Annotated in this window: 105 protein-coding genes and 3 tRNA genes (1 of these 108 running past the window's edge); 81 read left to right on the top strand and 27 right to left on the bottom strand. The window is 43.9% G+C overall.

Translation table 11 applies throughout. The features are described 5' to 3' along the window. The 6 genes from OMP94_RS07275 to OMP94_RS07250 all read left to right on the top strand — a co-directional run. On the top strand, positions 1 to 672 hold the 3' portion of the coding sequence (locus OMP94_RS07275) for a SulP family inorganic anion transporter (protein WP_266277619.1). The gene continues 819 nt to the left of window position 1, outside the view; 672 of the gene's 1,491 nt are visible here — the last part of the coding sequence; its start codon lies off the left edge, out of view; its stop codon occupies positions 670 to 672. Positions 673 to 681: 9 nt separating this feature from the next. Next, positions 682 to 1,542, top strand: coding sequence for a universal stress protein (locus tag OMP94_RS07270; protein ID WP_266277618.1), 861 nt, complete (start codon positions 682 to 684; stop codon positions 1,540 to 1,542). A 167-nt stretch (positions 1,543 to 1,709) separates the two neighbouring features. After that, on the top strand, positions 1,710 to 3,755 hold the full coding sequence (locus tag OMP94_RS07265; protein ID WP_266277617.1) for a sensor domain-containing diguanylate cyclase: 2,046 nt from the start codon (positions 1,710 to 1,712) through the stop codon (positions 3,753 to 3,755). A gap of 81 nt (positions 3,756 to 3,836) precedes the next feature. Then, on the top strand, positions 3,837 to 5,417 hold the full coding sequence (locus OMP94_RS07260) for a peptide chain release factor 3 (protein WP_266277616.1): 1,581 nt from the start codon (positions 3,837 to 3,839) through the stop codon (positions 5,415 to 5,417). Between the two features lie 215 nt (positions 5,418 to 5,632). After that, a complete protein-coding gene (locus tag OMP94_RS07255; protein WP_266277615.1) occupies positions 5,633 to 7,933 on the top strand; it encodes an FdhF/YdeP family oxidoreductase in 2,301 nt (766 codons plus the stop codon). Positions 7,934 to 8,040: 107 nt separating this feature from the next. Next, the gene (locus OMP94_RS07250) at positions 8,041 to 8,493 is read left to right on the top strand and encodes a CBS domain-containing protein (protein WP_266277614.1); all 453 of its coding nucleotides are present in this window, start codon (positions 8,041 to 8,043) and stop codon (positions 8,491 to 8,493) included. Between the two features lie 18 nt (positions 8,494 to 8,511). On the opposite strand, the gene OMP94_RS07245 is transcribed toward OMP94_RS07250, so the two are convergent. Further along, positions 8,512 to 8,799 (bottom strand): DUF3579 domain-containing protein, encoded by a 288-nt coding sequence (locus OMP94_RS07245; RefSeq protein ID WP_266277613.1) that lies wholly within the window; start codon positions 8,797 to 8,799, stop codon positions 8,512 to 8,514. A 278-nt stretch (positions 8,800 to 9,077) separates the two neighbouring features. On the opposite strand from OMP94_RS07245, the gene ileS reads away from it, so the two are divergent. The 18 genes from ileS (at position 9,078) to OMP94_RS11305 (ending at position 30,382) form a co-directional block, all read left to right on the top strand. Then, positions 9,078 to 11,861: an isoleucine--tRNA ligase gene (gene ileS, locus OMP94_RS07240; RefSeq protein WP_266277612.1), complete on the top strand. Its 2,784-nt coding sequence runs from the start codon at positions 9,078 to 9,080 to the stop codon at positions 11,859 to 11,861. A gap of 15 nt (positions 11,862 to 11,876) precedes the next feature. Next, a complete protein-coding gene (gene lspA, locus OMP94_RS07235; protein ID WP_266277934.1) occupies positions 11,877 to 12,344 on the top strand; it encodes a signal peptidase II in 468 nt (155 codons plus the stop codon). After that, positions 12,341 to 13,435 carry a histidinol-phosphate transaminase gene (gene hisC / locus OMP94_RS07230; protein WP_266277611.1) on the top strand — a complete coding sequence of 365 codons (1,095 nt, stop codon included), beginning with the start codon at positions 12,341 to 12,343 and terminating at the stop codon, positions 13,433 to 13,435. The genes lspA and hisC overlap by 4 nt, the downstream gene beginning before the upstream one ends. Beyond that, positions 13,428 to 14,315, top strand: a complete 888-nt coding sequence (locus tag OMP94_RS07225) for a prephenate dehydrogenase (protein WP_266277610.1) — start codon at positions 13,428 to 13,430, stop codon at positions 14,313 to 14,315. The genes hisC and OMP94_RS07225 overlap by 8 nt, the downstream gene beginning before the upstream one ends. Before the next feature lie 16 nt (positions 14,316 to 14,331). Continuing rightward, the gene (gene aroA / locus OMP94_RS07220; protein WP_266277609.1) at positions 14,332 to 15,651 is read left to right on the top strand and encodes a 3-phosphoshikimate 1-carboxyvinyltransferase; all 1,320 of its coding nucleotides are present in this window, start codon (positions 14,332 to 14,334) and stop codon (positions 15,649 to 15,651) included. Next, a complete protein-coding gene (gene cmk / locus OMP94_RS07215) occupies positions 15,644 to 16,306 on the top strand; it encodes a (d)CMP kinase (RefSeq protein ID WP_266277608.1) in 663 nt (220 codons plus the stop codon). The genes aroA and cmk overlap by 8 nt, the downstream gene beginning before the upstream one ends. A 109-nt stretch (positions 16,307 to 16,415) precedes the next feature. Then, positions 16,416 to 18,089 (top strand): 30S ribosomal protein S1, encoded by a 1,674-nt coding sequence (rpsA, locus tag OMP94_RS07210; RefSeq protein ID WP_266277607.1) that lies wholly within the window; start codon positions 16,416 to 16,418, stop codon positions 18,087 to 18,089. Positions 18,090 to 18,212: 123 nt separating this feature from the next. Continuing rightward, positions 18,213 to 18,503: an integration host factor subunit beta gene (locus OMP94_RS07205; RefSeq protein WP_266277606.1), complete on the top strand. Its 291-nt coding sequence runs from the start codon at positions 18,213 to 18,215 to the stop codon at positions 18,501 to 18,503. A gap of 6 nt (positions 18,504 to 18,509) precedes the next feature. Beyond that, complete coding sequence (locus OMP94_RS07200) at positions 18,510 to 18,893, top strand: MTH938/NDUFAF3 family protein (RefSeq protein WP_266277605.1); 384 nt, start codon at positions 18,510 to 18,512, stop codon at positions 18,891 to 18,893. Between the two features lie 363 nt (positions 18,894 to 19,256). Then, on the top strand, positions 19,257 to 20,681 hold the full coding sequence (gene ccoN / locus OMP94_RS07195) for a cytochrome-c oxidase, cbb3-type subunit I (RefSeq protein WP_266277604.1): 1,425 nt from the start codon (positions 19,257 to 19,259) through the stop codon (positions 20,679 to 20,681). Between the two features lie 10 nt (positions 20,682 to 20,691). Then, a complete protein-coding gene (gene ccoO / locus OMP94_RS07190) occupies positions 20,692 to 21,369 on the top strand; it encodes a cytochrome-c oxidase, cbb3-type subunit II (protein ID WP_266277603.1) in 678 nt (225 codons plus the stop codon). A gap of 34 nt (positions 21,370 to 21,403) precedes the next feature. Next, positions 21,404 to 21,577 carry a cbb3-type cytochrome c oxidase subunit 3 gene (locus OMP94_RS07185; RefSeq protein WP_266277602.1) on the top strand — a complete coding sequence of 58 codons (174 nt, stop codon included), beginning with the start codon at positions 21,404 to 21,406 and terminating at the stop codon, positions 21,575 to 21,577. Further along, positions 21,570 to 22,496, top strand: coding sequence for a cytochrome-c oxidase, cbb3-type subunit III (gene ccoP, locus OMP94_RS07180; RefSeq protein ID WP_266277601.1), 927 nt, complete (start codon positions 21,570 to 21,572; stop codon positions 22,494 to 22,496). The genes OMP94_RS07185 and ccoP overlap by 8 nt, the downstream gene beginning before the upstream one ends. Positions 22,497 to 22,800: 304 nt before the next feature. Beyond that, entirely contained in the window at positions 22,801 to 24,222 is a 1,422-nt protein-coding gene (gene ccoG / locus OMP94_RS07175) for a cytochrome c oxidase accessory protein CcoG (RefSeq protein WP_266277600.1), read from the top strand. Next, positions 24,222 to 24,725 carry a FixH family protein gene (locus OMP94_RS07170; protein ID WP_266277599.1) on the top strand — a complete coding sequence of 168 codons (504 nt, stop codon included), beginning with the start codon at positions 24,222 to 24,224 and terminating at the stop codon, positions 24,723 to 24,725. The genes ccoG and OMP94_RS07170 overlap by 1 nt, the downstream gene beginning before the upstream one ends. Before the next feature lie 24 nt (positions 24,726 to 24,749). Next, positions 24,750 to 27,203 (top strand): heavy metal translocating P-type ATPase, encoded by a 2,454-nt coding sequence (locus OMP94_RS07165; RefSeq protein ID WP_266277598.1) that lies wholly within the window; start codon positions 24,750 to 24,752, stop codon positions 27,201 to 27,203. 3 nt (positions 27,204 to 27,206) lie between these two features. Beyond that, the gene (gene ccoS / locus OMP94_RS07160; protein WP_266277597.1) at positions 27,207 to 27,416 is read left to right on the top strand and encodes a cbb3-type cytochrome oxidase assembly protein CcoS; all 210 of its coding nucleotides are present in this window, start codon (positions 27,207 to 27,209) and stop codon (positions 27,414 to 27,416) included. A 32-nt stretch (positions 27,417 to 27,448) separates the two neighbouring features. Further along, on the top strand, positions 27,449 to 30,382 hold the full coding sequence (locus OMP94_RS11305) for an EAL domain-containing protein (RefSeq protein ID WP_323135068.1): 2,934 nt from the start codon (positions 27,449 to 27,451) through the stop codon (positions 30,380 to 30,382). On the opposite strand, the gene OMP94_RS07140 is transcribed toward OMP94_RS11305, so the two are convergent. The 3 genes from OMP94_RS07140 to pip are packed head-to-tail and all read right to left on the bottom strand — an operon-like array spanning position 30,355 to position 32,401. Next, entirely contained in the window at positions 30,355 to 30,990 is a 636-nt protein-coding gene (locus tag OMP94_RS07140) for a lytic murein transglycosylase (RefSeq protein ID WP_266277596.1), read from the bottom strand. The two genes, OMP94_RS11305 and OMP94_RS07140, sit on opposite strands and share 28 nt — an antisense overlap. An 8-nt stretch (positions 30,991 to 30,998) precedes the next feature. Further along, positions 30,999 to 31,436 (bottom strand): D-aminoacyl-tRNA deacylase, encoded by a 438-nt coding sequence (gene dtd, locus OMP94_RS07135; RefSeq protein WP_266277595.1) that lies wholly within the window; start codon positions 31,434 to 31,436, stop codon positions 30,999 to 31,001. Beyond that, complete coding sequence (gene pip, locus OMP94_RS07130) at positions 31,433 to 32,401, bottom strand: prolyl aminopeptidase (protein ID WP_266277594.1); 969 nt, start codon at positions 32,399 to 32,401, stop codon at positions 31,433 to 31,435. Before pip ends, dtd begins: the two co-directional genes overlap by 4 nt. A gap of 132 nt (positions 32,402 to 32,533) precedes the next feature. On the opposite strand from pip, the gene sucC reads away from it, so the two are divergent. From sucC to OMP94_RS07110, 4 genes are read left to right on the top strand one after another with little or no spacing between them, the layout of a single operon-like run. Further along, entirely contained in the window at positions 32,534 to 33,706 is a 1,173-nt protein-coding gene (gene sucC / locus OMP94_RS07125) for an ADP-forming succinate--CoA ligase subunit beta (RefSeq protein WP_266277593.1), read from the top strand. Beyond that, positions 33,703 to 34,575 carry a succinate--CoA ligase subunit alpha gene (gene sucD, locus OMP94_RS07120; RefSeq protein WP_266277592.1) on the top strand — a complete coding sequence of 291 codons (873 nt, stop codon included), beginning with the start codon at positions 33,703 to 33,705 and terminating at the stop codon, positions 34,573 to 34,575. Before sucC ends, sucD begins: the two co-directional genes overlap by 4 nt. Continuing rightward, positions 34,575 to 36,221: an NAD+ synthase gene (locus OMP94_RS07115; RefSeq protein WP_266277591.1), complete on the top strand. Its 1,647-nt coding sequence runs from the start codon at positions 34,575 to 34,577 to the stop codon at positions 36,219 to 36,221. The genes sucD and OMP94_RS07115 overlap by 1 nt, the downstream gene beginning before the upstream one ends. Positions 36,222 to 36,230: 9 nt before the next feature. Further along, positions 36,231 to 36,569 (top strand): P-II family nitrogen regulator, encoded by a 339-nt coding sequence (locus OMP94_RS07110; protein ID WP_266277590.1) that lies wholly within the window; start codon positions 36,231 to 36,233, stop codon positions 36,567 to 36,569. A gap of 48 nt (positions 36,570 to 36,617) precedes the next feature. On the opposite strand, the gene OMP94_RS07105 is transcribed toward OMP94_RS07110, so the two are convergent. Then, positions 36,618 to 37,400 (bottom strand): outer membrane protein assembly factor BamD, encoded by a 783-nt coding sequence (locus tag OMP94_RS07105; protein WP_266277589.1) that lies wholly within the window; start codon positions 37,398 to 37,400, stop codon positions 36,618 to 36,620. A 145-nt stretch (positions 37,401 to 37,545) separates the two neighbouring features. On the opposite strand from OMP94_RS07105, the gene OMP94_RS07100 reads away from it, so the two are divergent. After that, positions 37,546 to 38,715 carry a L,D-transpeptidase family protein gene (locus OMP94_RS07100; RefSeq protein WP_266277588.1) on the top strand — a complete coding sequence of 390 codons (1,170 nt, stop codon included), beginning with the start codon at positions 37,546 to 37,548 and terminating at the stop codon, positions 38,713 to 38,715. A 66-nt stretch (positions 38,716 to 38,781) separates the two neighbouring features. Here the strand turns inward: OMP94_RS07100 and OMP94_RS07095 are convergent, their stop codons facing one another. Continuing rightward, the gene (locus OMP94_RS07095; RefSeq protein WP_266277587.1) at positions 38,782 to 39,081 is read right to left on the bottom strand and encodes an Lpp/OprI family alanine-zipper lipoprotein; all 300 of its coding nucleotides are present in this window, start codon (positions 39,079 to 39,081) and stop codon (positions 38,782 to 38,784) included. 229 nt (positions 39,082 to 39,310) lie between these two features. On the opposite strand from OMP94_RS07095, the gene suhB reads away from it, so the two are divergent. The 5 genes from suhB (at position 39,311) to OMP94_RS07070 (ending at position 45,253) form a co-directional block, all read left to right on the top strand. Then, a complete protein-coding gene (gene suhB, locus OMP94_RS07090; protein WP_266277586.1) occupies positions 39,311 to 40,105 on the top strand; it encodes an inositol-1-monophosphatase in 795 nt (264 codons plus the stop codon). Positions 40,106 to 40,174: 69 nt separating this feature from the next. Continuing rightward, complete coding sequence (gene typA / locus OMP94_RS07085; protein WP_266277585.1) at positions 40,175 to 42,007, top strand: translational GTPase TypA; 1,833 nt, start codon at positions 40,175 to 40,177, stop codon at positions 42,005 to 42,007. Positions 42,008 to 42,072: 65 nt separating this feature from the next. Continuing rightward, positions 42,073 to 42,294: a PP0621 family protein gene (locus tag OMP94_RS07080; protein WP_266277584.1), complete on the top strand. Its 222-nt coding sequence runs from the start codon at positions 42,073 to 42,075 to the stop codon at positions 42,292 to 42,294. Further along, entirely contained in the window at positions 42,294 to 43,886 is a 1,593-nt protein-coding gene (locus tag OMP94_RS07075; protein WP_266277583.1) for a sensor histidine kinase, read from the top strand. Before OMP94_RS07080 ends, OMP94_RS07075 begins: the two co-directional genes overlap by 1 nt. After that, on the top strand, positions 43,883 to 45,253 hold the full coding sequence (locus OMP94_RS07070) for a sigma-54-dependent transcriptional regulator (protein WP_266277581.1): 1,371 nt from the start codon (positions 43,883 to 43,885) through the stop codon (positions 45,251 to 45,253). The genes OMP94_RS07075 and OMP94_RS07070 overlap by 4 nt, the downstream gene beginning before the upstream one ends. On the opposite strand, the gene OMP94_RS07065 is transcribed toward OMP94_RS07070, so the two are convergent. Further along, the gene (locus OMP94_RS07065; protein WP_266277580.1) at positions 45,250 to 46,140 is read right to left on the bottom strand and encodes a YgfZ/GcvT domain-containing protein; all 891 of its coding nucleotides are present in this window, start codon (positions 46,138 to 46,140) and stop codon (positions 45,250 to 45,252) included. The two genes, OMP94_RS07070 and OMP94_RS07065, sit on opposite strands and share 4 nt — an antisense overlap. Before the next feature lie 67 nt (positions 46,141 to 46,207). Here OMP94_RS07065 and OMP94_RS07060 point away from each other — a divergent pair, with 67 nt between their 5' ends. Then, the gene (locus tag OMP94_RS07060) at positions 46,208 to 46,615 is read left to right on the top strand and encodes a protein YgfX (RefSeq protein WP_266277579.1); all 408 of its coding nucleotides are present in this window, start codon (positions 46,208 to 46,210) and stop codon (positions 46,613 to 46,615) included. Positions 46,616 to 46,618: 3 nt separating this feature from the next. Here OMP94_RS07060 and nadB read toward each other — a convergent pair whose 3' ends face one another. Beyond that, a complete protein-coding gene (gene nadB, locus OMP94_RS07055) occupies positions 46,619 to 48,214 on the bottom strand; it encodes an L-aspartate oxidase (RefSeq protein WP_266277578.1) in 1,596 nt (531 codons plus the stop codon). A gap of 129 nt (positions 48,215 to 48,343) precedes the next feature. Between nadB and rpoE the strand changes: the two genes are divergently transcribed. From rpoE to OMP94_RS06950, 21 genes are all read left to right on the top strand, one after another. Continuing rightward, the gene (rpoE, locus tag OMP94_RS07050; RefSeq protein WP_266277577.1) at positions 48,344 to 48,919 is read left to right on the top strand and encodes an RNA polymerase sigma factor RpoE; all 576 of its coding nucleotides are present in this window, start codon (positions 48,344 to 48,346) and stop codon (positions 48,917 to 48,919) included. Positions 48,920 to 48,922: 3 nt separating this feature from the next. Next, positions 48,923 to 49,489: a sigma-E factor negative regulatory protein gene (locus OMP94_RS07045; protein ID WP_266277576.1), complete on the top strand. Its 567-nt coding sequence runs from the start codon at positions 48,923 to 48,925 to the stop codon at positions 49,487 to 49,489. Then, on the top strand, positions 49,489 to 50,466 hold the full coding sequence (locus tag OMP94_RS07040) for a MucB/RseB C-terminal domain-containing protein (protein WP_266277575.1): 978 nt from the start codon (positions 49,489 to 49,491) through the stop codon (positions 50,464 to 50,466). Before OMP94_RS07045 ends, OMP94_RS07040 begins: the two co-directional genes overlap by 1 nt. Continuing rightward, positions 50,463 to 50,888, top strand: a complete 426-nt coding sequence (locus tag OMP94_RS07035) for a SoxR reducing system RseC family protein (protein WP_266277574.1) — start codon at positions 50,463 to 50,465, stop codon at positions 50,886 to 50,888. Before OMP94_RS07040 ends, OMP94_RS07035 begins: the two co-directional genes overlap by 4 nt. After that, on the top strand, positions 50,885 to 52,321 hold the full coding sequence (locus OMP94_RS07030) for a DegQ family serine endoprotease (RefSeq protein WP_266277573.1): 1,437 nt from the start codon (positions 50,885 to 50,887) through the stop codon (positions 52,319 to 52,321). The genes OMP94_RS07035 and OMP94_RS07030 overlap by 4 nt, the downstream gene beginning before the upstream one ends. A gap of 113 nt (positions 52,322 to 52,434) precedes the next feature. Further along, positions 52,435 to 53,118 carry a response regulator transcription factor gene (locus OMP94_RS07025; protein ID WP_266277572.1) on the top strand — a complete coding sequence of 228 codons (684 nt, stop codon included), beginning with the start codon at positions 52,435 to 52,437 and terminating at the stop codon, positions 53,116 to 53,118. Continuing rightward, complete coding sequence (locus tag OMP94_RS07020) at positions 53,115 to 54,476, top strand: sensor histidine kinase (RefSeq protein WP_266277571.1); 1,362 nt, start codon at positions 53,115 to 53,117, stop codon at positions 54,474 to 54,476. The genes OMP94_RS07025 and OMP94_RS07020 overlap by 4 nt, the downstream gene beginning before the upstream one ends. Positions 54,477 to 54,570: 94 nt before the next feature. Then, positions 54,571 to 56,520: a TonB-dependent receptor domain-containing protein gene (locus OMP94_RS07015; protein WP_266277570.1), complete on the top strand. Its 1,950-nt coding sequence runs from the start codon at positions 54,571 to 54,573 to the stop codon at positions 56,518 to 56,520. Between the two features lie 221 nt (positions 56,521 to 56,741). Continuing rightward, complete coding sequence (lepA, locus tag OMP94_RS07010) at positions 56,742 to 58,538, top strand: translation elongation factor 4 (RefSeq protein WP_266277569.1); 1,797 nt, start codon at positions 56,742 to 56,744, stop codon at positions 58,536 to 58,538. 17 nt (positions 58,539 to 58,555) lie between these two features. Further along, the gene (gene lepB, locus OMP94_RS07005; RefSeq protein WP_266277568.1) at positions 58,556 to 59,317 is read left to right on the top strand and encodes a signal peptidase I; all 762 of its coding nucleotides are present in this window, start codon (positions 58,556 to 58,558) and stop codon (positions 59,315 to 59,317) included. 10 nt (positions 59,318 to 59,327) lie between these two features. Further along, the gene (locus tag OMP94_RS07000; RefSeq protein WP_266277567.1) at positions 59,328 to 59,720 is read left to right on the top strand and encodes a DUF4845 domain-containing protein; all 393 of its coding nucleotides are present in this window, start codon (positions 59,328 to 59,330) and stop codon (positions 59,718 to 59,720) included. Further along, entirely contained in the window at positions 59,717 to 60,400 is a 684-nt protein-coding gene (rnc, locus tag OMP94_RS06995) for a ribonuclease III (RefSeq protein ID WP_266277566.1), read from the top strand. The genes OMP94_RS07000 and rnc overlap by 4 nt, the downstream gene beginning before the upstream one ends. Beyond that, positions 60,397 to 61,302, top strand: a complete 906-nt coding sequence (gene era, locus OMP94_RS06990) for a GTPase Era (RefSeq protein ID WP_266277564.1) — start codon at positions 60,397 to 60,399, stop codon at positions 61,300 to 61,302. Before rnc ends, era begins: the two co-directional genes overlap by 4 nt. A gap of 8 nt (positions 61,303 to 61,310) precedes the next feature. Continuing rightward, the gene (gene recO, locus OMP94_RS06985) at positions 61,311 to 62,024 is read left to right on the top strand and encodes a DNA repair protein RecO (RefSeq protein ID WP_266277563.1); all 714 of its coding nucleotides are present in this window, start codon (positions 61,311 to 61,313) and stop codon (positions 62,022 to 62,024) included. Positions 62,025 to 62,038: 14 nt separating this feature from the next. Next, entirely contained in the window at positions 62,039 to 62,767 is a 729-nt protein-coding gene (pdxJ, locus tag OMP94_RS06980; RefSeq protein WP_266277562.1) for a pyridoxine 5'-phosphate synthase, read from the top strand. Next, positions 62,767 to 63,147: a holo-ACP synthase gene (gene acpS, locus OMP94_RS06975; RefSeq protein WP_266277561.1), complete on the top strand. Its 381-nt coding sequence runs from the start codon at positions 62,767 to 62,769 to the stop codon at positions 63,145 to 63,147. Before pdxJ ends, acpS begins: the two co-directional genes overlap by 1 nt. A 1-nt stretch (position 63,148) precedes the next feature. Continuing rightward, positions 63,149 to 64,036, top strand: coding sequence for a cysteine synthase CysM (gene cysM / locus OMP94_RS06970; RefSeq protein WP_266277560.1), 888 nt, complete (start codon positions 63,149 to 63,151; stop codon positions 64,034 to 64,036). Continuing rightward, positions 64,036 to 66,096: a hypothetical protein gene (locus tag OMP94_RS06965; protein ID WP_266277559.1), complete on the top strand. Its 2,061-nt coding sequence runs from the start codon at positions 64,036 to 64,038 to the stop codon at positions 66,094 to 66,096. Before cysM ends, OMP94_RS06965 begins: the two co-directional genes overlap by 1 nt. Before the next feature lie 10 nt (positions 66,097 to 66,106). Next, a complete protein-coding gene (locus tag OMP94_RS06960; protein WP_266277558.1) occupies positions 66,107 to 66,703 on the top strand; it encodes a YdbL family protein in 597 nt (198 codons plus the stop codon). 67 nt (positions 66,704 to 66,770) lie between these two features. Further along, entirely contained in the window at positions 66,771 to 68,102 is a 1,332-nt protein-coding gene (gene rlmD / locus OMP94_RS06955; RefSeq protein WP_266277557.1) for a 23S rRNA (uracil(1939)-C(5))-methyltransferase RlmD, read from the top strand. Then, complete coding sequence (locus tag OMP94_RS06950) at positions 68,102 to 69,202, top strand: DNA alkylation repair protein (protein ID WP_266277556.1); 1,101 nt, start codon at positions 68,102 to 68,104, stop codon at positions 69,200 to 69,202. The genes rlmD and OMP94_RS06950 overlap by 1 nt, the downstream gene beginning before the upstream one ends. Positions 69,203 to 69,645: 443 nt before the next feature. On the opposite strand, the gene OMP94_RS06945 is transcribed toward OMP94_RS06950, so the two are convergent. From OMP94_RS06945 to OMP94_RS06925, 5 genes are all read right to left on the bottom strand, one after another. Then, positions 69,646 to 70,167 (bottom strand): GGDEF domain-containing protein, encoded by a 522-nt coding sequence (locus OMP94_RS06945; RefSeq protein WP_266277555.1) that lies wholly within the window; start codon positions 70,165 to 70,167, stop codon positions 69,646 to 69,648. 47 nt (positions 70,168 to 70,214) lie between these two features. Continuing rightward, complete coding sequence (gene galU / locus OMP94_RS06940) at positions 70,215 to 71,066, bottom strand: UTP--glucose-1-phosphate uridylyltransferase GalU (RefSeq protein ID WP_266277554.1); 852 nt, start codon at positions 71,064 to 71,066, stop codon at positions 70,215 to 70,217. Between the two features lie 74 nt (positions 71,067 to 71,140). Next, a complete protein-coding gene (locus OMP94_RS06935) occupies positions 71,141 to 72,880 on the bottom strand; it encodes a sugar phosphorylase (protein WP_266277553.1) in 1,740 nt (579 codons plus the stop codon). Beyond that, complete coding sequence (locus OMP94_RS06930; RefSeq protein ID WP_266277552.1) at positions 72,877 to 74,109, bottom strand: glycosyl transferase; 1,233 nt, start codon at positions 74,107 to 74,109, stop codon at positions 72,877 to 72,879. Before OMP94_RS06930 ends, OMP94_RS06935 begins: the two co-directional genes overlap by 4 nt. After that, on the bottom strand, positions 74,102 to 75,874 hold the full coding sequence (locus OMP94_RS06925) for an HAD-IIB family hydrolase (RefSeq protein WP_266277551.1): 1,773 nt from the start codon (positions 75,872 to 75,874) through the stop codon (positions 74,102 to 74,104). Before OMP94_RS06925 ends, OMP94_RS06930 begins: the two co-directional genes overlap by 8 nt. A gap of 391 nt (positions 75,875 to 76,265) precedes the next feature. Between OMP94_RS06925 and OMP94_RS06920 the strand changes: the two genes are divergently transcribed. Next, complete coding sequence (locus OMP94_RS06920) at positions 76,266 to 76,631, top strand: hypothetical protein (RefSeq protein WP_266277550.1); 366 nt, start codon at positions 76,266 to 76,268, stop codon at positions 76,629 to 76,631. On the opposite strand, the gene OMP94_RS06915 is transcribed toward OMP94_RS06920, so the two are convergent. Continuing rightward, on the bottom strand, positions 76,616 to 76,993 hold the full coding sequence (locus tag OMP94_RS06915; protein WP_266277549.1) for a hypothetical protein: 378 nt from the start codon (positions 76,991 to 76,993) through the stop codon (positions 76,616 to 76,618). The two genes, OMP94_RS06920 and OMP94_RS06915, sit on opposite strands and share 16 nt — an antisense overlap. Before the next feature lie 112 nt (positions 76,994 to 77,105). Between OMP94_RS06915 and OMP94_RS06910 the strand changes: the two genes are divergently transcribed. Further along, entirely contained in the window at positions 77,106 to 78,209 is a 1,104-nt protein-coding gene (locus tag OMP94_RS06910; RefSeq protein ID WP_266277548.1) for a PQQ-binding-like beta-propeller repeat protein, read from the top strand. A 67-nt stretch (positions 78,210 to 78,276) separates the two neighbouring features. Here the strand turns inward: OMP94_RS06910 and ettA are convergent, their stop codons facing one another. Both ettA and OMP94_RS06900 read right to left on the bottom strand, forming a co-directional pair. Beyond that, a complete protein-coding gene (gene ettA, locus OMP94_RS06905) occupies positions 78,277 to 79,935 on the bottom strand; it encodes an energy-dependent translational throttle protein EttA (protein WP_266277546.1) in 1,659 nt (552 codons plus the stop codon). Positions 79,936 to 80,228: 293 nt separating this feature from the next. Beyond that, positions 80,229 to 80,304 (bottom strand) — tRNA-Thr (locus tag OMP94_RS06900). Between the two features lie 182 nt (positions 80,305 to 80,486). On the opposite strand from OMP94_RS06900, the gene OMP94_RS06895 reads away from it, so the two are divergent. After that, positions 80,487 to 81,347: an HDOD domain-containing protein gene (locus tag OMP94_RS06895; RefSeq protein ID WP_266277545.1), complete on the top strand. Its 861-nt coding sequence runs from the start codon at positions 80,487 to 80,489 to the stop codon at positions 81,345 to 81,347. Positions 81,348 to 81,355: 8 nt separating this feature from the next. On the opposite strand, the gene OMP94_RS06890 is transcribed toward OMP94_RS06895, so the two are convergent. Continuing rightward, positions 81,356 to 81,431, bottom strand: a tRNA-His gene (locus OMP94_RS06890). Positions 81,432 to 81,537: 106 nt separating this feature from the next. Then, the gene (rnr, locus tag OMP94_RS06885) at positions 81,538 to 83,706 is read right to left on the bottom strand and encodes a ribonuclease R (RefSeq protein WP_266277544.1); all 2,169 of its coding nucleotides are present in this window, start codon (positions 83,704 to 83,706) and stop codon (positions 81,538 to 81,540) included. A gap of 39 nt (positions 83,707 to 83,745) precedes the next feature. On the opposite strand from rnr, the gene OMP94_RS06880 reads away from it, so the two are divergent. From OMP94_RS06880 to coq7, 4 genes are all read left to right on the top strand, one after another. Next, a tRNA-Leu gene (locus OMP94_RS06880) sits at positions 83,746 to 83,832 on the top strand. Positions 83,833 to 84,039: 207 nt separating this feature from the next. After that, complete coding sequence (locus OMP94_RS06875) at positions 84,040 to 85,002, top strand: chemotaxis protein (RefSeq protein ID WP_266277543.1); 963 nt, start codon at positions 84,040 to 84,042, stop codon at positions 85,000 to 85,002. Between the two features lie 86 nt (positions 85,003 to 85,088). Beyond that, positions 85,089 to 86,132, top strand: a complete 1,044-nt coding sequence (locus OMP94_RS06870) for a GGDEF domain-containing protein (RefSeq protein ID WP_266277542.1) — start codon at positions 85,089 to 85,091, stop codon at positions 86,130 to 86,132. After that, positions 86,129 to 86,776 carry a 2-polyprenyl-3-methyl-6-methoxy-1,4-benzoquinone monooxygenase gene (gene coq7, locus OMP94_RS06865; protein ID WP_416240449.1) on the top strand — a complete coding sequence of 216 codons (648 nt, stop codon included), beginning with the start codon at positions 86,129 to 86,131 and terminating at the stop codon, positions 86,774 to 86,776. The genes OMP94_RS06870 and coq7 overlap by 4 nt, the downstream gene beginning before the upstream one ends. A gap of 3 nt (positions 86,777 to 86,779) precedes the next feature. Here the strand turns inward: coq7 and OMP94_RS06860 are convergent, their stop codons facing one another. Further along, complete coding sequence (locus OMP94_RS06860; protein ID WP_266277540.1) at positions 86,780 to 87,085, bottom strand: PilZ domain-containing protein; 306 nt, start codon at positions 87,083 to 87,085, stop codon at positions 86,780 to 86,782. Positions 87,086 to 87,307: 222 nt separating this feature from the next. On the opposite strand from OMP94_RS06860, the gene OMP94_RS06855 reads away from it, so the two are divergent. The 4 genes from OMP94_RS06855 to OMP94_RS06840 all read left to right on the top strand — a co-directional run bounded on the left by OMP94_RS06855 (position 87,308) and on the right by OMP94_RS06840 (position 90,384). After that, entirely contained in the window at positions 87,308 to 87,715 is a 408-nt protein-coding gene (locus OMP94_RS06855; protein WP_266277539.1) for a hypothetical protein, read from the top strand. Positions 87,716 to 87,813: 98 nt separating this feature from the next. Continuing rightward, positions 87,814 to 89,052: a hypothetical protein gene (locus OMP94_RS06850; protein WP_266277538.1), complete on the top strand. Its 1,239-nt coding sequence runs from the start codon at positions 87,814 to 87,816 to the stop codon at positions 89,050 to 89,052. A gap of 58 nt (positions 89,053 to 89,110) precedes the next feature. Continuing rightward, positions 89,111 to 89,746, top strand: coding sequence for an MBL fold metallo-hydrolase (locus tag OMP94_RS06845; protein ID WP_266277537.1), 636 nt, complete (start codon positions 89,111 to 89,113; stop codon positions 89,744 to 89,746). 5 nt (positions 89,747 to 89,751) lie between these two features. Next, the gene (locus tag OMP94_RS06840; protein WP_266277536.1) at positions 89,752 to 90,384 is read left to right on the top strand and encodes a carbonic anhydrase; all 633 of its coding nucleotides are present in this window, start codon (positions 89,752 to 89,754) and stop codon (positions 90,382 to 90,384) included. Positions 90,385 to 90,428: 44 nt separating this feature from the next. Here OMP94_RS06840 and OMP94_RS06835 read toward each other — a convergent pair whose 3' ends face one another. Continuing rightward, the gene (locus OMP94_RS06835; protein ID WP_266277535.1) at positions 90,429 to 90,998 is read right to left on the bottom strand and encodes an outer membrane protein assembly factor BamE; all 570 of its coding nucleotides are present in this window, start codon (positions 90,996 to 90,998) and stop codon (positions 90,429 to 90,431) included. A gap of 77 nt (positions 90,999 to 91,075) precedes the next feature. On the opposite strand from OMP94_RS06835, the gene fur reads away from it, so the two are divergent. Further along, positions 91,076 to 91,489 carry a ferric iron uptake transcriptional regulator gene (gene fur / locus OMP94_RS06830; protein ID WP_266277534.1) on the top strand — a complete coding sequence of 138 codons (414 nt, stop codon included), beginning with the start codon at positions 91,076 to 91,078 and terminating at the stop codon, positions 91,487 to 91,489. Between the two features lie 10 nt (positions 91,490 to 91,499). Here fur and recN read toward each other — a convergent pair whose 3' ends face one another. Both recN and OMP94_RS06820 read right to left on the bottom strand, forming a co-directional pair. Next, entirely contained in the window at positions 91,500 to 93,173 is a 1,674-nt protein-coding gene (gene recN / locus OMP94_RS06825) for a DNA repair protein RecN (protein ID WP_266277533.1), read from the bottom strand. Then, entirely contained in the window at positions 93,167 to 94,036 is an 870-nt protein-coding gene (locus tag OMP94_RS06820; RefSeq protein WP_266277532.1) for an NAD(+) kinase, read from the bottom strand. The genes recN and OMP94_RS06820 overlap by 7 nt, the downstream gene beginning before the upstream one ends. A gap of 170 nt (positions 94,037 to 94,206) precedes the next feature. Here OMP94_RS06820 and ndk point away from each other — a divergent pair, with 170 nt between their 5' ends. Genes ndk through pgi form a run of 7 tightly spaced genes read left to right on the top strand, consistent with a single transcriptional unit; the run spans position 94,207 to position 101,533 of the window. Next, complete coding sequence (gene ndk, locus OMP94_RS06815) at positions 94,207 to 94,638, top strand: nucleoside-diphosphate kinase (protein WP_266277531.1); 432 nt, start codon at positions 94,207 to 94,209, stop codon at positions 94,636 to 94,638. 17 nt (positions 94,639 to 94,655) lie between these two features. Continuing rightward, positions 94,656 to 95,762 carry a 23S rRNA (adenine(2503)-C(2))-methyltransferase RlmN gene (rlmN, locus tag OMP94_RS06810; protein WP_266277530.1) on the top strand — a complete coding sequence of 369 codons (1,107 nt, stop codon included), beginning with the start codon at positions 94,656 to 94,658 and terminating at the stop codon, positions 95,760 to 95,762. Next, positions 95,759 to 96,514, top strand: coding sequence for a type IV pilus biogenesis/stability protein PilW (gene pilW, locus OMP94_RS06805; RefSeq protein WP_266277529.1), 756 nt, complete (start codon positions 95,759 to 95,761; stop codon positions 96,512 to 96,514). The genes rlmN and pilW overlap by 4 nt, the downstream gene beginning before the upstream one ends. After that, complete coding sequence (locus tag OMP94_RS06800) at positions 96,511 to 97,473, top strand: RodZ domain-containing protein (protein ID WP_266277528.1); 963 nt, start codon at positions 96,511 to 96,513, stop codon at positions 97,471 to 97,473. The genes pilW and OMP94_RS06800 overlap by 4 nt, the downstream gene beginning before the upstream one ends. Positions 97,474 to 97,482: 9 nt before the next feature. Then, positions 97,483 to 98,607, top strand: coding sequence for a flavodoxin-dependent (E)-4-hydroxy-3-methylbut-2-enyl-diphosphate synthase (gene ispG / locus OMP94_RS06795; protein WP_416240455.1), 1,125 nt, complete (start codon positions 97,483 to 97,485; stop codon positions 98,605 to 98,607). Between the two features lie 2 nt (positions 98,608 to 98,609). Further along, on the top strand, positions 98,610 to 99,878 hold the full coding sequence (gene hisS / locus OMP94_RS06790; protein WP_266277526.1) for a histidine--tRNA ligase: 1,269 nt from the start codon (positions 98,610 to 98,612) through the stop codon (positions 99,876 to 99,878). A gap of 17 nt (positions 99,879 to 99,895) precedes the next feature. Then, complete coding sequence (gene pgi, locus OMP94_RS06785) at positions 99,896 to 101,533, top strand: glucose-6-phosphate isomerase (protein ID WP_266277525.1); 1,638 nt, start codon at positions 99,896 to 99,898, stop codon at positions 101,531 to 101,533. A gap of 3 nt (positions 101,534 to 101,536) precedes the next feature. On the opposite strand, the gene ppk2 is transcribed toward pgi, so the two are convergent. After that, positions 101,537 to 102,307, bottom strand: coding sequence for a polyphosphate kinase 2 (gene ppk2, locus OMP94_RS06780; RefSeq protein ID WP_266277524.1), 771 nt, complete (start codon positions 102,305 to 102,307; stop codon positions 101,537 to 101,539). Next, positions 102,307 to 104,484, bottom strand: coding sequence for a 1,4-alpha-glucan branching protein GlgB (gene glgB / locus OMP94_RS06775; protein ID WP_266277523.1), 2,178 nt, complete (start codon positions 104,482 to 104,484; stop codon positions 102,307 to 102,309). The genes ppk2 and glgB overlap by 1 nt, the downstream gene beginning before the upstream one ends. Before the next feature lie 99 nt (positions 104,485 to 104,583). On the opposite strand from glgB, the gene glgC reads away from it, so the two are divergent. Genes glgC through OMP94_RS06755 form a run of 4 tightly spaced genes read left to right on the top strand, consistent with a single transcriptional unit; the run spans position 104,584 to position 109,366 of the window. After that, a complete protein-coding gene (gene glgC / locus OMP94_RS06770) occupies positions 104,584 to 105,852 on the top strand; it encodes a glucose-1-phosphate adenylyltransferase (RefSeq protein WP_266277522.1) in 1,269 nt (422 codons plus the stop codon). A gap of 25 nt (positions 105,853 to 105,877) precedes the next feature. Next, positions 105,878 to 107,524: a glycoside hydrolase family 57 protein gene (locus OMP94_RS06765; RefSeq protein ID WP_266277521.1), complete on the top strand. Its 1,647-nt coding sequence runs from the start codon at positions 105,878 to 105,880 to the stop codon at positions 107,522 to 107,524. Between the two features lie 2 nt (positions 107,525 to 107,526). Beyond that, a complete protein-coding gene (gene malQ, locus OMP94_RS06760; protein WP_266277519.1) occupies positions 107,527 to 108,984 on the top strand; it encodes a 4-alpha-glucanotransferase in 1,458 nt (485 codons plus the stop codon). Further along, positions 108,962 to 109,366 carry a glycine cleavage system protein H gene (locus tag OMP94_RS06755; protein WP_266277518.1) on the top strand — a complete coding sequence of 135 codons (405 nt, stop codon included), beginning with the start codon at positions 108,962 to 108,964 and terminating at the stop codon, positions 109,364 to 109,366. The genes malQ and OMP94_RS06755 overlap by 23 nt, the downstream gene beginning before the upstream one ends. Here the strand turns inward: OMP94_RS06755 and OMP94_RS06750 are convergent. Both OMP94_RS06750 and OMP94_RS06745 read right to left on the bottom strand, forming a co-directional pair. Further along, on the bottom strand, positions 109,351 to 110,466 hold the full coding sequence (locus OMP94_RS06750) for an anhydro-N-acetylmuramic acid kinase (protein ID WP_266277517.1): 1,116 nt from the start codon (positions 110,464 to 110,466) through the stop codon (positions 109,351 to 109,353). The genes OMP94_RS06755 and OMP94_RS06750 overlap by 16 nt on opposite strands. Continuing rightward, positions 110,466 to 111,986, bottom strand: coding sequence for an OapA family protein (locus OMP94_RS06745; RefSeq protein ID WP_266277516.1), 1,521 nt, complete (start codon positions 111,984 to 111,986; stop codon positions 110,466 to 110,468). Before OMP94_RS06745 ends, OMP94_RS06750 begins: the two co-directional genes overlap by 1 nt. Before the next feature lie 123 nt (positions 111,987 to 112,109). Between OMP94_RS06745 and tyrS the strand changes: the two genes are divergently transcribed. After that, positions 112,110 to 113,306, top strand: coding sequence for a tyrosine--tRNA ligase (gene tyrS / locus OMP94_RS06740; protein WP_266277515.1), 1,197 nt, complete (start codon positions 112,110 to 112,112; stop codon positions 113,304 to 113,306). A gap of 58 nt (positions 113,307 to 113,364) precedes the next feature. Here tyrS and OMP94_RS06735 read toward each other — a convergent pair whose 3' ends face one another. Continuing rightward, the gene (locus OMP94_RS06735) at positions 113,365 to 113,856 is read right to left on the bottom strand and encodes a hypothetical protein (protein ID WP_266277514.1); all 492 of its coding nucleotides are present in this window, start codon (positions 113,854 to 113,856) and stop codon (positions 113,365 to 113,367) included. A gap of 133 nt (positions 113,857 to 113,989) precedes the next feature. Between OMP94_RS06735 and OMP94_RS06730 the strand changes: the two genes are divergently transcribed. Then, complete coding sequence (locus tag OMP94_RS06730; RefSeq protein ID WP_266277513.1) at positions 113,990 to 114,973, top strand: helix-turn-helix domain-containing protein; 984 nt, start codon at positions 113,990 to 113,992, stop codon at positions 114,971 to 114,973. Positions 114,974 to 115,343 lie beyond the last annotated feature (370 nt).

The following is a 115,343-nucleotide window of genomic DNA, read 5'->3' as shown; positions in this document are numbered from 1 at the left end:
ATGGCAGGTTGCGCCATGATTGGTCAGTCAGTCATTAACGTGAAATCTGGTGGTCGCGGACGTTTATCGACATTTGCTGCCGGTTTCTTTTTAATTTTGATGATTCTGGTGTTTGATGACTTATTAGTACAGATCCCGATGGCAGCTTTGGTGGCTGTCATGATCATGGTATCAATCGGTACTTTTTCGTGGGAGTCTCTTCGCGATATGCGTAAACACCCACTATCGACTAATGTTGTGATGGTGGTGACAGTCGTTGTTGTTGTGGCGACACATAATTTGGCTATTGGCGTGTTTGTGGGTGTCCTACTAGCAGCTTTATTCTTTGCCAATAAAGTTGGCCAGTTTATGGTGGTAAAAAGTGCCTTGCTTGATGGTGATACCGAGCGTCATTATCAAGTGTTGGGTCAGGTATTTTTCGCATCATCAGATAAATTTGCCAAAGCGTTTGATTACAAAGAAGCGCTGGATAAAGTCGTCATTGATTTGAGTCAGGCTCATTTCTGGGATATCACCGCAGTAACCGCTTTAGATAAAGTGGTGATCAAATTCCGTCGAGAAGGCACACAAGTCGATTTGATTGGCATGAACGCCGCGACAGCCACGATTGTCGATAAATTTGGCGTGCATGACAAACCAGAAGAAGTCGAAAAAATGTTGGGCGGCCACTAGGAGAAAAACATGACAAAAATTATTGCGTGTATTGATGGATCGAGTGCCGCAGAAGCCGCTTGTGATGCAGCAGCTTGGGCCTGTCAGCGTTTAAATGCGCCTTTAGACTTATTACATGTGCTGGATAAGTCGGAATACATTAAACAAAGTGAAGGACAAAATCTGTCAGGCAATATCGGCTTGGGCAGCCGTGAAAATTTATTGCAACAGCTGGTGGAGCTGGAAGAAAAGCGCAGCCGACTTGCGCTAGAGCATGGCAAATTAATGTTGCAAGGTGCTCGACAACGCGTGCAGCAACAAGGTGCCACTGAGGTCACCACACACCAGAGACATGGTGATCTGATTAGCACTTTAGAAGATCTGCAAGAAGACACGCGGATGCTAGTTATCGGCCGTCAGGGGGAGACCTCAGAACAAGATAGCCGAAAACTAGGGCGTCATCTGGAAAATGTCATTCGTGCAGTGCATCGTCCAGTATTGGTAACGCTACCGAATTTTGTTGCACCACGATCATTTATGCTTGCTTATGACGGAAGTGCTACGGCAGATAAAGCTACCGAAAAAGTCGCAACAAGTGAGTTATTAACCGGGCTGCCTTGTCATTTGGTTATGGTTGCTGAAAATACCGAACAGCATCAGCAACAGCTCACCAATGCGGCGAAGACTTTATTAACGGCGGGCTTTTCGGTTACACCAAGTTTACTGCAAGGTGCGGTAGAGCCGGTTTTACATCAGTATCAACAACATAAATCAATTGATTTAATGGTGATTGGCGCCTACGGTCATAGTCGTATTCGTCAATTATTGCTGGGTAGCAATACTGCGACGATGTTACGCATGAGTGATGTTGCATTATTGGTTTTACGCTGAGTTTATAACTAAGTTAAAGCACATTTTAATCACTCGCGAATAATGGACTCTAATTGATCATTGGCGTTTTACGAAAATGATTAACCCCACATTTGTGGCTTTGAAGATTTATAATCACGCTAGTGTTGTTAGCAGCCCAAGCAGCATCGAGTTGCAGGAGTTTACAAATGGCTAACCTAGTCTCGCAGCAAGCTGATGGAAATACTTCTGCGTTAAGTGACTCACAAGTCATTCAAAATAATGGCTGCTTGTTGCGTTTCGATGCAGCAATGGTAAAGGTCCGACAAGTCAGTGCTAATCTGTCTGACTTTCTCGGCATTTTACCCGAAGATGCTTTGGCCTCTTCGCCACAAGATCTCCTCGGTAGCATTCTGCTATCTAGGCTTACTGGCTTATTAAAAAATCGTGAAAGCCTCTCGGCAGCAATGGTAATCAACCGCCAAGTTCGAGGTCATTACCAGCGTTTTTATGTTATGGCTTATCGAAGTAGTGATGACATTATTGTTGAGTTTGAGCCTTTATCGCGAGCAGGAGAGCAGCGATTATTACCACTCGTGAATGAGTGGCTAAGTTATCTCGCTGATGCAAATGATATCCCCAGTTTGTTACAAACCCTGACACAAGGTGTTCAAGCTATTACAGGGTTTGAACGGGTGGTGTTAAACGAGTTTGATAGTGATGCCAATATGACGGTGGTCGCCGAAACTTGCAAACAACCCGAGCGTCGCTTATTGGGATATCGCCTACCGGCTTATGTTATCCCTAAGTGGGTTCGTGAAAGATATGGCAAAAATGCGGTTCGCTCAGTACCCGATATTGATGCGCCATCAGTGCCATTAATACCTGCTATATCCGCTGACTTACCCAAAATCGATATGACGTATGGTTATTTACGTCGTATATCTTCGATGCATAAAGATAACTTGACTGAGATTGGGGTTAAAGCCACGTTGAGTATTGCGATTCACAGTCATCGTACTTTATGGGGATTAGTAGTTTGTCATAGTTTTTCCGCACAAGAGCTTTCGCCATTACAGCGTGATGCTGCGGTTAATTTAGTGAGAATGGCCTCACAACGCTTATTTCTTTTACAGCAGATTAAGGATGTGTCTTTCTTACAGCAAGTCATGGACAGTCGTGAGCTACTTTCCAGTGAGCGAACAATTTTTAGCAGCCCAGATGAATTATTCAAAAGCCATGTTGATAGCTGGTTAAAGCTGTTTGATTTGTGTGGTTTTGCTTTGAGTTACAACAATAAAGTCTCTTGCTTCTCAGAGACCTTGGCGGCCTATGAAATAGAAATTATTACTAAGTGGCTGACCCACAACTTTCCTGATGATGTCATTTGGTTCTCCAGCCAACTAAATCAAACCGAATTAAATGATTTGGTTGACTTAAGAAATCGCGTCGGCTTAATGGCGGTCCGCCTGCCCAGTGAGTCAGCAAAAAAAGGCTGGATGTTGATGTTTCGTATGGCAATGCAGCAAGAACAAAAGTGGCTTGGCCATTATGATGAGCTCAAAAATATCTGTAGTGGCGAGTTACGAAAATCTGATGATATGCCACGAGAGGTTTGCGTTGAAATCATCAATGACCGCAGTGCCGAATGGTTAAAAATTGAGAAAAAGGCGGCGCTGGATTTGGCTGAGGACTTAATGGTGGCATTGAGCGTTAATGAGATTAACTTGCTAAATAAGCATCTCAATGCCGCAAATATAAGGCTGCAAGAAATCGCTCATACCGATTCACTCACCCAAGTTTGGAATCGTTATCGTGTTGAGCAAGCGATGGATGCTGAATTATCCGCCGCAGCACGTTATCAACGACCTTTTTCAGTTTTACTGTTTGATGTTGATCACTTCAAACAAGTGAACGATAAATTTGGCCATAAAACTGGTGATGAGGTGTTAAAACGTCTGGCAACTGAAGTACATAGCCTATTGCGCGGCAGTGACTTTTTAGGTCGCTGGGGTGGTGAAGAGTTTATCGTGCTGGTTTCAAATAGCGTTCTAAATGAAGCTGGGGAATTGGCTGATCGGTTGCGCAAACATATTGCGAAAGTGCAGTTCGCAGGCGTAGGGCAGGTGACGATTAGTATTGGTGTTGCCCAGTGGCAATCAGGGGAAAGTCGCCGCGCTTTGGTAGAGCGAGCAGATAAGGCTATGTATGCCGCCAAACAAAATGGCCGGAATTGTATTGAGCTTGCAGACTAGCAGTTTGTCACGCTAACAGATTTCAGCGAAAATACGCGGTCTTGCCGAACCGGCGCTAAGCAGTTTAATTAAGAAACCAATATGTCTAATCCAACCCTGCAAACAGCGGTTAATAAACGCCGTACTTTTGCCATTATTTCGCATCCCGACGCGGGTAAAACAACGCTGACTGAAAAGCTGCTGTTATTCGGTGGTGCTATTCAGATGGCAGGTAGTGTTAAGTCTAGAAAAACAGACAAACATGCCACTTCTGACTGGATGGAAATGGAGAAAGAGCGTGGGATTTCGGTGACATCTTCTGTCATGCAATTTCCCTACAAAGACAGAATCGTTAACCTGCTTGATACACCGGGTCACGCCGACTTCTCTGAAGATACCTATCGTACGTTAACGGCTGTTGACTCAGCTCTGATGGTTATTGATAGCGCCAAAGGTGTTGAAGAACGTACCATTAAATTGATGGAAGTGTGTCGTTTACGTGATACGCCGATTCTGACCTTTATTAATAAATTAGACCGTGAGGGGCGTGAACCGCTTGAACTTCTTGATGAAGTCGAGCGTATCTTGGATATTCGTTGTGCGCCGATGACTTGGCCCATCGGAATGGGTAAAGGCTTTAAAGGTATTTTTCACCTCTACAATGACAGCGTGCGTTTATTTGAACCGCACAGCAAAGATGCCGGGGAATTAATTCAAGGTTTGGATAACCCTCGCCTTGATGAATTATTTGGCAGCATGGCGCAGGACCTACGTGATGAAATTGAGCTGGTGCGTGGCGCGAGTGATCAATTTGATTTAGACGCTTTTCTTGCTGGTGAAATGACGCCTGTTTTCTTTGGTTCGGCCATGAACAACTTTGGTGTCACTGAGCTCATGGATGCTTATGTCGAGTTCGCGCCAGCACCACAAGCGCGTGAAACCAAAACGCGTAGCGTTGAAGCCAATGAAGAGAACTTCACTGGCTTTGTCTTTAAAATCCAAGCCAATATGGACCCAAAACACCGCGACCGAATTGCCTTTATGCGCGTTTGTAGCGGGCATTACACTAAAGGCATGAAATTACGCCAAACGCGTATCGGTAAAGATGTGACGATTGCTAATGCCGTGACCTTTATGGCGGCTGAACGTGAGCAAGCAGAAGAAGCTTGGCCGGGTGATATTCTTGGTCTGCATAATCATGGCACGATTCAGATTGGCGATACCTTTACCGTTGGTGAAGATCTGCAATTCACGGGTATTCCGTACTTCGCACCTGAATTATTCCGTCGTGTTCGTCTGAAAGATCCGCTTAAAAACAAAGCCTTGCTAAAAGGCTTACAACAATTGAGTGAAGAGGGCGCTACTCAGTTATTCCGTCCATTAGATAACAACGACCTTATTCTCGGCGCAGTCGGTGTGCTGCAGTTCGATGTGGTTGTTCATCGTCTTAAAGGTGAATATGGCGTTGAGTGTGCTTACGAGCCGGTACAAGTTCACACGGCCCGTTGGGTCTATTGTGATGATGCGAAAAAACTCGAGGAGTTTAAACGTAAAGCCTCTCTTAACTTGGCATTAGATGGCGCTGATAATCTGACCTATATTGCCCCAACTCGGGTTAATCTTGATCTGACCATGGAGCGCTGGCCTGAGATTGAATTCCGGGCAACACGTGAACATCTCTGAAATATTTAGATACGCAAAAATTTATAAAGCTAGATAGCTCGGTGGTAATGGCCTGAAAGTTAGTAAATATGTGGGTTTTAGCATATTTTCTTAAGTCAATACTGCCGCTATGCTCTCCCAAACTCTGTTCTAGAGAGCCAGTTTTTAGTGCGAATTATTTGTTAAATAATCGAGCGATGACTGGTGGTTCTGATTTTTGTTTGTGGAGACCTTCCTTGAGCCATTACAAACCGTATAACGGACCAGCTGCAGGCTGGGGAGCATTAGTCAGTGTTACTAAAAGCTGGTTAGGCAGTCGAAATGCGGTAGCCAATATCAAGGCGATGCTCAAAACCAATCAAGACCATGGTTTAGATTGCCCCGGATGTGCATGGGGCGAGACACCTGAAAAAGGCATGATCAAGTTTTGTGAAAATGGTGCTAAGGCGGTCAATTGGGAAGCCACGAGTCGCCGAGTTGATCCTGTTTTTTTTGCCAAGCATACGGTTAGTGAATTACTCGAGCATGATGATCATTGGTTAGAGTCACAGGGCCGAATCACTCACCCGATGCGTTATGACGCAGCAACCGACACTTATCAGCCAGTGACATGGCAAGTTGCTTTTAAGCAGGTTGCTAAACACCTTAAGGCAATGGATTCACCACACCAAGCTGAGTTTTATACTTCTGGTCGTGCCAGTAATGAAGCAGCATTTTTGTACCAACTGTTTGTTCGAGCTTTTGGTACCAATAATTTCCCAGATTGTTCAAATATGTGCCATGAAGCAAGTGGCATTGGCATGTCAGAATCAGTCGGTGTGGGTAAAGGTACGGTCAGATTCGAAGACTTTGCTGAAGCCGATGCTATTTTTGTGATTGGTCAAAATCCGGGTACTAACCATCCTCGTATGTTGGAGCCACTGCGTGAAGCGGTGCATCGTGGTGCTCAAGTCGTATGTTTTAATCCATTAAAAGAGCGCGGTTTAGAACGTTTCCAACATCCTCAATTACCATTTGAGATGCTTAAAAATGATTCTGAGCCTACCAATACAGCCTATTTTCGTCCTGCATTAGGTGGCGACATGGCGGCAATTCGTGGGATGGCGAAGTTTCTTTGGCAATGGGAACAAGAGTCGCTGCAAAACAATACTGCACCAGTATTTGATCGTGATTTTATTGCCGAACATACCGATGGCTTAGACGATTATTTGGCAGAGCTGGATAAAACTAGTTGGGCGCATATTGAGCATCAGTCTGGTTTAACCTTGGCTGAAATCGAAATGGCCGCCAATATGTATCGTAAAGCTGACAGAGTCATCATGTGTTGGGCGATGGGCGTGACACAACATGTACATTCGGTCGCTACCATTCAAGAAATTATCAGTTTGCAATTGCTACGAGGCAATATCGGAAAACCTGGTGCAGGATTATCGCCAGTTCGTGGTCACAGTAATGTACAAGGTGACCGAACTATGGGGATTGATGAGCAACCGCCAGAAGCTTTACTTGATGCTGTGGAAGCTCGCTTTAAATTTAAGGTTCCTCGTGCGCATGGTCACACTACCGTAAAAGCGATTGAGGCAATGGAGCGCGGTGAGGTCAAAGTGTTTTTTGGCTTGGGCGGTAACTTTGTTCAAGCGGCACCAGACACACCAAGAACCCATGCTGCAATGCAAAACTGTGGGCTGACGGTACAAATCTCAACCAAGTTAAATCGTAGCCATTTAATCATGGGCAAAGAAGCACTCATTTTACCGTGCTTAGGCCGTACTGAAATTGATGCTCAACAGTCGGGTAAACAAGGCGTCACCGTTGAAGATACGTTTAGTATGGTGCATATCTCATATGGTCAGCTGAAACCTTTTTCACCATTACTTAAATCTGAAGCTGCGATTATTGCGGGTATCGCCAACGCAACCTTAGGCAAACACCCAGTTGATTGGTTATGGCTGATTGAAGACTATGCAAGAATTCGTGATTTAATTGCTGACACAATTCCCGGCTTTACCAATTTCAATGAAAACGTTGATAAACCGGGTGGTTTCTACCTTGGGAATCCGGCAGCAGAGCGTCAATGGCGAACAGACACTGGTAAAGCGCAATTTATGCGACACGCGTTACCAACAACGCTAATCAACCAGCAAATTATTGATGCGGGGCAGCAACCAGAACTGATTTTACAAACCATGCGTTCACATGATCAGTACAACACAACGATTTACAGTCTTAATGACCGATATCGTGGGGTTTACGGTATGCGCGATGTTATTTTTGTAAATGAAGCTGATCTCGCGCGTTTAGGCATTAAGCATGGTGAAAAAGTGGATATCGTTTCACTTTGGCATGATGGTAAAGAAAGACGGGTCAGTAATTTCACCGCATTAGCATTTGATATTCCAACAGGACAAGCGGCGGCCTATTACCCTGAGACTAATCCGCTAGTGCCGCTAGAAAGTTATGGTGATAAAACCTTTACGCCCACATCGAAGTTTGTCGCGATCAAACTGTCAAAGTCGGCAGACCAACAAGCGGCTTAATTAAAAAGTCATTGAAGTATCTATTATTTCAATGACTTAGCAAATCACTTGCAGCCTACTGTTTCGTCAAGCAAAATAGCTTTGACGCAGGTCTTTGGGGAGACACCATGAAAGTCAGATCCATTACCAAGAACAAAGGCAAGCCAGTTATTGGCTTAAACCCAACTGACTCCTTGGATAAAGCCGTTAATCTTATGATGGAGCATCGTATCGGTTCGTTAGTGATAACGGATAACGGCGCTTTGATCGGGATTTTGTCTGAGCGTGATTTGCTTCGAGTGTTACATCAAAAACACGCGATGTGGAGTCCTTTGACAGCAAAGGATGCGATGACCCCTGATCCTTATACCTGTGAACCAGATAATACCTTGGAAGAGGTCATGAATATTATGGTCGAACATAATATTCGACATTTACCAGTGGTCTATAAGGGGCGCTTGGAAGGGATGTTATCGATAACCGATATCGTTGAAGAATTGCTGAAAAAAGCCAAGTTCGAAAATAAGTTATTGAAAAATTACATTCAAAATTGGCCAGACGCTGAGAATGCGCCGGAATAGATTTCAGACAATAGTTGTTTAATTTTCTTGGGGTTGAACGCGCCGTTCAACTTGCAACTTATTTTCGCGGCCAAAATCTAACAAAAACTCAAATAACATCTCGTCTTGCTGTTCTAACTCAGCATTAATTACGACAGATTTAACACCATCAACAGAAGCCATTTTGACGTGAGGATGAAAGATGATCCGACGTCCAGGGCCATAACTCGCCACGGCGCCACATAAACGTTCAGCCCAATCACTTGGCCGAAATTTACCGCCGTCTTCAGTTAGACCTTTGATGATGACTTTTTCACTTGCTGACATTGCCTGAGGCTCTTCATTGGTGAATATCTTTTGAAGCGCACATTTTACTGTAATTTCGAGAGCTTGTTTACCTCTGCAATTCGTTTAATGGAGATTAATCTGTTCAATGTCAAAGTACAGCAAAAGTTATTGCTAAACGGCTTCTCAATATCTTCAGAAAATAGCTTCCTAAATGAGCTGAAGCAGTCAATAAAATAAAAGCGTCACTGATAATTCAGGTCACGCTTAAAAACCCGTATAATCATGCGCTTTATGTAACGACAAACGACGAGAAATTTGTGGCTGATTACAAACAGACGTTAAATCTCCCCGCGACTGATTTTCCAATGAAAGCAGGTTTGCCTAACCGTGAACCGTTGATTCTAAAGCGTTGGCAAGAACAAGACTTGTATAAGCAATTGCGTGTGCAAAACGCTGGCAAGCCAAAATTTATTTTGCACGATGGCCCGCCGTACGCGAATGGCGATATTCATATCGGCCATGCGGTTAACAAAATTCTCAAAGACATGATTCTCAAATCAAAAACGCTGAGTGGTTTTGATACGCCTTATGTACCGGGTTGGGATTGTCATGGTTTACCTATTGAGCTCAATGTAGAGAAGAAAGTCGGTAAGCCGGGTGTCAAAGTCTCTGCTGCGGAATTTCGTCAAGCATGTCGTGATTATGCTGCCAAGCAGGTAAACGGTCAGCGTGAAGACTTTAAACGTCTAGGTGTTCTAGGTGATTGGGAAAATCCATACTTAACGATGGATTACCAATTTGAAGCTGACATCATCCGAACTTTAGGCAAAATCACTGCAAATGGTCATCTGCACAAAGGTGTTAAACCGGTTCACTGGTGTGTTGATTGTGGTTCAGCATTAGCAGAAGCCGAAGTTGAATACGAAGACAAAAAGTCTCCAGCGATTGATGTTCGTTTCAAAGTTATTGATGACCCTGCCTTTAATGCTGCTTGTGCTAATACTGGTCACGGTGCAATTAATATTGCTATCTGGACCACGACGCCTTGGACGCTGCCAGCTAACCAAGCGGTCTGTTTACATCCTGAACTTGATTACGTTTTGGTTCAGTGTGCCGATGAGCGTTTAGTGCTGGCGGAAGCACTTTATGAAAAAGCACTGGAACGCTTTGAATTAACAGGTGAAGTGATTGCGCGTGTTAAAGGTGCGGCATTAGAAAACCTACAGTTGCAGCATCCTTTTTACGACAGACAAGTGCCAGTCATTCTTGGTGACCACGTCACCACAGATGCGGGTACCGGTGCTGTGCATACTGCACCTGGCCATGGTCAAGATGACTTTGTCGTCGGTCAGCAATACGGTTTAACCGTTGATAATCCTGTTGGTGGTAATGGTGTGTTTTTACCTGATACACCGCTGTTTGCAGGTCAGTCTGTGTTTAAAGCGAATCCATTGGTGATTGAGACACTCAATGAAAAAGGTGCTTTGCTGTGTCATATCGATATTCAGCATAGTTATCCGCATTGCTGGCGTCATAAATCGCCAATCATTTTCCGCGCAACACCACAGTGGTTTATCAGCATGGACCAAAATGGTCTGCGTGATGCGGCGATGCAAGAAATTGCCAAAACAACTTGGTTACCTGATTGGGGCCAAAAACGTATTGAGAATATGGTATCAGGCCGTCCAGATTGGTGTATTTCTCGTCAACGGACTTGGGGTGTGCCAATCCCATTATTTGTTCATCAGCAAACTGGTGAACTACATCCCAATACAGCGGCATTAATCGAGCAAGTTGCTGAAAAAGTAGAACAGGGCGGAATTGATGCTTGGTTTGATCTGCCTGCTGAATCGCTGATTGGTGATGATGCAGCAGTTTATGACAAAGTGATTGATACCTTAGATGTCTGGTTTGACTCCGGGGTATCGCACGCCTGTGTATTAGATCGTCGTGATGAATTAGCACGTCCAGCCGATTTGTATTTAGAAGGTAGTGATCAACATCGTGGTTGGTTCCAATCTTCATTGCTGACATCAGTTTCTGCAACAGGTCACGCACCCTACAAAGCAGTTTTAACTCACGGCTTTACAGTGGATGCTGAAGGCAAAAAGATGTCCAAATCAAAGGGCAATGTCGTCGCACCACAACAAGTAGTTAACAATCTGGGTGCCGATATTATTCGTCTTTGGGTGGCAGCTACCGATTACAGTGCAGAAATGACGGTTTCTGACGAAATCCTTAAACGTACTGCTGATTCATACCGTCGTATTCGTAATACAGCACGTTATTTATTGTCGAATCTGAATGACTTCTTACCAGAAGAGAACTTAGTACAGACATCAGAGCTATTGCCTTTGGATCGCTGGGTATTAGACCGTGCATGGCAAATGCAGCAAGACATTATCAAAGCTTACGATAACTATCAGTTCCACCTGATTTACCAGAAAGTACATAACTTCTGTGCTAACGAATTGGGTAGTGCGTACCTTGATATCACTAAAGATCGTCAATACACCATGCAGGCGGATAGTCTGGGGCGTCGTTCTTCGCAAACTGCGATGTATCACATCTTAGAAGCTTTAGTTCGCTGGATCGCGCCAATCTTAAGCTTTACTGCTGATGAGCTTTGGGAGTTTATTCCTGGGAAATGTAACGACTCTGTATTGCTCAATGAGTGGTATCAAGGTGTTCTGCCACAAGATACTGATGCGTTAATTTCATCAGCAGATTGGGATAACATTTTTGATGTTAGAGAGCGGGTTGCTAAAGAGCTAGAAGATGCACGCAACCGTGGTGAAATCAAAGGTGGTTTGACTGCTGATGTGCAAATCTTTGCCAATGAAAATGCACCGGTCAGCAAGTCATTACAGAAACTGGGCAATGAGCAGAAGTTTTTATTCATTGTGTCGGGATTGACCTTGGTTGCTGATGATACCGCTGGTGATGACTACCGCATTACGATTCAGCGTAGTGAACATCAACGTTGTGAACGTTGCTGGCACCAAACTGATGATGTTGGCAGTCATGCCGATCATCCAGAGCTTTGTGGACGATGTGTTGATAACGCTTTTGGTGATGGTGAAAACCGTCAGTTTGCCTAAAGCTTGAGGTTGATGATGCTGAAATATTTATGGCTTAGCTTTGCGGTAATAGTTGCTGATCAAGCAACCAAAACCATTATTTTGAACTGGTTGGACTTGTATCAAACCGTTCCAGTCATGCCATTTTTCAACCTGACATTGGCTTATAACACCGGTGCTGCATTTAGCTTTTTAGCGAGTGCTGGTGGCTGGCAACGTTGGTTCTTTGTGATTTTGGCAGCCGTTATTGTCACGGTGTTGACGGTTTGGTTAAGTCGGCTTGCTAAAACTGCAAAACTTGAAGCAATTTCTTTGGCATTAATTATCGGTGGTGCAGTTGGTAATGTCGTTGATCGTCTGATGCACGGTCATGTGATCGACTTTTTAGATGTCTATGTCGGCACCAATCATTGGCCTGCATTTAATATCGCGGACTCTGCTATTTGTGTGGGTGCAGTATTACTCATCATTGACAGTTTCCGTAAACCTGCAGAGAAAGCATGAATTATCAAGCATTAGCCGTAAGCCAACTGGCCGATTTACAACCGTACGTTCCGGGTAAGCCGATTGCTGAGTTACAGCGTCAGTACGGTATTAAAGATATCGTTAAGCTGGCTTCGAATGAAAGCCCGCTTGGTCCATCTCAAGCCGTTCAAGCAGCGATTGCTTTGGCTGTGCGTGAAACAACTTTATACCCAGATGGTAATGGTTTCGAGCTGAAACAGGCTTTGGCCACAAAATTTGCCTTACAACCAGAACAAATTACCCTTGGTAATGGCAGTAATGATGTTTTAGAGCTGACAGCACGTTGTTTTGCCGGCCCCGGTGACGAGGTCATGTTTGCCCAGCATGCTTTTGCGGTGTATCCAATAGCCACCAAAGCAGTTGGTGCTACAGCAGTTGAAGTACCAGCCGTGGATTATGGTCATGATTTATCAGCCATGCTCGCTGCAGTGACTGATAAAACCAAACTAATTTTTATTGCTAATCCAAACAATCCAACCGGTACGGCTGTTGCTCATAGCAAACTTGAACAATTTTTGGCTGATGTGCCACAAAATGTCATGGTCGTTTTAGATGAGGCGTATCTGGAATATAACGATAACTCAGTGAATACACTGACGTGGTTAGCGAAGTTTCCTAACCTCATTATCTGTCGGACATTTTCAAAAGCATATGGCTTAGCGGGTTTACGAGTTGGTTATGCTTTGTCTCATCCTGAAGTCGCTGATTTGTTAAATCGTCTGCGTCAGCCGTTTAATGTGAATAGTTTAGCTTTGACGGCAGCGGTCGCAGCACTTGGTGATGATGATTATCTCGAACGTGCGAAAGCGATTAACGAAGCCGGCATGTTGCAATATGAGCAAGGCTTTGCAGCTTTAGGTCTGAACTATATTCCATCAAAAGGTAACTTTATCTGCGTAGATGTTGGTCGCTCTGCAGCTGACGTTTACGAAGGCTTGCTGCGTGAAGGGGTGATTGTTCGTCCTGTTGCGGGATACGGTTTGCCAAATCATTTGCGGATCAGTATCGGCCTTGAACAAGATAATGCTCGCTGCTTAATAGCGTTAACAAAGGTGCTTAACCATGATTAAAAACCTCGCCATTATTGGGGTTGGTTTGATTGGTGGCTCTTTGGCACTGGCTTTAAAAAAAGCTGGCAAAGTTGAGCATGTAACGGGGTATTCTCGATCTGCTGATGCCCGTGAAGAAGCATTGCAATTGGGATTAATCGATACAGCAGCTGACAATATTACGGATGCTGTCAAAAACGCAGATGTGGTTTTTGTCGCGGTGCCTATGGGCGCGATGCAAACTGTTTTTGCTGAAATAGCGTCGTCATTACAGCCCGGTACTATTGTGACTGATGGTGGCAGTGCTAAGCAGCAGGTGATTGATGCAGCAAAAGCAACGCTGGGTGAGCACTACACAAACTTTGTTCCTGGACATCCAATTGCGGGAACAGAACGAAGTGGTCCTTCAGCAGCATTTGCAGAATTATATGAAGCGCATCGCGTGGTATTAACGCCAACGGATGTGACCAACGCCGATGCATTAAATACAGTCCAGACAATGTGGCGTCACTGTGGTGCTGAAGTGTTTGTGATGGATGTACAACATCATGATTTAGTACTGGCTGCGACAAGTCACCTGCCACATGTGTTGGCATTTAATTTAGTGGGCATGCTGGCCGCGCGGGATGATTGCGATGAAGTTCTTCGCTATGCAGCAGGTGGTTTTCGCGACTTTTCGCGAATCGCATCAAGTGATGCTGTGATGTGGCGAGATATATGTTTGGGTAACCAAGACGCCATTCTTGAATTGTTAAGACAGTATCGTGTTGGCCTCGACAAAATTGAGGCAGCCATCCGTGAAGATAATGGCGACTATTTAATAGATTTTTTCAGTCGGGCAAAGCGTGCCCGAGACAGCCGCTTTGCTGAACCAGGCTTAATTGATAACAGCGAAGTTTAATGGAGCAAGTTACATCGTGAGCGAACAAAGTAATTTACAGTTTATTGTCCAACCGGGTGGCAAATTAAGTGGTCATATCCGTGTGCCGGGTGATAAGTCGATTTCGCACCGCACCATTATGTTGGGCTCATTAGCTGAAGGAACCACTGAAGTCACTGGTTTTCTCGAAGGCGAAGATGCGCTAGCAACATTAGCTGTTTTTCGTAGCATGGGCGTACAAATTGAAGGCCCTGATAACGGCAAAGTGACCATTCATGGTGTTGGCATGCATGGCCTTAAAGACCCGCAAAAAAATCTAGATGTAGGTAATTCCGGTACATCAATTCGTTTGTTAAGTGGTTTACTGGCTGGCCAAACCTTTGGTGTCACAATGAGTGGTGACAGCTCATTGGCAAAACGCCCCATGCTACGTGTTACCGAACCTTTGTCTTTGATGGGCGCAAAAATTGATACGCTCGAAGGCAAACCACCGCTCACCATTCACAGTGGCAATACCTTGAAAGGTATTGATTACCAATTACCTATGGCAAGTGCACAGGTGAAATCCTGCTTATTACTTGCCGGTATGTACGCTGATGGCGAAACAAGCGTTACTGAGCCAGCACCGACACGTGACCACACAGAGCGGATGCTCAAAGGCATGGGCTATGACGTCAAAGTGGATGGTAATAAAGTAACTATTCGTGGTGGTGGTAAGTTAACGGCTGCCAAAATTGATGTGCCTGCTGATATTTCCTCTGCCACATTCTTTATGGTGGGCGCTGCAATTGCCCCAGGCTCCGATATCACATTACAACACGTTGGCATCAACCCCACACGTATTGGCGTCATTAATATCTTGCGATTAATGGGCGCTGATATTGCTTTATCAAATGAAAAAGAAACCGGTGGTGAACCCGTCGCTGATATTCGTGTTCGCTTCGCACCACTCCATGGTATTGAAATTCCTGAGGATCAAGTGCCATTGGCGATTGATGAATTTCCAGCCATTTTTATTGCAGCAGCCTGTGCTGATGGCCAGACAGTGTTAACTGGTGCAGAAGAATTGCGCGTTAAAGAAAGTGACCGAATTCAAGTCATGGCTGATGGTTTACAGGCATTAGGTATCGATGCTCAGCCAACTGGGGATGGCATGATTATTCAAGGTGGTGTTATTGGTAGTGGTGAAGTCACAAGTCATGGTGACCACCGGATTGCCATGTCGTTTGCAATGGCCGGACTGCAAGCCGGCGGTAGCATCTTAATTAATGATTGCGCCAATGTTGCGACGTCATTCCCGGGATTCGTCGAGTTAGCGCAACAAGCAGGTTTAACTATCGAGACGCAGGATGTTTGACGTTCCTGTTTTAACGATTGACGGGCCAAGCGGTTCCGGCAAAGGGACTTTGGCGCAACGTTTAGCGGTAGAACTTGGCTGGCACTACCTTGATAGTGGTGCGATTTATCGTGTTCTCGCGCAAGCTGCGCTGCAAGCCAATATCGACTTCTCTAATGTGGTCGCATTAACAGCATTGGCTGAGAAGCTGCCGGTTACGTTTAAAGTTGAAGATGATGGGCTTGTCGTGCTGCTAAATGGTGAAGATGTGTCTTTACTCATTCGTAGTGAGCAAGCGGGTAATGCCGCCTCTAAAGTTGCTGCAATCCCAGAAGTTCGTGCGGCTCTATTGCAACGCCAAAGAGATTTTCGACAAGCACCAGGCCTTGTCACCGACGGAAGAGATATGGGTACCGTCGTCTTTGAAGATGCGCCATTTAAAGTATATTTAACTGCAAGCGCCGAAGTTAGAGCGCAACGTCGGTATAAGCAGTTGAAAGAAAAAGGAATTGATAGTAACCTTTCCGATCTTATTGCAGAAATCACTGAGCGTGATGAGCGAGATCAGCAACGAGATGTGGCGCCATTAAAACCCGCTACTGATGCGATGATACTCGATTCCACAGCCTTAGGTATTGATGCTGTTTTTCAACGGGTTAGAGAATTCGTTCTCTAATTCTATTGGGTGATCTAAATGGATGGTCCATTTAGATTTTTTGTAACTATCCTGCATTTTGCAGGTTTAACGGGTGATTCTGTCATCGACGGAATCAAGGATGTCAATAATGAGCGAAAGCTTTGCAGAACTCTTTGAAGAGAGTCTAAACGCCACACCAATGCAACCAGGTAAAATCGTTACCGGTACGGTTGTAAATGTCGGTCCTGACGTGGTGATGGTTAATGCCGGTCTGAAATCTGAAGGCGCAATTCCAGTTTCTGAATTCCTGAACGAAAAAGGTGAAATTACCGTTTCTGTTGGTGATTTGGTCGATGTGTCGCTGGAATCTCTGGAAGACGGCTTTGGTGCAACTCAGTTATCACGTGAAAAAGCGAAAGCGGCTGAAGCGTGGGTTCGTCTGGAACATGCATTTGAAGCGAATGAAACTGTTACCGGTATCATTTCAGGTAAGGTTAAAGGTGGTTTCACTGTTGATCTGGAAAATATCCGTGCGTTCCTGCCGGGGTCTCTGGTCGATGTACGCCCAATCCGCGATACTTCTCACCTGGAAAACAAAGAGCTGGAGTTCAAGCTCATTAAATTGGATCGTCCACGTAACAATATCGTTGTGTCACGTCGCGCCATCATGGAACAAGAAAACAGTGCAGAGCGTGAAGCGCTGTTAGAAACCTTAGAAGAAGGTATCGTTGTCAAAGGTATCGTTAAGAACCTGACAGACTACGGTGCATTCGTAGACTTAGGTGGTATCGATGGTCTGTTGCATATCACTGATATGGCATGGAAACGTGTTAAACACCCATCTGAAGTTGTTGCTATCGGTGACGAGATCGACGTTCAAGTTCTGAAATTTGATAAAGATCGTGAGCGTGTATCACTGGGTCTGAAACAATTAGGCGACGATCCTTGGAAAGACATCGCACGTCGTTATCCAAATAGCACTCGTATGCATGGTAAAGTTACTAACATTGCTGACTACGGTTGCTTCGTTGAAATCGAAGATGGCGTTGAAGGTTTAGTCCACATGTCTGAAATGGACTGGACTAACAAAAACGTTCACCCATCTAAACTGGTTTCTCTGGGTGATGAAGTTGAAGTTATGGTTCTGGATATTGATGCAGAACGTCGTCGTATTTCTTTGGGTATCAAACAATGCCAAGCTAACCCTTGGGAAGAGTTCTCGATGACCCATAACAAAGGCGACAAAGTGAGTGGTGCGATTAAATCAATCACTGACTTCGGTATCTTCATCGGTCTGGATGGTGGCATCGATGGTCTGATTCACCTGTCTGATATCTCTTGGGAAGAAGAAAACGAAGAACTGATTCGTGACTTCAAGAAAGGTGATGATGTTGAAGCTGTTGTTTTGGCAATTGACCCAGAACGTGAGCGTATCTCACTGGGTATCAAACAACTCCAAGACGACCCATTCTCAGCTTACCTGTCTGAAAACCCACGTGGCAGTATCGTAACTGGTAAAGTCACAGCTGTTGATGCTAAAGGCGCAACAATTGAACTGGCTGAAGGTGTTGAAGGTTACGTTCGTGCAGCGGATATTGCGCGTGAACGTATCGAAGATGCAAGCAAAGTTCTGAGTGTTGGTGATGATGTCGAAGCTAAGTTTACTGGCATGTCACGTAAAGATCGCACGTTGAATCTGTCTATCAAAGCAAAAGATGATCAAGAAGAATCTGATGCAGTGAAAGAGTACAGCAACGTTTCATCTGGCAACACAACGCTGGGTGATTTGCTCAAAGAGCAAATGGATCAAAAAGACAGCTAAAACTGTCTATGGGCAGGCATCCGACATAAGTCGGGTGCCTGTTTTTTTGCTCTAACCGATGCCACAGAGCAATCGCTTATAAGTCTTTAGAAGACTCAGCATTTTGCCAGGAAATTTGAATACATGACCAAGTCTGATTTGATAGACATCCTATCTGAAAAACAATCTCTATTGAATTATCGTGACGTCGAATTGGCCGTCAAATTAATTTTAGAACAAATGAGTGACAGCTTGTCACGCGGTGATCGTATTGAGATCAGGGGCTTTGGCAGTTTTACACTGCACCATCGTCCGCCTCGTGTTGGCCGTAACCCGAAGAGTGGGGAATCGGTTGAACTCGACGAAAAATACGTACCGCACTTCAAACCAGGTAAAGAGTTACGTGACCGTGTAAATGACGCGGCAAAAATTTAATAAAGAATGAAAATTAGTCAGGAGGCCATCACCGCTACGCACCAAATTCGCGATTACGGTGACGGTTTTCTCCTGCTGCAATTAGCCGATGGTCAAACGCAACGTTTGACAGGCAACTTCCTCCTCGGCAGTGAAACACTGCAAATGCAATCCCCAAATATTCAAAATACATTGAATGTAGATGACGGTCGTAATTTCTTAGCTGATTATAATTTTGATGTATTAATTGTCATTGTTGATGAACAAATTAACAAAAATATGGCTGAGCTAATGTTAAGTTTTCGCAGAGCTGGCATTGCTGCTGAAATTATGAGTTTAGGTCCAGCATGTAGAACCTTTAATTTATTACTAGCAGAAGGCCGTAAACCACTGATTTGGGCAAACTTATAAGTTCTTTGCGGAGTAATCCGGAATAATTCTCAACTTGAGACTTTATCCCTACATCAATTCAGTGATACAAGTTACTGTTTCTAAATAAGTTGCTATAAATATCCCTTAATAAATGCGTGTCTTAATCTTGACCCTCATGTTTGAAGTCAGGAAAATTCTCCCACGCTTAGATATCAGTCTGGCGTGTTTTAACCCAAAAAAATTGACTTTAATTGATATAGATCAATCAACTGTAAGCACTAGTTGATAGTGAATTAGGGTAAACTTTGTTGAAGCTTTAAAGCTGACAATGAAATGGGTCTACTTCTATTTCAATTGATAAAGAAGTCGAGAGAGTAACTCACAGAATAAGGTGTGATCGCTATGCAAGCGAAACAAGAGCAATACAACTATGACGTCGTCAAGTGGTTTGCCTATATGGCCTGTGTTTATTTGGTCATTGGTACGGGCATTGGTGTCTGGATCGCGTCAGAATTAGCCTGGCCGGTACTGAACTTTGACAACCCCTATATTTCCTTTGGTCGCTTGCGTCCATTACACACAAATACGGTAATTTTTGCTTTCTGCGGTTGTACGCTGATGGCAACTGCCTTTTATGTGGTTCAGCGTACCTCTGGTGTACGTTTGTGGAGTGACAAACTAGCTTGGTTCACCTTCTGGGGTTGGAACTTGGTTTGGATTGGTGCGCTGATCACATTACCACTTGGTTTTACACAATCTAAAGAGTATGCAGAGTTAGAATGGCCTCTGGATATTTTGATTGCAGTCGTTTGGCTGACCTACATGTTTAACTTCATCATGACGTTATCAGTTCGTCGTAACTCGCATATCTATGTTGCGAACTGGTTCTTCCTTGCCATGATGATCATGATCACTTACCTGCACGTCGTGAATAACCTGTCTATTCCAGTAGGTATGTGGAAATCATATTCAATTTTCTCTGGTGTTCAAGACGCAATGATCCAATGGTGGTGGGGTCATAATGCGGTTGGCTTCCTGTTAACTGCAGGTTTCCTTGGCATCATGTATTACTTCGTGCCTAAACAAGCAAACCGTCCTATTTACTCATACCGTCTGTCAGTAATTCACTTCTGGGCATTGGTATTTGGTTATGTTTGGTTGGGTGCTCACCATCTTCAATACACAGCATTACCAGACTGGACTGGTTCATTGGGTGCGGCAATCTCGTTAGCGATGATCATTCCTTCGTGGGGTGGTGCATTGAACGGTATGTTCACACTGAGTGGTGCATGGGACAAACTGCGGACTGACTATATTTTACGTTTCTTGATCGTATCGTTAGCTTTCTACGCAATGTCTACTTTCGAAGGCCCAGTAATGGCATCGAAAACAGTTAATGCTTTGTCACATTACACTGACTGGACAATCGGCCACGTACATTCAGGTGCGTTAGGTTGGGTTGCAATGGTTTCTATCGGTGCGCTTTATCACATGGTTGAACGTATGTGGGCAACACGTATGTATTCAGTCAAACTGGTTAACGTACATTTCTGGTTAGCAACCATTGGAACAGCTATCTACATCACCGCGATGTGGGTTGCCGGTATCATGCAAGGTTTGATGTGGCGTGCATACGATGAATACGGCAACTTGGCTTATACCTTTGTTGAGTCAGTCGCCCAAATGCATCCATATTACGCAATGCGTGCAGTTGGTGGCTTCATCTTCTTCACTGGTGCGGTAATCATGCTTTACAACGTGACCGTTACCATTCGCCGAGCAGTCGCAAAACCGTCTGCTGAAATGGCCACAGCTGCGAATATTTGAGGACATCGGAATGGCTAAAAAGAAAAACAAACGCGTTAGCTTCCAAGAGTGGGTTGAACAAAACGTTTGGGGACTGGCATTAGCAACTGCGCTGGTCGTTTCAGTCGGTGGTATTGTTGAAATCGTACCTTTGTTCTATTTGGAAACAACGTTTGAAGACGATGTCTTCCCAGAGTATGAAGAGCTGAAAGGTGTCCGTCCTTATACCGCTTTAGAATTGGCTGGTCGTGACGTATACCAACGTGAAGGTTGCTACCTGTGTCATTCACAAATGGTTCGTCCATTCCGTGATGAAAAAGATCGTTATGGCCACTATTCATTAGCCGTTGAGTCTAAATACGATCACCCATTCCAATGGGGCTCAAAACGTACAGGTCCTGATTTGGCGCGAGTTGGTGGTAAATACTCAGATGCATGGCATATCCAACATTTACGTGATCCACGTAGTGTTGTTCCTGAGTCAATCATGCCTAGCTATCCATGGTTAGAGGATGCCACGGTAAGTGGTGATGATATGGTCATTCGTCTGAAAGCAATGAAGACACTGGGTGTTCCATATACTGACGAAGAAATCGTGGGTGCTGCGGAAGCTGTTGAAGGTAAAACTGAAATGCAAGCTTTGGTTGCCTATCTGCAAGTACTGGGCACCATGATTAACTTCGAGCCAGGTAGAGATTATCGTGAGTAAACTCCAGTCTTATTTTGAGACAAATTGGAGTGCAATGACGGCCAATGATTGGATTGGCACCATCTTGACCGTCATTATCTTCTTACTGATGTTTGGTATGTATATTTGGGTGTTACGCCCTAAAAATAAAGACACACTCGAGTCACATCGTAACTTACCGTTGAACGATGACGACAACGAGGGTTATTCGGAGAAAAAAGATGGCTGATAACAATAAGAATCCGCATGAATGCCCGGATACGGGCCATGAGTGGGATGGCATCACTGAGCTGACTAATCCACCGCCACGCTGGTGGGTCATCGCTCTTTATTTGAGTGGTTTGTTAGTTCTTGTCTACTTTATTTTGTATCCGTCATTACCATTGGTAACGGGAAGCACCAAAGGTGTTCTTGGTTGGACGATGATCAAAGAGTACAAAGAAGACTTGGCAGAAGTTGAAGCTCGTCGAGCGCCTTATGAAGATAAGCTTGCAGCAATGACAGCTGAAGAAATTCTGGCTGATGAAGAAATGCGTAACTACGCAATCGGTTCCAGTAAAGTTCTTTACGGTGATAACTGTGCGGCTTGCCATGGTACAGGTGGACAACCCCATACCGGGTCTGGCTACCCAATCCTTGCTGATGATGATTGGTTATACGGCGGTACAGTCAACAAGATCGTAGAAACTTTGGCTAAAGGTCGCCAAGGCATGATGCCTGCTCATGCAACTATGTTGAGTGAAGAAGAAGTTGATGGCTTAGTTCAGTTTGTTATCAATAGTTCTAACAATGAAGCAACTGATGCTGGTTGGAAGCTGTACAACGAAAAAGGTTGTGTTGCTTGTCATGGCGCCGATGCTAAAGGTGTTCAGATGCTGGGCTCAGCAAATCTAACTGATAAAATTTGGCGTTTCTCTGGTGAGGAAACTGAGATTCGTCACACTATCTTGCATGGTGTTAACGATATGAACGATCCACAAACACGTATTGCGGTCATGCCAGGTTGGAATGAGAAGTTAGCTGTACGTCTTGAGGCAGAAGAGTGGGATGAAGAACCTGAATATGAAGGTACTGAAACTCAACGCCTGAGTGAAACAGAAATCAAGAAACTGGCAGTTTATGTTCACCAACTTGGTGGTGGTCAATAAGCTGATAGAAGTTATGCGGCTGCTTCGGTGGCCGCTATTGATACAGGAGAGTCAACATGGATGCGGTTGTTATTGGAGCAATTGTCTCGTTAGTACTTACCATTGCGGTGATTGGTGTAATCGCCTACAAAATTATTAAAAATATGGAAGATGCCAGCGACGAAAGCTAATTGAAGCGTTGATATTTTCAAGGAAGAAACCGACATCATGTCGGTTTTTTCTTATCTGACTTTTGTGTATCTAAAGTGCTGATAGCAAAGCGCTTATGTTATAATTCTTGGGCTAAATTGGCGAGGAATGCAGCGTGTCCGAACATCAACAAGCCGTGCCTATCGACGTTTCAGGTATTTACAGTGAAGTTGCAGACTGGGATGTAAATGCCGGCGGTAAAAAAGTCGTCGCCAAAAGAATGGGCGGACGCTTTCGTCTGCTGAAATGGTATGGCATGTCAGTATGGCTTGTGTTCTTTTTAGGCCCATATTTACGCTGGAATGGTGAACAAGCCGTTCTGTTTGATATTCCAAACCGCCAGTTTAACTTCTTCAATGTCACCATCTATCCGCAAGATATTTGGATGTTGTCGCTGACGTTACTGTTTTTCGCCATATTACTCGCCGCCGTTACCAGTATTGCTGGCCGTGTTTTTTGTGGTTACTTCTGTTTTCAGACAGTCTGGACAGATGTGTTCACCTTCATCGAAACTAAAATCGAAGGCGATACACCGCAAAAAAATCTTAAATTTCGTCAGTCACCTCTCAATGCAAACAAGATTGTACGCATTGCCAGCAAACATTTTCTTTGGCTGTCGATTGCCTTACTGACAGGTTTGTCATTTGCCGCATGGTTTACCGATGCATTCCAGTTATGGCATGACTACTTCACGCTTCAAGCCTCGATGGCGGCTTGGATTGTATTAGGTATGTTTGCGACTGGCACCTATGTGTTTGCTGGTTTTATGCGTGAACAGGTGTGTTTCTGGCTATGCCCGTATGCTCGTTTGCAAGGCGTGATGTACGACCAAGATACCGTCTTACCAGCTTATGATGCTGAACGAGGTGAGCCTCGCGGTAAATTGAAACGTGGCGAAGTTGAGCATAGCAAAGGTAGTTGTATTGACTGTCGAGTCTGTGTAGCCGTTTGTCCAACAGGTATTGATATCCGCAAAGGCCAACAAGAGGGTTGTATCACCTGCGGTATGTGTATTGATGCCTGTGATTCGATCATGGATAAAACGAACCAACCTCGTGGTCTTATCCGTTATGCCTCATACAAAGAGCTGCATCACAATGGCAAAGCCGTTCCATTGTATTTAAGACCAAGGGTTATTATTTATTCGTTGATTTTAATGATGGCGCTGGGTGGGGTTATTTATGGCTTTATCAGCCTGTCACCAACCGAGTTTAAGGTGACGCATAATAGACAGCCACCTTATGTTAGCCTCAGTGATGGCTCGATTCAAAATCGCTATACGCTGAAAATGCTCAATAAAACCAAACAACCAATTTCCGTTCGTTACCACGTATCAGGGATTGATGGTGCGGTCTTACATGAGTTTGATGAAGCAATTATTATTCAGCCGGGCCATGTTGTACCAATTCAGGCTTTAGTTCGTGTTCATACTGATGATATTGATTCAGCAACAACGCCACTTTATTTTGATGCTGAAGTTATCGAGAACCCTAGCTTAAATACGCGTTCTAAGACTGTTTTTATGGGCCCACAATAATGGCAATTTCACAACACAGCAATGAAGCACTCAAAAATCCATGGGTTCTAGGTGTAATTGGTTTTCTGTTTGTTGTTATTACGATGAATACGGTTTTCATCTATTTGGCATTTAGACAGCCGCCAAATTTAGTTGTTGATAATTTTTATGAGCGTGGCAAAGCCTACGCTATGAAAGAAGAGGCTGTTGATAAACAGAAACTGTTGGGCTGGAACGGTGTCATCATGGCACCAGCCAACAGCCGGGTAAATCAAGCGCAACCTTTTGAAGTTCTTATTCAAGGTAAGAACTCAGTTGCTTTAGATCTGGATTCAGTCACGCTGTTTGCATATCGCCCTTCAGATATGGATGCTGACTTTAGTATTCCCTTAAATAAAATGTCAGCAGGTCGCTATAGTGCCGATGTTGCATTTACTCTGCCGGGAAATTGGGATCTGATCGTTGAAGCCAAACGTGGCGAAGACGAGTATCTAATCACACGCCGTATTTACATTAACCCTTAGTCCAAAGCTGGGAAAGGCTGTTTTTTGTCTGAAGTAAATGCGAAAGCGACTAACGATTGTTTTCATTGTGGCTTAGAGACTTCTCCCTCAACCAACATTGAGGCAGAGATAGGTGGTGTTACTCGTCAGTTTTGTTGTCATGGTTGTCGAAGTGTCAGCGAAACAATTTTTGCTGCTGGTCTAGAAAGTTTTTATCAAAAAACACCAACTGGTGAAACACTTGCCCCACCACCTGACGTTCCTAGTGAGCTAGAAGCTTATGACTCAGATGATGTTCAACAAGATTATGTAACTCGTCATGGTCAACAGCGAACAATCCATTTACTTATTGAAGGTATTCATTGTGCGGCTTGTGTTTGGTTGATTGAACAAGCATTACATAAGCTACCAGGTGTCTTAGCGGCAGATGTTAATCTTAGTGCAAAAAGACTAAGACTTCGTTGGGATAACGATAAGATAAAACTTTCTCATGTTATTCATCGTTTGGCGCAGCTGGGTTATGCAGCAGTTCCATTTGATCCCGAAACTGCAGAAGGTGCTCTAGCTAGACGCCATCGTGACTTAATTTACCGCATGGCTTTTGCTGGTTTCTGCATGATGAATATCATGTGGGTATCGATTGCACTTTATGCCGGTGCAGCAGAAGATGAGTTTCGAAACTGGTTTCATTGGATAGGGATGGCTTTAGCTACGCCAACGTTACTGTATTCAGGCTATCCATTTTTCCGAAACGCATTGATTGGTTTACGTCATTGGCACTTGACCATGGATTTGCCTATTGCGATTGGTGCAACGGCAACTTATCTTTATTCCGTATACATCACGGTGACAGGCTCCGTTCAAGGCGAAGTTTTTTTCGACACTGTAGTGAATTTTATATTTGTCATTCTGGTAGGTCGATATTTACAGGCAATTTCTAGTCGTAATGCACTATCTGCAACAAGACGCTTATTAGAGTTACAACCCAAACTAGCCACATTGGTCACGGCAGAAGGTCAGCGCATTGTGCCTGTTCGCACTTTACAAGCTGGTGACGTACTTTTGGTGAGACCAGGTGAAAAAATACCTGTTGATGGTGAGCTAATAAGTGGCGATAGTAGTGTTGATGAGTCAATGTTAAGTGGCGAGTCTCGCGCTATTGTGAAAACAGTTGGTGATAAAGTCGTTGCGGGAAGTGTGAATGGTGAAGGGGCTTTTCAAGTAAGGACCGAAGCCGTATTACGTAACACGGCACTCGCCAGAATTCTGCAGCTTATGGATGAAGCGCAAACATCAAAAGCGCCGATCCAAAGCCTTGCCGATCGTATTGTGCCGTGGTTTGTTTTAGTGACGTTATGCCTTGCAACGATCACGTTTGTTTATTGGATCCAGCAAGATTTTGAAATTGCATTATTAGCTGCTGCTTCTGTTTTGGTTGTAACCTGTCCATGTGCTTTTGGTATGGCAACACCTATGTCGATTGCGGTTGCCAGTGGTGCTGGTGCGCAACGCGGCGTGTTAGTAAAGCAGGGCGCAGCATTAGAAGCCATGTCTGCCGTCGATCATGTGGTATTTGATAAAACCGGCACATTAACGACAGGTGACTTGCAGTTAAATTTTATTAAACCTGCCGACTTGTTAAATGAGCAGGAATTAGTTGGAATAGCCGCCTCTGTTGAGCAGGGCTCGGAGCATGCTGTAGCAAAGGCAATATTGAATTACGCTGAAGCACATCGGTTTAGTTATCAAGCTGTGTCAGCATTTAAGGTGTTACCCGGACGTGGTGTAGAGGCTCAACTTGATGGCCATACCATTAAAGTCGGCACGCTCGTTTGGCTGCAACAAAACGGATTAGATATTTCAGATAATTGGCATCAACTAGTGAAAGATGCTGATGCCCAGGGTATCAGTGCCGTTCTTGTCGTTAGAGATGAAGTCGTTATTGGTTTGCTAGGTTTTGGCGATACGCTTCGCCCAGATGCAAAAGAAACCGTCAGTTATCTGCTTGACCAAGGCATAAACGTCACGGTCTTGAGTGGTGACCGACAAGCAGTCGTTACCTCAGTTGCAAAACAACTCGGTCACGTTGGTGTGTTTTCTGAAGTATTACCTGAAGATAAACAGAAATGCATTATCAACATACAGCAACAAGGCCAGAAAGTTGCGATGGTAGGGGATGGTATTAATGACTCACCGGCATTAATTCAAGCCGATGTCGGGATTGCCCTTGCTGCTGGGACCGACGTGTCAATAGAAAGTGCTGATATTGTCCTGTCACACAACCGTTTATCGCTAGTCATTGATGCTCGTCAGCTTGCCGCCCGGACGTTACGCACGATTAGACAGAATATTGTATTATCCATAAGCTACAACCTAATTATGGTTCCGCTGGCTATGATGGCAATGGTTAGTCCACTGCTAGCGGCGGTGACAATGCCAATTAGCTCATTACTTGTCATTGGTAATGCTGCCCGCATTAGTCGTTTGTTTAAGAGGTAAGTTGTGGAAGTGATTTATGGACTATTGCCGGGTATGCTATTGCTAGGTATTGTTGGCGTAGCGGTGTTCTTTTGGGCAGTCCGCAATGGTCAGTATGATGATATGGATGGTGCTGCGCACCGGGTGTTAATGGATGATGACGAGCCGGTTAGTCACACAACCGAAACTGACGATAGCCAATATGAAGACGCTTCTGGGAAACCTCGTAATTAAATTATTCTTTGCCTACGACGGCGTCTCACGAAATGTTTAAAAGCTGGCAACTTCGTCATTTACTGCGCTTATGGGCGGTAGTTGCAGTATGCACTATCGTTATCATGTCAGTGTTGTCGCTAAGAAATCACAAGCAATATGCTGATAATCAAGCAATGCTCGTGAATGAGTTACTGCCGCTACAAGTAAATAGTCGTGAACTTGCCGTGTTAGCAACAGACTTAATTCTTCGGCAGCAGTTGATTCTGAATGCTGATAGTCGACAAGCCTTATCCCAATTACCAAAACGCAATAAACTTGAACAAAGCTTTGAGCAGCAATGGCGAGCATTACAAACGCTTAGTCATCAGTTGCCAATTGAACAACAGCTGTTATTGCCGCTTCAACAAGCTTATCAACAGTTTTTAGCTACTGATCAACAGCTATTAGAACTCGCACAAAATGAGCAGCGGCTTGAAGAGCAAATTAGTGCATTAAACCCAACTTCAGAAGCTGCAAAACTCCTACGCCAACAGCTAACCGATGACTCTCAACAACGTCAGATTTTGCTTAACCAGAGCTTACATTCACTGGAAAGTATTCGCGATAACCTTAAACAGTTAACTGATAGTGTGAGTGTCCATTACGAATTTCAACTGGTTAAATCAGCAGCTTTAATTGATAAATTTGAATTATGGGTATGGGCGATTGGCAGCTTGTTGGTACTTGCGATGTTGTTGTTTATTACAGCACTGTCAAAACGTATTCAGCAGCCATTACAGAGTTTAAGAGAAGGTATGCGGGAGCTGACAGCTGAAAATTTCGATACCCGTTTACCTGAGACAATTGGTCAAAATGAATTTGGCTTGTTAGCGAAGGACTTCAATCAGTTTGCAGCGAATACAGAGAAATTAATTTTGGCATTGGATAATGCCAAATTGCAGCTACAAGATCGCGAGCAGCAATTATCCGCGATATTAAATAATGTGCCTGAGGCAATTCTGGCCCTATCCGCTGATGGCACTATTATCGCTTGTAATCCTGCTGCCCAAAAAATCTTTACCGCGAAAGAAAATGAAATTGAGGGACAGCCATTTTCAAGGTTTGTGAAGCAGGCTGATACCCTTCGTTTTGATGAGTTGGTGGGCCGGAACAAAACCGATTTTGAGTTTGAAGGGTGTGATTTTGAGGGCAATCCCATTTTCCTTTGGTTATCGCTGAGTCCACTCATTAATCAAAGTAATATGGTTTGGGTTGCCGTTGTCTCTGATATCACTAACTGGAAACAAACAAAGCAAGCGTTACAACAGACGACTAATGAGCTGAATGCCATTTTAGAAAATGCCTTAGTGGGCATTGCCTTGGTAAAAGATCGTCAGTTGATCCGCGTTAATCATAAGTTTGAGCAACTCTTTATGGCGGAGCGGCATCAGCTTGAAGGGAAAAGTTTACGTTGTACACATATCAGCGATGATGCATTTGATCGGTTCGGTGAGCAGGCACAAAGTGCTTTGATGCAAGGTGAAAGCTTTGAAGCTCAATTGGAAATGCAGCGCTTTAATGGCGAGCGTTTTTGGTGTTCATTATCTGGTCAGGCTGTTGATAGTGAGAATCCAGATGCCGGTAGTATCTGGTTATACGAAGATGTAACGCAGCAACGTTTAAATGAGGACCGACTCACACGATTAGCCAGTGTCGATTCGCTAACTGGATTGCCGAATCGTGGTGTATTCAATGATCGATTAGAGCATGCGATTCATAAGCTACAACGTAATGGTGGCCGTCTTGCTGTCTTTTTTATCGATCTTGACCATTTCAAACATATTAATGACTCTTTAGGTCATAAAGCTGGTGATGCACTACTTTGTGAGGTGTCAGGGCGAATTCGCTCTTGTGTTCGGGAAAGTGACACAGTAGCTCGTTTAGGTGGTGACGAGTTTACCGTGGTGCTTGAAGATATTTCATCAGCCCAGTATGTCGGGCGCGTGGCTGAGAAGATTTTAAGTGCAACAGCTTTGCCGTACATGATCGACAATATCGAGGTAAATATTAGCCCGAGTATTGGGGTAAGCTTATATCCAGCTGATGGCCGCGATGTTGATATGCTGATCCGTAACGCGGACGCTGCCATGTATCACGCGAAAAATTCAGGTCGTAATAACTTCCAATTCTACTCAGCTGAGATGAATGCTGAAGCGGCGAACCGGTTGGCGTTAGAAACCAGTTTACGTCGTGCTGTAGAGCAAAAAGAATTCTATTTACAGTTCCAACCACAAATTGATTTAGAGAATGGCAAAGTCGTTGGTGCTGAGGTCTTATTACGTTGGCACACCGAACAATGGGGGGAAGTCTCTCCGGCTCGATTTGTTCCTGTTTTAGAAGATACTGGCCTTATCGGTTTGGTCGGGGAGTGGGTGTTAAGTGAGACTTGTCGGGTGTTTATGGAAAACCGACACGCCTTGCCAGAGAACTTCTTGTTTGCTGTGAACCTCTCTGGACGACAGTTTAAAGGTGGACGTTTATTAAGCTATATCAAAAACTTACTGACCGAAACTGAAATGCCAGCCACTAACCTTGAGTTAGAAATCACTGAAAGTTTATTGATGGACAATACGGATTCCGCGATTGATACGCTTCGGGAATTAAGTAGCCTTGGAGTGACGCTTGCGATTGATGACTTTGGTACGGGCTACTCTTCTTTATCGTACTTGAAGCAGTTTCCACTTAACGTGCTGAAGGTTGACCGTGCTTTTGTTCGTGATTTAACGATTGATAAAGATGATGCTGCAATTGTAGGCGCCATCATGGCGATGGCTGATAGCCTCGGTCTAGAAGTTGTTGCAGAAGGTGTGGAAACGGAAGAACAGCTTTCATTCTTAGAGCAAAAACATTGTCAGCGGGCGCAAGGTTACTTTTTCAGTAAAGCCTTGCACCTAACTGATTTAATGGACTATATCGCTCAGCGTGAGAGAGTGCTCAGCGCCTGATACTCAAATACGGGCTTATCATCTGGGTGTAAGCGAATGCTGAGATGGCTTTCCGGATATTGCCAAATCTCAGCTTGAGGATCTTCTGGATCGCCAGTAATTTCATTTGGTTCACCAAAACGCGCCAATAACACGTCATGATCTGGTCGATAGTTGGCAATGTAAGTTATTGCCACAATAGGTGCCGTCAGCAACAATGCTTTATCTTCAAAAGCTGGCTCAATTCGGCGTGAACCACTTGGTTGTAATTTATTACTGTGGGCACGGCTAACCATTTCGTTAAGTGTCTCTTCTGGTACTGAGAGGTTTGCCACAATCTTGGCTGATAAGCCGCTCAAGTTAATGCGATCAAAAAACACTTCAGCGGTGGTAGCTTCGCCTTCTGTTGTAAATAAAGCGACTTCGCCACTTTCACGCCAACGTACTTGTGCATCTTGGTAAGTATCTTGACCTAAATGGATATCAAACACAGTGATGTCACCATTTGGCTGCATGCTGATTTCCCAAGGCTTTGGTCCATCTGGCTGTGGCGAAGGGATTAGGGCTAAAGACAGAATGCCAATAAACACCAGTGTGATGATTGCGAGAGTTTTAATTAGTAATTTCATCGTAATTCTTATACTTGTAACCAAAAAGTGACGGGGCCATCGTTGATGAGGCTAACCTGCATGTCTGCGCCAAACTGGCCAAAACCTGTAGTTGAATGTACTTGTTGTGATTGCTCACAAAAATAGTCAAAAAGATCTTTACCTAAAGTGGGAGGAGCTGCTGGCGTAAAGCTTGGCCGGCTGCCCTTACGGGTGTCTGCTGGCAGCGTAAATTGTGGTACAACCAACAAGCCACCATTTATCTGTTGAAGGTTTAGATTCATCTTGTCATTGTCATCTGAGAAGATGCGGTACTGAAGCACCTTTTGTAATAACTTATCAGCGTGTACTTGGGTATCTTGTTTTTCTACTCCGAGCAGTAACAGGATACCTTGTTTTATATCTGCGATTTGTTTGTTATCGACACTGACAGATGCTGAACGCACACGTTGAATTAAGCCAATCATACAAACTGTTCAGCTATTTCATTTGTTGCTTGAACCAGCGCGTCAATCAAGCCCGGCTCACCAGCAGCGTGACCTGCCAGAGGTACGATACGCAGATCTGCTTGTGGTAACTGTTGCTTGAGTAACCATGATTGTTGGAATGGACACACCATATCGTAACGTCCATGAATGATGATGGTAGGAATATCATGCAACATTGATAAGTCAGATAGTATTGGCCTATCTTCGATAAAGCACTTATTCAAAGCAAAGTGTAATTGGATGCGGCTATGATCAAGCGGGCCTGGCGAACTGTCTTCAGGCAACTGATAAGAAGGCGTATCTCTCATCATAACAATGGTGGCTTCCCATTGCTGCAATGTATTCGCTGCAGCTTGTTGTACAGCCTGATCTTGATGCGTTAGCTGCTGATAATAAAAATTTAATGGTGCAGACTGCTCTGATGCAGGGACATCTTGAATAAACGCCTGCCAGGCATCGGCAAATACAACTGATGCACCGCCAGCGCCATATACCCAATCAATATCTTGTTGGCGTCCTAGGAAGGTGCCACGCAAAATCATTGATGCAACATGTTGTGGATATTCCCTTGCATAGCAAAGGGCAAGGGTTGCGCCCCAAGAGCCACCAAATAAATGCCACTTAGAAATATTCAGGCTTTGGCGAATAGCTTCAATATCACCAATAAGGTGTTCAATATCGTTATTGGAAAGTTCACCACTAGGTTGGGAGCGACCACAGCCTCGCTGATCAAACAAAATAATGTGGTAACGCTCGGGATCAAAATATCGGCGGTGTTGTGGGCGACAGCCTGAACCTGGACCACCATGCAAAAACAAAATGGGTAGGCCGTTTGGATTGCCACATTGCTCTAGGTAAATCTCGTGCTGTTTACCATTTGCCAGTGTTTCTCGAGGTAATAACTGACTGTGGAAGGGTTCAATGTCGGGGTAAAAAGACAACATTTTAAAGCCTGTTCGAATACATGACCGGCACTATAGCATTGATGATGGTAATTATTGCCCTGATCGGCGAAAATATACGGTTTATTTTTGATCCTTAAGATCGTTTAGAAAACACAATCAAGGCTTACTGAAATGAACCTGCACGAATATCAGGCCAAACAGTTATTTAATCGTTATGGAATTGCCACGCCGCACGGTGAGGTGGCGGAAGATGTCGAGACTGCTGTACAAGTGGTCACCCGTCTTGGTGGCTCGCGTTGGGTAGTTAAAGCGCAAGTCCATAGTGGTGGTCGTGGTAAGGCGGGCGGAGTTCTTGTCGTCGATAGTGAAGATGACGTTATCCAAGCGACAAAAAGCCTAATCGGTACGTCATTAGTCACCCAGCAAACGACCGCAGCAGGCCTACCTATAAAGAAAGTTTTGATTGAACAGCCAAGTGAAATCGTTAGAGAAATTTATTTAGCCTTGTTAGTAGACCGTGTCAGTAAACGCGTGACATTTATGGTGTCGGCACAAGGTGGCATGGATATCGAAGAAGTCGCTGAAAACAATCCTGAAGCTATTTTAACGTTGGCAGTTGATCCTGTGGTTGGTTTGCAAGGGTTCCAATGTCGTCGCGCGGGCTTCTTTTTAGGATTAACCGGTGATGCCTTCAAACAGTTGCAATCGGTTATGCGCGGACTGTATCAATTGTTCATTGATAACGATGCAAGTCTTGTAGAGATTAATCCATTGGCAGTAAATGGCGAAGGTCACTTATTAGCCGTTGATGCCAAAATTAACTTAGATGAAAACGGTTTATTTCGTCATAACGAATTGGCCGCAATGTTTGATCCTAGCCAAGAAAATCCAGCAGAGGTAACGGCTAGAGATTTCGGTCTGAACTATATTGCCTTAGATGGTAATGTCGCTTGCATGGTTAATGGTGCAGGTTTAGCGATGGCAACCATGGACTTGATTCAGAAAGAAGGCGGTGAGCCAGCAAACTTTCTTGATGTTGGTGGTGGTACCACTGCTGAACGTGTAGCGGAAGCCTTTAAATTGATTTTGTCTGATAGCAAGGTTAAGTCGATTTTGGTCAATATCTTTGGTGGTATTGTCCGTTGTGATTTGATTGCCGAAGGCATCATTCAGGCAGCGAAAGAAGTCGGTTTGTCGCTTCCAGTGGTTGTCAGACTCGAAGGCACAAACGCCGAGCAAGGTAGAAAACTATTGGCTGAAAGTGGCATGAATTTACAAGCTGCTCAAGATTTAACTGCAGCAGCGAAACTTGCTGTTGCAGCGGCAGGGGAGTTGTCAGCGTGAGTATTTTAGTAGGTAAAGAAACCAAAGTCATTTGCCAAGGCTTTACCGGCAAACAAGGTACTTTTCACTCTGAGCAGGCAATTGCCTATGGCACTAACTTTGTTGGTGGTGTGACTCCAGGCAAAGGCGGTCAGATCCATTTAGATCGTCCGGTGTTTAACACAGTACATGATGCCGTTGAAGCAACTGGTGCTAATGCCACAATGATTTATGTACCGGCTGCATTTGCTGCCGATGCTATTTTGGAAGCGGCTGATGCGGGTATTAAAGTCATTGCTTGTATCACTGAAGGTATTCCGGTTCTAGATATGTTGCGTGTTAAATATGCGCTCGAAGGCAGTGACGTATATTTAATTGGCCCTAACTGTCCTGGTTTAATTACACCGGGTGAATGCAAAATCGGAATCATGCCTGGCAGCATTCATTTACCGGGTAAAATTGGTATTGTCTCTCGCTCTGGGACATTAACTTATGAAGCGGTACATCAAACCACTTTAAATGGTTTGGGCCAAAGTACTTGCGTTGGTATCGGTGGTGATCCTATTCAAGGCATGAACTTCATCGATTGCCTAGAACTCTTCCAAGCTGATCCACAAACCGAAGGTATTGTCATGGTCGGTGAGATCGGTGGTCAGGCTGAAGAAGATGCAGCAGCTTATATTGCGGAACATGTCACTAAACCTGTTGTGGCATACATTGCTGGTTTAACGGCACCGCCGGGTAAACGTATGGGCCATGCAGGAGCCATCATCAGTGGTGGTCAAGGTACGGCAGAAGCCAAACTGGCTGCATTGAATGCTGCTGGCGTAACAATTTGTCGCTCGCCTGCAGAAATTGGTGACGCCATGTTGGCGGCTTTAGCCAAATAATGACTAGCCAGACCTTAAAGGTAGTTCTGGCCCAAATTAATCCAGTTGTTGGCGATGTCGCTGGCAATGCTGCCAAAGTATTGGCAGCAGCAACTCAAGGTAGGGACGAGTCGGGCGCCGATATCGTGGTCTTTCCTGAGCTTTGTCTGACTGGTTACCCACCGGAGGACTTATTACTTCGACCGGGTTTACAAAAACGTATTGATAAAGCGATTGATACCTTAAAACAAAAGGTGAGCGGTGTTCATATTGTTATCGGCCACCCCTCAGGCAAAGTAGGACAAGAGCTATACAACGCTGCCAGTGTGATTGCTGATGGTGAAATTGTTTGCCAATACTTTAAGCAAATGTTGCCAAACTATAGTGTGTTTGATGAAAAACGCTATTTTGTCGATGGTCATTTACCCAGCACTTTCACACTGAAAGACATCACCTTTGGCGTAACCATTTGTGAGGATATTTGGTTTACAGCGCCAGCAGCACAGGCTAAAGATGCGGGTGCTGAAGTATTACTTAATATCAATGCTTCACCATTTCAGCAGGGTAAGCCTGCTTTACGTCGCAATACCGTTCGCCAACGTTCCCAAGAAAATCATTTACCCATTTTGTATGTCAATCAAGTTGGGGGGCAAGATGAACTCGTATTTGATGGTGGTTCATTTGCGTTAGATGCAATGGGAAACCTTGCCATGCAAGCGGTTGCATTTGAAGAAGATCTCATCCCTGTTGTGATTACTAAAACCTCTGATAATGGCATTTCCTTAACGGGTCATATTGTTGAAGATTTACCACCACTTGCCAGTGTTTATCAGGCGCTCGTTTTGGGGTTAAGAGATTATGTTGAAAAGAACCGATTCCCAGGTGTGGTTTTAGGTTTATCTGGCGGTATTGATTCAGCATTAACATTAGCTTTGGCGGTAGATGCATTGGGTGCTGAGCGAGTTCAGGCAGTGATGATGCCATCACGATATACGGCGCAAATGAGCTTGGATGATGCCGCACAAATGGCGGGTCAGTTACAGGTTGCCTATTCTGAACTGTCGATTGAGCCAATGTTTAATAGCTTTTTAGATAGTCTAAGTGAAACCTTTGCTGGCAAAGCAGTCGATACCACTGAAGAAAATATTCAGGCGCGTTGCCGCGGCGTATTATTGATGGCGATTTCCAATAAGACGGGTGCAATGGTGTTATCTACTGGTAATAAAAGTGAGATGGCCGTGGGCTACTCAACTTTATACGGTGATATGGCTGGTGGTTTTTCACCACTAAAAGACGTGTATAAAACCCTAGTGTTTGCACTCTCAAATTACCGCAACGAGATTTCGCAGGTGATCCCCGAGCGGATCATTACCCGACCTCCATCGGCTGAGTTAGCGGATGACCAACGTGATGAAGACTCCTTGCCGCCGTATCCAGTGCTAGATAAAATTCTGGAACGTTATATTGCTGATGATGGCTGCTTTGAAGATTTAGTGGCAGAAGGCTTTGCCGCTGATACAGTTGCACAGGTCATCAAAATGGTAGATCGTAACGAATATAAACGGCGACAAGCGCCACCAGGAATTCGTATCACTGGTCGTGCGTTTGGTAGAGATCGTCGTTACCCGATAACATCTGGCTACACCGTAACATCAACAATAGAGTAGGGATTAACTATGAAAAAAATTGAAGCGATTATTAAACCGTTCAAACTTGATGATGTGCGTGAAGCATTATCTGAGATTGGTGTGACAGGCATGACAGTGACTGAGGTCAAAGGCTTTGGCCGCCAAAAAGGTCATACAGAGTTATATCGTGGTGCAGAATATGTCGTGGACTTTCTGCCTAAAGTAAAAATGGAAATTGTGCTGGCTGATGAGCAAGTTGATGGTTGTATTGAAGCCATCATCAAAGCCGCACACACAGGCCGTATTGGTGACGGTAAAATTTTCGTATTACCACTGGAACAAGCAATCCGCATTCGTACCAGTGAAAACGGCGAAGAAGCTATCTAAACCGTTGATGAGAGATGGCTGCTGTTGCAATAACAGCAGCCAGATTCATTACTCTTCTAAGATTGAACGACGAACGTCAGCAATACCTGGATGAGCTGGGTAGTTCAATTCAAGCACGCGCATTACGTCTTCAGATAAATCATCCATTTCCATAATTTTGTATGCTTTCGCCATGATAACCAAGGCTTCAGGCACAGCAGGCGTGCGCGCATAATTCTCAACCACATAGCGGGCGCGGTTTGCTGCAGCAACATAAGACGTACGGCGCATATAGTAATTGGCGACATTGATTTCATGCTGAGCTAAACGGTTACGTAAATAAACGACCCGTTGCGCTGCATCATCAGAGTATTTACTTTGCGGATACCGCGAAATCAGTGTGTTGAAGTCTGCAAGTGCTTTTTCTGCTGAGGCAGGATCACGTTGTGATTCATCACGTGGAATGTATTTTTCCAAGATGCCAACATCTTTATGGAAATTAACTAGGCCACGTAAGTACAGCGCGTAGTCGATATTTTCGTTTAGTGGATAAACGCGCATAAAACGATCAATGGTGGCGATGGCCGTCTCAGGATCGTCATTTTTATAGTGTGCGTAGGCAGATTCTAGTAAGGCTTGTTGAGCATAAACACCGAATGGGAATCTAGCTTCTAACTGTTCGTAGTATTCGATCGCTGTTCGGTAATCGGCAATATTTAGTGCCGCTTTCGCTTCAGCGTAAATACGTTCTACAGTCCAGTTTTCGTCAGCTTTGACTTCTTCTTTATCACCAAAGATGGAACAAGCACTCAGAGAGAGCATTAAAAGTAGCGGCAGGGTTATTTTTTTCATGGGCCTAGAATACGCTAGCGGTTTGTTATCGGTAAAGCAGGATTGTAGACTTTTTAGCATCCGAAAGCACCTTAAAATCGGTAACTTACTGAAATGAAACCTTGTACAATAATGTGCAGCTTTTGAACCCACAACAGGAACTTCGATGATCAAACGTGTTATCGCCGTGCTAATAGCCGGTGCCGTGAGCATTCCCGCTCAGTCAGCTGTATTTGAAATACCTGACGAACAAACACAAGTAGTAGGCCAAAATATTGTCGTCTATACCAATAAAGAGGATACGTTACTGGATATCGCGCGTAACTTTGATTTGGGCTATGGCGATATTGTTAACGCAAACCCAGATATTGATGCTTGGGTTCCTGGCGATAACAAACGCATTATCGTACCAACACGTTTTGTTTTACCGGATGCGCCACGCGAAGGAATCGTGATTAATATTCCTGAAATGCGCTTGTATTACTACCCAAAAGCCGTATCAGGTCAGCCACAACAAGTGGTAACACATCCTATCGGTATTGGCCGTGAAGGTCGCGATACACCATTTGGTAAATTTTCGATTATCCAAAAACGTGAAAATCCAACTTGGACACCACCAGAGTCAATTCGCAAAGAACATGCTGCTGAAGGTGATATTTTGCCCGCAGTTGTGCCAGCAGGTCCTAACAATCCGTTAGGTACTCGTGCTATGCGTTTATCTAATCCAAGTTATTTGATTCACGGTACACATCGTCCTTACGGTGTTGGTCTACGAGTTAGTAGTGGCTGTATTCGTCTTTTTCCTGAAGATATTGAAAGCCTATATAGCAAAGTCCCAATGAATACCTCTGTGAATATCATTTATTCACCGTTTAAAGCGGGTATGCAAAATAATGCGCTTTACATCGAGTCTCACAAACAATTGGACGATTTAGATAAGGGCGATGCAGATGCCTACAATATGACGCCTATTATCCAAGCGATGTTGGCGGTGACCGATAAATTACCGGAAGGTGATGTATGGACTAAGGCTGACAATGTACTGCTGGATAGTAATGGTGTCGTACACAGCTTAAGCGGTGAAGAAGCGCCAATCGTTGAAGACATTTGGTTTATTCACGGTGGTACAGGCCAAAAAGTACCGGCGAAAATGCATAGCGCAATTAAGCAGCTACAAATTGAAAACCTGTTCTGGCCTGTTCGGGGCGGCACGGTTGGTGAAATTGTCTTAGGACCATTTGAAAGTCGTGAGCAAGCAGATGACATGGCTGCACGTGTTTCTGAGGCTGCCGGTACTCCAGTTTGGACAGTGCAGTTACCGGATACCATGCTTTAAGGGTTTATTGTAGGCAAAAAAAAAGCCGGGACAATGTCCCGGCTTTTTTGTTTGTAAAGCTGAAGCTTATTTGCTCATTGCTTTTTCAAACATACGGTCGATTTTTGCGCAGCACTCATCAACTTGTGCTTGTGCATTTTCAGCTGCTTTTTGAGCGTTCATAGCAGCTAATTCTGCATCAGTAGCAGTACGTTGAGCAGTATCAGCAGTGCTTTGAGCATTGCGAGCTGCAACCATTGCTGAATCAGCAGTTGATTGTGCAGTTTCGACAGATGATTTCAGAGCATTCATTTCTTCTGTGTTAGCACATGCAGTCAGCATAGCTAAAGGCAGAACAACAGCACCCAGTTTTACTAATGATTTCATTTAAATCTCCTTGATTTAAGGTTTTGGGATTGGCATTTCCATGGAATATGGTTAAACGCAAGCCAGATATAAGCTATCAGGAAAAAAATTAGCTGTCTATTGGATTGAATTGATTCTGCGAAACAGTGCAAATTGTTGGTATACTAATGCGCGCCTTAAAGTGGTGCGTTGGTCGCGAATCGGCCAAAAATGCCCATTCACAAGTTATTTGCTCTGGAAAAATCTGTCTATGCACCCAATGCTGAATATTGCCGTTCGCGCGGCACGTCAGGCTGGCTCTCTGATCTTGCGCTCATTACAGCACGTCGAGCACCTGGAAATTACTACCAAAGGACGTAATGATTACGTCTCTGATGTTGACCGCTTAGCCGAGCAAGAAATCATCAGTGTGATTAAAAAAGCTTACCCAGAACACGCTATCGTAGCTGAAGAGTCTGGTGACAGCGGTGCAAATGACACCGTATGGATCATCGATCCATTAGATGGTACAAAAAACTTTCTTCACGGCTTTCCACACTACTGCGTTTCTATCGCTGTCCGAATTAAAGGTCGCGTAGAACATGCCGTTATTTTCGATCCATTGCGTGATGAATTATTTACTGCCACACGTGGCGCTGGTGCACAGTTAAACGATCGCCGCTTACGTGTTAGTAAACGAAAAGAATTAGATCATGCACTGATTGCTACAGGTTTCCCTTTCAAATACCCACAACATCATGAAGCTTACCTTGCAATGTTTGCCAATGTATTGCCTAAAGTCGCGGATATCCGTCGTACAGGAAGTGCAGCATTGGATTTAGCATATGTTGCAGCAGGCCGGGTTGATGGCTACTGGGAAATCGGTTTGGAAGACTGGGATTTGGCCGCTGGATTACTGTTGGTTGAAGAGGCCGGTGGTACCGTGACTGACTTTACTGGTCGTGACCAAATCTTTGGTAAAGGCAACGTCATTGCCTCAGGACTTGTTTTACACAAACATTTACATGCGGCAATCCACCCGTTTGTGAATGATAGTTTGAAATAATTAGTGCCTATAATTTTAGGCTTTCTTAAAACTGTGTGCCTACGCATACGCCCATTTAAATGAATTTTTATGACTGAATTTTCGAAAGACATCAGCAAGCTGCGCAATATTGCCATTATTGCCCACGTTGACCACGGCAAAACCACTTTGGTGGACCAGCTGCTGCGTCAATCCGGTACCTTCAGTGAGCACGAAGAGCTGCAGGAACGCGTCATGGACTCTAATGACCTTGAGCGTGAGCGCGGTATTACCATTTTGTCTAAAAATACGGCAATCCGTTGGAATGATTACCGTATCAATATCGTTGATACCCCAGGCCATGCTGACTTTGGTGGTGAGGTTGAGCGTGTTCTGTCTATGGTTGACTCGGTTCTTTTGCTGGTTGATTCAGCTGAAGGTCCGATGCCACAAACACGTTTCGTTACACAAAAAGCATTGGCGTTAGGTTTAAAACCGATTGTTGTTATCAACAAAATTGACAAACCAAGTGCACGTCCAGGCTGGGTGTTGGATCAAACCTTTGATTTGTTTGCTAACCTTGACGCAACTGATGAACAGTTAGACTTTGAAGTTATTTATGCATCAGGTTTAAATGGTTTCGCTGGTGATGATGAGTCTGTTCGTGATGGTGATATGACGCCGCTGTTCCAAAAAATCGTCGACAGAGTAAGCCCGCCAGATGTTGATGTAGACGGTCCTTTCCGTATGCAAGTATCTTCACTGGATTACAACAGCTATGTTGGTGTTATTGGTGTTGGTCGTATTGAACGTGGTCGTGTGAAAACGAATACACCTGTTACGGTTGTGGACCGTGAAGGCAAAAAACGTAACGGCCGTGTCATGCAGGTCATGGGCTTTATGGGCTTGAACCGCGAAGAAGTTGAAGAAGCACAAGCGGGTGACATCATTGCCTTTACTGGTTTAGATCCACTTAACATTTCAGATACGTTGTGTGATCCAAGTGCTGTTGAAGCATTACCTGCATTGAGCGTTGATGAGCCAACAGTCACCATGACTTTCCAGGTCAATAACTCACCGTTTGCTGGTAAAGAAGGTAAGTTTGTTACTACACGTCAAATCAAAGAGCGTTTAGATCGTGAGTTGATTCATAACGTTGCGCTGCGTGTTGAACAGTTGCCTGAAGATCCAGACAAATTTCGTGTATCGGGTCGTGGTGAGTTGCACTTGTCAGTTCTGATCGAAAACATGCGTCGCGAAGGTTTTGAGTTAGGTGTTTCAAGACCAGAAGTTATTATTCGCGAAGTCGACGGTGTTAAAGAAGAGCCTTTTGAATCAGTGACCATCGATGTGGAAGAAGCACATCAAGGTACCATCATGGAAAAAATGGGTACCCGTGGTGGTGAACTGAAAGATATGTCGCCAGATGGTAAAGGTCGTGTTCGTCTTGACTTTATGATCCCGTCACGTGGTCTGATTGGTTTCCGAACTGAGTTCTTAACAGCAACTCAGGGTACAGGTCTGATTTACAGCGTATTTGATCACTATGCGCCAGTAAAACCGGGTACTTTTGGTAAACGTATTAACGGTGTTCTTATTGCTAATGGTGTTGGTAAAGCAGTTGCTTTTGCTATCTTTAACTTACAAGAACGTGGCCGTATGTTCATCGGTCATGGTGATGAAGTATACGAAGGTATGATCATCGGTATTCACTCACGTGATAACGACTTGGTTGTTAACCCACTAAAAGGTAAACAGCTGACTAATATGCGTGCATCAGGCTCTGATGAAGCGGTAACTCTGGTTCCGCCAATTCGTATGAGTTTGGAGCAAGCTCTGGAATTTATCGGTGAAGATGAATTGCTAGAAGTTACCCCTAAATCTTTGCGTTTACGTAAAAAATTCCTGCTGGAGCATGAGCGTAAAAAAGCGTCACGCGGCTAGTAGGTTAGCGGTTTCGCATCATAAAAGGGTATTCTATTTGGAATACCCTTTTTTTTGAGGTTTTTATGCGTATTTTGATTTTATTGGCTATTGGCTTACTGCTCTATTTAATTTTCCGAAATCTGTTTCGTAAGGCGCGTATTGAGCAACAAAGTCACACCAAAGAAACAAGCATGGTGCGCTGTCAGCATTGTGGGTTACATTTATTACCTGAAGAAGCGATTAGAAGTGAGCAGCAATATTTTTGCTGTCAGGAACACCTTGAGGCCTTCCAGAAACAATCTTGATGGCAACGTCTGAAATTGCCAGTGCTGTTGAACAAACCGAGGCATCGTGGCGGGCGCTAAGACTATTTTCCGGTTACCGATTGTTTCTGGCATCGGTACTCTTCTTTGTCGCCTACTTGCATCTACCACCTGATTTTCTAGGTCAAAAATATCCTGCGCTTTACCAAGTTGCTAGCTTTGGTTACATGCTATTGGCGGTGGTGCTTTTGGTCTTTAGCAGTCGTCAGTGGGGCGAGTTTATTGCCCAATGTAGTATTCAACTACTGATTGATATCATTGCCTTAGCCTTAATAATTCACCTCAGTGGTGGTTTACAAACTGGCCTAGGTGCCTTGTTAGTGGTGATTGTTGTTGCCGGTGGCGCGCTCATCCCTGGGCGAATGGCTGCTTTTGTTGCTGCCATAGCCACACTAGCAGTACTTTTTGAAGCAAGCTATGGTCACTTTTCTAGTGATACCGTTAATCACTTTGGCCAAGCGGGTATGTTGGGCGCTATCTTCTTTATCACAGCGATGCTCGCCCAGCTTGTGTCTCGCACGATGATGCATTCGCAAACCTTAGCCGAAGAACGTGCAGCAGAGCTCACCAAATTGGCAACGTTAAATCAACACATCATCAGTCGAATGCAGGTTGGTGTATTGGTTGTTGATGATGTTGGCAGAGTGAGTCTTATGAATGAATCAGCTCAGCGCCTACTCGGATTTGATACCTTGCAATCAGGCTTTAGTTTAAGAAGCCAAGTACCTGAATTATCAAAACAGCTGATTAGTTGGCAGCAGCATAATCCAGACGCATTTAAGCCTTTTCAAGCGCGGGCAGACTTACCTGAGCTTCGCGCCAGAGCAACACGTTTAGATTCCGGTGAAGTTCTACTCTTTATTGAAAATACCTCAGAAGTTGCTCAGCAAGCGCAGCAGTTAAAGTTAGTGTCATTGGGGCGATTAACGGCCAGTATTGCCCACGAAATTCGTAACCCACTAGCTGCCATAAGTCATGCAGGCGAATTACTGTCAGAGCAGCGCGCTGATGATGAGGCATTAGTAAAATTGACCGGGATTATCGAGCGACATAGCAGTCGCATGAATGCGATTATCGAGACTATTTTACAAATGAGTCGTCGAAAAAGTGTTGAGCCGCAGGTGGTCGTGTTAGCAAGCTGGTTGTCGACATTTGTTGAGGAGTTTAGAGAAACCAAACAGTTAAATGCTGATATTGTGACTTTGGATATCAAAGCACCGCTTGCTCGGGTGTGGATGGATGCCCAGCAATTACATCAGATTTTATGGAATCTATTAGAAAATGCCCTGCATCATGCCGATTTAGTAAAACCAACACCGCTACAAGTGGCTGTAGATATTCAGGCTAATGAAGTCATTATCGATGTTGTTGATAATGGTCCTGGTGTCTGTGATGAGGCGTTAAAACATTTATTTGAGCCGTTTTATTCCGCCCGTCCGGGTGGTACTGGTTTAGGGTTATATTTAGCCCGTGAATTGTGTCAGGCTAATGGGGCACGCTTAAGCTATCTTGCCGCGCCAGATTGCTGTTTTAGAATAAGCTACCCGCTACAAAGACGAGAAATGATCCAATGATGCCGCAAGCTTTAATAGTCGATGATGAAGCCGATATTCTAGAGCTGTTATCTATGACGCTGGGCGCCATGGATATTGAGTGTGTCACTGCAGAAAATGTTGCTCAGGCTAAGCAGGCCTTACAACAACAGTCTTTTGATTTATGTTTTACCGATATGCGATTACCCGACGGTAATGGTATCGATTTAGTGACTTGGATACAGCAAAACAATCCTGATTTACCTGTTGCGGTGATTACAGCGCATGGCAACATGGATTTAGCGGTGCAGGCATTAAAAGCTGGCGCATTTGATTTTGTCTCCAAACCGGTGAAGCTACGTGTACTTCGAGAGCTTGTTGGCGCAGCCTTAAAATTATCGCCTTCAAAACCTGTTTTACATGAACGTCGTTCGCGAGATCGATTATTAGGTGAGACTCAGGTTATGCGCGAGCTGCGTGGCAAAGTGACCAAGTTAGCGCGTAGTCAGGCACCAGTTTATATCAGTGGTGAATCAGGCACGGGTAAAGAGTTGGTGGCGCGGCTAATTCATGAACTCGGCGCTCGAAAAGATAAAACATTTGTTCCAGTTAACTGCGGTGCCATTCCCGCTGAATTGGTTGAAAGTGAGTTTTTCGGTCATAAGAAAGGGGCGTTTACTGGGGCGGTTGCCGATAAACAAGGCTTATTTCAAGCAGCTCATGGAGGTACCTTGTTTCTCGATGAGGTTGCTGACTTGCCTTTGATGATGCAAGTGAAGCTTTTGAGGGCTATTCAAGAGAAAACGATTCGCCCTGTCGGTAGTCATGAAGAAATTAATGTGGATGTCAGAATATTGTCTGCGACACACAAAGATCTTACGGCAGGCGTTAAAAATGGGACTTTTCGTGAGGATCTTTTTTATCGTTTAAATGTTATTGAGATTCAGGTTGCTGCATTACGCGATAGACAAAGTGATATCCCATTACTGGCCGAACATATCCTTCAAAAGTTAGCGGCCAAGAATCAGCAAAAGAAACCGAAGTTAAGTGCAAAAGCGCTTTCGGCATTAAAACAATATCCATTCCCCGGAAATGTGCGTGAGTTAGAAAATACCCTTGAGCGAGCATTAACGTGGGCAGAGGGCGATACCATTGAGGCTGCTGATCTTATGTTGCCGGTGTTTAATGACCATAAAGCAACGAATGTTTCTAAATCTGTTGATATCGAGGATAACGCTCAATTAACAGCTGCATCAGGTGATTTAGAAACACATCTGGAGTTACAAGAGAAAGCTATCATCCAACAAGCGCTTGAGGAGACCCGTTGGAATCGAACCGCTGCTGCCAAGAAGCTGGGGATCAGCTTCCGGGCATTACGGTATAAATTGAAAAAACTGGATATCGATTAAGCTTCGCTAAATTGCTGTAGTTCAGTGATTTCAACACCGTCATTAATAAACATGGTTTGTTCGGCCAATGCGAGCTTGAGTGTTAACTGAACAAGGCTAGTCGTGTCAGAAATCGAACAGCTTTGTACCAATTGACCTGCAACCTCACCGTCTTTGGTCAAAATATCTGCACCAGCCTCGGGCAGGTCATGGCTGGTTACTTCACCAATAAATAAGCGGCGTTTGGCTTCTCCGAGGTAATGCAAGCGAGCAACTACCTCTTGGCCAGGGTAGCAACCTTTACGAAAACTCACGCCTCTAGCGATATCGAGATTTACTTGTTGGGCGGTGAATTTTTCGCGTGACGAAGCAAAAATCATAGGGTAGCCAGCACGCAGCAATTGTTGCTGCCATGCATGGCTTGGCTGTTGTGTTAAACCTGTCTCAGTTAATTGTGTGACTGTTTCTTCGGTGACCAGCACGACGGTAAGATTTGTATCAATTGACGCACTGCTTGGCATGTCTGCTTGATTAAAAGCAACAATGGCGGCATCTGTCATTGGCGTAATATTCACTTTGCTACGCAGCTTGAACATGCTTAGACGTTGGGCTAAAAAGGCAGCCTGATCGACTGGTAACATTAAGATAAAGCCTTGTTCTCTGCGAATTAACCAGAAAATAGCAAGTAAACGTCCTTTGGCTTGGCAAAAACCATTCAATTGTGCCTGACCCGAGACACTGGCTTTCACATCGTTGGTAAGCAGACTTTGGAGAAAGGTTTCTGCATCCTCACCATTAACTTCAACGGCTTGCCAATCAGATAAAACAGCAAAGCCAGAAGCGTCTTGATTGATGATTTCATCTAATTCTTGTTGTTGAGTTAATAAGTGGTTGAGGCTATCGGTCATTTACTGCGTCCCGGTATTCTTTAAAACTGCTATTGTAACGTTTCACTAGCATGAAGCCCAAAGCAATATGGCCGACAATAGTTTATCTCTTACGGTGAAGTCACCCAAAGCTGTCGCTTGGTTAAGCATGCTCATGCATTTTCTATCAGTGATCGCGGTCGTCATGACAGCATTACTATGGTGGCAGAAAGCAATCATGTTCATGTTGCTAATTGTGAGTGCAATTTATTATTGGCGACAATTAATGTCTGGTGGTGGTGTGCTATTGCGATACCAGCAAGAAAAAGGCTGGCAAATAGCGTTTGATAAACAGACTTGGCATTCGATCAAAATACAACAGTGTTTTATCAGCATGCCGTTGATAATTATCAATTACCAAAAAGCAAAATACCGCAGCAGGCTATTACTGGTGTCAGGGGCTATAGATTCGCAAGCAATGCGTCAGTTACGCCTTATCCTTCAAGAAAGTCATTGATCTTTAACAGCCTGGGATAACCGTGTTTTGTGCGGGTTGCTCATCATCTACTTCAGGATAATCGCGGTTGTAATGTAAGCCGCGGCTTTCTTTACGTGCTAATGCTGACAAAATGATGAGCTCAGCCACATCTGCAAGGTTTCGTAACTCCAGTAAGTCGTTACTGATGTGATGTTGGCTGTAATAAGCATCAACTTCTTGTTTTAATAATTTCAGACGTTGTTGGGCTTTTTTCAGCCTATCGTTGCTTCTGACAATGCCGACGTAATCCCACATAAAACGGCGTAGTTCATCCCAGTTATGACTGATCGCTACCGCCTCAATGGCAGGGTGAACACGGCTGTCATCCCAATCTGGGACATTGTTAGGAACTGCTGGGAAGTGTTGTTGCTGGATATCTTTTGCTGCTGCGGTCGCAAATACCAAACACTCTAACAATGAGTTACTCGCCATGCGATTGGCACCATGTAAACCCGTATGGGCAGTTTCACCCACAGCATATAATCCAGAGATGTCAGTACGACCATTTTGGTCAGTCATGATACCGCCACAAGTGTAATGAGCAGCGGGTACCACCGGGATAGGTTCTTTGCTGATATCAATACCAAAAGTCAGACAACGCTGATATATGGTCGGGAAGTGTGACTGAATAAATTCAAGGGAATGATGTGTAATATCCAAGTAAACACAATCATGACCAAGCCGCTTCATCTCATGGTCAATAGCTCGCGCGACAATATCCCGAGGAGCAAGCTCAGCTTGTTGATGAAATGCCGGCATAAATCTGCTGCCATCGGCTAATTTTAATAATGCCCCTTCACCACGAAGTGCTTCACTTATCAAAAATGATTTGGCTTTGGGATGAAATAAGCAAGTAGGGTGGAATTGAATAAATTCCATATTGGCAATTCGACAGCCGGCACGCCAACCCATTGCAATACCATCTCCTGTTGATACATCAGGGTTGCTGGTATAAAGATAAACTTTGCCAGCGCCGCCGGTTGCTAATACGGTCACAGGTGCTAAAAAAGTAATTGGCTTATCAGCTTTGATATCTAATGCATAACAACCAAGTGCACGGTTTTCTGTCGTACCAAGCTGCTTACGGCTGGTGATGAGATCAATACCGATATGGTAGGGGAAAAGGCTAATATTCGGGTGAGCTTTGGCTTTATCTAAAAGCGTTGTTTCAACTGCACGACCAGTCGCATCTGCTGAATGAATAACACGTCGGTGGCTATGGCCGCCCTCACGGGTTAAATGATAGTTTTTGTCTGTCTCTTCATCGCGAGTAAATGACACACCTTGTTCAATGAGCCAATTAACACTTTCGCGGGCATGTTCAACAGTAAATTGAACAACATCAGGATCACATAAGCCATGGCCGGCTTTTAATGTATCATCGATGTGGGATTGCAGGGTGTCGGTCTTATCGAGTACAACAGATATGCCGCCCTGCGCGTATAATGAAGCGCCTTCTTCGAGCTGACTTTTAGACAAAATGGCAACTTTGGCATGATCTGCCATCTTTAATGCCAAGGTTAAGCCGGCTGTGCCGCTGCCGATAATAAGCAAGTCAAAACGTAGAGTTGTGGTCATGAATCCGGAAACGGGTAGAATGCCAGCAGCTATTTTGCACTGATTGTGGAACAAAAAGAAAATGCTATTGGTCAATCAAGCTATCAATAAAACTAACCTCCGGCATGTCGGAGCAGGCCGGAATTTAGGATGAGCATCGATCAAGAACTGGTTAAGCGGGTACAGGCCGGCGATAAGAAGGCTTTTGACTTGTTGATCATGAAATACCAGCAACGCATCATCCATGTGATCACGGGCTTTGTTCACGATCCGGTTGAGGCGATGGATGTTGCGCAAGAGGCATTCATTAAAGCTTATCGTGCGCTGCCTGGTTTTCGTGGTGATAGTGCTTTTTATACATGGTTGTATCGCATTGCGATCAATACGTCGAAAAATCACCTGACAGCAAGCTCTAGAAGGCCACCTGTCACTGACGTCGATGCGATGGATGCAACTATTTACTACGATGCGCCCGAACTTAAGGAATTTGAGACCCCAGAAAATAGTCTCATGAGTGTAGAGCTGGAACAGGCAATCCAGCAGGCGATAGATAATTTGCCCGAAGATACCGCGACAGCCATCAAGCTGCGTGAGTTTGAGGGCATGAGTTACGAAGAGATAGCACAGGCAATGGACTGCCCAATTGGAACGGTAAGATCACGGATATTCCGTGCTCGTGAAGCCATTGATATTCAAGTTAAAGCAGTAATGGGTGAAGAGGATTAAATCATGACAGTCAATCATCGCGAAATGTTATCCGCACTGGTCGATGGCCAGTTGCAGGGGGATGAACTGACTCAGGCAATCGCGTATATCAGCGAAAACCCTGCGGCGCGAGCAGAGTATTTGCGACTGCAATATACCAGCGACGTTTTACATGGTTATACCAGAGCGGCAGGTCAGCAGCCGGTTGATCTTGCCCAGAAGCTGGCAGCGCAATTAGCGGCTGAACCAACATATACGAATACATCATTACTGCCTAAAGCGAAGATCTTGGCATTCCCGAAAACAGTTTGGAAGCAAGCTGCTGGTCTGGCAATGGCGGCGTCATTTGGTGCGATGGCGGTTGTTGGCTTTATGAATGAACCAACTAACCCTGGATTTCAAGACATGCCTTTAGCTGTTGCTGAACCCGTGACAGATACACAGTTAGTGAGCCAAATGAACCGTTGGACTGTTGGTGAACAAGAAGTGGAAGAGCGCCTAAACAATTATCTAGTTGACCATAGCGAATATTCAGGTGGTTCAGGCATGTTCTCCTATGGACGCGTGGTTTCATACGGTACGGAGCAGTAATGATGCGTAAGGTTCTGGCTTTTTGCTTACTGTTTTACGCGCCTTTAGTGGCATGGGCAGAAAGCGATGCAGTCGACTTGATGGAACGCATGATTCAAGCAGGTAAAGAATTAAGCTATCAAGGGGTTTTTGCTTACCAAACCGGACGTACATTACAGTCAGTACAGATATATCATCGTAATGATGCTGAAGGTGAAATTGAACGCTTAATGTCATTGAACGGTGAAGCGCGAGAAGTGTTACGTTCCAATGATATGGTGACCTGTATCAATCCAGCCGGTAAACAAATCAACATTAGTCGTAGACCACTGGGTCGAGGCTTTCCAAGTGATTTACCTAGAAGGTTAGGCTCAGCAACACCTTATTACGAAGTTACATTAGGTGATGAAGAACGTGTGGCTGGACGCATGACGCAAGAATTGTCTATTGAACCAATTGATGAATATCGTTATGGCTACCGCTTATGGGTAGATAAAGAAACAAACCTTTTATTGAAATCAGAATTGTTGGCTTCTGATGGTGATGTACTTGAAACCTTTGCTTTTTCGTCTATTGAAACTGATACCTATATTAGTGACGATGATCTGAAACCACAGATCCGTGGTGAGGAAATGACTTGGCATCAGTCCGAGCCAGGTAAACCGTCAGCGATTAGTGATAATTTGATTTCCCGTTGGGAAGCCGATTGGTTACCAGATGGTTTTAGTCTTGTGGCTTCTCAACATAGACTAAAAGCTAAAAATGGTGGCTTGGTTGAGCAGCGAGTTTATAGTGATGGCTTGACTTCAGTTTCCGTATTCATTGAACCAATGAAAGCAGAACATAGCCATTTACAAGGGAATTCTCATATGGGAGCAGTGAATGCCTTTGGTATTACCATCCACTCTCATTTTGTGACAGTTGTTGGTGAAGTGCCGCCTGTGACAGTTGAAAAGATAAGTGCAGGCATTAAGTTTAATCTCTCAGACTCTTTATGATTTCTCAAAAAGCAACAGTTATTGCAATTGAACCCAATCGCATCTGGGTCGAAGCCGAGCGGCAGTCTACCTGCGGCGGCTGTCAGATGCGTCAAGGTTGTGGTACGGGAATGCTCGCGAAACATGTTGGTAAACGTTTCAACAGAATTGCTGTCCCAAACAATAAGGCTGTGGAAATTGGTCAGCAGGTGACGGTAGCGATTCCAGAAGATGCTTTGTTACAAGGTGCCTTCTTAATGTATTTGTTACCGTTATTAGCCATGTTTGCAGGTGCGGGCGTGGCGCGATGGTTAGCATTACCTGAAGTTTTGCAGATTTTTGCTGGGCTGATGGGATTGCTAGGTGGTTTTTTCTGGGTAGCATCGCGGCTGAAACAAAAAAACGCAGTCATACCAACGCAAATAATAGAGGATACAAAATGACACAAACCAAATCCTGGGCGATTGTTGTTTTAGCAATGACTTGGTTGCTAACCAGTATGACGGTGCAGGCACGTAACCTGCCGGAGTTTACTGAGTTAGTTGAAGAAAATGCTGATGCCGTAGTGAATATCAGCACTAAAGTTAACAAAGATGAGACTGCAAACTCTCCGTTTGCTCAAGGTATGCCACCAGGTATGGATATTCCAGAAGGCACACCTTTTGATGATTTCTTCAAACGGTTCTTTGGCCAGCCGGGACAACCACAGCCACCACAAGCAAACTCTCTAGGTTCGGGTTTTGTATTGTCCGAAGATGGTTTTATTTTAACCAACCACCATGTCATCAAAGATGCTGATGAAATTGTGGTTCGTTTTAGCGACCGTACGGAGCTGACAGCAGAACTATTAGGAAGTGATGAACGTAGTGACGTTGCATTACTAAAAGTTGATGCTTCAGGTCTGGATCTTAAAGCAGTCAAACTAGGTCACTCAGAAGATCTTAAAGTCGGTGAGTGGGTACTGGCGATTGGTTCACCATTTGGTTTTGATTACTCAGCCACTGCTGGCATTATCAGTGCCTTAGGTCGAAGCCTACCAAGCGATAGCTATGTTCCGTTTATTCAAACTGACGTCGCAATTAATCCAGGTAACTCTGGCGGCCCTCTATTTAATCTCGACGGTGAAGTTATCGGTATTAACTCACAGATTTATAGTCGAACCGGTGGTTTTATGGGCGTGTCATTCGCCATCCCAATGGATGTTGTGATGAACGTAGTTAACCAGATCAAATCACAAGGCTATGTCAGCCGTGGCTGGTTAGGTGTTGTCATTCAAGATGTAACGCGTGAATTAGCTGAGTCATTTGGTCTAGCTAAACCACGTGGTGCACTGGTTTCAAGAGTTATTGCTGATAGTCCTGCTGCTAAAGCAGGTTTTGAAGCAGGCGACATTATCTTGAAGTTTAATGGTCGTAATGTTGATGCCTCATCTGATTTGCCACCAATTGTTGGTAGCACGGAAGTTGGTAAAACAGCGCCAGTTGAAATCATGCGTAAAAACAAACGCCAAACACTGAGCGTGAAAGTTGAAGAGCTGCCTGAAGATGAAAAAATCGCTAGTGGCTCGAACGCAACGCCAGATGGCCGTTTCAGAGCTGATAACTTGGCTGTAGAAGTGGTTGAATTAACACCGCAGCAACGCCAGGAAACAGGTGTTGAAGCTGGTGGTGTTATGGTCATGAAAATCGAAGCGGGTCCAGTTGCGCAAGCGGGAATTACCTTAACTGATGTCATCATTAGTTTAAACAATGAGCAGATTACTGATGGTAAGCAGTTTGTTGAGGTAGCGAAGAATTTACCTGTTGGTAAATCTATTCCAGTTCTGGTTCAACGTGGTGGTTCGGCGCAGTTCTTAGCGTTGAAGATTGAAGAATAAAAAGCTTTAGCTATACAAATAGCGGCGACTCAGAAATGATTCGCCGCTTTTTTTTGCCTTGAAAACCCTTTATCATTAATGAAAATCATTTGCATTTAAGGGTTTGGGTAAAAATGGAATACAGCATTTTGATCATTGAGGATGATCAGGTTTTAAATGATCAACTTAAGCAAATGCTGACCAAGGCGGGATTTTCCGTTTGGCAATCACATGATGCCTACTCAGTAACAACAATCCTCTCCAGTCACACCATTCATTTAGTGTTATTAGATCTGACCTTACCCGATAGTTGTGGTCATGATTTACTGCAACAGATTCGGCAACAATCCGATGTGCCTGTAATTTTGATTACTGCCCGAAATGCCCAGTCAGAACGCATATTAGGTTTGCAAAATGGTGCTGATGACTTTTTGGGGAAGCCATTTAATTTTCTTGAGTTGCAGTTACGTATTGAAGCGGTATTACGGAGAAGTAGCCAACATACTCAGTCACAAGAGCCTAACCGACTCACACTGGGTCCACTTCGATTACAAAAACAACCTTATTCAGTAGTTTATAACCAACAAGAAATCACCTTGACGACAGTGCAATTTAAACTGTTATGGACGCTGGCTCGACATTATCAGCAACCACTTAGTAAAGCTGAGCTATATCGGCGAGTACTGCTGAAAGACTTCAGTCGTTATGATCGTAGTTTAGATATGCATATCAGCCGAGTTAGACGCAAATTGGTCGCTGCAGGGATGCCGGCTGATAAATTGTTAACGGTTCATGGCACGGGTTACTGTTTGCAATGAATCGGCAACTGCTGTGGAAATTATTACTGCTTACAGTGATTGGCAGTGTCGTATTAATGTTATTGGTACATTGGTTAATTGTTCGTACTGAGCTGCATATGAGCTTCATCGATAAGCAGCATCAAGAAACACTTCAAGAGTATGCCAATCATGCAGCAGCACTTTATCAATCTGGTGATATGGATGCTTTGCAGGATTATATCGAACAGTTACAAGTTAAAGAGTCAACCTGGGTCGCGGTTGTGAAATCTGACGTACAGCCTATTGCTGGTAGCCAGTTATTACCAAGGTTTATAGAGTCGTTTGTTTTAGGGCGAGATATCAGCTGGAAAATCCATCTGTATTTCAAGTTAAATCCAATCATGGATCTTAATCTTGGCGATAAACACACACATTTTTTGATTTTGTTACCACAGCGGATGCGTCCGGGCAGTTATTGGCCAATTGCTGGCGTGATGTTAAAAATCTTTTTGCCAATATTAATCATGGGGTTAATTAGTCTACTGATATATCGGCATGTCATGCGACCGCTACATCAATTACAGCAAGCGACTCGAAAATTCAGTGATGGAAATCATGATGTACGGGTGTTGCCTGATTTAAAAGGCCGACATGATGAACTTGCTGAAGTTGCCAAGACATTTGATGATATGGCCGAACGGATCAGCAGTTTAATAACCCACCAACGACATTTAACCGAAGATTTATCTCATGAACTTCGTACGCCGCTGACAAGAATTGAGTTGGCATTGGACAGTGTTGAGGATGATCCACAAAAAGCTTTAAAACAGATTCGTTCAGATTGTGATGTCATGCGTCGCTTGGTACATGACTCATTAACGTTAGCGTGGTTAGATCGCGAGCAACCAAGCTATATAGCAGAGTCATTTGACCTTAGAGATTTACTCGATAGTTTGGTTGATAACGCGCGTTTTGAGTTTCCTGATCGGCAATTGATACTGGATCTACCTGAGCATGCACCAATTGATAACAGTCAGTCTGATCTCTTGGGACAAGCATTAGAGAATATTTTGCGAAATGCTTTGAGCTTTACACCTGCCTCTCAAACGGTAACTATCACCCTGCAACAGACTGTCGAAAACTACCTATTGACGATTATCGATAGTGGGCCGGGGGTTAGTGAGGCATATTTGGCTAGTTTATTTAGGCCTTTTTTTCGTCTACCGGCTAATGACAGTAAACAGCGTCAAGGCTATGGGCTTGGTTTGGCGATAACCCAGCGTTATATAAACCGGTTGAGGGGACGAGTTCATGCTGAACAACATAAGCCTCATGGTTTAAAAATAACCGTTGTTCTGCCAATCGTTGCGAGTCTGCCCTCAATAAGCGCCGCTTAAATGTAACAATTGTAAATTTGCTTGCAGCATCTTAGATAACTTCTAAAATGAGAATCATTATTATTTGTAAATGATTTTTATTAGAGAGGTTGTTGTGAAAACAAAGCAGGCTTATGTACCCAAGCCAAAACGACTCATGCTATTGATGGCGAGTTTGATTGCCTATGGCAATGTTCAGGCAGCAGATGAAAATGCAGTATCGCTAGCGCCGGTAAAAGTGACAGCGAATACGGTCACCCCGGAGTTAAATAGTGTTGATGCTGATCAGATTGCCAAATTACAGGCAAACGATTTGCAGGATCTGTTTAGCCAATCACCAGAGGTCACGATTGGCGGTGGTCCAGGGTTTGCCCAAAAACTCTATGTGCGCGGTATTGAAGATCAATTGTTAAACATCACAATTGATGGTGCGCAGCAGTCGACGAGACAATTCCACCATGCCGGCCGTATTAGCATAGAGCCGGAGTTACTCAAACAAGTTGAAGTGAATGCTGGCGCAGGTAATGCCTTATCAGGGCCGGGAGCTTTGGGTGGTTCGGTGAAGTTTACCACCAAAGATCCTGAGGATTTATTAAAGCCTGACCAACAGTTTGGTGGTTTGTTGAAAGGGACTTTTTCGAGTAACACCGATAGTTTTAAAACCAATACTACGTTATTTGGTCGTCTGACAGATGACTGGAGCGCCATGGTATCAGTTACTAAAGCAGACGTTGATAACTATGACGATGGGGATGGTGATGAAGCGATTGGTACGGAAGCAGATCAAGATTACCTATTCACCAAAGTTGTTGGTCATTTAACAGATAGCCAGACAGTTCGCTTTAGCTATGAAAAGCGTAAAGATGAAGGTGATCGAACGCAGCGCCCACAATGGCAGGTTGCTGACTTTAATCCACTTTATCCAGTGGAATCTGAACGTGAAACCTACACCGTTAATTACAACTTAAACCCATTAAATAATCCTTATCTTGATCTGGACTTGACGCTTTACCACACCGAAACGGAGTTATTCCAAAATGGTCGCTTTGGTCCATTTACTGGTTCAGGCGAGAGTAAAGGCTTTGATTTACGTAACACGTCATTTTTGGGTATCCATCAAATCACCTACGGTGTGGATTATCGTGAAGATGAAACCATTGCAGATGGTGTTGATGAGTACGCTGTTGATGAATCTAAAGTAAAAGGGATTTATCTACAGGATGATATTCAGCTAACGAATGCTTTATTGGTAAGTACCGGTTTACGTTATGACGATTATGAAACGCGTAATGGTTTTGCCAACACCAAATATGATGAAAATGATGTCAGCGCCAATATTGGCTTCAATTATCATCTGACTGAGAACTGGAGCACATTTGCTTCCTATGCAGAAGCATTCAAAGGGCCATTAGCTCAAGATGCTTTCAAAATTGGTTTTACCAGCAATGCGCCGGATTTAAAGCCTGAGAAAGCTGAAAATATGGAAGCTGGTGTCGCCTACGAGTCTCGCACTTGGTTTGGTTCAGCCAAGGCTTATCGCACTGAAATTCAAGATGTGATCGGTGTGTCACCAGAAAATAGTCGACTGTTTGATAACCTCGGTGACTTAGAGTCTGATGGCTACATCCTTGAGTTAGGCCGTCGATGGGATAGTTTGATGGCACGTGTCAGTTATCACTATAACGATGCCGAAGTCGATGGCGTTAAAGCCAATGCCTATGACCATAATGGTATTGCAAACACGGTAGGGGATACGCTTATTGCGTCTTTGGATTATCAGTACGATAGTCAATGGCAATTTGGCTGGAATGCGCGTTTTGTCAAAGGTGACAAAGTTAATTCGCCGGTGATTGGCGAAGCTGATCAACCTGGTTTTGGTATCCATGATTTTTATGCACAGTGGACACCTGCTTTAGCTGAGGATATTAAGATTGCGTTGACAGTTCGCAACATCTTCGACAAAAACTATATTGATCACTCAAGTGTTGCTGATTACTCGCCGGTGTTATCGGGGTATCAGGAGCCAGGTAGAGACGTACGCTTGAGCGTTGCCTGGCAGTTTTAAGTTAATGGCAGCAGTGAAGTTTTAAGAACTTTGCTGCTGCCAATATTTATTCAAGTAAATGCATTTCCTGTCATTAAGACAAATGTCGTGTTCATGGTGCTAAGTGCGTATAATGCAGCACTATTTGCAACGCATCAGCAAAGTTGGATTGGTCTTTAGAAAAGCCATTGTTTTTTAACAAAACCAACTTAAGCTGAACCGCCGGAATGAACTCGACCTGAATGAAAAATATTCGTAACTTTTCCATTATTGCCCATATCGATCATGGCAAATCAACAATTGCTGATCGCTTTATTCAAATTTGTGGTGGTCTCTCAGATCGTGAAATGTCTCAGCAAGTGCTGGACTCCATGGATATCGAAAAAGAACGTGGTATTACCATCAAGGCACAAAGTGTCTCTTTGGATTACAAAGCACGTGATGGCGAAACGTATCACCTGAATTTTATCGACACACCTGGCCACGTCGACTTTTCCTATGAGGTTTCTCGCTCTTTAGCGGCTTGTGAAGGTGCTTTGCTGGTGGTGGATGCCGCGCAAGGTGTTGAGGCGCAAAGTGTCGCGAACTGCTATACCGCTATCGATTTAGGTCTTGAAGTATTACCAGTTTTAAACAAAATTGACCTGCCTTCAGCTGAACCTGAGCGTGTTGCCCAAGAAATTGAAGACATCATTGGTGTTGATGCACTTAATGCTGTGCGTTGCAGTGCAAAAACCGGTTTAGGTATTGAAGATCTACTCGAAGAGCTGGTGGCTCGTGTTCCTGCACCAGAGGGGGATCCGGATGCACCGCTACAAGCACTGATCATCGATTCTTGGTTTGATAGTTATGTGGGTGTCATTTCATTGGTCCGCATCAAACAGGGCCAATTAAGCACCAAAGATAAAATCCGGGTTATGTCGACGGGTCATGAGTACCTAGTTGATGAGGTGGGTGTATTTACGCCAAAACGTAGCAAACGTACCGCACTGAAATGTGGTGAAGTGGGTTATGTCATTTCAGGTGTAAAAGAAATTGATGGTGCACCTGTCGGCGACACATTAACGACTTCGCGTGATGGCGCCGATAAAATGCTACCGGGCTTTAAAGAAATTACACCGCAGGTGTATGCCGCTTTATTCCCTGTCAGCAGTGATGATTATGAAACCTTCCGTGATGCCCTCGGTAAATTGCGTTTGAATGATGCTTCTTTGCATTTTGAGCCTGAAAATTCACAAGCTTTAGGTTTCGGCTTCCGTTGTGGTTTCCTTGGCTTATTACACATGGAAATCATCCAGGAACGTTTAGAGCGTGAATACGATCTTGATCTGATAACCACAGCACCGACGGTTGTGTTCCAAGTCGCTACCAAAAAGGGCGAAATCGTCAAAATTGAAAATCCATCTTCGTTACCCGATCCGGGGTCAATTGATGAAATTCGTGAACCTATTGTTGCCGCTGATATTTTGGTGCCACAAGAGCATTTAGGTGCGGTAATTACCCTGTGTGTTGAAAAGCGTGGTGTGCAAAAGAGCATGCAATACATGGGTAAACAAGTTGCCCTGAGCTACGAGTTACCGATGAATGAAGTCGTCATTGATTTCTTCGATCGTATTAAATCGGTCAGTCGTGGTTATGCTTCTTTGGATTATCATTTCATTAGATTCCAACCTGCGGACTTAGTGAAATTGGATATTCTCATTAATGGCGAGCGAGTTGATGCGCTGGCGCTGGTTGTTCACCGCAGCGACAGTGTTTCTAGAGGTCGCCAATTAGTCGAAAAAATGCAGGAACTGATCCCACGGCAAATGTTCGATATTGCTATTCAGGCTGCGATTGGTGGTCACATCATTGCTCGCTCTACTGTTAAAGCAATGCGTAAGAATGTTTTGGCAAAATGTTATGGCGGTGACGTTTCTCGTAAACGTAAATTGCTTGAAAAGCAAAAAGCCGGTAAAAAACGTATGAAGTCTGTGGGTAAGGTTGATGTTCCGCAGGAAGCATTCTTGGCGGTTTTACAGTTGTCCAAGAAGTCTTAACACTAAGGAGATAAACGGTGAGTTTTCCAGCAATAATGGTTTTACTAGTAGCCGTAACAGGTCTTATTTGGCTGGTTGACCGCCTATTTTGGGCAAAACAACGTACTACAGATGGCAAAGAGCCAGCGGTAGTTGAGTATGCTCGGTCATTTTTCCCAATCATTTTGCTGGTGTTAGTGATTCGTTCATTTGTTGCTGAGCCGTTTCGCATTCCTTCCGCGTCAATGCTGCCAACACTACATATTGGCGATTTTATTTTGGTAAACAAGTTTGCTTACGGCCTGAGACTGCCTGTTCTAAATAGCAAAATTTTGGAAACGGGCGAGCCAGAGCGCGGAGATGTGATTGTCTTCCGTTACCCTAAACAACCCGAGATTGATTACATTAAACGTGTTGTTGCATTGCCGGGCGATCGAGTTGGCTATTTTGATAAAACCTTATATATCAATGGCGAAGTAGTTGAACAGCAACCACTAAACGCTGATGCTGAAGTGAGCAGTCAACTTACGCCTAACAGTGAAGTGTTTTATGAGCATATCGAGGGCCATAAACACATGATTGCTACTGATGATGGTCGACCAAGTGCTGAAGGTGAAATGATTGTTCCTGATGGACATTATTTCGTAATGGGTGATAACCGAGACAATAGTAACGATAGCCGTGTGTGGGGACCCGTACCGGAATCCCATTTAGTGGGTAAAGCGTTTATGATTTGGATGAGCTGGGATATAGATGCAGGTGGTATCGTCTGGTCACGGCTTGGTAAAGGCATTAACTGAGGAAAAGCAGATGAAAAAACAGCAAGGAATGACCTTAATTGGTTGGGTGTTTGTTCTGGGTATCATTGCGTTTTTTGCCACCTTTGCTATGCGGCTGCTGCCGATGTATCAGGAGTACTATAGTGTCCTGCAAATCATGGACTCGATGGAAGTTGAGATTAAAAATAACCAACTTACAAAGCAGCAAGTCACATCATTACTGAATAAACGTTTTAATACTGGTTACGTTTTCAGTGTTAAGGATGAAAACATTGATTTGGGTCGTGGTAAAAACGGTGCCTATGTCACCCGTATTACAATTGATTATGAAGTGCGTAAACCATTTATCGCACAGATTGATTTGATTGGCCATTTTGTTACTGAGGTTGATATTGAGCAACCAGCAACACGGACGATTCAATGACCAGCAGCAAGCAACAACAGCTGTGTAAAAAACTGCAAGTAAATTTCCAAGATCAAGCCTTATTACAACAGGCGTTGACCCATCGTAGTGCCGATCCAAAAAATAACGAGCGTTTAGAATATCTCGGTGATGCTATTTTAAGTTTGGTTATTGCCGAAGCATTATTTAAACGTTTTCCGCAGGTTAAAGAAGGCAAGTTAAGTCGTTTGCGGGCATCGTTAGTTCGTGGTGAAACCTTAGCTGAGCTGGGACGTGAACTTAACCTTGGTGAGGTATTAGTTTTAGGTCCTGGTGAATTAAAAAGCGGCGGTTTTCGACGTGAATCGATTTTGGCAGATGCTGTCGAAGCCTTATTTGGCGCAGTTTATCTTGATAGCGGTTTTGACAATGCCCGCACATTGATTCTGCGTTTATATGATGAGCGGTTGCAGAATATTGATGTCACAGAAGCCGTTAAAGATCCTAAAACGCGTTTGCAAGAATTATTGCAAAGCCGAAAATTACCGTTACCAATTTATAACGTTAAAGAATTGAAATCGGATCAACAACAACCCGTATTTGAGGCATCTTGTCAGGTGTCACTGTTAGATAAATTAGTGATTGCTCAAGGCAGCAGCCACCGCAAAGCAGAGAAGCGTGCCGCCGAACGAGCCTTAACGCTAATCGAAGGCAATATATGAGCGAAACTGAATTTCGAAGTGGTTACATAGCCGTTATTGGTCGACCTAATGTCGGTAAATCAACCCTGATTAACCGTATCCTTGGCCAAAAATTATGTATTACTTCACGCCGGCCACAAACCACCAGACATCGCATTTTAGGTATCAAAACGACCGATGATGCGCAATTGATCTACGTTGATACGCCGGGTATGCATAGTGATGGTAAGCGGGCTATGAACCGCTATATGAACCGCGCTGCAGCTGCATCGATTGAAGATATTGATGTTATTGCTTTTGTAGTAGAAGGCCATAACTGGACTGAAGAAGACCAACGGGTTTTAAACCGTATTCAAAAAGATGCTAAAGCGCCCGTTGTGTTGGTGTTAAACAAAGTCGACAAACTAGACGATAAGGCCGCTATTTTGCCGAGAATTCAGGCATTAGCAGGCAAATATGACTTTGCTGATGTTGTTCCTATCTCTGCGCGTAAAGGTATGAACATTGAGGCCTTAGAATCAACGCTTACCAAGTTATTACCAGCAGGTGACTTGATTTACGATCCAGAACAACTGACAGATCGTAGTTCGCGTTTTCTTGCAGCAGAAATGGTCCGTGAAAAGCTGTTTCGCCATTTAGGACAGGAACTCCCTTATTCACTGACCGTTGAAGTCGAACAGTTTGAAGAAGAAGGTAATTTGTACCGAATCAGTGCTGTTATCTATGTCGAACGAGGTGGTCAGAAGTCTATCGTCATCGGCAAAAAAGGCGAGTTACTCAAGCAAGTCGGTAAAGATGCGCGTGAAGAGATGGAAAAATTATTCGGCTGTAAGGTCTTTTTACAGTTATGGGTAAAAGTGCGAGAAGGCTGGTCAGATAACGAGCGAATTTTGCGTAATTTGGGTTATAACGACGATCTCTAAAGTCGCTTATGGCACTTACCCAAGCCTTTGTTCTTCATCACCGACCTTATCGTGAAACCAGTTTATTGCTGGATGTTTTTACCGAACAGTCTGGCCGAATAAGTTTGATTGCCAGAGGTATTCGGCAACAAAAAAAACGGCAAAGTAATCCTTTCCAACTTTATCAACCACTTTGGTTAAGTTGGTTTGGCCGAGGGGATTTGGTCACATTAAGCCAAGTTGAGACGACAGAGCCTGCTTTTTTACTTCGCGGTGCTTCATCTCTTTGTGGTTTGTATATCAATGAGTTATTGGTAAGACTGTTATCAATACATCATCCTGAGCCGGTCGTGTTTGCGCTCTATCGTCAAACCCTAGCTAAATTAGCTGAAGCTCATGATATTGAAATCAATTTGCGCTATTTTGAGCTCAACTTACTCAATAGCCTTGGTTATGGCATTGATTTATACCATGATATTAATGGCGATGAAATTGATGCTGAAAGGCGATATCGCTATCAACCAGAGCAAGGTTTTATACCGGTAACACTACAAGACCGAGGCGAAAAACTGCTCGGTAGCAGCTTGTTACAATTTCACCATGCTGATGGTATCGACGCTCAAGCACAAGCTGAAATAAAACAGTTAATGCGAACAGTGTTAAATTATTATCTGGAAGGCAAACCGCTGAAAAGCCGTGCTTTATTCGCCGAAATGCAACGATACGCCAAACCAGCTAGTTAATCTTAAGGAGTTATATGCGAATTTTTCTGGGTGTGAATATTGATCACATCGCTACATTGCGCCAAGCACGCGGCTCTCGTTACCCAGATCCTGTTCAAGCTGCAATCGAAGCAGAGCAGTCTGGTGCGGACAGTATCACGGTACATTTACGTGAAGACCGCCGACATATTCAAGATCGTGATGTTGCTTTGCTGGCTGAGATCTTACAAACCAAAATGAATTTGGAAATGGCAGTCACCGAAGAAATGCTGGCGATTGCAGAAAAATATCGTCCGGCAGATTGCTGCTTGGTGCCTGAGCGCCGTGAAGAACTGACTACCGAAGGTGGTCTAGATGTCGCCGGACAGCAATCTAAAATGCATGCGGCTTGCCAGCGTCTTGCAGCAGCAGGGGTGACGGTTTCTTTATTTATTGACCCTGATAAAAAACAAATTGATGCTGCAGTAGCTTGTGGTGCGCCAGTCATTGAACTTCATACTGGCCGATACGCAGAAGCAACAACGCCAGCAGAAGCCAAGCGAGAACTTAAAGTCATTCGTGATGCTGCTGAATATGCGCATAAACAAGGCTTACAGGTAAATGCGGGACATGGCCTGAACTACCATAACGTCCAGCCCATTGCGGCGATTAAAGAGCTAGTTGAGTTGAATATTGGTCATGCGATTGTGGCACGCTCAGTATTTACTGGGTTTCAGGCAGCAGTACGTGAAATGAAACAGCTCATGTTGGATGCGCGTCGTTAATGATTTTAGGGATAGGCACGGACTTAGTTTTTTTGCCCCGAATCCAAACAATGTTAGATAAGTTTGGTGATAAGGCTGCACAAAAAATACTCAGTGATGATGAGTTCGCTAATTTCCAACAAGCAGCTAAACCTACTGCTTTCCTAGCAAAACGTTTTGCAGCCAAAGAAGCCACCGCCAAAGCCTTTGGTTGTGGCTTTCGGGATGGTTTGAGCCTTCGGCATATCAGTGTGCTTAATGACGATTTAGGTAAACCCCGTTTAGTTTTTAGTGATAGAGCGGTTGAGTTAGCAAATCAAAGAGAAATTTCTGCCAGTCATCTGAGTCTTAGTGATGATGGTGATTATGCAACTGCGTATGTGATTTTGACGGATGAATAATATGCTGGAGTTTCCAACTATTGAGTCAACCATTGGTAATACACCGCTGGTGCGTTTACAGCGACTGCCCGGTGATACCAGTAATATTATTTTGGCTAAGTTAGAAGGTAATAATCCTGCTGGCTCAGTCAAAGATAGACCTGTTGTCAGCATGATTCGCCATGCCGAAGCACGTGGTGACATTGCACCGGGTGACACGTTAATTGAAGCTACCAGTGGTAATACCGGTATTGCACTGGCTATGGTGGCGGCAATTCTCGGCTACAAAATGATTTTAATCATGCCAGCCAATATGTCTGATGAACGTCGCGCCTCAATGCGTGCTTATGGTGCACAAATCATCTCCGTCGAGGGGATGGAAGTTGCCCGCGACTTAGCTATAGAAATGCAAGCCCAAGGCAAAGGTAAGGTCTTAAACCAGTTTGGTAACTTTGATAATCCTTTGGCTCATTACGAAACCACTGGCCCAGAAATCTGGCGTGATACCCAAGGTAAAGTCACACATTTTGTCAGTGCGATGGGCACGACTGGTACGATTATGGGCGTCTCTCGTTACCTAAAAGAACAAAATAATGATGTGCAGATTGTCGGTGTGCAGCCGACAGATGGTTCGAGCATCCCGGGAATAAGACGTTGGCCTGAGGCTTATTTGCCAGCTATTTTTGAGCCTCAACGTGTTGATGTCACTATTGATATCGAGCAAATCCTAGCTGAAGACACAATGCGCCGATTAGCAGCAGAAGAAGGTATTTTCTGTGGTGTCTCTTCAGGTGGCAGTGTGGCTGCTGCATTGCAGTTATCAGAAACGGTCAGTAATGCGGTGATTGTCTGCATTATTTGTGATCGTGGTGATCGTTACTTATCGACGGGCTTATTCCCAGCATCCTAATGTCAACGCTACTCAGTCCGTCGAGACTTATAGCGTTTGTGCTGTTGTTATTGAGCAGCGTAAGTTATGCAGTTGATGATACAAGGCTAGAAGCAGAAAGCCTGACTTTTGCAGGCATTGATTTATCAGCACTGGATATAACTTTCCAGCTTGCCGAAAAAGTTCTGATCCTCAACGCTTCAGCAGATGAGTTAATTGTTGCTGGTGAAACACTCAGTGACGTTAACTTTAGTTGCCGAGACATTATTCTAAATAGTGGGACTTGGCACTGTCAGCAAGGGCTTCTAGGTTTTACACATCCCTTGATAGGCAAACAACAATTGCAGGTCAGTTTTTCCATTAACCCGCAAACATCAGGCTATCTTGTAGAGATTCGTAATCTCCTCATTGGCGAGGGCACGGCATCATTGTCGTTGATGCTGGTAGGCAGCCATTGGCAGGCAAAGCTTTATCCCAAGTCGGTTGATGTTGCTCAGCTGTTATCCTTGGCAGCTGAGAAAGTAAATGTCGAACAACTCAGTGTTATTAATCATTGGCAGCCACGAGCAGTTGTATCCGGAGCGCTTTTGTTATCTGGGCAAGACACTATTGTCACATCGGCAGATATCGAGCTAACAGCAGAACAACTTCATTTCAGTAGTGAGACGGGCGATAAAGTTGCTGAAGCACTATCAATGCAGGTTAAGGCAAATGCTGATTTGCAAAATAAAGCATGGCAATTTGAGGTCGATGCCACCCTTGATGATGGTCAAAGTTATTGGGCGCCGATTTTCCTTGATTTTCAGCAAGTCCCACTTATATTGAAAGCAACGGGAAATATTGTGACTGATACGTTTGCTATCGACTTACAACACTTTGACATTACCCAACCCGAAGTGATGTCTTTACAAGGCAATCTGACATTTGATGAGCAACAAATGCAGGCAATTAACATCAAGCTCGGTGAGAGTTCGCTGGCAGCTTTATATCAATGGTGGTTACAGCCCTTTGTGCCAGGGACTGCGGTCGCAAACTTAAATACGGATGGCCAAATCAGTGGTCAAATGGCGTTGTTGGAAGACGAACTAACGCTTCATGCAAACCTAAGCCAAGTAAAAATAGAAGACGTCAATCAACGTTTTGCCATATTAGGATTAGATGGAGAGTTGGCATGGTCAACGGGTAGTAAATCATTACCAATTGATATTACATGGCAACAGTTAAATGTCGGGCCAGTGCCAATTGATACGAGTAGGCTTCAAGCATCAGTGTCAGAAAACCGGGTGGTGGCATCAACGGCGCTCAGTCTGCCTATTTTGGATGGTGGGCTACAGATAAATGATTTTAACTATCAATATGCTCAAGATGGAGCGAGTTGGCAGTTTGATGGCTTAATAAAGCCATTATCAATGCAGGCGCTGACGAGCACTTTGGGATGGCCAGAAATGGACGGCAAGTTATCTGGCGTAATTCCTAAAGTGAGTTATCAAAAACAGCAAGTGGATATTGATGGTGCCTTATTAGTAAAAGTCTTTGATGGCACGGCAGTGATTAAAGATCTCACTATGCGAAACCCGTTGGGCAGTTTGCCTCAACTAAGTGCCAACATTGATCTGCAAAGGCTTGATTTAGAACAACTGACCAGTACGTTTGATTTCGGTAAAATCACTGGCCGATTAGATGGTGAAGTCGCTGGGTTACAGCTAATTAATTGGCAGCCAGTACAGTTTGATGCTTATTTCGCTACACCAATAGAGAATCCAGGTAAACGACGAATAAGTCAAAGAGCCGTCGATAATTTATCGCAAATTGGTGGTGGCGCAAGCGGTGTCATGTCACGAAGTTTTTTACGATTTTTTGAAGACTTTTCATACGAAAAGCTGGGTATTCGTTGCCGACTTTTAAATGAAGTTTGCCAAATGAGCGGCGTCGCTGACGACGATCAAGGGTATTATATTGTTAAAGGTGGAGGCTTACCGCCATGGATAAATGTGAAGGGTTATACCGATAAGGTAGATTGGCCTGAACTTTTGGCGAGATTACAAGCCGTAAGACACAGTGAAGGCCCCGTAATTGAATAGGATGATAACCATGCGTTTAATGAACAGTGTGAGCAGTTTTTTTGCCGTGATGCTGTTGGCATCTTGCGTCACGATTAATATCTACTTCCCTGCAGCAGCGGCTGAAAAAGCAGCCGATCGTATTATTGAAGACGTGTGGGGGGAAGATGCAGGTAATACACCTGAGTCAGTACCAACCGAATCCCAAAGCCAATTAGATATGCCAAGTAAAGTGGCGATGAGCGTATTAAACTGGCTGGTTACTCCGGCTCAGGCGCAGCCAGATATTAATATCAACTCGCCAGCGGTAAATGCATTACAAAACAAAATGAAAGCGCGTCATGATCAATTACAACCTTTTTACCAAAGTGGTGCGGTTGGATTAACCCAAGATGGGCTTATTGCATTGCGAGATGGCAAAGCTGTGCCGTTAAAAGATCGCAATACGATCAATGGTTTGATTGCTGCTGAGAATCAAGACCGTAATGCACTTTATGCAGAAATTGCCAGAGCGAATGGTCATCCTGAATGGCAACAAGACATTCAAGATACCTTTGCACGTCGTTGGATCAGTAATGCTGCTAAAGGTTGGTGGTATCAACAAAACGGTAGTTGGCAACAGAAATAAGTTTATTTATTGACTAGTCCGGTAACGCATAGCGTGGCCGGACTTTTTTATTGGTAGGAACAAAAGCATGGCGCGACGAGCTCGCAAACAACGGGTCACCCAAGAGATTTTCCAAACAGATATCGAAACACTGGCACATGATGGCCGTGGCATCGCCCGTATTGAGGGCAAAACTGTTTTTATTGATGGTGCATTAGCTGGTGAAAACATTCGTTTTCAATATACCCGTTTACACAGTAAATATGATGAAGCTAAAGCTGTTGAGGTATTGAGTGCTTCGGCAGATAGGGTTGATGCAAAATGTCATCATTTTGGTGTTTGCGGTGGTTGTAGCTTGATGCATATGGCGCCAGAAGCCCAATTAAGCCTTAAGCAAAACACATTAGCAGAGCAGTTTACACATTTTGGACAACTTGCCCCGGAGCAATGGTTACCGCCTTTAGATGGTCCATTATGGGGCTATCGTCGTAAAGCACGGTTAGGCGTTAAATACGTACATAAAAAGCAAAAAGTGCTGGTGGGGTTTCGTGAAAAGTCTGCGCCTTATATTGCCGAGTTGAGCCAATGTGAAGTGTTAGATCCACGAGTTGGACTGAGACTGACTGAACTGGCTTCATTAATCGAAGGGCTAGAGGCTAGAGAGCGAATTGCCCAGATTGAAGTGGCGATGGATGAAACCAATACCGCACTGGTTTTCCGTAATCTCGATCCATTATCTGTCTCGGATATCGAGAAGCTCATTAATTATGGCCAACAACATGATTTATGGATTTACCAACAGCCGGGCGGTCCCGCTACTGTAAGTCCATTGTGGCCAGAGAATCCACAGCTAGCTTATTCACCGGTGGCTGGCATTTCATTGGACTTCGCACCGGGTGACTTTACCCAAGTGAATGCGGGGATCAATGAAAAAATGATCCCACTTGCCATGAAGTTATTAGATTTACAGCCTGAAGACCGCGTATTAGATTTGTTCTGTGGTTTGGGTAACTTCACGTTACCAATGGCGCAAAAAGTCAAAGAAGTCGTTGGTGTAGAAGGGGATGCCTCACTGGTTGCGCATGCCAAGCGTAATGCCGATAAAAATCAGTTAAGCAATGCCGTTTTTGAGCTAGCCGATTTAACACAAACTGAGCTTGCCGATTACCCTTGGGCAAAAGCCGGCTTTAACAAAATTTTATTAGACCCACCACGAAGCGGTGCATTTGAAGTGCTGGGACAATTGGCTGCACTTGGCGCTGAACAAATTGTTTATGTTTCTTGTAATCCAGCAACACTTGCTAGAGATGCAGGTGAGTTGGTGAATCAATATGGTTACCAAATGGATGCAGCTGGCATTATGGATATGTTCCCGCATACCAGCCATGTGGAATCTATCGCGGTATTTCATAAACGCTAATGGCTGAGCCGCTAAAGTATTTAATTAATACCGAAGCGGTCAAGTTTCTCGGCGATGTTTTAGTGCAGCACTTTCAATATTTTGATGCTGAGCGATTTACCAAACAAGCTTCTGCCGAGATTGATGATTTATCACTGACTCAGCGCGTCGATTGCTTGGCTGAGTTGATTTGCGAGCAACTTGATACAGACTTTGCTCAGGTTGCGCCAAAACTTCTGCTGCTGGCTGAACAATGGCAAAAAATGGGTAGTGACGTTGGCTGGGAAAGTTATATCGCCTGGCCAATTATTACTTATGCAGGTAAGGCTGGAATTAAAACGCCTGAGATTGCTTTGCCTGTGTTAGGGGTATTAACGTCATTATTTACGGCTGAATTTGCGGTTCGTCTCTATATCAATGAGTATTTTGATATCAGCTATCAGCATATGTTGGCCTGGGCCGAGAGCGATGATTTACATAAGCGGCGGCTTGCCTCAGAGGGCCTAAGACCTAGGCTGCCTTGGGGAACGCGTTTAGATAACATTCCCCTCGATAAGGCGCTAGAACTTCTAGCATTACTTAGAGATGATGACAGCCTTTATGTAAGAAAGTCTGTGGCTAATCATCTTAATGACCTTAGTAAATCGCATCCTGAGAAAATTTTACAACTCTGCCGAGAGTGGCAAAAAGACGCAACGCCAGTGCGTTTATGGATCATTGGTCGGGCGTTAAGAACTTTGCAAAAACAAGCTCATCCAGAAGCTTTAGCAATACTTGGCTATCAACAATATTTAGCCATTAACCACCGCTTTAGCCTGAGCCAGCATGAATATCAGCTTGGTGAAGCTGTTGAGCTAGTTGCTGAGCTACATAATGTGTCTGATAAGACGCAAAGCTTATTAGTTGATTACGAATTGCATTTACCAAGAGCTAATGGGGCAATGTCATCGAAAGTGTTCTTTTGGCAACGCCTAACATTAGCGGCTGGTGAAAGCATCGCACTACAAAAAAAACAACTAATGCAGCAGCTCAGTACCCGCAAGCTTTACCCTGGCCAGCACGAGATACGTTTAAGAGTTAACGGTCAGGTGCTGGCGGGGGAGGCTTTTATGCTTAAGTAAGCATCCAGCCTACTGAAACCCAAGCTAAGCAAAAAACTGATAACACAAGAATCAGTTCGAAAAAGTGCGCCATGATCCATTCATTAATTTTTTCCATAAATCCTCCGAATAGGGTTGGTTTGATTTACGGTTCTACTATGCGCTTGTTAAGCGCTAGGGATTTTGATCTGGATCAAAAGCAAAGTGGATCGGTAAAAACAACAGGCATAAAAAAACCGGCAGATGCCGGTTTTTTTTTATATTTCTTAGTTCTGATTAAGAACTAAAGAAACCGTATGCTACAAGGCCTAACCAGAAAACGGTGAATGCCAAGATGATGTGTGGAAATTTTTCAATCAGTAATGTATCTAGTTTTTTCAGCATGATTCTTTCTCATCAATAAATTTTTATGGAAGGAATATAGCAACTAAAGTTTATTTTGACTAGTTTTTGCACTGCAAAAATTAGCCTAATACCCGGCTATGAAGACGGGTTTTTGTGCAATTTCCACCAGCCTCTTTGGCTTGCTGGCAAAGCTTTAATACACAGCTAATAATATCTAACACGCCATACTGTCCATCTTGCGTAGGAGTATAGGAGGTATGTCCAATACTCACGGTAACCGGTGGCGACGTGTTGATATCTTGAACTTGCCGTAAAGATAACGAAGCGACATGCTGATGTATGCGTACCGCTAGTTGTCGAGTCTGTTGATAAGTCATATTCGACGTTAAAAACATGATCTTTTTACGGCTAAAGTGGCAAATGAAGTCAGACTCACGATTCAGGATACTTTCGAGTGCTTTGACGATTTTTCGGACACAGCCACTTTTGTGGCGAATGCCATCAAACTCATCAACATCAATCAAAAACAATGAAATCGCATCTTCATTGTCCATAGCTGTCTGCCACTGCGAGGCGACTTCTGCTAAAAAAGCCGCCTGCGTGATCAGCGTGGTATTTTCTTGTTCAACGTTGGTATTCATTAAAGGCGTATACAGTAAGCAATACGTTATTTTAACAAGTTAACGCTTTAACGGCCTTTGTAATCGTTTTCATAGTAGTAATTAGTAGCTTCTACAAAGCCGCCGATACTACCGCAGTCAAAACGATGACCTTTAAATTTATACGCTAAAACGGTTTTCTCTTGTGCCATAGCCTTGATGGCATCCGTAATTTGTACTTCGCCATTAGCGCCAGGAGGTGTGTCTCGAATGTAATCGAAAATATCATTGGTGAACACGTAACGACCAATGATAGCCAAGTTGCTTGGTGCTTCTTCTGGTTTTGGTTTTTCGATCATATCGGTAATGCGATAGACGCCGGGTTCGATTTCTTCACCAGCGATAACACCATAGCTACCGGTATTTTCAGGCGGAACTTCTTCAATCGCGATCACAGTGCAATTATGACGTTGGTACAAGTCAACTAACTGACTCAGCGCGCGGTCACTCCCATCATCGGGTGTTGCACATAAATCATCAGCCAAAATAACGGCAAAGGGTTCTTTACCAACAATAGATTCGCCGGTGAGAATAGCATGGCCTAAGCCCAACATTTCACGTTGACGAATAAACATAAAGTCACAGCTATCCATTACGTGACGAATATCCGCCAGATGTTTTTCTTTGGAGGTTCCTTGGATTTGGTGCTCGAGCTCATAGCTCGTATCAAAGTGATCGGCAATGGCGCGTTTACCACGACCGGTGATAAAGCCCATCTGAGTGAGATTAGCTTCCATTGCTTCTTCTACGCCGTACTGAATAAGCGGCTTGTTAACGATCGGCAACATTTCTTTCGGCATCGCTTTGGTAGCCGGTAAGAACCGTGTGCCATAGCCTGCGACGGGAAATAAACATTTACGAATTCGTTGTGTATCAGACATTTTTTATCCTTTTTTTAGTTCAAGGGAGCATAGTCGATTGTTATTAAATTACCATGACCACAATATGGGGTCTGTTAACTATTACTCAACCAGAGCATTTGATAAGGGGCCAAAGACAGTTTATCAGGCCAGTTTTCTAAGGACTCACCACTGATCAAGTCTCGCCATGTGTCTGTTGCGACAAGGTTTAAGTCATTGATATACATAGTTTGATTGCTATCAGTGATATTGAAAATACAAAAAATACTTTGACGCCGGTCTTGGCTTTGTCGCCAAAAACCAAACAACGACTGGCCTAATTGAAGTGTGTACTGCGTTGCATTAGGGTGAAAAGCAGGCTGTTGTCGGCGCAATTGAATTAACGTTGTTAATTGACGATATATCAGAGAATGCTGCGAGTCATGTTGCTGTAATCGCTTACGAATATCATCATCTTGCCACTGATGCCGGTTAATTGCTCGGGCATATCCTAATGATTCAACCCGTTGATAATCATTGCTCGTGGCAAGCAGGCTATGAATATAAATGCCCGGAACACCTTCCAGTGCCAGCATGATGCCATGTGCACATAAGAAACGCGGAATTTGCCAGTTATCAGGGCCTTTAACGGTACCCTGCATAGCATCAAATAATGCGATGTTAATTTCGTAGGGTTTTTTGATGCCATTAGCACTTGCACGCCAAGAAATTTCCCCTCCAAATCCCTGCATGGTGCTAATTAATGTGGTGATTTCCTGTTCGCTAAGTAGACCTTCAGCTGGGCGCAGACCAATACCATCATGAGAGGCGATAAAGTTAAAGTAAGCGGTGCCTTGCTGGGCGGGCGGCATACTCATCAGCCATTGGCGTAGGTAACTGCTATCGCCAGTCATCATAGTGTTGAGTAATAAAGGTGGTAATGAAAAGTTATAAATCCAGTGTGCTTCATTACCATTACCAAAATAACTCAGGTTTTCCCGATTAGGGATATTGGTTTCGGTAATAATGATGGCATCAGGCTGTGCATGTTCGATTAATAAACGCAGTAACCTAACGATTTCGTGTGTTTGTGGCAGGTTTAAACTGCTGGTTCCCGGCTCTTTCCAGACAAACGCCACTGCATCAAGACGGAATAAGCGCACGCCCTGATCTAAGTAAAAACGGATGATTCGGATAATCATCTTCAACACAGCAGGATTTCTAAAGTCGAGATCGGCCTGAGTATGACTAAAGGTACACCAAACGTTTTTTAGTCCATCAGCTGTTTCGGTTGGTCTTAATAATGGGCTGGTCCGAGGCCTGACTACTTGATCAATATCGGCATTAGCATCAGCTGTATAAAAGAAATCATGGCCTTCACCCTCACAGCGTTGAAAGTTTTCAAACCATTTACTCTCGGTCGAGGCATGATTGATCACTAAATCCGCCATTAACATGCAGTCTTTGGCGATAGCATTGATATCCTCCCAGTCACCAAGCGTAGGATCGACTTGCATAAAGTCTTTAACCGCAAAGCCATCATCACTACAGTAAGGGAAGAAAGGTAGGATATGCAGCATGTTGCTGTAGGGTTGAAGAAACTCCTGTGCAAACCGCTTGAGTGTGACCAATGGTTTTTCATGGTCTTTAATGACACTCGCGCCATAGCTGATCACCGCAATATCTGATGCCTGCCATTTATTCTGGGTACTGCTTTGCATTAACGCATCAGCATCCAGCCGCATGATATCCATCAACTCACTAGCTAGGTTACCGCGTGTTTCAGCATCATAGAGTTCGGCGTAAATGATATCTAAGTGATGGGTGAGGGGATGAATATTGGCTGCTGTATTCATGCGTTCTCCTTAGAAAATTCTGCATGGTCAGCTTCTACAGCTTCATAAAGGCGTGTGAATATATCTGGTAATGCACTTTGCACACGGTTCCAGCTTGGAATAAAAGGCGTCTCCATAGGATTTTCTAAGAAGATTTGACCCGCATCCATGATATTTCGAGAAAACATCTCAACTGAGGCTTCTTCTTGATGGATATCAAAGTCGAGGCCATTCATTAGAGCATCGTTGCGATAGGTTTCGACAAAATCCAAAGCAATACGGTAGTAAGTCGCTTTAATGCTTCTGAAATGCTCAGGGCTAAATACAGTACCTTTGGTCGCCAGTTTACGAAAAAGCGCTTTAGCAATATCAATCGACATTTTTGAAAGGCCACCTTGTTGATCATCAACAGATAAATCTTGGTGTTTATGATCATAAATATCAGCAATATCAACTTGGCAGAGACGATTATTGGCGTAGTTACGGTGCATTTCAGATAACACGCCGATTTCTAAACCCCAATCGCTCGGAATCCGAATATCGTTGAGAACATCACGGCGGAAGGAGAACTCTCCCGCTAACGAGTATCGATAGCTATCCATATAGTCGAGATAATCACTCGGACCCATTACAGATTTTAATGCCCGAAGTAGCGGGGTGATGAGTAATCTGTTAACTCGCCCATTAAGACGGCCACCAGCAACACGTGCGTAATAGCCTTTGCAAAATTCATAGTTAAATAACGGATTGGCAACGGGATAAATCAATCTTGCCAACATTTCCGTTGAGTAAGTGACAATGTCGCAGTCATGTAATGCGACTGACTCGGCTTTCCCTGAGGCCAAAATATAGCCCATGCAGTACCAGACATTGCGGCCTTTTCCCGGTTGTTGTGGCGCTAAACCGAGTTCTTGTAACTCCGCATCAATAGCACGTAACCGTGGTCCATCTTGCCAAAGCACGCGGTGATGCTGAGGTAATGTGCCAAAAAAACTGAGTGCTTTTTGATATTGCTCTGCGTCAGCACGATCTAACCCAATAACAATTTCAGAAAGATAAGGTACTGTTTTAAGTTGCTGAATAATGTCGGGTAATGCTGCTCCTTCAAGCTCAGAATAAAGTGATGGAAGCAGCAAGCCCATTGGCCGTTGTTGGCTAAAGTTAACAAGGTCTTGCTCTAGATCCGCGAGATGTCTGTGCGTAAGGTTATGAAGTGTAGTGATGATGCCATTTTGGTGAAAATCAGCCATGTGCATGCTCCTGTAGCTGAGCGAGGTCTGACTGACGTTCTTGATTAAGAATGTTTTTGACGCCAGCCGACCAGCCTCGTGGTCCTTTATGTGGCGCGATATAGACACCACTACGTTGTGTTATCTCTGGTAAACCATGAACAGGCGATGGAATCAGTAAGGCAAGATCTGCCTGATTAAGCATCGCGATATCATTATTGCTATCGCCAATGGCAAGCGTTTGCCAATGACTGTTGGGATGATTGAGTTGATATTGTTGCGTCAGCCAATGCAGTGCTTTGCCTTTATCACTGCTTCCTGAGACATGTAAAAAACGGCCGCCTTGCAACACGGTTGCACCTGCGGCTTCCAATGTTTCAACAAATAATTTTTGTCGGGTGGGGCTACCATGCCAAGCAATTGCTTCGCCGTATTCACGATGTGCAGCGCGAGCTGCAGCATGAACATCTAAACCCGTTAAGCTCATAATGCCATCAATACCGGCATCAGCGAAGCTGGTGAAATCTTTACCAAACTCAGGTTTGAGGTCGTTAATAATGGCAAGCCAATGCTGGCGGTTTTCAACAAAGCTTTTTTGCCAATACTCGTCTTTAACAACGGTGCCTTCAGGCTGAGTAGGAAAATACTGTTTTGGAATATAGACTGCAGCACCATTTTCACTGATAAATGGATGCGGGTTACGCAGCGTTTGGCGGAGTAGTTCTATTTCTGAGCGTGTTTTGCTGCTAATAGGAATTACTGGGATACCTTGCTCTTCAAGCTCACATAAGGTGGCATCAGCCTCATCATGTCGGTAGTGATAATGATCTAATAAGCTGCCATCAAGGTCAGTGAAAATAAGTAATTTGTCACTAGCGTCATCGCTAGTTGGCTGGTTAGGCCTAACAATATTGGTGATATGTCTTTCTGAATTTAATTCTATTACGGTGTCCATGCGGCTGGGTAAACTTTCCAAACAATGAGTAGTGAGTCGTTGATAAAACTGTATAAATTTTGCGAGTGTCTTTTCGTCCATAATGCCGGACTTGTCAGTTGAACTATCAGAGGCTGCGAGTGCCTGCTCTTGTTGCAAGCGCCATTGATAAATGCAGTCAAAACTTGGCGCTTTAAGCATTAACCAATAATCGATGTGGGCAAATAAAGCCTGATAGGCACCAGCTAATTGGCTATTTACATACCGGCGCCATAAGCCTTCTGGATCTTCATCTGCCTCTAAGCTATTAATGGCAATCGCTAGCGCTTGCATAGATTCAGGAAGTGCACCCATACACCAGCCTTCGATAATGATGACCTTGGGTTGCAGTGTAATAACTTGCCACTCGCTCTCTGGCAAACGATCATCGCTGGCTTTATTAAATTTGGGGATAGCTACGGGCAAGTTTCCATCAACCAGTTTTTCAATAGTGTTAATGAATAATGGGATATCGTGTGTTCCTGGAACGCCTCGAGTAGCAAGCAGAGGGTGAACAGAAGTCGCTAGCTGTTGTCGCTCAGCTTTAGTTAGGTAAAAGTCATCGAGTGATAAAGTGATGGTTTGACATTGATATGCCTCACAAAGCATATGTGCAATACAGGCTGAAAGGGTCGTTTTTCCTGAGCCTTGCGCACCATGAAGCCCGACCAGAAATGGGCGTTTTGCACTTTTCTGGTGCAAAAATAGCTCTTTAATTAATGCTGCATACCATTGCTGAATTTGCTGGGCATAGGCTGGTGGCAACTGGTGCGCATCAAGAAAACTGCGTATGTGCTGGGTTGTGATATCCATAATTTGCCGGGCTTCCTAAAAAGATTTATAGGGTTAACGCAAAATTCGTACCGGCTGACTTTTTCCAATTTATAACGATTAAATATTGCTACAAGATTAAAAAAGAATTGAGCAAAAAAAAGGGTAGGTCAAAGACCTACCCAAAGCTCAGCACGCAGCGAGAGAGAGAACAACATGCAACTGAAAAAAACTACAATTTTAGTGTTGCATTAAGAATGCCAACTTTTAAATTCATTAAAAATCAATGTGTTACATTTTTTGTGGGTTCGGGGTGTTATTTTGGTGCACCAATACACAGCGTGTTCGCACTTTATTAGCGCAGCTTTTATTGTGGGTGATAAACAAAGTCATTTAAGATGAGAATATGTTCCACCGTGATGGCAGGGTAAACATGATGCACAAATTAATACTGAGTATTTTATTGTTATCTTCAGGTTGGCAGGCCGGTGCAACTGAAATGAACAGTTTATTAGTGCAGGATTGCTATCAAGAATGGCTGTCACGTGGCTGGACAATTGGTGAAGATGAGACCTTAGCGTCTGATCTTGAAAATTTTCGTGACGGAATAGTTTTATTCTGCGAAGTGAGAAGTGAGCTTTTTACAGAAAATAAGGATATCTCGCCCTATATCCAAGAAACAATGCGTGAGATAGCGCCATTTGTACTCACAGCCAGTAAAGAAGATATTCGCGCTTATATATTAATGATAGAAGACTCTGGCCGAACTTCACCTAGGGATCCTTATCTCAGGCCATGACGCCTTTCTGGTGTTTGGCGATGATCGTTTTCATTACTTTGCGTTTCAATTTCGACGTGCTTTTGCCGACGATTAATTGGACCTCGACGGTCCTGATGATGTTCATACCGGCAACCACAATAAGCCGTGTCACAGTCAGTTAATGGTAGTACAGGTGCGTCACTTGATAAAAAACGTTTATTTGCAATAGCTTGGGCTGCACGACAGGCACCAGCACTAGGCGTAATGCTGACACCATGAAAATGTTTGCTCGGCGGTTTGGGGGATGTCGAAAGGATAGTTTTACGTTGTTGCCGTTGCCAAAACAGCATACCCAACATAAAGGCGAGAAGTATTGCTACGACTAACAGCATGTATAACATGCGATGCTCCTTGTAGCGTGAAGGATGAATTAAATAATAGCATGCAATTTACTGCAAAATAATAGTGCAAATTAGGTTGCTATTATTAGCGAACCAAAAGTAAAAAAGAATCATGATGAAAAGAGCAAATAAAACTTTAACGTTTGGGCTATTACTTTTGTTGGTGGGATGTCAGCAAAGCGCTGAATATGAATCTGACCATGCATTGTTTCGCTTTGATAATCAGCGAAGCGGTTATGTAGATAAGAATGGACCAATAACGTTTTCGACAGCTAATTGGGTCTTTACATCGAATGGCGAAGGTGCCGCTTCATCACCCGTTGTTTATGGTGGACAAGTTTTTAGTGGTCACTATGATGGTGTTTTATATGCACTCTCACTAGATGCCGGAGAGATCAGTTGGCAGTTTCAGGCTGATGATGCCATCTTCTCAACGCCCCTAGTGACGTCTACGCGGATTTTCTTTGGAAGTGATGATGGTTATGTCTATGGCATTAACCACGATGGCGAGTTGCTATGGAAATTTCAAACCGATGATAAAGTTTTTGCTTCTCCTATTTTGATTGACGGTGTCGTTTATATTGGTTCTTTAGACGGCTATTTGTATGCACTTGATGCCAAAAGTGGGACATTAAATTGGCGTTTTAAAACGAATGCAGCGGTGGACTCATCAGTGGCGCTTCTGAATGACACGCTAGTGTTTGGCAGTGATGATGGGCATGTCTATCAACTGAATCAAACCGGTGAGTTGATCTGGCAATATGATGTTGGTTCAGCAGTAGATGCGACTCCTGCTGTCGTTGGTGATACGTTTTATGTGGGAACGGATTTGGGACTATTATTGAAATTAACCCCAGGACAATCTGAGCCTATCTGGCAATATCAAGCTGAAAATCGGATATTTGGGTCAATTGCTGCATATGAAGATCAAGTCATTGCAGCAACAACCGGCGGAGATGTTTTGAGTGTCAGTGCAGAAAAGGGCGCTTTACAATGGTCTTTTGACGCTGAGGCGCCGATTTTTGCATCGCCATTACTGACCCAAAATGCAGTTTATATTGGCTCAATGGCAGGTGAGATGTTTATCGTTGATGCTAGAACGGGACAAGCATTAGCAAGCTATGATGCCGGATGGCCCATATTTGGTTCTGCAACCGTCGTTAATGAAAGGTTATTGTTTAATAGTGATGATGGTGATGTCTTCGTATTTAAGTAACGAAATAACCACCATAAAAAAGCCCCGTTAATTAGCGGGGCTTTTTTGTTTTGGGCTTTACCGTTGATTAGTTCATACGACGGTATTTAATGCGCTCTGGTTGGTGATCTTTACCAAAGCGCTTGCGGTAATCCTCAGCATAATCCGTATAGTTACCCTCAAAGAATGTGACTGAAGAATCACCTTCATAAGCAATGATATGGGTACAAATACGATCTAAGAACCAACGGTCATGCGAAATCACCACGGCTGAGCCAGGGAACGCCAAAATGGCTTCTTCTAGAGCACGCAGTGTTTCAACATCGAGATCATTGGTCGGTTCGTCGAGCAGTAATACGTTACCGCCTTCTTTAAGCAGCTTTGCCATATGCAAACGGTTACGTTCACCACCTGAGAGATCTTTAACAAACTTCTGTTGGTCTGAACCCTTAAAGTTAAAACGGCCACAATACGCACGTGAAGGGGTTTGATAGTTACCGACAGTAATCATGTCAGCGCCATCAGAAATTTCCTCAAACACGGTTTTTTTGCCATCTAACTCACGAGACTGATTTACATAGGCTAATTGCACCGTACTACCGATTTCGATTTCACCAGCATCCGGTTTTTCTTCACCACTAATCATTCGGAATAAAGTCGATTTACCCGCGCCATTTGGACCAATAATGCCGACAATCGCACCCGGTGGAATAGAGATATTCAGATTTTCAAACAACAATTTGTCACCATATGACTTCGTGACATTATTGAGTTCAATAACCTTGTCGCCTAGACGTGGACCAGGTGGAATGTAAATTTCTTGGGTCTCATTGCGTTGTTGAAACTCTTTTGAGTTCATTTCTTCAAACTGTTTCAAACGTGCTTTAGATTTGGCCTGGCGGCCTTTAGCACCTTGGCGAACCCATTCAAGTTCAGCTTGGATAGCTTTACGATGTGATGCTTCTTCTTTCGCTTCTTGTTCTAAACGATTTTCTTTTTGTTCCAACCAAGAAGAGTAGTTACCTTCATATGGAATACCGCGACCACGATCTAACTCAAGAATCCAGCCTGCTGCGTTATCAAGGAAGTAGCGGTCATGGGTAATGGCCACAACGGTACCTGGGTATTCTTGTAAAAAGCGTTCGATCCAAGCAATAGACTCAGCATCAAGATGGTTAGTCGGCTCATCTAAAAGCAACATATCTGGGTTATCTAACAATAAGCGGCATAATGCAACGCGGCGTCGCTCACCACCAGACAACACGCCAACTTTGGTATCCCAAGGCGGAAGACGTAATGCATCTGCTGCACGCTCTAAAGCGTTTTCTAAATTGTGGCCATCTTTTGCTGTGATCAGGTTTTCTAATTCAGCTTGTTTTTTGGCGAGTGCATCAAAGTCAGCATCAGGCTCAGCATAAGCCGCATAGACTTTATCCAACTCATCCAATGCGCCTTTAACATCAGCAACAGACTCTTCCACAACCTCACGAACCGTTTTGTTATCGTCAAGCTCAGGTTCTTGAGGCAGGTAACCAACCTTCATGTTCGGCATTGGACGAGCTTCACCGATATAGTCGTTATCTACACCAGCCATGATACGCAGAAGTGTAGATTTACCCGAACCGTTTAGGCCCAAAACACCAATTTTTGCACCTGGGAAAAATGACAGAGAAATATCTTTAAGAATTTCGCGTTTTGGCGGCACGATTTTGCCAACGCGGTTCATGCTGTATACGTATTGCGCCATATATCGGCTCCGTTATGACTTAAAACAAATTGAGGGCGATTTTACCGAGGCCAGCCTTGGAATGCGAATTCTGTTCTTAAGTAGAAAATTTACTTCATCAAACATCAGAGAATTTGTTACGTGTTTTGAATACTGCGATTTATCTGGTTGTGAATTGGGTGTGGGCTAATTGCTTAAAGACAGTTAGGTTTGCTACTCAAAATTTGTTTCGGTTGGGGGATGAATTAGGTTTTTAAGGAAAGCCAGAAACAAAAAAGCCTCGGAAGTAAAACTTCTGAGGCTTAAATATGCTTTGGAGCCGGAGATAGGACTTGAACCTACGACCCACTGATTACAAATCAGTTGCTCTACCAACTGAGCTACACCGGCAACAGGAAGCGTATTATACGGAGGCAGTACGGCCTTAGCAAGCCTCAATTTCGTTAATTTTGATCTAGACGAATAGCCTGTTAAAAATCATAAATTTAGTGCACCACTTGGGGTTAAACACGAATGTATTGGTGTTATATTTCTTCTTGCAGATGGATTTGTATGTAGGAGTACAGCAATAAATGAAACAAGTAGATTTAGTTCGCGCAGAACAGGAAATGCGCCATTTCCAGATCCCCGCAAGTCCAACGGTATTGTTAGAGGTTCATCAACTTTCAGCATCGGTAGATTCTGATGCTGATGATTATGCTTACAGTATTGGTCGTGATGTCGCGCTTTCGGGGATGTTACTCAAAACCATTAACTCCCCAATATTTGGCCTAAAAAGAAAAATCTTAGATATTGAGCAGGCGATCGTTATGCTCGGTATAAAACGCGTTGAGATGTTAGTGACTTATATTGAGTTGCGCCGCGCAATGTCTGGTAAGGCATGTATCTCTTTAGAAAAGTTTTGGGACAATAGTATTGATTTAGCAAATTTGATGTTGATGTTGCCGGGCTATTTAAATATAAAAAATCCATCACTGCGAGAAGATTGCTTCACATTTGGATTGTTCCGCGATTGCGGTATTCCATTGATGGCGATGCGTTTTAGTGATTACAAAGAGACCTTAATCAAAGCGAATAATCAGATTGAAATCCCTTTTACCGAAGTGGAAGATGAGATTTATCAAACTAATCACGCAGTCGTTGGTTATTTCTTAGCTAACTCTTGGCATTTACCTGACTATATCTGCGAGCTGATCTTACGTCACCATGATGACGAGCTTTTGCCTGCGGATGATGTGAGTGCTTGGAGTAAGGATTTGTATGCGATGTCGAAAATCGCTGCAAATATCCATAGCCGATATCGTTATGGCCAAGAAAATTCAGAGTGGGTTTTAGAGAAAGAAAACGTGTTAACACGTTTACATATGAGCGATCTTGATTATCAAGAGCTTGAGCAAGACGTCATTGACGAGTTCAAGATTCGATTTAAATGACAGGAAAATGGGGTGAGTGATGGGGCTCGAACCCACGACAACCGGAATCACAATCCGGGACTCTACCAACTGAGCTACACTCACCACAGAAAATGGTTTTTTTTCGCCTGACCGCGTGAATCAGCGGTGCAATTTGGAAAGGGCATAATTGTACTGCCTTTCTGAGCGCGGTCAAGGAAAATCTGTCACATCATGCTAGCTCAAGGTCGATTTTTTTCTCATCAAGGTCGACGCGGACAACTTTCACTCTTAAAGCATCACCTAAACGATAGACTTTACGGGTTCTTTCACCCATGAGACGGTGACCAGCAGCATCGAATTGGTAATAGTCATTTTTCAATGAAGTGACGTGAATCAAACCTTCAATGTAGATATCGGTTAATTCAACAAATAAACCAAAGCCTGTTACGCCACTAATAATGCCTTCGTGTACTTCGCCAACACGTTCTTGCATAAATTCGCATTTGAGCCAGTCACTGACATCACGGGTTGCTTCATCGGCGCGGCGGCTGGCCATTGAACAGTGCTCACCGAGTTGCACCATTTCTTCATCCGAATATTGCCATGTCGCTTTTTTCTTTTTACTAATAGCGTGTTTCAATGCACGATGGACAAGTAAATCCGGATAACGGCGAATTGGGGAGGTGAAGTGAGCATAGGCCTCAAGTGCTAAACCAAAGTGACCAACGTTGTCAGGGCTATACACAGCTTGCTTCATACTGCGCAGCATAACAGTTTGTAATAAATGGCCATCTGGACGTTTACTCGCTGTTTTTAACAAAGAAGCATAGTGACGTGGCTCAGGTTCATCGCCACCACCTAAAAATAAGCCAAGTTCGCCTAAGAACTCACGTAATGCGGATAGCTTTTCTTCCGCGGGCGTTTCGTGAACACGATATAAAACCGGTAATTTGCTATTTAATAAGTATTTAGCTGCAGAGACATTTGCAGCAATCATAAACTCTTCAATTAAGCGGTGTGCATCATTACGTTGACGGGGTTCGATTGATGAGATTTTACGGTTTTCATCAAATAGGAACTGCGTTTCAGTCATTTCAAAATCAATGGCACCACGAGATTCTCTTGCATTAAGCATGATCTTGAATAGGGCATACATGTCTTCCAATCCCGGCAAGACATGTGCAAATTCATCTCTCAATGGACTCTCAGGAGTCTCCAGGATTTCAGCAACTTGCTCGTAAATAAGTCTCGCTTTGGAGTTCATCACGGCTTCATGGAATTTATAAGATTCCAGTTCACCCTGAGGATTTATCACCATTTCACAAACCATGCATAAGCGATCAACCTTAGGGTTGAGTGAGCAAAGTCCGTTCGATAATGCTTCAGGGAGCATCGGGATAACTTGGCTAGGGAAGTAAACCGAAGTTGCCCGGTCTTGTGCATCTTTATCTAATGCATCATCAGGTTTAACGTAGTAAGAAACATCGGCGATGGCAACCCACAATTTCCAGTTACCGTTTTTGAGTTTTTCTGCATAGACGGCATCATCAAAATCACGAGCATCGGCACCATCGATAGTCACCAGAGGGAGTTCGCGTAAGTCTAATCGACCTTCAATAGCTGCCTCTGGGATAAATTCACCAAAAGATTCAGCTTGTTTTAAAGCCTTGACTGACCATTCGTGTGGCAACTCAAAGCTGCGCAGAGCAATATCAATTTCCATACCGGGTGCCATATGGTCACCAAGTACATTAACGATTTTACCAAGCGGGGAGCGATGTTTATTGGGGTGTTCAGTGACGGCAGCTTCTACAATTTGGCCATCCTTAGCACCTAGTAAATCCTGTATTGGAATCAGTATATCCTGACTGATACGACGATTATGTGGCACTAAATAAAACATTCCAGCATCGTCGTGGAGACGACCAACAACTTTTTCATTGGCACGTTGGATAACCTCAACAATACTGCCTTCTTGACGACCCCGACGATCGGTACCTACAACACGGGCTAAAGCTCGGTCGCCATGAAGCACCACACGCATTTCACGTTCACTTAAAAATAAGTCTTCACCACCTTCATCGGGGATTAAGAAACCGAACCCATCTGGATGCCCCATGACACGGCCACTAATCAAATTCATTTTAGATACAACACCATAGGCGTTTTTACGGTTGCGCAGAATTTGACCGTCACGTTCCATCGCTCGTAACCGACGACGTAATGCTTCAACCTCTTCTTCACCTTTAATGCCAAGTTGGCGAGCAATATTCTTTTGACTTAATGGGGCTTTGTGGTCTTTAAGTAGTGCGAGGATAAGTTCTCGGCTGGCGATAGGGTTGTCGTATTTTTCGGCTTCACGTGCGGCGAAAGGGTCGTGCGGGTGTTCTTTAGTCATTGACAGTTATTATCTCAATCTATATAGTGCGCGCTTCTTGCCCAGGTGGCGGAATTGGTAGACGCGCTAGCTTCAGGTGCTAGTGTACTTATGTACGTGGGAGTTCGAGTCTCCCCCTGGGCACCATTCCGAATTATTTCTTCTTTAATACCCGACCCATTCTAACTGCTTTGGGATTTCAGGGTGTAGTTTTCTCTAAGAATATTGCTTGCTGAGACGATAGCCTTGCGCTATCTTGGTCTTAAGGCAGTCTTGCACTCAAGTTCTGCTTATTTTTGCCGTTAAATGGATTAACGGAAGCACGCCAATAACTACTAGCGTAAGAGAACTGCCATGGCATCTTTAATTGATTCGATTGATGAACGTACAAAGCTGGCAGGCACTAATCACCTTGAGGTGCTTTTATTTAGTCTTGGCACCAACGATGAAACAGGTCGTAATGAGCTCTTTGGCATTAACGTCTTTAAAGTCAGAGAAGTTCTTAATGTGCCAGAAATTACTAGCGCACCAGAAATGCCCGAAGGTATTGAAGGCTTTGTAAGCCTGCGTGGTGATATGGTCCCAATTATTAATTTGCAAAAATTTTGTAAGTTAAACGCCAAAGAAAAACCGTCAATTTTGATGATCACTGAGTACAACACACATGTACAAGGTTTTCTTGTCTCTGCGGTTGATACCATTCAGCGACTAAGTTGGCAGCAAGTTAAAGAGCCGCCAGCACTATTGTCAAAGCGCCTTGGTGGTTTAGTTACTGCTGTGGCCGAGTTATCTGATAATCGTTTAGTTATGATCATGGACGTTGAAAAGATCTTGGCTGATGCCGGTGGTTTTTATGACGACAGTGTTTTTGAGGGTATTGATAAAATTGAAAATGCTGGCAAATATAAAGTGTTATTTGCAGATGACTCCGCAGTTGCTAGAAAACAAGTTGCCCAAACTTTAGATAGATTAGGTGTACACCATGTCAGTGTGATTAATGGCGCTGAAGCATGGAAAGCGCTTGATAAAATTGCCACGCAATGTGAGCGTGAAGGTAGAAAAATCGATAGTGAAATCAGTGTTGTGCTGACGGATGTTGAAATGCCAGAGATGGATGGTTACGTTTTAACGCAAAAAATTAAAGCTGATCCGCGGATGGCACATTTACCCGTTATTATGCATTCATCGCTAACTGCGGTTGCAAATCAGGCGATGGGGCGCGGCATAGGCTCTGATGCATATGTTTCAAAATTTCAGCCCCATGAACTGGCAAGCACTCTCAAACAAATTCTGAATAAAAAAGTGAGTGTCAACTGAGTAGTATTCAGAAGTGTAGCTGAAACAGGCAGTAATACAGTTACATAACAATATTAGTCTGATGCTATATCTATGGATAACCTGGAATGCAGCACCTTCATAACAGTAATCAAATAATCGATAATCTGGCCGAATTTACCGGCCATCAAGATCGTGATGTATTAGAAGAAAGTCTGCTTAAAACGCTTAACGAACTGTTTCCGGCTCATAGTCTGGATATTCTGCAGGTGAATAGGCTTGAGAAAAGCCAAGAAGCCAAGGACTTGGTTGCCCCAGCAAAGGCCCACAGTAAGTTTGATAATGAGTCGCCTGAGTTGAAATCGCTCATTAGATCAGCAATTGACGACCGTGAAATTAAGCAATACTGCGATAAACAAGGTGAATTTTTTACCATTATTCCTGCGCTTGACAGTCAAGGGGGGATTTTGGCGATTTTGTTACACCGTTTCCACGAAAAGTTGTCTGATAGTGACCAAAGGCTCGTTTCTGGGTTATTGAAGGTCTATGCTAATTACCTCGGGCTGATTAATAAAACCCAACGCGATAAATTGACCAGTCTCTTTAATAGAGAGACGCTGGATCAACAAATTTCGCAAGTACTTAATAATCAGCGTAATAACTTTTTGGATAAAAGCGTTGAGCCTCAGGACTCGCGGCGTCATGCTGCTACCAAAGACTGGCTAGGCATCATTGATATCGATTACTTTAAGCAAATAAATGATAACTATGGTCATTTATATGGGGATGAAGTGATCATTCTCGTCTCAAGACTTATGACCTCTGGTGTGTTGCGAGATAATGATCTGGTGTTTCGTTTTGGGGGAGAAGAGTTTGTTGTTCTTCTTAAATCGGCCGGTGAAGCGGATGCATTTATGGCTTTTGAGCGACTTAGGTTAATTGTGGCTAACCAAACATTCCCTCAGCTGGATCAAATTACGATTAGCATTGGCTTTGTTGAAGTGGCGCTGCAATCCTCGACTGCGGATGTTATCGGTCAGGCTGATAATGCCTTGTATTACGCTAAACAAAATGGTCGTAACCAGGTACACAGTTATCATAGCCTTGTATCTGAGGGTAAAATTACCGAATCGCGCTCATCCGCCCATGACAACGATGTTGAATTATTTTGACTATGCAAAGACAGACTGACTTTCAGGATGCCGTGATTTTGGCATTCGACAAGGCGTTAACAACAATCTGGGGAAACCCAAAAGGCAGTGGGCGCAAAAATCCGGCATTGAAAATACCGGAAGCGGAGCTTACTGATAAACAACGTCGTCATCATGCGGCATTGATGCGTATTAATCATGCGGGTGAGGTGTCTGCGCAAGCTTTATATCAAGGCCAAGCGTTAACCGCTAAGTTGCCTGAAGTGCGTGAAACCATGCAACAAGCGGCAATGGAAGAAAATGATCATTTAGTTTGGTGTCAACAACGCTTGACTGCATTAGATGGTCATCGAAGTGTTTTAAATCCACTTTGGTATGTCGGCTCATTTGCTCTTGGTGCGGTTGCCGGTAAAGCAGGTGATAAATGGAGTCTTGGATTTGTCGCCGAAACCGAGAAACAAGTTGAGGCCCATTTAGCAGATCATCTTGACCAATTAGATGACAGTGACAAGGCAAGTCGTGCGGTTTTAAAACAAATGCAGGTTGATGAGATACATCATGGGGAACAGGCGGTAAATGCCGGTGGTGCGGAATTACCTTTGCCTGTACAAAAATTGATGACTGTCGTCTCTAAGGTGATGACCCGCAGCAGTTACTGGCTGTAAAACTTAACTTAGATTAGAAAAAACGACCGATACGGTAAAGTGTTGTTCTTCCTCTGATGCTGCCTCAACACGCTTCACTTTACCTTCAGCAACTAATGGCGATATTTGCGGGTGTTGACTGTGTATGACAATCTGCAAAAGTTCATCAGACAATAGTGACTCTGTTGTCGTGAACCTGACACCACTGGCGCTAAGATCTAATGTTTTTGCTTTATATAGCGTTGTTCCACCCTCGCGGCGAAACTGTAACTGACTTTCCAACTGCATTCGTTGAAATTGTCGCTTTTCTTCATGTTCCCTGCCAGCCATCGAGGCCTCCTGCAAGAAGGTTATTAAGCTTTTTAGTTAAGCCTATGCTAATTCGATGTATTGCGTCTAGATAATGATTCAATTGGTTCAATATTAGCTATGCATTAGATGATTTAGCTGCGATTGTTTGGTTAGTTACTTTAGGATATAGGTAAGAAAATTCACTTAAATATTTACTAAATAAAGCCGCTAATAAGGTTATGAGGATTATTGGAGCTTAAGATGAGAAAACTGTTTTGGTTTGCAATAACGGTCGCCAGTCTTTATGCATCGGTACAGGCAATGACGTTACCGCCAGTGCCTACAGAGCCAATTTACTTCGAGCCACCTATCGCTAAACCATCAGATAATCAGCGTCAGTATGATTGTTATGAATTAGATAGTGCGATTAATGCATTGCATCCCTATCGGTATAGCTACAAACCCAATTTCTATCATGACAATACCAACAAAGTAGCAACGACATTAATTGCAGTTGATAGCATTCCAATTGTGGAAGGATGGCTTGGCATTGGCTATTTAGCTTATTCATCTTTGGTTGAAGAAAAAGAGTCACGAAGAATGCAAAATGTAGAGCAGCAAATTGCCATGCTTCAACGTCTTAAGGCCCAACAGCTATGTTTTGAATAGGTGACAATAACGGACTTATTCCATGTCTTTTTCTTGTTATATGGATTCAATCTAGGGTACTATCAAATTGAAAAAAACTACCCGGAGAGGTAATCGTTATGAGTAGCACAATAGATATCAAATCAAAGTGGTACGCTAACAATCAAGAGACAAGCAGCATCCGTGACACGTGGCAGAAGGCGAATGCAATGCGAGAGAATATGAAAAAAGTCCCTTGGTATAAAGCGAATAGCCAGAAAACTCAGCATCAAGGTACGCCTTGGTACAGAGCTAATATGGTTAAGCATTTAGATACTAAGAAAAAATGGTATGAAGCTAACCTTCGTAATGCGGTCGAAAGTGTCCGTGCAACGCGTAAATGGTACGAAGCTAATCTCGTTAGCTCACCAGTTAAATCACATTGGTTTGACTATCGTGAAAAGGGACATACTGACGCCAAACGTATGTGGCAGTTAGAGAGCTTACGCCAAGCTCGGGAAAACCGTGCTAAGTGGTATGAAGCAAACCTTGATTCAACACCAACCAATAAACATTGGTATGAGTTTAGTGATGAAAAATCTGCCGCTAAACGTAAATGGTACGAAGCAAACTTGTCACAAGCTCGCATGAGCCATCAAAAATGGTATGAAGCTAACCTACACCCAAACCCTCACGCTGATATCAAACTAAAATGGTATGAAGCGAATTTGTCTCTGACACGTATGCGTCAGGTTGAGCGGGATTGGTTTGCCTACAATACGAAAATTGCTCGTGAAAAAGGCAAATGGTACGAAGCCAACTTGCGCCCAACTGCACCGGTTGAAACTCCATGGTACGAAGCAAACCTCGTTCAGCACTTAGATACTAAGAAAAAGTGGTACGAAGCAAACCTTCGTTCAGCACTTGATAGTGTCCGTGCGACACGCAGCAAATGGTATGAGGCGAATTTAGATAACACGCCAACAAGCCATCACTGGTACGAGTTTAAAGAAGCAGGTGATACTGATTGGAAAAAACGTTTCCAAGCAGAAAACATCGAAAAAGTTCGCAGTCAAACGCGTAAATGGTATGAAGCGAATCTGGACGATAAACCTACCGATAAACACTGGTATGAGTTTAGTGATGAGAAAACAGCTGCGAAACGTAAATGGTACGAAGCTAACCTCTACCAAGCTCGAATCAGTCATCAGAAATGGTATGAAGCAAATCTGCACCCAGATCCTCATGCCGATCTGAAGAAAAAATGGTACGAAGCTAACCTTAACTTGGCTCGCACGCAGAGCGTCAAACGTAAATGGTTTGAAAATAATATGCGCGTTGCTCGTGAAAGCCGGAGTAAGTGGGATAACCAAGACTAGAGATAGAGTCTTTTAGCGTTTAATTGGGGTGCTGGCGGTAAACATTGAAGAGTAAATAATGCAGGTACAATGTTTTACCGTCGGCGCCTTTCGCGTTAACACCTATCTCGTAACTGACCCAAGCACTAATCAATCTGCCATTATTGATACTGGCGAATCTGATGAGTTAATGCGTCAGTTAATCGCTTTACGTCCTATCCCTGATATCAAAATGATTTTGCTGACCCATGGGCATTTAGACCATGCGGGGGCACTAACAATGCTACAAGAGCATTTTGATGTGCCGACCTATCTACCTAAACTTGAACAACCTTTATTTGCGACTTTGCCTAAACAAGGTGATTGGTTTGGAGAGCCAGCATTTAATCGGCCTTGTGGTCGCATTGATCATTTTTTAGATGATGGGGATATTGTTCAACTGGGCGAGACTGAACTAAAATTTATTTCGACCCCAGGGCATACGCCAGGGCAGGGTTGTTATTATGATGACCAAGATATTTTTGTCGGCGACACATTGTTTGCTGGCAGTATCGGCCGTTATGACTTGCCGATGGGAGATGCGGCAGTGACACAAGAGAGCTTGAAAAAGCTAATGACATTACCCGGTCATTTACGTGTTCATAGTGGTCATGGTCCTGTAACAACACTTTCAAAAGAATTAGAAACGAATCCCTATCTGCATTTTTTAAGGTAATGACAATGGCAAAAACAGATGTGTTAATTGAGGGTTTTGAGCGTTTCAAAGCGCGTTATTTTGGGGATGATCAAGGTTTATACGACAGTATGAAAACTGGTCAACCAGCAAAAACCTTGATGGTTGCTTGCTGTGACTCCCGTGTTGATCCAGCAATTTTGACTGATTGTGATCCAGGTGACTTATTTACAGTGCGTAACGTCGCTAATCTCGTACCACCATGTGAAAACGATCAACATCATCATGGTACGAGTTCCGCGATTGAGTTTGCGGTTAAAGGTTTAGGCGTTGAAAACATCATCGTTATGGGACATGCCAACTGTGGTGGTATCAAAGGCCTTTGGGAAAGCGAAGATCTTAATGACTCACAATTTATTCATCGTTGGGTGTCGATTGCTCAAGAAGCTAAGGAGTGGGTGAAATCTAATCATGCTGACCAAAGTGATGCTGTACAATTAAAAGCGTGTGAGCAGCGGGCTGTATTGGTTTCGTTGCAAAACCTGCTTGGCTTTGATTTTGTAAAAGAACGCGTTGAAAGTGGTTCTATTACGCTGCATGGATGGTATTTTGATCTAACGGCTGGTGAGTTATTAAGTTATAACCCAACTACAGATAAGTTTGAAAATACCCTAGATTAAATAAAAATGCCGCTGAAAAGCGGCATTTTTTTATTCAATATTTTTTACTCTGTTCCAGGTGGGATATCATCATCCATCATCGGGTCAGATTCACTTGGTAATGATTCTGCCTGTTTTTCAAGTGCGGGATCAACTTCCTCGTTATCTTCAATAATGTCAGCCTCATCGTCACCAAAACCAATCATATTCAGCAAGCCACCGAAAAAGCTGGTTTTGCGTTCAGTTAAAGGAACAACGATATTTGTTTCGGTGCGATCTTCTTCAGCAAGTTCAATTCTTTCGACAGTACGCGTATTACCATCGATGTAATCAAGCTTTTCCTCATTATCAAAGTAAAGTGTGATACGACGCTGTTGGCGATCACCATTACCCGGTTGGTAGCTGTACAGATAATCCCAACGATTCGGGTGGAATGTGTCAATAATCAGCGGGGTACCCATAACAAAGTTGACCTGGCTTTTCGTCATGCCTGGTTCAAGTTTGGCAAGCATTTCTTGCGTCACTTCATTACCTTGCTGGATATCAATGCGATAAACGCCAGGGATTTTATCTTTGCTACAGCCACTGAGCACAAGAATCATTAGCGAAAGGCTATAAATAACGAGGCTTTTCATTTAGTATTTCAATCTGTGTTGATGACCAAAATGCGATGATACTCTATTCGCGCAATTTCTACGAGGCAACAAACATAATGGAAAGTCAGGATTTACGAAAAGCCGGCCTAAAAGTAACGCTACCGCGACTTAAAGTGCTGGAAATCATGGAACACTCGGCACAGCGCCACATGAGCGCCGAAGATGTCTATAAAGCATTACTGGAGCTGGGGGAGGAAATTGGCCTAGCGACGGTTTATCGTGTACTGACCCAATTCGAAGGTGCAGGTCTGGTATCTCGACTGAGCATTGAAGGTGGTCATGCTGTATTCGAACTTGAAGATGGTGACCATCACGATCATATGTTTTGCGTGAAGTGCAATAAAATTGAAGAGTTTTACGACGAAATGATCGAGCAACGCCAAAAAGTCATCGCTAAAGAAAATGGCTTTGAGATGACCGATCATAGTTTGTATATCTACGGCATTTGCAAAAACTGCCAAAAGAGCTAGTTAAAACGTATTAGGGATGCACTTGACCTAGCATTTCTTCGGCATGAAGTCGGGTCGTTTGGGTCAATTGCATACCACCTAACATGCGCGCAATTTCTTCAATACGCTCTGAATGATCTAATTCAGCAATTTCAATATGGGTATTATCAGCAGTGAGTTTTTTACTAACTTGTAATTGTTGATGCGCCTGCGCAGCAACTTGTGGCAAATGGGTAACACAAATCACTTGTTGGCTACTGGCCAATAAACGAAGATGCTGACCAACAATTTCTGCCACACCACCACCAATGCCGACATCGACTTCGTCAAAAATGAGTGTTGGTACTGTTCGTTGGCCTGCAGTCACTACTTGTATCGCTAAACTGATACGCGCTAATTCACCACCTGACGCAATTTTTGCTAAATCACCAGCAGGTTGACCTGGGTTAGTTGTCACTTTTAATTGCACATGATCAGCACCATGCTCGGCAAACTCACCATCAGCGTATGGTGTGATGACAAATTCGACTTTACCCGCTGGCATTGCCAGTTGTTGGATGGAGCTCGTAATTTGCTTAGATAAATCGCTAATGCATTGTTGCCGGTTTTGACGAATTTGTTGGCACACCGCTAAACATGCCTCACGACCAGCAGCTACCTGTTGTTCTATTGCTTCTAAGTTTTGGCTAGCCGATGAAAGCTGCGCCAGCTCGTCTGACAGGGCTTGAAAGTGATCTGGTAGCTGTTCGATATCAACATGATGTTTACGTGCCAAATCATGAAGCTGTGAAAGTTCTTGCTCAACATCTTCTAAACGTTGCGGGTCAAGCTCACTATGGTCTAAATAATGTCGCAAGCTGCTTGCTGATTCATCTAGATTGATAAGCGCACTATTAAGCGTTTCAACAATGTTGGTAAAACGCGGTTCAACATCTTGAAGTTTTTCCAAGTCTCTAACGGCAATGCCGATTAAGTCATAAGCAGCACCATCTTCTTGGTCAAAAATGGTCTGCAATGCATTCTCGCTGCTTTGCATCAGTTCAGCGGCATTGGCGAGCTGTTGCTGTTGTTGCAGACAATCTTGGATTTTGTCATTGGTTAAAGCGAAAGCAGCCATTTCATCAACTTGGTAAGCAAGCAACTCTTGCCTTGCTTGGCCTTGGTTGGCCTGTTCTTTTAAAGCAGCAAGTTGCTGCTGATTTTGCTGCCATTCACGATAATGTTGGCGTAATTGTTTTAATAGCGATCTATTGCCAGCAACAATATCGACTAATTCTCGCTGTGTTTCAGGGCGCAGGAGCGATTGGTGTGCGTGTTGACCATGAATGTCGATACTTAACTCACCCACCTGCTTTAATTGGCTGAGTGTAACTTGACGGCCGTTGATATAGCCTTTTGATCTGCCATCACGACTGATAGTGCGACGCAGATGACATTGTTCGTCATCATCTAGCTCATTATCTGTTAACCAATCGGAGAGTGCTGGATTGGCGCTAATATCAAATGCTGCTTCAATTTCAGCCCGCTCAGCACCTTGGCGAACCATATTAGAATCGGCGCGATCACCTAAAACTAGGCCAAGCGCATCTACTAACATTGATTTTCCCGCGCCAGTTTCACCCGTCAAAGACGTCATGCCGGGCTTGAGTTGCAAGGAAATATCTTCTACTACCGCCAAATGGCGAACGCTTAGCCGAATTAGCATGTTAGTTTGCGACCCCACTCCAACTTGGCACGTAAAATTGAATAATGATCATGATCTTCAAGATGCAAAAGATCGACACGGTTTGCATGTCTTTGAATGCGAATGGTGTCCCCAGGTTGCAGTAAATGGCCGGGACGCCCATCGCAGGTAACCATTGCTGTCGTTTGATTATTTTCACTGATTTTAATATCAATGACACTATTGGCAGAGACAACTAATGGACGGTTGCTCAAAGTATGTGGACATACTGAGGCAATAACTAATGCATCAAGATCAACATCTAAAATAGGACCACCAGCAGACATCGCATAGGCTGTTGAACCAGTCGGGGTGGCGATCACAACGCCATCAGCTCGCTGACTATTAAGAAACCGGCCATTAATATGGGTTTCAAACTCAATCATGTGCAGACTTTGATGACAGTGAATAACCACGTCATTCATGGCAATACTAAGCGGCTCTGACTTGCCATTGTGATGGGCCTGAAGCATATATCGCTGATCTTTACGATATTGGCCATCCAGAATACGACCCAGTTGGACTTGCAAGTCTTTTAAGGTGACATCCGCAAGAAATCCTAAACGACCGACATTAATTCCAACGATAGGCAATTCACTACCCGCCAATGCACGTGCTGCTGACAACATTGTGCCATCACCACCAATAGCAATGGTGAGATCGCATGCGGATGCAAAGTCAGCAATCGAAGTAACCGGCAATTCGGGCAAAAAAGCGAGTGGTTCGTTGCAACAAACCTGCAAATTTCGCGCATGCAGCAGTTCGTTGACCTCAATGACGGCAGATTCCATCACAGGATCATCTTTACGAATAAACAGGCCTATGCGCTTAAAAGGGGTATTCATGAATTGATTAAATGCCAATGTTTCTCAATATTTGCTGATGGTAATGGTTTTGTCACTAAATCCAAAGCAAAATCCCTGTATTACTGATTGATTCATGACGCTACCAACAAGCTGTACTTAAGATGCTAGAATATGTCGGTTTAACACAACTTTATCAATGAGGATCAATAATGGCGATTGAACGTACTTTGTCTATCATCAAACCAGACGCAGTAGCAAAAAATGTGATTGGTGAAATTTATTCACGTTTCGAAAAAGCGGGCCTGTCTGTAGTTGCTGCACGCATGGTTCACCTGTCACAAGACCAAGCAGAAGGCTTTTACGCAGAACACAAAGAACGTCCATTCTTTGGTGATCTGGTTAGTTTTATGACTTCTGGTCCTGTCATGATTCAGGTTCTGGAAGGTGATGACGCCGTTATCAAAAACCGTGATCTGATGGGCGCAACAAATCCTAAGGAAGCTGCCGCAGGCACTATCCGTGCTGATTTTGCGCAAAGCATCGATGAAAACGCAGTCCACGGTTCTGACTCAACAACTAGCGCAGCTCGTGAAGTTGCTTACTTCTTTACAGAAGATCAACTTTGCTCACGTACTCGCTAAGCGATAAGTAAACGTCCATGACAACTGACCGTACCAATCTATTGGGGCTTGATTTACAAGCCATGGAAGCGTTTTTCGTCGAAATCGGCGAAAAGCCTTTCCGTGCGCGTCAGTTGTTACAATGGATACATCAGTATCAAATCACTGATTTTGCGGAGATGAGTAACCTCAGCAAAGCATTACGCGAAAAACTGGCAGCCATTGCAGAAATTCGTGTGCCAGAAGTCATGCATGAGCATATCTCTGCGGATGGAACGCGCAAATGGGTTATCAGAATGGATGGCAATAATGCCATTGAGACTGTGTTTATCCCCGAAGCAGGGCGGGGCACGCTATGTGTCTCATCACAGGTCGGCTGTGCGCTGACATGTACTTTTTGCTCTACAGCACAACAAGGCTTTAATCGTAATTTAACGGCTGCTGAAATCGTGGCGCAATTATGGATTGCGAACCGTGCATTGAATAAAGATCCCAAGGGAAACCGTGTCGTCACTAACGTGGTGATGATGGGGATGGGCGAACCACTGGCTAACTATGCCAATGTTGTTAGCGCGATGAATTTAATGCGTGATGATTACGGCTATGGCATTTCGTGGCGCCGAGTGACATTGAGCACCTCGGGCATGGTGCCAATGATTGACAAGCTAAAACAGGACTGTCCGGTCAGCTTAGCAATTTCATTACATGCTGCTAATGATGAATTGCGCAGTCAGATTATTCCCCTTAATGACAAATATCCGATTGCTGAACTATTAGCCGCTTGCAAACGTTATGTTGAAGGTGGTCAGCAACGTCGCCATATCACGGTGGAGTATGTGATGCTGGCTGGTATTAACGACTCTGCCCAGGATGCAAAAGATTTAATTCGCATTCTCAAAGACTTACCAACCAAAATTAACCTGATTCCGTTTAATCCCTTTCCGGGAACGGATTACCGTTGTTCATCACGAAATGTGATCGAGAAGTTCAAACAGCAACTGATGGATGCTGGCCTGGTTGTCACCGTGCGTAAAACGCGTGGGGATGATATTGTGGCTGCATGTGGTCAGTTGGCTGGTGAAGTGAAAGACAAAACCCGCCGCAGCCAACGTTTAGCCGAACAGGAAGTGGTTTTCGTCAAATGAGAGTTCAGCGATATTTTTGGGTATTACTGTTTTCAATTTCTTTAACTGCCTGCGCTGGTAACCGGACGTCAAGTTCCGGGGGGAGTGAGGCCGCAGAAATTAATATGCGTTTGGGTATTAATTATATGCAGCGTGGTGATTACAAGTTTGCGCTAGAAAAGCTTGAAAAAGCTTTGCAGCAAGATCCAAACTTAGCCAGTGCACACAACACCATAGCGTTGTTGTATCAACGACTTGATGAAAACGATAAAGCGGAAAAACATTTCAAAAAAGCTGTCGCTCTAGAGCCGGATTATTCAGAAGCACAAAATAACTACGGTGTTTATCTATGCCAGCAGCAACGCTATGACGAAGCAGAGGCTAAATTCCTATTAGCTGTTGAAAATCCTTTATACCTTAGTGTCGCTCAAGCCTACGAGAATGCTGGGTTATGTGCGTTACAAAAACCTGACCTTGCTAAAGCAGAAGGCTATTTTCGACGCGCACTTCAATACCAGCCAACACTAGGTAAATCTTTGTTACGCATGGCTGAAATCAGCTATGAGCAACAAAATTACTTACAAGCACGTGGATACATTCAACGTTTCCACAGTGCTGCGACTTGGACGCCCCGTGCTTTATTAACTGGCATTAAGATCGAAAACAAGTTGGGTGATGAAGATGCCGTTGCGAGCTATGTTTTGATTTTGCGCTCGCGATTCCCAGATTCTGATGAAATGCAAATGGTCAACCAAGGTATCGCAAATCTATGAGTGCAGTGAACGACGAAAGCGATAATTCAGCAATGTTCCCGACAACTGGTATCGGGCTAAAACTGCAACAAGCACGTGAACAAAAGAAGTTAACCATTGCCGAAGTTGCAACCCAATTGCGATTCACGCGAGCCACTATCGATCATCTTGAGCAAGAAGATTGGGAAAAATTACACAGTCGTACCTATGCACGTGGTTATTTATTGAACTATGTGAAGTTTTTAGGGCTACCGAGTGATGAAATGCTCGCCATGTTTAACGAACAATATGGTGAAGTTGAACGGCCAACTGATTTATTAATGACCAAAACACTCCCTGACGATAAAGGATTTCCATGGGGCGGTGGTTTATTGGTTATCGTCGCTATTATTATCGCTCTCGTTGTTTATCAGCTTTGGTCAACACCTGTAACCGAGGTTGAGCAAGCGGCAACTGGCATCAATAGTGACAATATGGTTGTCGAACCGGACCTTGCTTATGACGACGATGGCATTCGAGCAAATCCAACTAATGCTCAGGAAACGCGTGATGTCAGTAAGTTAGATAATAACGTTACGGCACCGCTACGAATTGAGTCGATGCCTGCTGAAATGGCGAGTAGTGAGCAAGAAAACTTAACTGCGCCGGTTGACCCTGTTGAAGTGAATGATGCTGAAACCGTAGCTGTCAGCCCTGAAACTTTATCAATCGAAGATGAGTCAGGCAATACGCTTAACAGTGGTGAAGCTACATTAACATTAGTGGTCACAGAACCTTCTTGGATCGAAGTTAAAGACAATGGTGGCAATACCCTCATCAGTCGTGTTCTTGACCAAGAAACCATAGAACTTATTGGGCCTATCCCATTTTCAGTACGCATCGGTAATGTCGGTGGAACAGCATTGCGATTTAATAATACGCCTGTTGACTTGGCAGAATTTCGCGTAAAAAATGTCGCCCGACTAACGCTTGGAGACTAGTTAAATATGATGGAAACCAGTCACCTCATCAAACGTCGTAAATCAAGACAAATCATGGTCGGTAATGTACCAGTTGGGGGTGATGCTCCTGTTGCTGTACAGAGCATGACCAACACTGAAACAACTGACGTTGCGGCAACTGTCGCGCAAATTCAGCGACTACAACAAGTTGGCGCCGATTTGGTACGTGTATCTGTTCCTTCAATGGATGCGGCCGAAGCGTTTGGTGAAATTAAAAAACAAACCAGTATTCCGCTGATTGCTGATATTCATTTTGATTACAAAATTGCCTTACGCGTTGCTGAATTAGGCGTGGATTGCTTACGAATCAACCCGGGTAATATCGGACGTGAAGACAGGGTGCGTGCAGTTGTTGATAAAGCGCGTGATTTTAATATTCCAATCCGTATTGGTGTGAATGCCGGCTCTTTAGAAAAAGAATTGCAAAAGAAATATGGCGAGCCAACTCCCGATGCATTGGTGGAATCAGCGATGCGTCATATTGATATCCTCGATAGGCTTAACTTTCCTGACTTTAAAGTCAGCTTGAAAGCGTCAGATGTCTTCATGACCGTCTTTGCCTATCGGAAACTAGCTGACCAAATCGAACAGCCACTGCACTTAGGTATCACCGAAGCCGGCGGATTACGTAGCGGTTCAGTGAAATCAGCGATTGGTTTAGGCATGCTGTTGGCAGAAGGTATTGGCGATACCATTCGTGTTTCCCTTGCAGCAGATCCCGTTGAAGAAATTCGTGTTGGCTTTGATATTTTGAAGAGCCTACGTATTCGTAGTAAAGGCATTAACTTAATTGCTTGTCCTTCATGTTCAAGACAACAGTTTGATGTGATTTCTACGGTTAATGCACTTGAAGCAAGACTAGATGACATTATCGAGCCAATGGATGTTGCCGTTATCGGTTGCGTTGTAAATGGTCCGGGTGAAGCTAAAGAGGCTGCTATCGGCCTGACAGGTGGTACACCAAACTTACTTTATAAAGATGGTAAACCTCATCATAAGGTAGAAAACGATGCACTGGTCGATGAATTAGAGCGCGAAATTCGGCAGCGAATTGCGCTGCGTAAACAAGGCGACAAAGCCGAGAAAGTAATACCGATAAAGGACATCAGTTAAAGGTGGCAGAATTGATCCGCTCAGTACGGGGAATGAACGATATTCTCCCGGAAGTGACGCCATATTGGCAGTATATTGAAACAACGCTCAGAAATGTTCTTGGCAGCTACGGTTATCGTGAGATTCGTTTGCCTGTCGTGGAAAAAACTGAACTCTTTAAACGCTCAATCGGTGAAGTAACCGATATCGTTGAAAAAGAGATGTATACCTTCGAAGACCGAAATGGTGACAGCTTAACGTTGCGTCCGGAAGGTACTGCGGGGTGCGTGCGTGCCGCAATGGAACATGGTCTACTCAATCAAAGCCAACGTCTTTGGTATATGGGCCCCATGTTTCGTCACGAACGCCCACAAAAAGGTCGTTATCGTCAGTTTCACCAATTGGGTGTAGAAGCTTATGGTTTTGATGGTCCGGATATTGATGCTGAATTAATTCTGCTAACGGCAAGACTATGGAAAGCGCTTGGCTTAACTGGCGTGACGTTGCAAATCAATTCATTAGGTAGCACGGAAGCACGACTGCAATATCGTGCTGAATTGATTCGTTACTTTGAACAACATCATGAACAGTTAGACGAAGATAGCCAGCGTCGATTGCATAGCAATCCTTTGCGTATTCTGGATAGCAAAAATCCAGATATGCAGGCATTAAATGATGCTGCGCCGAAACTTCTGGATCATCTTGACGCTGAATCACGTCAACATTTTGAGGTGCTTTGTCAGACATTAGATAAAGCGGGTATTAGTTATGAGGTTAATCCACGCTTAGTTCGCGGTCTCGACTATTACAGCAAGACAGTATTTGAGTGGGTAACAGATCAACTCGGCGCGCAAGGTACTGTCTGCGCAGGTGGTCGATATGATGGTCTGGTAGAGCAATTAGGTGGCAAAATGGCAACAGCCATTGGCTTTGCGATTGGTTTAGAACGTTTAATTGCGTTGTTAGAAGCCAACGATGCCTTGCCTGAAGCAACTGGCCCTGATGCTTACCTTGTTGCCGTTGGGGAAACAGCACAATCGGCAGCGACTGTTTTTGCCGAGCAACTCCGTGATCAACTCCCTTCTTTACGCTTGATTAGCCATTGTGGTGGTGGTAGTTTTAAAAGCCAATTTAAGCGGGCTGACCGTAGTGGTGCTCGTTGGACACTCATCCTTGGTGAAGAAGAAGTCGCACAGCAGCAGGTTGGTGTGAAAACCATGGCAACCGGCGAACAACAAACTATATCGTGGCAGGAATTGGCTGATTTTCTCAGTCAAAGTGCCCACCAGTAATAACAATAAGTAGAAATATGACACCATTAAATATCGCAGAGTGGCAATCTTTAGACCGGCACTATTCCGATGTGAAATATCTGTCGATGCGTGAGCAATTTGCGCTGGATTCTAGCCGCTTTGAGCACTTTTCAGTATACAGCGGTGATTTACTGCTGGATTACTCTAAAAATCGCATCACGCAAGAAACCATGGATAAGCTATTTGCATTAGCTGATGCTGTGGATATGCAAAGTTGGATTGACTGCATGTTTAGTGGTGAAGCGATTAACCATACCGAAGGTCGTGCTGTTCTGCACACGGCTTTGCGTAATCGTGCCAATACTCCGGTAATGGTCGATGGCAAAGATGTGATGCCTGAAGTGAATGCCGTGTTAGCCAAAATGGCCAACTTCTGCGGCAAGGTCCATAGCGGTGAATGGGTTGGTTTCACAGGTAAGCCTATGACCGATATCGTGAATATTGGTATCGGTGGCTCTGATTTAGGCCCTGCCATGATTTGTGACGCGCTTGAGCCATACGCAATTGATGGTTTGAAAGTTCACTTTGTATCTAATGTTGATGGTACAGATTTAAGTACTACGCTAGAAAAGCTGAACCCTGAAACCACGCTATTTGTTGTGGCTTCAAAAACATTTACTACGCAAGAAACATTGACCAATGCACAATCAGCTCGTCAATGGTTCTTGAAGTCAGCTCAACAAGCAGATGTTGCTAAACATTTTGTTGCTGTTTCAACCAATGCTGACGAAGTCTCTAAATTCGGTATTGATACCGACAACATGTTTGAGATTTGGGACTGGGTCGGTGGACGTTATTCACTGTGGAGCGCTATTGGTCTGCCAATTGCTTTGTATGTGGGCATGGATAACTTCGAGCGTTTATTGGATGGCGGTCATCAAATGGACCAGCATTTCCGTTCACAACCGTTCGCAAAAAACATCCCTGTGATTATGGGTTTGTTAGGTATTTGGTACATTAACTTCTTTAATGCCCAAACACATGCCATCGTTCCTTATGATCACTCGCTGGCACGTTTCCCAAGCCATATGCAGCAATTGGATATGGAAAGTAACGGTAAATTTATTAACCGTCAGGGCGCGCGTATTAGTTATAAAACTGGTCCTGTTATTTGGGGTACGCCGGGTACCAATGGTCAGCATGCGTATTTCCAGCTGATTCACCAGGGTACGCAATTGATCCCAGTTGATTTTGTGTTACCAGTCAATAGTCATTACCCAGAGTGTGATCATCAGTCAATTTTGTTGGCAAATGGTCTTGCACAAGCTGAAGCCTTGATGAAAGGCAAAAACGCTGAAGAAGTTCGATCTGAATTAGTAGCAAGTGGACTTGAAGGTAAAGAACTAGAAGCTTTATTACCGCACAAGGTTTTCCCAGGTAATCGTCCAAGTAATGTTCTATTGTTCCCGAAACTCACACCCGAAATGTTGGGCCAGTTAGTGGCACTTTATGAACACAAAGTGTTCGTTCAAGGTGTTGTTTGGAATATTAATTCATTCGACCAATGGGGCGTTGAGTTAGGTAAACAGCTTGCTAAAGCAATCTTGCCTGATCTTAAAGATAATGCAGAAATTTCAACGCATGATAGTTCGACTACCGAACTTATCAAACTGATTCGTACTTTACGTCAATAAGCGTTAATCAGATTGGCGGCGTTTGGGCTGGTTAAATACTGGCTCAAACACCTGCGAACTCTCAATCTTTTCTAACAACTCCAGATTCTTATCTGGATAATCTAAGACGCGTAAAAAGTGCTTCATACAATTTAGTCTGGCACTGCGTTTGTCATCAGATTTGATGATTGTCCAGGGTGAAGCAGGGGAGTGGGTAGCAGTAAACATGGCTTGTTTCGCTTCGGTATATTCATCCCACTTAGATTGCGCTGCTTCATCAATAGGGCTCAATTTCCAGTGTTTTAACGGATCATTACGGCGCGCATCAAATCGTTTTGCCTGCTCATCACGGCTGACAGAAAACCAATATTTAAATAATTGAATTCCATCATCGATCAGTAGTTTTTCGACTTGCGGTACTTGTTGTAGAAAGTGCTGATATTGTTGTTCAGTGGCAAACCCCATAACTCTCTCAATACCAGCACGGTTATACCAACTACGGTCAAATAGAACGATTTCACCAGCAGAAGGTAAGTGTTGGATATAGCGCTGAAAATACCACTGGCCTTGCTCAATATCGCTGGGTTTGGGAAGTGCAACAACACGCGCACCACGAGGATTAAGGTGTTCGGTAAAACGCTTTATGGTGCCGCCTTTTCCTGAGGCATCTCGCCCTTCAAACAAAACCAAGATCCGCTGCCCGGTTTCTTGCGTCCAATGCTGTACTTTCAGCAACTCAATTTGCAATAAGTACTTTTGTTCGCGATAGGTTGCCTCGGGCAGCAGTTTGTTCATTAACGAATCTTTTGCAGCATTAACCCGGCAAGTGGCGGCAGATTTAAAGTCACAGAATGTGCACGCTCAGCCCATGGCTGTGGATCACTATGCACTTCAATAGCTGTTTCAAAATTACTGCCCCAATAAAATTCAGAGTCGGAATTAAAAATAACGCGGTATGCACCTGCTTCTGGTACAGCAACACGATAGCTACCTCGGGTTACCGGGGTGAAGTTAAATACCGCCAAAATGCAGTCTTGTTCAGTCTTACGAATTAAACTTAATACGGATTGTTCATGGTCGTGGCAGTCCAACCATTCAAAGCCACGCGATTCAAAATCAAATGTATGTAGAGCGGGTAGTTCTTTATATAGCTGGTTTAAGTCTGTGACTAATTGTTGCAAGCCTTGGTGTGGCGGGTAATCAAGAACATACCATTCCAATTGGTTATCTGAGTTCCACTCGCTGCCTTGCCCAAACTCAGAGCCCATAAACAGTAGTTTTTTACCTGGATAGCAATACATAAATGTGTATAGCAAACGTAAGTTGGCAAACTGTTGCCATTCATCACCAGGCATTTTGTAGCGCATTGAGCGTTTGCCATGCACAACTTCATCATGCGAAAACGGTAAAACAAAGTTTTCAGTAAATGCGTAGAGCAGGCCAAACGTCAATTGATTGTGGTGATAACGACGATGAATTGGGTCCTGCTTCATGTATTCCAAGATGTCGTGCATCCAGCCCATATTCCATTTCATGGAAAAGCCAAGACCACCAATATCTGTTGGCCTTGAGACCATTGGGTAAGACGTTGATTCTTCAGCGGCAACAATACAGCCGGGATGAGCTTGATGAAGCACAGTGTTTACTTGCTTTAAAAACTCGATAACTTCTAGGTTTTCACGACCACCATAACGATTTGGTAACCATTCGCCTTCTTTGCGTGAGTAGTCCAAATACAGCATTGATGCGACAGCATCGACACGTAAACCATCAATATGGAACTCTTCTAACCAGAAAAAAGCACTGGATAACAAAAAGTTACGGACCTCATTTCGACCGTAGTTGAAAATCAATGTGCCCCAGTCTTGATGCTCACCTAAACGGGGATCTTCATGTTCATAAAGTGCTGAGCCATCAAAACGGGCGAGGCCATGTGCATCTTTAGGGAAATGGCCCGGCACCCAGTCGAGTAGTACGCCAATATCATTTTGGTGACATTTATCGACTAAATAACGAAACTCATCAGGTGTGCCGAAGCGACTAGTCGCGGCATAGTATCCGGTGGTTTGATAGCCCCAAGACATATCTAATGGATGCTCGGTAATGGGCAACAATTCGATATGGGTAAAACCTAATTGTTTTACATAAGGCACTAGAGTGTCTGCAAGCTCACGATAACTATAAAAACTGCCATCGGCGTGACGTCGCCATGAACCTAAATGTACTTCGTAAACACTGTGTGGACTGTGTAACCAATCGCTGCGTTCGCGTTTGTCCATCCAGTTTTGGTCTTGCCATTTGTAATGGCTGCTAAACACTTTTGAAGCTGTGCCTGGACGCAATTCACTGCCTTGACCATACGGGTCTTGTTTTAAGTGTAGGCTGCCATCATGGTGATTGCGAAGCTCAAATTTATAAAGGTCGCCTGGTTTTAGATCGGGAATAAATAATTCCCACACGCCACTATTGCCACGAACACGCATAGGATGTCTTCTGCCATCCCACTGATTAAAGTTACCAACAACACTGACGCGTTGCGCATTAGGTGCCCAAGTGGCGAATAACACACCTTCAACACCATCAATGGTTTTGGCATGTGCGCCAAGCATCCGGTAAGCATGCCAATGGCGACCTTCTGCAAACAGGTGCAGATCATATTCAGAAATCTGTGGTCCGAAACTATATGCATCAAACTGCTTGAACGTCGTTTGGTTTTTAAATTGTTTATTTAGCGCATAGGGCCATTGAACTTCACCAATGCTGCCGCGCCATTCAAACAAGTCGGTGCCAGCTAACCGTTTTAAGGGTTCACCATTTTCAAGTGTGACGGACTCACAATCAGGTAAAAATGCGGTGATAATGGCCTCACCATTACGCTCATGTAAACCTAATATGGAAAAAGGATCATGGTGGCGTGCTTCGATGATTTTTTCCTGATCAGCTGTCAACTTATTTTCAAAAAAATTGGGCATACTATCCTTCATCATTTTTTTTATTGCTCAGCAGGCCGGGCTTGTGGCAGGCTTGAGTTCATTACAACATACTTTGCACGCCAGTAGCCGAGGATCCTAATGTCCAAAAATAATAGCACGCGCTTTGTCAGTCGTCTTACCAGAGATACACTCGCTTTAATTCTTGCGGGAGGTCGTGGTTCACGACTGAAACAATTGACGGATTGGCGTGCTAAACCGGCCGTACCATTTGGCGGTAAGTTTAGAATTATTGATTTTCCATTATCAAACTGCGTTAACTCCGGTATTCGCCGAGTAGGGGTTTTAACGCAATATAAAGCGCACTCATTAATTCGTCATATCCAACAAGGTTGGGGGTTTATGCGTGGTGCTTTGGGCGAGTTTGTCGAGTTGTTGCCAGCATCTCAACGTACGGCGGAAGGCTGGTATGCGGGTACGGCCGACGCGGTTTACCAAAATATTGATATTTTGCGAAATCATGGCGCCGAGTATGTATTGATTCTTGCTGGTGATCACATCTACAAAATGGATTACGGTGATATGTTGGCAGAGCATGTCGCGCAAAACGCGGACATGACAATTGGCTGCATTGAAGTGCCATTAGACCAAGCAAAAGCATTTGGTGTTATGTCTGTTGATGTGAATCGTCGAATTGTTGCATTTGATGAAAAACCGGCTGAACCAACCCCAATGCCGGGCCGCGATGATGTCGCACTTGCCTCAATGGGTATTTATATCTTTAACGCAGCATTTCTGTATGAACAATTAATCAAAGATGCCGATTCACCAAGATCTACGCATGATTTTGGTCACGACATTATTCCGAGCTTGATTAAGCATTACAAAGTAATCGCATTCCCTTACAAAGACGTTCAGGGTAATGATCCTGGCTACTGGCGTGATGTAGGGACTATCGATGCTTTCTGGTCTGCCAACCTAGAGTTAATTGGTGTCACGCCAGAGCTAAATTTATATGATGATGATTGGCCAATTTGGACTCATCAAGCGCAGCAACCTCCCGCAAAGTTTGTATTTGATGATGATGACCGTCGGGGTATGGCGGTAGACTCTATGGTTTCTGGCGGTTGTATTATTTCGGGTTCCACTGTTCGACACTCGGTGTTATTTTCAAACGTAGAAGTACATAGTTTCAGTGTGGTAGAAGACAGCGTGGTCTTGCCAGACGTCAGTATCGGTCGAAACTGTCGTCTTAAGAAAGTCGTTTTGGACAAAGGCTGTATCGTTCCCCCTGGTACGGTCATTGGTGAGGATTTAGAAGCCGATGCCAAACGATTTGAGGTTTCACCCAATGGTGTCGTTTTAGTGACACCTGAAATGTTAGGTCAAAACTATCGCTATGTCCGCTAAATTAAAAGTCGTTTTATGCTGGCACATGCACCAGCCGCAATATAGTGAGCCAATGGGCGGCATGTATCAGCTGCCTTGGACCTATTTGCATGCCATTAAAGATTACGCAGATATGGCTTGGCACCTTGAAAATGTGCCCCAAGCCAAAGCTGTTGTTAACTTTGCTCCGACGCTACTTGAGCAGTTGGATGATTATGACCAGCAACTAAAAGGGCGCTTTAAGGGTACTGGCCGATTAAAAGATCCACTACTTATCGCGCTAGACTCACCAGTACAACCAACGCATGCTGGTGAGCGTCGTAAATTGATTAATGCTTGTTTACGCGCCAATGAAGAGAAACTGATTGCACCGTTTCCTCAGTTTGCCAAGTTAGTGGATATTGCCCGATGGGCTTTGGAACAAACTGAACGTTTACGTTACTTAAACGAACAGTTTTTGGTCGATTTATTAGTTTGGTATCACTTGGTTTGGATGGCTGAATCGGTCCGTCGGAGCGATATTCGTATTCAAGCCTTAATGAAAAAAGGCCAGTTATTCACGTTTCACGATCGTCGTCAGTTAATGACAGTGATTGGGGAGATTCTTAACGACCTTATTCCACGCTACCGCCGATTAGCTGAATCAGGTCGTGTTGAACTTTCTGTTACGCCTTATGCGCATCCAATCTTGCCATTGATGTTGGATATTAATTCAACATTAGAAGCGATGCCTGATGCCCCCCTTCCTGAAATCAAAGCATATCCAGGTGGTGCTGAGCGTGCTCAATGGCATATTGAGGAGGGCTTACGTGTATTTGAGTCATTCTTTGGTTTTCGCCCTAAAGGCTGCTGGCCATCGGAAGGGGCTGTCTCGGCTGCGACGATGCCATTAATTGCAAGTCACGGCTTTACTTGGGTAGCAACCGGCGAGAATGTATTGCGAAACAGCTTGAATAAGTCGGCAATGAACGATGCCAATATTCACAAGCCTTATCGTGTTAAAAACCAACCGCCGGCATGCTTTTTCCGTGATGATGGTTTATCGGATTTGATTGGCTTTACCTACACCAAGTGGGGCGCTGAGGATGCGGTAAATGATTTTATTCATCACTTGATGAATATTAAAGCGAATACAGAAAACGATGCCGATCGTGTGGTTTCCGTTATCTTAGATGGTGAGAATGCCTGGGAGTACTACTCTTACAATGGGTATTATTTCTTACAGTCTCTGTACAAACGTTTGGTTGCACATCCTGATATTGAGTTAACAACGTTCAGCAATTGTCTTGAAGCTGGCGTAAAACCTGGAGAGTTACCTGAAATGGTTGCTGGTAGCTGGGTTTATGGCAGTTTCTCTACCTGGATTGGTGATCCTGATAAAAACCGCGGTTGGGATTTATTAAGCCATGCCAAACAGGTCTATGACCAGGTGATGGCCGAAAATGAGTTTGACAGTGAAACGCAACAAGCGATTGACCGCCAACTTGCGATTTGCGAGGGCTCTGATTGGTTCTGGTGGTTTGGTGATTATAACTCTGCTGAGAGCGTAAGCGATTTCGAGCGCTTGTACCGATTACACTTATCTAATCTATATCAAATGCTGGGACAGGAAGTACCACAAATACTGTCAGAAGTTGTATCTCATGGCGGGGGTATGGCGGAACAAGGCGGCACAATGCGACGCGGAAGTTAACTATGGAACAGGCGCATATTTTTTGTCAGCGTCGTAGTGGCGTGTTACTACACGTCACCAGTTTACCTTCCGGCAATTTGGGCAAAGATGCCTACCGGTTTGTTGATTTTCTTCAACAAGCAGGGGTCACCGTTTGGCAAATGTTGCCTTTAGGGCCAACACATAGCGATGGCTCTCCCTATCAGTGTCTGTCTGCACACGCTGGCAATACCCGTCTCATTAGCCTGGAAAAAATTCGTCAGCAGCCATGGTGTCAGTCAGAAGAGTTATCGGGCGGTAAGATTGCGGCACAAATTGCTTTAGCGTATCGACATTTCACAACTTATGCGGCAGATGACCTAAAAAATGCTTTTGCCAAATTTTGTGCTGATGAGTCTTACTGGTTAGACGATTACGTTTTATTTAGAGAAATCCGTCAACTTCAGCATTCAACAGCTTGGTTTGACTGGCCTGCACCGCTTAGAGATCGGCAAGAGCCCGCCTTAGTTGAAATTCGTAAACAACGTAGCGAATCACTCAATATTCGTCGATTTGAGCAGTTTATGTTCTTTTCACAGTGGCAAGCACTCAAAACCTATGCAAACCAGCGTGGTGTGAAGTTGTTTGGTGACATGCCTATTTTTGTAGCGCACGACAGCGCTGATGTATGGGCTGAACCGAAGTTATTTACGCTGGACGCTACTGGGGAGCCCGAAAAAGTTGCTGGTGTACCACCGGACTATTTTTCTGAAACGGGGCAGCGCTGGGGAAATCCGCTTTATCACTGGCAAACTCATATCGATAGCAATTTTGATTGGTGGCAAAGACGCTTACAGACACAACTTAAACTATTTGATTTGATCCGCATCGATCACTTTAGAGGTTTTGAGTCTTGTTGGGAGATCCCTGCGAGTTGTGAAACAGCCATTGAAGGACAATGGGCAAAAGCGCCGGGTGAGCAATTATTTAATGCTTTACTTGAGCGGTTTGATGAGTTGCCTCTAGTTGCAGAAGACTTGGGCATTATTACCGATGAAGTGAATGCACTGCGTGAAAAATTTGCCATGCCCGGTATGAAGATTCTGCAGTTTGCTTTTGGTGGTGATGCCACCAACCCCTATTTGCCACATCAACATACCACGGACAGTGTGACTTATACCGGTACTCACGATAACAATACAACTTTAGGTTGGTATCAAACTTTAGATGACGGGGCAAAACATCATCTTCATGCCTATGTCGGTCATAGTGATGAAGGCATGCCATGGCTACTCAATAGAATGGCACTTATGTCTGTTTCGTCATTAGCGGTATTACCAATGCAAGATGTATTGGCTCTTGATGGTGCGCACCGTATGAATGTCCCTGGTACGACTGAAGATAACTGGCGTTGGCGCTTTCAATGGGATATGTTGCCACCTGATTGTGCTCAAGTATTAAGAGATATGAATGCTCTGTATGGAAGACTGGTTGCTGACTAACCAGTCTATGCCAACATTATTCAGCAAGAGTCATTTATGGTTTCGGCGATTAGGTGCTGAAGCTTATCAAGTAGGTATTACTGAGTTTTATCAAGATCAGCTATCTGACCTACACCATATTAGCTTTGGTGTTGCTGAAAACACCGAAATACAGGCATATGAGTCTATATGTACGCTTGAATCAGCAAAGTCGTTGACGGAAATAAACTTGCCATTTTCGGCACGTCTTAAACAAATCAACAAAACGCTTTTTCTAGATGTAGCCTTAATAAATCAACAGCCTGAAACCGAAGGTTGGCTTTTTGTGATTGAGCAACCCGGACTATCGTGGCAAACAAAATTACTCGGTGATAACGAATACCAAGCTTATCTTGACCAGTAAATGCCACCGAGAATACTATCGTGTTTCGCGCCAGTAACAGACGCAATACTGCCAGTTTGGTGGTTCATCGTCTGACAAGCTAGCCAAGCAAAGGCACTGGCTTCTACTAAGTCTGCTGAGAGTCCATGTTGGTCAGTCGTATCTACTTGTATGTCTGGCAGTAAATGTTGGATAGCCTTGATGAGTGCTGAGTTATGAGCGCCACCACCACAAATAATCACCCTCTGGGTGTTGCTAGCATGAGTTAAAACCGCATCTGCAATTGATTTTGCAGTGAGAGTTAACAATGTTGCTTGAATATCTTCAGCTTTAAAGTTATCAGCGTGTTTTGCCAGCGCTGCTTTTAACCATGGTAAGTGGAAGAGCTCGCGACCACTGCTTTTGGGCGGCGGCAGAGCGAAGTAATCATCGTTTAGTAAAGTCTCTAGTAACGCAGATTGCACATTACCAGTTGCTGCCCAATCACCATTAGCATCAAAGCGTTTACTCTGGTATTGATTGATCCAAGAATCCATCAGGGTATTACCTGGCCCTGTATCAAAACCCTGTATTGCTTGCTGAGGATCTGAAGGAAGGATTGTGATATTGGCGATCCCACCAATATTAACGATAACTCTGTTCTCTGAATCATCACGAAACATGATTTCATGAAAGCCCGGCACCATAGGAGCGCCTTGACCACCACACACCATATCGCGTTGTCTTATGTCGACAACAGTGTTGATACCTGTTCGCTCAACGATAGGGTTTGCATTGCCAATTTGCATGCTAAATGGGTGGGGAGATTCGGGGGAATGAAAAATCGTTTGGCCGTGACAGCCGATAGCACTAACGTTCTCTGCTGGGCAGTTAGCTTGGTCTAATAACGCAATAACGGCATCAGCATAGAGGTGACCAAGCGCCATGTCCAAATCTCCAAGAGCTTGAAGACTACAGTGCTGATCTTTAATGAGGTTATGAATTGCTTGCTGTATCTCGACAGGATAGTCGAGTGTTTGGGCCGCGATCAGTTTTGGGGTATTGCCTGGTGTGATATCTAGTAGTGCTGTATCAATTCCATCAACACTGGTGCCTGACATCACACCAACATAAAGCGCCATTAGTCGATATTGAAAGCGATTGTTGGAATTTGAACATTATCCAGACGTGCTAACAATGGCTCAGAGAGCATTGCAAATTGCTGACGATATTGTGCTGGTAAAGCTTCTGCTTTAGGCAGCTCAACAGTTAATGGATCTTTGTGAACGCCATCAACACGGAATTCGTAATGCAAATGTGGACCCGTAGCTAAACCACTACTACCGATATAACCAATCACATCACCTTGTCTAACGCGCTGACCAACTTTGATACCAGATTTATAACGTGACATATGTGCAAACAACGTGGTGTATCTACCACCATGAGACAAAATCACAGTACGTCCGTAGCCACCTTTGTTACCAACAAAGCTAACTTTACCGTCACCTGTTGCAAGAATTGGGGTACCGGTTGCTGCCGCATAGTCTGTACCACGATGAGGACGGTTAGTTTTCAATACTGGGTGTTTGCGGTTAGGGTTAAAGCCTGAGCTGATACGTGAAATTGGCACAGGCGTGCGCGTAAAGGCTTTACGCATGCTATCACCTGTTGGGGTGTAATAACGGCTGGTACCTTCATCATCAGTAAAGCGAACCGCGCGGAAGGATTTGCCACGATTGGTAAATTCCGCTGCTAAAATTTCACCATCATCGATTTTGTCACCATCTAAGTAGTTTTCGTTGTAAACAACTTTAAAACTATCGCCTTGGCGTAAATCTAGGGCAAAGTCGATGTCCCAGCCGAAAATATAAGCGAGTTCCATGATCAATTTATCTGACATGCCAGCTTTTTGGCCATCAAGGAAAAGCGAGCTTTGGATTTCGCCACCAACAACTTGCTGGCGTTTTTCAATTTCACGCTCATGCGTTTCAGCAATATAGCCATCATCGACAGCAGTCAATGACAGTGTTTTGATTGGATCGAGTTGTAACTCAAGGGCAATCAGATTAAGTGAATCGTCTTCTTCAGCAGGCTCCAAACCAACGCGAAGTAGTTGACCTGGTTTTAAATTCAGTAATGGTTTGATGTTTTCAGTTTGGGCGACATGAAAGACATCTGTTGCTGTTAAACCAAGGCGTGGGAAAATTCGTGACAAGTTGTCACCCGATACGATTTCAACTTCCTGCCAATTGACATTGCTATCACGTGGCTCGGCAACTAAAGCAACGTTCTCAGGGGATTCCACTGGAATTCCACCTGTCTGAAGGTGTAGTTGTTCGGTTGCTTCAACATCTGAAATAGGTGTTTCGTCAGTTGCTTTACTTTGAACCGTCAGTGGTGTGATGGCAGCTGCTGGTGATTTGGTGATAGGTGATGCAAGTGCATGCATTTCCTGTTTGATTTCAGGAAGTTTGATAACTTGGCTTTGACTAGTAGGTGCTGGGGCACTGGTTGCTAGTACCATTGTTGTCAGAAAGATACCCGCAATAGCTAATACAGACACAAACATAAAGTGTCGATTTTTGTGCGGTGCTAAACGCTCTGACTTGAAGATACGTGTCTGCTGTGATGGGCTCAGAAGTCTATTACGTTTCTTCATGGACAGTCTCTTGCTAGTTATAAATTCGTCCAATTCTCTCAGTATTTGATGATAATTGAAACCCCTTAAATTACTGCGCATGTGGTAACATCTGCGCCCAAATTGAAACCTTGGAGAGTTGTCATGATCCCTGTGCAAGAGGCGATGGCCGAAATTCGTCGCGGCGTTGAAGAAATTTTGGTTGAAGAAGAGCTAATTGAGAAACTTAAAAAAGGCCAGCCGCTTCGTATTAAAGCCGGTTTTGACCCAACTGCTCCTGATCTGCATTTAGGTCACACTGTTCTCATCAATAAGTTACGTCAGTTTCAACAAATGGGACACACGGTTATCTTTTTGATCGGTGACTTTACTGGTCTGATTGGTGACCCCACTGGTAAGAGTGCCACACGTCCACCACTAACCTCAGAAGAAATTGAAGCGAATGCCCGTACCTATAAAGAGCAGGTATTCAAAATTTTAGATCCAGAAAAAACTGAGGTACGCTTCAACTCCGAGTGGTTTGGCAATAAAGGTGCTGACTTTATGATTAAGTTAGCGGGGCAACTAAGCGTTGCGCGAATGCTAGAGCGTGATGATTTCAAAAAGCGCTTTAAAGCTAACCAGTCCATTTCAATCCATGAGTTTCTTTATCCTCTAGTTCAGGGGTATGACTCTGTGGCGTTAGAAGCTGATGTTGAACTCGGTGGTACCGATCAGAAATTTAACTTATTGATGGGACGTGAGCTGCAAAAAGCAGAAGGACAAGATGCCCAGGTAGTGATAATGACGCCCTTACTAGAAGGTTTGGACGGTGTTAAGAAAATGTCGAAGTCTCTTGGTAACTACGTAGGTATTACTGAAGCGCCAGGTACCATGTTCCAAAAAATTGTTTCTATCCCTGATTCACTGATGTGGCGCTGGTATGAACTATTGTCTTTCAAATCATTAAAAGAAATTGAGGATTTGAAAACCAGCGTTGAAAACGGTGCTAACCCCCGTGATGTGAAGATCGACTTAGCACGTGAGATTGTTGCACGTTTTCATGGTGAGGAAGCTGCATTGAATGCGCATAAAGGTGCAGGCAATGTCATCACCGAAGGTGAAGTGCCGGAGGGAACACCTGAAGTTACGATTGAGCTGGAAGGGCAATCTGAACTAGCCATATCTGCTGTTATTAACAAAGCAAATCTAGCTGCTAATTCAGCTCAAGCTAGGGATATGTTAAAAAACGGAAGTGTGAAAGTTGATTGGCAAGTGATTGAACCAACGTTGCAGTTGGCGTCAGGCAAATATCTTATCCAAGCAGGTAAAAAGAAAATCGCTTGGGTGATTCTTAATTAGTATAGACACATATTTTGTTTATTACCGGCAGGCCTTATACCTGCCGGTAATCATAGCGTTACTTAAGTTCACGCCCACATCTTTTACAATTTTTATCCTGTTCATCGGTATTCAAGCTATTTTTCAGCACTAAGACAGCGCCTTTACCAAAGCCATAACTGGTAATGAGTAAGCTACTATATAAATAGATATTAGAGAGTCCAAACCAAAAACCGGTGGGGCTATAAAGCTCAGTTGCAGGATCAAGCGTTGGAAACATCGCATACATTAAAAATAGGCTGGAGTTAGTAAAGGCACCAACCACCATCGCCCAGCGAACATGCCAAGGTAAGCTCACGCGAGCAGCATAAAACCCAAATATCAAAGCGCTCATCAATAGAAAGTCGATATGTGCCTGCAATATCCTTGAAGGTTTACCCGGAAAAATTGCTTGCAAGAACTCAACTTGGTTGTACACACCGACTAAACACCAAGCCAGCAATAAAGCCATCAATATCCATAAACAAACACCACGAATTAAGACGGTGTTGATATCTGTTGCTTTAGACATGTTTATTCCTCTCTCTATTGTTATAGTTTAATTTGAGAAGTATGCCTTTAGCGCTTGTTCTAAACTTGCCTGAATTGGCGCTTTATTTTGATTAAATTGGTGATTACATATGCGTAATACACGGACTATAACAATGCCAAGTTACCAACAAAGTTTGTTACAACTTGGCGGACAACGTCTGTGTACTAAGCAACTTCCTGAAAGCCAGAGACTGGCATGGCTTAAAGATGTCATTGGTCGAGAATATGCCAATGTTGATATTCAACAACCTAAAGAGATGCAACTATTTAATGATATGTATCTCTTTCCATGGCAACGCGGCATGCGAGTATCACCGATACACTCAAATGCAATTTCTATACAACGGCTAGCTCAGGAACCAGACAAAGCCGAGCAAGATTGTTATTTCATTGTGATGCCAACGAATGGTGAATATAAATTAGAGCAGAGTGGCAGAGAGGTTTTTCTCAAACCGGGAGAGTTAACTCTGTATGACGCAACACAACCACATCGGATAGAAATACCAACAGCCTTTTCAAAGTTGCTGATCTCTGTGCCAAGACATCTATTAGATAGTCAGGTGCGTAATTTAAGTACGCTCACGGCAACTAATCTTTCTAAGAGCGCCAATCTAACCAAAGTCACTACATCGATGTTAGCCAGCATGCTAAATCAGTTGAATCAATTTAAAGCACCTGAGTTTCAGGCTTTAGCCGAACCAGTATTACAGCTTATTAATATGACTTTAAATGAAGCCAATGGTGATGAGATTAGATTATCGCGCCATAGAGAGTTGGCTTTACATAGGGTGAAAAATTACATATCCCATCATCTGGATGATAGCGAACTGAGTGCACAGCAAATTTCAAAGAGCGTTGGTTTGTCTATTCGTTACATAAATAACTTATTTATTGAAGAACAAACATCGTTGATGCGTTACCTAACCCAGCAGCGGTTAGCCTTAAGTCATCAATTGCTGAGTAGTCATCTATATAAACATTTTTCAATAACAGAAGTCGCGATGCGTTGCGGATTTAATAATCTGGCACATTTCAGCAGAGTTTTTCATCAAATATACGGACTTTCACCGAGAGAATTTCGCCAACAAGCAAAGTGATTGTCCGGCTTAAAGACGTCAATTGGTGTTAACCGACTAACAAAAGCATAAAAATTTAAAAATAAATTACGTATGAATTCATGCACCTAGAGCATGTCTTAAAGAGTTGGGAATTTCTTCCTGTTGACCTAATGCTCTGAGGCTGTAGAATGCCGCTCTTTCGTTGATTACGGCGGCTTTGAAAGCGACAAAGGATACGAAATAAAGTTTGACAGCCCTGGCGATTGGCGTATAATTCTCGCCTCTTTGCTGGCTTAGCTAGCAACGCTCTTTAACAAAACGGTATCAAGTAATTTGTGTGGGTACTTGCGTGGAAATGTTTCTTGAAAATATTTTGACGCTGAGTATTCGCTAAGAATGCAAACGTCAA

The sequence above is a fragment of the Methylophaga sp. OBS3 genome, assembly GCF_026319325.1.
In the GTDB taxonomy this organism is placed as follows: Bacteria; Pseudomonadota; Gammaproteobacteria; order Nitrosococcales; family Methylophagaceae; genus Methylophaga.
The sequence above is the reverse complement of the archived record's forward strand: the minus strand, read 5'-3'. Positions and strand labels throughout refer to the sequence as shown.

Excerpts from the sequence above, each read along its gene's own strand:
- OMP94_RS07170 (WP_266277599.1), top strand. The coding sequence starts at position 24,222 with ATGGCAATTTCACAACACAGCAATGAAGCACTCAAAAATCCATGGGTT.
- OMP94_RS07260 (WP_266277616.1), top strand. The coding sequence starts at position 3,837 with ATGTCTAATCCAACCCTGCAAACAGCGGTTAATAAACGCCGTACTTTT.
- OMP94_RS06875 (WP_266277543.1), top strand. The coding sequence starts at position 84,040 with ATGGCATCTTTAATTGATTCGATTGATGAACGTACAAAGCTGGCAGGC.
- rnc (WP_266277566.1), top strand. The coding sequence starts at position 59,717 with ATGACCAGCAGCAAGCAACAACAGCTGTGTAAAAAACTGCAAGTAAAT.
- OMP94_RS06820 (WP_266277532.1), bottom strand. The coding sequence starts at position 94,036 with ATGAATACCCCTTTTAAGCGCATAGGCCTGTTTATTCGTAAAGATGAT.
- pdxJ (WP_266277562.1), top strand. The coding sequence starts at position 62,039 with ATGCGAATTTTTCTGGGTGTGAATATTGATCACATCGCTACATTGCGC.
- OMP94_RS06745 (WP_266277516.1), bottom strand. The coding sequence starts at position 111,986 with ATGAAGAAACGTAATAGACTTCTGAGCCCATCACAGCAGACACGTATC.
- OMP94_RS07250 (WP_266277614.1), top strand. The coding sequence starts at position 8,041 with ATGAAAGTCAGATCCATTACCAAGAACAAAGGCAAGCCAGTTATTGGC.
- OMP94_RS06845 (WP_266277537.1), top strand. The coding sequence starts at position 89,111 with ATGCAGGTACAATGTTTTACCGTCGGCGCCTTTCGCGTTAACACCTAT.
- OMP94_RS07265 (WP_266277617.1), top strand. The coding sequence starts at position 1,710 with ATGGCTAACCTAGTCTCGCAGCAAGCTGATGGAAATACTTCTGCGTTA.
- OMP94_RS07080 (WP_266277584.1), top strand. The coding sequence starts at position 42,073 with ATGCGTATTTTGATTTTATTGGCTATTGGCTTACTGCTCTATTTAATT.
- OMP94_RS06895 (WP_266277545.1), top strand. The coding sequence starts at position 80,487 with ATGAAACAAGTAGATTTAGTTCGCGCAGAACAGGAAATGCGCCATTTC.
- OMP94_RS11305 (WP_323135068.1), top strand. The coding sequence starts at position 27,449 with ATGTTTAAAAGCTGGCAACTTCGTCATTTACTGCGCTTATGGGCGGTA.
- recO (WP_266277563.1), top strand. The coding sequence starts at position 61,311 with ATGGCACTTACCCAAGCCTTTGTTCTTCATCACCGACCTTATCGTGAA.
- lspA (WP_266277934.1), top strand. The coding sequence starts at position 11,877 with ATGCTGAAATATTTATGGCTTAGCTTTGCGGTAATAGTTGCTGATCAA.
- nadB (WP_266277578.1), bottom strand. The coding sequence starts at position 48,214 with ATGACCACAACTCTACGTTTTGACTTGCTTATTATCGGCAGCGGCACA.
- malQ (WP_266277519.1), top strand. The coding sequence starts at position 107,527 with ATGGAACAGGCGCATATTTTTTGTCAGCGTCGTAGTGGCGTGTTACTA.
- rlmD (WP_266277557.1), top strand. The coding sequence starts at position 66,771 with ATGGCGCGACGAGCTCGCAAACAACGGGTCACCCAAGAGATTTTCCAA.
- lepA (WP_266277569.1), top strand. The coding sequence starts at position 56,742 with ATGAAAAATATTCGTAACTTTTCCATTATTGCCCATATCGATCATGGC.
- OMP94_RS07105 (WP_266277589.1), bottom strand. The coding sequence starts at position 37,400 with ATGAAAAAAATAACCCTGCCGCTACTTTTAATGCTCTCTCTGAGTGCT.
- OMP94_RS07025 (WP_266277572.1), top strand. The coding sequence starts at position 52,435 with ATGGAATACAGCATTTTGATCATTGAGGATGATCAGGTTTTAAATGAT.
- OMP94_RS07140 (WP_266277596.1), bottom strand. The coding sequence starts at position 30,990 with ATGAAATTACTAATTAAAACTCTCGCAATCATCACACTGGTGTTTATT.
- glgC (WP_266277522.1), top strand. The coding sequence starts at position 104,584 with ATGTCCAAAAATAATAGCACGCGCTTTGTCAGTCGTCTTACCAGAGAT.
- ccoN (WP_266277604.1), top strand. The coding sequence starts at position 19,257 with ATGCAAGCGAAACAAGAGCAATACAACTATGACGTCGTCAAGTGGTTT.
- OMP94_RS06920 (WP_266277550.1), top strand. The coding sequence starts at position 76,266 with ATGATGCACAAATTAATACTGAGTATTTTATTGTTATCTTCAGGTTGG.
- OMP94_RS06840 (WP_266277536.1), top strand. The coding sequence starts at position 89,752 with ATGGCAAAAACAGATGTGTTAATTGAGGGTTTTGAGCGTTTCAAAGCG.
- OMP94_RS06965 (WP_266277559.1), top strand. The coding sequence starts at position 64,036 with ATGTCAACGCTACTCAGTCCGTCGAGACTTATAGCGTTTGTGCTGTTG.
- fur (WP_266277534.1), top strand. The coding sequence starts at position 91,076 with ATGGAAAGTCAGGATTTACGAAAAGCCGGCCTAAAAGTAACGCTACCG.
- OMP94_RS06850 (WP_266277538.1), top strand. The coding sequence starts at position 87,814 with ATGAGTAGCACAATAGATATCAAATCAAAGTGGTACGCTAACAATCAA.
- OMP94_RS07020 (WP_266277571.1), top strand. The coding sequence starts at position 53,115 with ATGAATCGGCAACTGCTGTGGAAATTATTACTGCTTACAGTGATTGGC.
- typA (WP_266277585.1), top strand. The coding sequence starts at position 40,175 with ATGACTGAATTTTCGAAAGACATCAGCAAGCTGCGCAATATTGCCATT.
- OMP94_RS07035 (WP_266277574.1), top strand. The coding sequence starts at position 50,463 with ATGATTTCTCAAAAAGCAACAGTTATTGCAATTGAACCCAATCGCATC.
- OMP94_RS07070 (WP_266277581.1), top strand. The coding sequence starts at position 43,883 with ATGATGCCGCAAGCTTTAATAGTCGATGATGAAGCCGATATTCTAGAG.
- OMP94_RS07000 (WP_266277567.1), top strand. The coding sequence starts at position 59,328 with ATGAAAAAACAGCAAGGAATGACCTTAATTGGTTGGGTGTTTGTTCTG.
- OMP94_RS06910 (WP_266277548.1), top strand. The coding sequence starts at position 77,106 with ATGATGAAAAGAGCAAATAAAACTTTAACGTTTGGGCTATTACTTTTG.
- OMP94_RS06950 (WP_266277556.1), top strand. The coding sequence starts at position 68,102 with ATGGCTGAGCCGCTAAAGTATTTAATTAATACCGAAGCGGTCAAGTTT.
- rpsA (WP_266277607.1), top strand. The coding sequence starts at position 16,416 with ATGAGCGAAAGCTTTGCAGAACTCTTTGAAGAGAGTCTAAACGCCACA.
- pip (WP_266277594.1), bottom strand. The coding sequence starts at position 32,401 with ATGTTGTCTTTTTACCCCGACATTGAACCCTTCCACAGTCAGTTATTA.
- ettA (WP_266277546.1), bottom strand. The coding sequence starts at position 79,935 with ATGGCGCAATACGTATACAGCATGAACCGCGTTGGCAAAATCGTGCCG.
- OMP94_RS06945 (WP_266277555.1), bottom strand. The coding sequence starts at position 70,167 with ATGAATACCAACGTTGAACAAGAAAATACCACGCTGATCACGCAGGCG.
- ccoP (WP_266277601.1), top strand. The coding sequence starts at position 21,570 with ATGGCTGATAACAATAAGAATCCGCATGAATGCCCGGATACGGGCCAT.
- OMP94_RS07110 (WP_266277590.1), top strand. The coding sequence starts at position 36,231 with ATGAAAAAAATTGAAGCGATTATTAAACCGTTCAAACTTGATGATGTG.
- rlmN (WP_266277530.1), top strand. The coding sequence starts at position 94,656 with ATGACAACTGACCGTACCAATCTATTGGGGCTTGATTTACAAGCCATG.
- OMP94_RS07040 (WP_266277575.1), top strand. The coding sequence starts at position 49,489 with ATGATGCGTAAGGTTCTGGCTTTTTGCTTACTGTTTTACGCGCCTTTA.
- dtd (WP_266277595.1), bottom strand. The coding sequence starts at position 31,436 with ATGATTGGCTTAATTCAACGTGTGCGTTCAGCATCTGTCAGTGTCGAT.
- OMP94_RS07270 (WP_266277618.1), top strand. The coding sequence starts at position 682 with ATGACAAAAATTATTGCGTGTATTGATGGATCGAGTGCCGCAGAAGCC.
- OMP94_RS06960 (WP_266277558.1), top strand. The coding sequence starts at position 66,107 with ATGCGTTTAATGAACAGTGTGAGCAGTTTTTTTGCCGTGATGCTGTTG.
- suhB (WP_266277586.1), top strand. The coding sequence starts at position 39,311 with ATGCACCCAATGCTGAATATTGCCGTTCGCGCGGCACGTCAGGCTGGC.
- OMP94_RS07225 (WP_266277610.1), top strand. The coding sequence starts at position 13,428 with ATGATTAAAAACCTCGCCATTATTGGGGTTGGTTTGATTGGTGGCTCT.
- ndk (WP_266277531.1), top strand. The coding sequence starts at position 94,207 with ATGGCGATTGAACGTACTTTGTCTATCATCAAACCAGACGCAGTAGCA.
- OMP94_RS07205 (WP_266277606.1), top strand. The coding sequence starts at position 18,213 with ATGACCAAGTCTGATTTGATAGACATCCTATCTGAAAAACAATCTCTA.
- OMP94_RS06870 (WP_266277542.1), top strand. The coding sequence starts at position 85,089 with ATGCAGCACCTTCATAACAGTAATCAAATAATCGATAATCTGGCCGAA.
- OMP94_RS07115 (WP_266277591.1), top strand. The coding sequence starts at position 34,575 with ATGACTAGCCAGACCTTAAAGGTAGTTCTGGCCCAAATTAATCCAGTT.
- sucC (WP_266277593.1), top strand. The coding sequence starts at position 32,534 with ATGAACCTGCACGAATATCAGGCCAAACAGTTATTTAATCGTTATGGA.
- OMP94_RS07045 (WP_266277576.1), top strand. The coding sequence starts at position 48,923 with ATGACAGTCAATCATCGCGAAATGTTATCCGCACTGGTCGATGGCCAG.
- OMP94_RS07065 (WP_266277580.1), bottom strand. The coding sequence starts at position 46,140 with ATGACCGATAGCCTCAACCACTTATTAACTCAACAACAAGAATTAGAT.
- acpS (WP_266277561.1), top strand. The coding sequence starts at position 62,767 with ATGATTTTAGGGATAGGCACGGACTTAGTTTTTTTGCCCCGAATCCAA.
- OMP94_RS07200 (WP_266277605.1), top strand. The coding sequence starts at position 18,510 with ATGAAAATTAGTCAGGAGGCCATCACCGCTACGCACCAAATTCGCGAT.
- OMP94_RS06925 (WP_266277551.1), bottom strand. The coding sequence starts at position 75,874 with ATGGATATCACAACCCAGCACATACGCAGTTTTCTTGATGCGCACCAG.
- recN (WP_266277533.1), bottom strand. The coding sequence starts at position 93,173 with ATGCTAATTCGGCTAAGCGTTCGCCATTTGGCGGTAGTAGAAGATATT.
- era (WP_266277564.1), top strand. The coding sequence starts at position 60,397 with ATGAGCGAAACTGAATTTCGAAGTGGTTACATAGCCGTTATTGGTCGA.
- OMP94_RS06765 (WP_266277521.1), top strand. The coding sequence starts at position 105,878 with ATGCACCAGCCGCAATATAGTGAGCCAATGGGCGGCATGTATCAGCTG.
- OMP94_RS06730 (WP_266277513.1), top strand. The coding sequence starts at position 113,990 with ATGCCAAGTTACCAACAAAGTTTGTTACAACTTGGCGGACAACGTCTG.
- tyrS (WP_266277515.1), top strand. The coding sequence starts at position 112,110 with ATGATCCCTGTGCAAGAGGCGATGGCCGAAATTCGTCGCGGCGTTGAA.
- galU (WP_266277554.1), bottom strand. The coding sequence starts at position 71,066 with ATGTCTGATACACAACGAATTCGTAAATGTTTATTTCCCGTCGCAGGC.
- OMP94_RS06930 (WP_266277552.1), bottom strand. The coding sequence starts at position 74,109 with ATGGCTGATTTTCACCAAAATGGCATCATCACTACACTTCATAACCTT.
- OMP94_RS06855 (WP_266277539.1), top strand. The coding sequence starts at position 87,308 with ATGAGAAAACTGTTTTGGTTTGCAATAACGGTCGCCAGTCTTTATGCA.
- pilW (WP_266277529.1), top strand. The coding sequence starts at position 95,759 with ATGAGAGTTCAGCGATATTTTTGGGTATTACTGTTTTCAATTTCTTTA.
- OMP94_RS07100 (WP_266277588.1), top strand. The coding sequence starts at position 37,546 with ATGATCAAACGTGTTATCGCCGTGCTAATAGCCGGTGCCGTGAGCATT.
- cysM (WP_266277560.1), top strand. The coding sequence starts at position 63,149 with ATGCTGGAGTTTCCAACTATTGAGTCAACCATTGGTAATACACCGCTG.
- glgB (WP_266277523.1), bottom strand. The coding sequence starts at position 104,484 with ATGCCCAATTTTTTTGAAAATAAGTTGACAGCTGATCAGGAAAAAATC.
- OMP94_RS07030 (WP_266277573.1), top strand. The coding sequence starts at position 50,885 with ATGACACAAACCAAATCCTGGGCGATTGTTGTTTTAGCAATGACTTGG.
- cmk (WP_266277608.1), top strand. The coding sequence starts at position 15,644 with ATGTTTGACGTTCCTGTTTTAACGATTGACGGGCCAAGCGGTTCCGGC.
- rpoE (WP_266277577.1), top strand. The coding sequence starts at position 48,344 with ATGAGCATCGATCAAGAACTGGTTAAGCGGGTACAGGCCGGCGATAAG.
- OMP94_RS06915 (WP_266277549.1), bottom strand. The coding sequence starts at position 76,993 with ATGTTATACATGCTGTTAGTCGTAGCAATACTTCTCGCCTTTATGTTG.
- ppk2 (WP_266277524.1), bottom strand. The coding sequence starts at position 102,307 with ATGAACAAACTGCTGCCCGAGGCAACCTATCGCGAACAAAAGTACTTA.
- OMP94_RS06835 (WP_266277535.1), bottom strand. The coding sequence starts at position 90,998 with ATGAAAAGCCTCGTTATTTATAGCCTTTCGCTAATGATTCTTGTGCTC.
- OMP94_RS07245 (WP_266277613.1), bottom strand. The coding sequence starts at position 8,799 with ATGTCAGCAAGTGAAAAAGTCATCATCAAAGGTCTAACTGAAGACGGC.
- OMP94_RS06755 (WP_266277518.1), top strand. The coding sequence starts at position 108,962 with ATGGAAGACTGGTTGCTGACTAACCAGTCTATGCCAACATTATTCAGC.
- OMP94_RS06935 (WP_266277553.1), bottom strand. The coding sequence starts at position 72,880 with ATGAATACAGCAGCCAATATTCATCCCCTCACCCATCACTTAGATATC.
- rnr (WP_266277544.1), bottom strand. The coding sequence starts at position 83,706 with ATGACTAAAGAACACCCGCACGACCCTTTCGCCGCACGTGAAGCCGAA.
- OMP94_RS06860 (WP_266277540.1), bottom strand. The coding sequence starts at position 87,085 with ATGGCTGGCAGGGAACATGAAGAAAAGCGACAATTTCAACGAATGCAG.
- OMP94_RS06800 (WP_266277528.1), top strand. The coding sequence starts at position 96,511 with ATGAGTGCAGTGAACGACGAAAGCGATAATTCAGCAATGTTCCCGACA.
- pgi (WP_266277525.1), top strand. The coding sequence starts at position 99,896 with ATGACACCATTAAATATCGCAGAGTGGCAATCTTTAGACCGGCACTAT.
- OMP94_RS07060 (WP_266277579.1), top strand. The coding sequence starts at position 46,208 with ATGGCCGACAATAGTTTATCTCTTACGGTGAAGTCACCCAAAGCTGTC.
- hisC (WP_266277611.1), top strand. The coding sequence starts at position 12,341 with ATGAATTATCAAGCATTAGCCGTAAGCCAACTGGCCGATTTACAACCG.
- OMP94_RS06735 (WP_266277514.1), bottom strand. The coding sequence starts at position 113,856 with ATGTCTAAAGCAACAGATATCAACACCGTCTTAATTCGTGGTGTTTGT.
- OMP94_RS07185 (WP_266277602.1), top strand. The coding sequence starts at position 21,404 with ATGACGGCCAATGATTGGATTGGCACCATCTTGACCGTCATTATCTTC.
- OMP94_RS07075 (WP_266277583.1), top strand. The coding sequence starts at position 42,294 with ATGGCAACGTCTGAAATTGCCAGTGCTGTTGAACAAACCGAGGCATCG.
- OMP94_RS07095 (WP_266277587.1), bottom strand. The coding sequence starts at position 39,081 with ATGAAATCATTAGTAAAACTGGGTGCTGTTGTTCTGCCTTTAGCTATG.
- ccoO (WP_266277603.1), top strand. The coding sequence starts at position 20,692 with ATGGCTAAAAAGAAAAACAAACGCGTTAGCTTCCAAGAGTGGGTTGAA.
- ispG (WP_416240455.1), top strand. The coding sequence starts at position 97,483 with ATGGAAACCAGTCACCTCATCAAACGTCGTAAATCAAGACAAATCATG.
- OMP94_RS06750 (WP_266277517.1), bottom strand. The coding sequence starts at position 110,466 with ATGGCGCTTTATGTTGGTGTGATGTCAGGCACCAGTGTTGATGGAATT.